This window comes from Lutimonas vermicola (genome assembly GCF_038433205.1).
Classification (GTDB): domain Bacteria; phylum Bacteroidota; class Bacteroidia; order Flavobacteriales; family Flavobacteriaceae; genus Lutimonas; species Lutimonas vermicola.
The window spans coordinates 403,701-519,043 of record NZ_JBCDNA010000001.1; the positions used below are offsets into that span (position 1 = coordinate 403,701).

At 37.7% G+C, this 115,343-nt stretch carries 101 protein-coding genes and 2 tRNA genes (2 of these 103 cut by a window edge); 50 read left to right on the plus strand and 53 right to left on the minus strand.

The window, feature by feature from the left end:
* From glyA to AABB81_RS01865, 3 genes are all read left to right on the plus strand, one after another.
* Positions 1 to 1,109: the 3' portion of a serine hydroxymethyltransferase gene (glyA, locus tag AABB81_RS01855; RefSeq protein ID WP_342158202.1), read on the plus strand. It extends 163 nt beyond the left edge of the window; the window shows 1,109 of its 1,272 coding nt (coding positions 164–1,272); the start codon falls outside the window, past its left edge; its stop codon occupies positions 1,107 to 1,109.
* Positions 1,110 to 1,185: 76 nt separating this feature from the next.
* Positions 1,186 to 3,060: a CBS domain-containing protein gene (locus AABB81_RS01860; RefSeq protein WP_342158204.1), complete on the plus strand. Its 1,875-nt coding sequence runs from the start codon at positions 1,186 to 1,188 to the stop codon at positions 3,058 to 3,060.
* A gap of 11 nt (positions 3,061 to 3,071) precedes the next feature.
* Positions 3,072 to 4,238 carry a succinylglutamate desuccinylase/aspartoacylase domain-containing protein gene (locus tag AABB81_RS01865; RefSeq protein ID WP_342158205.1) on the plus strand — a complete coding sequence of 389 codons (1,167 nt, stop codon included), beginning with the start codon at positions 3,072 to 3,074 and terminating at the stop codon, positions 4,236 to 4,238.
* Positions 4,239 to 4,305: 67 nt separating this feature from the next.
* Here AABB81_RS01865 and AABB81_RS01870 read toward each other — a convergent pair whose 3' ends face one another.
* The 3 genes from AABB81_RS01870 to AABB81_RS01880 form a co-directional block, all read right to left on the minus strand.
* Positions 4,306 to 5,049: a 5'-methylthioadenosine/adenosylhomocysteine nucleosidase gene (locus AABB81_RS01870; protein ID WP_342158207.1), complete on the minus strand. Its 744-nt coding sequence runs from the start codon at positions 5,047 to 5,049 to the stop codon at positions 4,306 to 4,308.
* Between the two features lie 25 nt (positions 5,050 to 5,074).
* Positions 5,075 to 5,728, minus strand: a complete 654-nt coding sequence (locus tag AABB81_RS01875; protein ID WP_342158208.1) for an ABC transporter ATP-binding protein — start codon at positions 5,726 to 5,728, stop codon at positions 5,075 to 5,077.
* Positions 5,729 to 5,821: 93 nt separating this feature from the next.
* Positions 5,822 to 8,245, minus strand: a complete 2,424-nt coding sequence (locus tag AABB81_RS01880; RefSeq protein ID WP_342158209.1) for a DUF5916 domain-containing protein — start codon at positions 8,243 to 8,245, stop codon at positions 5,822 to 5,824.
* 209 nt (positions 8,246 to 8,454) lie between these two features.
* Between AABB81_RS01880 and sucC the strand changes: the two genes are divergently transcribed.
* The 6 genes from sucC (at position 8,455) to AABB81_RS01910 (ending at position 12,585) form a co-directional block, all read left to right on the plus strand.
* Positions 8,455 to 9,648, plus strand: a complete 1,194-nt coding sequence (gene sucC / locus AABB81_RS01885) for an ADP-forming succinate--CoA ligase subunit beta (protein ID WP_342158211.1) — start codon at positions 8,455 to 8,457, stop codon at positions 9,646 to 9,648.
* A 661-nt stretch (positions 9,649 to 10,309) separates the two neighbouring features.
* Positions 10,310 to 10,654 carry a hypothetical protein gene (locus AABB81_RS01890; RefSeq protein WP_342158212.1) on the plus strand — a complete coding sequence of 115 codons (345 nt, stop codon included), beginning with the start codon at positions 10,310 to 10,312 and terminating at the stop codon, positions 10,652 to 10,654.
* A gap of 80 nt (positions 10,655 to 10,734) precedes the next feature.
* Positions 10,735 to 11,118: a hypothetical protein gene (locus tag AABB81_RS01895; protein ID WP_342158213.1), complete on the plus strand. Its 384-nt coding sequence runs from the start codon at positions 10,735 to 10,737 to the stop codon at positions 11,116 to 11,118.
* A 42-nt stretch (positions 11,119 to 11,160) separates the two neighbouring features.
* Positions 11,161 to 11,550 carry a hypothetical protein gene (locus AABB81_RS01900; RefSeq protein ID WP_342158214.1) on the plus strand — a complete coding sequence of 130 codons (390 nt, stop codon included), beginning with the start codon at positions 11,161 to 11,163 and terminating at the stop codon, positions 11,548 to 11,550.
* A 31-nt stretch (positions 11,551 to 11,581) separates the two neighbouring features.
* Positions 11,582 to 11,935, plus strand: coding sequence for a hypothetical protein (locus AABB81_RS01905; protein ID WP_342158215.1), 354 nt, complete (start codon positions 11,582 to 11,584; stop codon positions 11,933 to 11,935).
* An 80-nt stretch (positions 11,936 to 12,015) separates the two neighbouring features.
* Positions 12,016 to 12,585: a DUF2911 domain-containing protein gene (locus AABB81_RS01910; RefSeq protein ID WP_342158217.1), complete on the plus strand. Its 570-nt coding sequence runs from the start codon at positions 12,016 to 12,018 to the stop codon at positions 12,583 to 12,585.
* A 98-nt stretch (positions 12,586 to 12,683) separates the two neighbouring features.
* Here the strand turns inward: AABB81_RS01910 and AABB81_RS01915 are convergent, their stop codons facing one another.
* Complete coding sequence (locus AABB81_RS01915) at positions 12,684 to 13,097, minus strand: thiol-disulfide oxidoreductase DCC family protein (protein ID WP_342158218.1); 414 nt, start codon at positions 13,095 to 13,097, stop codon at positions 12,684 to 12,686.
* 79 nt (positions 13,098 to 13,176) lie between these two features.
* Here AABB81_RS01915 and AABB81_RS01920 point away from each other — a divergent pair, with 79 nt between their 5' ends.
* The 5 genes from AABB81_RS01920 to AABB81_RS01940 all read left to right on the plus strand — a co-directional run bounded on the left by AABB81_RS01920 (position 13,177) and on the right by AABB81_RS01940 (position 18,044).
* Positions 13,177 to 13,869, plus strand: a complete 693-nt coding sequence (locus AABB81_RS01920) for an ABC transporter ATP-binding protein (RefSeq protein WP_342158219.1) — start codon at positions 13,177 to 13,179, stop codon at positions 13,867 to 13,869.
* A 3-nt stretch (positions 13,870 to 13,872) separates the two neighbouring features.
* Positions 13,873 to 15,105, plus strand: a complete 1,233-nt coding sequence (locus AABB81_RS01925) for an ABC transporter permease (RefSeq protein WP_342158220.1) — start codon at positions 13,873 to 13,875, stop codon at positions 15,103 to 15,105.
* 10 nt (positions 15,106 to 15,115) lie between these two features.
* Positions 15,116 to 16,360 carry an ABC transporter permease gene (locus tag AABB81_RS01930; RefSeq protein WP_342158221.1) on the plus strand — a complete coding sequence of 415 codons (1,245 nt, stop codon included), beginning with the start codon at positions 15,116 to 15,118 and terminating at the stop codon, positions 16,358 to 16,360.
* Positions 16,361 to 16,394: 34 nt separating this feature from the next.
* Entirely contained in the window at positions 16,395 to 17,501 is a 1,107-nt protein-coding gene (locus AABB81_RS01935; protein ID WP_342158223.1) for an efflux RND transporter periplasmic adaptor subunit, read from the plus strand.
* 162 nt (positions 17,502 to 17,663) lie between these two features.
* Positions 17,664 to 18,044 carry a hypothetical protein gene (locus tag AABB81_RS01940; protein WP_342158225.1) on the plus strand — a complete coding sequence of 127 codons (381 nt, stop codon included), beginning with the start codon at positions 17,664 to 17,666 and terminating at the stop codon, positions 18,042 to 18,044.
* Between the two features lie 37 nt (positions 18,045 to 18,081).
* Here AABB81_RS01940 and AABB81_RS01945 read toward each other — a convergent pair whose 3' ends face one another.
* From AABB81_RS01945 to AABB81_RS01980, 8 genes are all read right to left on the minus strand, one after another.
* Complete coding sequence (locus AABB81_RS01945) at positions 18,082 to 18,969, minus strand: 3-hydroxyacyl-CoA dehydrogenase family protein (RefSeq protein ID WP_342158226.1); 888 nt, start codon at positions 18,967 to 18,969, stop codon at positions 18,082 to 18,084.
* Positions 18,966 to 19,607: a sterol desaturase family protein gene (locus tag AABB81_RS01950; protein ID WP_342158227.1), complete on the minus strand. Its 642-nt coding sequence runs from the start codon at positions 19,605 to 19,607 to the stop codon at positions 18,966 to 18,968. Before AABB81_RS01950 ends, AABB81_RS01945 begins: the two co-directional genes overlap by 4 nt.
* A gap of 2 nt (positions 19,608 to 19,609) precedes the next feature.
* Positions 19,610 to 20,569, minus strand: coding sequence for a Gfo/Idh/MocA family protein (locus AABB81_RS01955; protein WP_342158228.1), 960 nt, complete (start codon positions 20,567 to 20,569; stop codon positions 19,610 to 19,612).
* An 88-nt stretch (positions 20,570 to 20,657) separates the two neighbouring features.
* The gene (locus AABB81_RS01960; protein ID WP_342158229.1) at positions 20,658 to 21,539 is read right to left on the minus strand and encodes a TolB family protein; all 882 of its coding nucleotides are present in this window, start codon (positions 21,537 to 21,539) and stop codon (positions 20,658 to 20,660) included.
* Between the two features lie 112 nt (positions 21,540 to 21,651).
* Positions 21,652 to 23,445: an acyl-CoA dehydrogenase family protein gene (locus tag AABB81_RS01965; RefSeq protein WP_342158231.1), complete on the minus strand. Its 1,794-nt coding sequence runs from the start codon at positions 23,443 to 23,445 to the stop codon at positions 21,652 to 21,654.
* Between the two features lie 34 nt (positions 23,446 to 23,479).
* A complete protein-coding gene (locus AABB81_RS01970; RefSeq protein WP_342158232.1) occupies positions 23,480 to 24,664 on the minus strand; it encodes an acetyl-CoA C-acyltransferase in 1,185 nt (394 codons plus the stop codon).
* A 3-nt stretch (positions 24,665 to 24,667) separates the two neighbouring features.
* A complete protein-coding gene (locus AABB81_RS01975; protein WP_342158233.1) occupies positions 24,668 to 27,070 on the minus strand; it encodes a 3-hydroxyacyl-CoA dehydrogenase/enoyl-CoA hydratase family protein in 2,403 nt (800 codons plus the stop codon).
* A 25-nt stretch (positions 27,071 to 27,095) separates the two neighbouring features.
* Positions 27,096 to 27,536 (minus strand): MarR family winged helix-turn-helix transcriptional regulator, encoded by a 441-nt coding sequence (locus AABB81_RS01980; protein ID WP_342158235.1) that lies wholly within the window; start codon positions 27,534 to 27,536, stop codon positions 27,096 to 27,098.
* Positions 27,537 to 27,629: 93 nt separating this feature from the next.
* Here AABB81_RS01980 and AABB81_RS01985 point away from each other — a divergent pair, with 93 nt between their 5' ends.
* From AABB81_RS01985 to AABB81_RS02000, 4 genes are read left to right on the plus strand one after another with little or no spacing between them, the layout of a single operon-like run.
* The gene (locus AABB81_RS01985; RefSeq protein WP_342158236.1) at positions 27,630 to 28,352 is read left to right on the plus strand and encodes a hypothetical protein; all 723 of its coding nucleotides are present in this window, start codon (positions 27,630 to 27,632) and stop codon (positions 28,350 to 28,352) included.
* Positions 28,353 to 28,411: 59 nt separating this feature from the next.
* The gene (locus tag AABB81_RS01990; protein ID WP_342158238.1) at positions 28,412 to 29,341 is read left to right on the plus strand and encodes an ABC transporter ATP-binding protein; all 930 of its coding nucleotides are present in this window, start codon (positions 28,412 to 28,414) and stop codon (positions 29,339 to 29,341) included.
* A 21-nt stretch (positions 29,342 to 29,362) separates the two neighbouring features.
* Complete coding sequence (locus AABB81_RS01995; protein ID WP_342158239.1) at positions 29,363 to 30,676, plus strand: ABC transporter permease; 1,314 nt, start codon at positions 29,363 to 29,365, stop codon at positions 30,674 to 30,676.
* Positions 30,677 to 30,705: 29 nt separating this feature from the next.
* Positions 30,706 to 31,869 carry a sigma-54-dependent transcriptional regulator gene (locus AABB81_RS02000; protein ID WP_342158241.1) on the plus strand — a complete coding sequence of 388 codons (1,164 nt, stop codon included), beginning with the start codon at positions 30,706 to 30,708 and terminating at the stop codon, positions 31,867 to 31,869.
* A gap of 26 nt (positions 31,870 to 31,895) precedes the next feature.
* Here AABB81_RS02000 and AABB81_RS02005 read toward each other — a convergent pair whose 3' ends face one another.
* The 5 genes from AABB81_RS02005 to AABB81_RS02025 all read right to left on the minus strand — a co-directional run bounded on the left by AABB81_RS02005 (position 31,896) and on the right by AABB81_RS02025 (position 37,699).
* Positions 31,896 to 32,348, minus strand: coding sequence for a hypothetical protein (locus AABB81_RS02005; protein ID WP_342158243.1), 453 nt, complete (start codon positions 32,346 to 32,348; stop codon positions 31,896 to 31,898).
* 4 nt (positions 32,349 to 32,352) lie between these two features.
* Positions 32,353 to 32,901, minus strand: coding sequence for a hypothetical protein (locus AABB81_RS02010; protein WP_342158244.1), 549 nt, complete (start codon positions 32,899 to 32,901; stop codon positions 32,353 to 32,355).
* Between the two features lie 38 nt (positions 32,902 to 32,939).
* Complete coding sequence (locus AABB81_RS02015) at positions 32,940 to 33,485, minus strand: RNA polymerase sigma factor (RefSeq protein ID WP_342158246.1); 546 nt, start codon at positions 33,483 to 33,485, stop codon at positions 32,940 to 32,942.
* Positions 33,486 to 33,566: 81 nt separating this feature from the next.
* Positions 33,567 to 36,023, minus strand: a complete 2,457-nt coding sequence (locus tag AABB81_RS02020) for a TonB-dependent receptor (protein ID WP_342158248.1) — start codon at positions 36,021 to 36,023, stop codon at positions 33,567 to 33,569.
* 14 nt (positions 36,024 to 36,037) lie between these two features.
* On the minus strand, positions 36,038 to 37,699 hold the full coding sequence (locus AABB81_RS02025; RefSeq protein WP_342158249.1) for a M23 family metallopeptidase: 1,662 nt from the start codon (positions 37,697 to 37,699) through the stop codon (positions 36,038 to 36,040).
* Positions 37,700 to 37,896: 197 nt separating this feature from the next.
* Here AABB81_RS02025 and AABB81_RS02030 point away from each other — a divergent pair, with 197 nt between their 5' ends.
* The 3 genes from AABB81_RS02030 to rny all read left to right on the plus strand — a co-directional run bounded on the left by AABB81_RS02030 (position 37,897) and on the right by rny (position 40,266).
* A complete protein-coding gene (locus AABB81_RS02030; protein WP_342158250.1) occupies positions 37,897 to 38,187 on the plus strand; it encodes a hypothetical protein in 291 nt (96 codons plus the stop codon).
* 8 nt (positions 38,188 to 38,195) lie between these two features.
* Positions 38,196 to 38,489, plus strand: a complete 294-nt coding sequence (locus tag AABB81_RS02035; RefSeq protein WP_342158252.1) for a cell division protein ZapA — start codon at positions 38,196 to 38,198, stop codon at positions 38,487 to 38,489.
* 217 nt (positions 38,490 to 38,706) lie between these two features.
* Positions 38,707 to 40,266: a ribonuclease Y gene (gene rny / locus AABB81_RS02040; protein ID WP_342158254.1), complete on the plus strand. Its 1,560-nt coding sequence runs from the start codon at positions 38,707 to 38,709 to the stop codon at positions 40,264 to 40,266.
* Positions 40,267 to 40,350: 84 nt separating this feature from the next.
* On the opposite strand, the gene AABB81_RS02045 is transcribed toward rny, so the two are convergent.
* The 10 genes from AABB81_RS02045 to AABB81_RS02090 form a co-directional block, all read right to left on the minus strand.
* On the minus strand, positions 40,351 to 41,463 hold the full coding sequence (locus AABB81_RS02045; protein WP_342158255.1) for a DUF4421 family protein: 1,113 nt from the start codon (positions 41,461 to 41,463) through the stop codon (positions 40,351 to 40,353).
* Positions 41,464 to 41,746: 283 nt separating this feature from the next.
* Complete coding sequence (locus AABB81_RS02050) at positions 41,747 to 42,541, minus strand: porin family protein (RefSeq protein ID WP_342158256.1); 795 nt, start codon at positions 42,539 to 42,541, stop codon at positions 41,747 to 41,749.
* 179 nt (positions 42,542 to 42,720) lie between these two features.
* Positions 42,721 to 43,344: a porin family protein gene (locus AABB81_RS02055; RefSeq protein WP_342158257.1), complete on the minus strand. Its 624-nt coding sequence runs from the start codon at positions 43,342 to 43,344 to the stop codon at positions 42,721 to 42,723.
* Positions 43,345 to 43,737: 393 nt separating this feature from the next.
* Entirely contained in the window at positions 43,738 to 44,319 is a 582-nt protein-coding gene (locus tag AABB81_RS02060) for a Maf family nucleotide pyrophosphatase (RefSeq protein ID WP_342158259.1), read from the minus strand.
* 2 nt (positions 44,320 to 44,321) lie between these two features.
* Positions 44,322 to 45,227: a geranylgeranylglycerol-phosphate geranylgeranyltransferase gene (locus AABB81_RS02065; protein WP_342158260.1), complete on the minus strand. Its 906-nt coding sequence runs from the start codon at positions 45,225 to 45,227 to the stop codon at positions 44,322 to 44,324.
* The gene (smpB, locus tag AABB81_RS02070; RefSeq protein WP_342158261.1) at positions 45,224 to 45,682 is read right to left on the minus strand and encodes an SsrA-binding protein SmpB; all 459 of its coding nucleotides are present in this window, start codon (positions 45,680 to 45,682) and stop codon (positions 45,224 to 45,226) included. Before smpB ends, AABB81_RS02065 begins: the two co-directional genes overlap by 4 nt.
* Before the next feature lie 95 nt (positions 45,683 to 45,777).
* On the minus strand, positions 45,778 to 46,170 hold the full coding sequence (locus AABB81_RS02075) for a hypothetical protein (RefSeq protein ID WP_342158263.1): 393 nt from the start codon (positions 46,168 to 46,170) through the stop codon (positions 45,778 to 45,780).
* 283 nt (positions 46,171 to 46,453) lie between these two features.
* The gene (locus tag AABB81_RS02080; protein ID WP_342158264.1) at positions 46,454 to 49,039 is read right to left on the minus strand and encodes a phosphoenolpyruvate carboxylase; all 2,586 of its coding nucleotides are present in this window, start codon (positions 49,037 to 49,039) and stop codon (positions 46,454 to 46,456) included.
* Between the two features lie 193 nt (positions 49,040 to 49,232).
* Positions 49,233 to 51,836 (minus strand): ATP-dependent chaperone ClpB, encoded by a 2,604-nt coding sequence (gene clpB, locus AABB81_RS02085; protein WP_342158265.1) that lies wholly within the window; start codon positions 51,834 to 51,836, stop codon positions 49,233 to 49,235.
* Between the two features lie 254 nt (positions 51,837 to 52,090).
* Positions 52,091 to 53,104, minus strand: coding sequence for a TlpA family protein disulfide reductase (locus tag AABB81_RS02090; RefSeq protein ID WP_342158266.1), 1,014 nt, complete (start codon positions 53,102 to 53,104; stop codon positions 52,091 to 52,093).
* Positions 53,105 to 53,373: 269 nt separating this feature from the next.
* Here AABB81_RS02090 and AABB81_RS02095 point away from each other — a divergent pair, with 269 nt between their 5' ends.
* A complete protein-coding gene (locus AABB81_RS02095; protein ID WP_342158268.1) occupies positions 53,374 to 53,496 on the plus strand; it encodes a hypothetical protein in 123 nt (40 codons plus the stop codon).
* 14 nt (positions 53,497 to 53,510) lie between these two features.
* Here the strand turns inward: AABB81_RS02095 and AABB81_RS02100 are convergent, their stop codons facing one another.
* From AABB81_RS02100 to AABB81_RS02115, 4 genes are all read right to left on the minus strand, one after another.
* Positions 53,511 to 54,119: a trimeric intracellular cation channel family protein gene (locus AABB81_RS02100; protein ID WP_342158270.1), complete on the minus strand. Its 609-nt coding sequence runs from the start codon at positions 54,117 to 54,119 to the stop codon at positions 53,511 to 53,513.
* A 16-nt stretch (positions 54,120 to 54,135) separates the two neighbouring features.
* The gene (locus AABB81_RS02105; RefSeq protein ID WP_342158271.1) at positions 54,136 to 55,602 is read right to left on the minus strand and encodes an MltF family protein; all 1,467 of its coding nucleotides are present in this window, start codon (positions 55,600 to 55,602) and stop codon (positions 54,136 to 54,138) included.
* A gap of 210 nt (positions 55,603 to 55,812) precedes the next feature.
* Complete coding sequence (locus tag AABB81_RS02110) at positions 55,813 to 56,814, minus strand: glycosyltransferase family 2 protein (protein ID WP_342158273.1); 1,002 nt, start codon at positions 56,812 to 56,814, stop codon at positions 55,813 to 55,815.
* 76 nt (positions 56,815 to 56,890) lie between these two features.
* Complete coding sequence (locus tag AABB81_RS02115) at positions 56,891 to 57,334, minus strand: type I restriction enzyme HsdR N-terminal domain-containing protein (RefSeq protein WP_342158274.1); 444 nt, start codon at positions 57,332 to 57,334, stop codon at positions 56,891 to 56,893.
* A gap of 30 nt (positions 57,335 to 57,364) precedes the next feature.
* On the opposite strand from AABB81_RS02115, the gene holA reads away from it, so the two are divergent.
* The gene (gene holA, locus AABB81_RS02120) at positions 57,365 to 58,369 is read left to right on the plus strand and encodes a DNA polymerase III subunit delta (protein WP_342158275.1); all 1,005 of its coding nucleotides are present in this window, start codon (positions 57,365 to 57,367) and stop codon (positions 58,367 to 58,369) included.
* Between the two features lie 41 nt (positions 58,370 to 58,410).
* On the opposite strand, the gene AABB81_RS02125 is transcribed toward holA, so the two are convergent.
* The 5 genes from AABB81_RS02125 to porX form a co-directional block, all read right to left on the minus strand.
* Positions 58,411 to 59,073 carry a YggS family pyridoxal phosphate-dependent enzyme gene (locus AABB81_RS02125; RefSeq protein WP_342158277.1) on the minus strand — a complete coding sequence of 221 codons (663 nt, stop codon included), beginning with the start codon at positions 59,071 to 59,073 and terminating at the stop codon, positions 58,411 to 58,413.
* Between the two features lie 22 nt (positions 59,074 to 59,095).
* Complete coding sequence (locus AABB81_RS02130) at positions 59,096 to 60,331, minus strand: DUF1015 domain-containing protein (protein WP_342158279.1); 1,236 nt, start codon at positions 60,329 to 60,331, stop codon at positions 59,096 to 59,098.
* Between the two features lie 120 nt (positions 60,332 to 60,451).
* The gene (locus AABB81_RS02135) at positions 60,452 to 61,402 is read right to left on the minus strand and encodes a D-2-hydroxyacid dehydrogenase (RefSeq protein ID WP_342158280.1); all 951 of its coding nucleotides are present in this window, start codon (positions 61,400 to 61,402) and stop codon (positions 60,452 to 60,454) included.
* Between the two features lie 24 nt (positions 61,403 to 61,426).
* Positions 61,427 to 62,485 (minus strand): 3-phosphoserine/phosphohydroxythreonine transaminase, encoded by a 1,059-nt coding sequence (serC, locus tag AABB81_RS02140; RefSeq protein WP_342158281.1) that lies wholly within the window; start codon positions 62,483 to 62,485, stop codon positions 61,427 to 61,429.
* A 199-nt stretch (positions 62,486 to 62,684) separates the two neighbouring features.
* Positions 62,685 to 64,232 (minus strand): T9SS response regulator signal transducer PorX, encoded by a 1,548-nt coding sequence (gene porX, locus AABB81_RS02145; protein ID WP_342158282.1) that lies wholly within the window; start codon positions 64,230 to 64,232, stop codon positions 62,685 to 62,687.
* 112 nt (positions 64,233 to 64,344) lie between these two features.
* Here porX and AABB81_RS02150 point away from each other — a divergent pair, with 112 nt between their 5' ends.
* The 11 genes from AABB81_RS02150 (at position 64,345) to AABB81_RS02200 (ending at position 78,363) form a co-directional block, all read left to right on the plus strand.
* On the plus strand, positions 64,345 to 65,565 hold the full coding sequence (locus AABB81_RS02150; RefSeq protein WP_342158283.1) for an HD domain-containing protein: 1,221 nt from the start codon (positions 64,345 to 64,347) through the stop codon (positions 65,563 to 65,565).
* Positions 65,566 to 65,629: 64 nt separating this feature from the next.
* Entirely contained in the window at positions 65,630 to 66,667 is a 1,038-nt protein-coding gene (lpxD, locus tag AABB81_RS02155) for a UDP-3-O-(3-hydroxymyristoyl)glucosamine N-acyltransferase (protein WP_342158286.1), read from the plus strand.
* Positions 66,664 to 68,064: a bifunctional UDP-3-O-[3-hydroxymyristoyl] N-acetylglucosamine deacetylase/3-hydroxyacyl-ACP dehydratase gene (locus tag AABB81_RS02160; RefSeq protein ID WP_342159631.1), complete on the plus strand. Its 1,401-nt coding sequence runs from the start codon at positions 66,664 to 66,666 to the stop codon at positions 68,062 to 68,064. Before lpxD ends, AABB81_RS02160 begins: the two co-directional genes overlap by 4 nt.
* Positions 68,065 to 68,081: 17 nt before the next feature.
* Entirely contained in the window at positions 68,082 to 68,867 is a 786-nt protein-coding gene (gene lpxA, locus AABB81_RS02165) for an acyl-ACP--UDP-N-acetylglucosamine O-acyltransferase (RefSeq protein ID WP_342158288.1), read from the plus strand.
* Positions 68,868 to 68,878: 11 nt separating this feature from the next.
* Entirely contained in the window at positions 68,879 to 69,445 is a 567-nt protein-coding gene (efp, locus tag AABB81_RS02170) for an elongation factor P (RefSeq protein WP_342158289.1), read from the plus strand.
* 5 nt (positions 69,446 to 69,450) lie between these two features.
* Positions 69,451 to 70,383, plus strand: coding sequence for a UDP-3-O-(3-hydroxymyristoyl)glucosamine N-acyltransferase (locus AABB81_RS02175; RefSeq protein WP_342158290.1), 933 nt, complete (start codon positions 69,451 to 69,453; stop codon positions 70,381 to 70,383).
* A gap of 85 nt (positions 70,384 to 70,468) precedes the next feature.
* Entirely contained in the window at positions 70,469 to 71,341 is an 873-nt protein-coding gene (sucD, locus tag AABB81_RS02180; protein ID WP_342158291.1) for a succinate--CoA ligase subunit alpha, read from the plus strand.
* Between the two features lie 150 nt (positions 71,342 to 71,491).
* Positions 71,492 to 74,461: a M16 family metallopeptidase gene (locus AABB81_RS02185; protein WP_342158292.1), complete on the plus strand. Its 2,970-nt coding sequence runs from the start codon at positions 71,492 to 71,494 to the stop codon at positions 74,459 to 74,461.
* A 138-nt stretch (positions 74,462 to 74,599) separates the two neighbouring features.
* On the plus strand, positions 74,600 to 75,346 hold the full coding sequence (gene fabG, locus AABB81_RS02190) for a 3-oxoacyl-[acyl-carrier-protein] reductase (protein ID WP_342158293.1): 747 nt from the start codon (positions 74,600 to 74,602) through the stop codon (positions 75,344 to 75,346).
* 132 nt (positions 75,347 to 75,478) lie between these two features.
* A complete protein-coding gene (locus AABB81_RS02195) occupies positions 75,479 to 77,491 on the plus strand; it encodes a hypothetical protein (protein WP_342158295.1) in 2,013 nt (670 codons plus the stop codon).
* 41 nt (positions 77,492 to 77,532) lie between these two features.
* Positions 77,533 to 78,363 carry a prohibitin family protein gene (locus tag AABB81_RS02200; protein WP_342158296.1) on the plus strand — a complete coding sequence of 277 codons (831 nt, stop codon included), beginning with the start codon at positions 77,533 to 77,535 and terminating at the stop codon, positions 78,361 to 78,363.
* A 52-nt stretch (positions 78,364 to 78,415) separates the two neighbouring features.
* Here the strand turns inward: AABB81_RS02200 and AABB81_RS02205 are convergent, their stop codons facing one another.
* The 6 genes from AABB81_RS02205 to AABB81_RS02230 form a co-directional block, all read right to left on the minus strand.
* The gene (locus tag AABB81_RS02205; protein ID WP_342158297.1) at positions 78,416 to 79,282 is read right to left on the minus strand and encodes a carboxypeptidase-like regulatory domain-containing protein; all 867 of its coding nucleotides are present in this window, start codon (positions 79,280 to 79,282) and stop codon (positions 78,416 to 78,418) included.
* Positions 79,283 to 79,453: 171 nt separating this feature from the next.
* Positions 79,454 to 80,137 carry an SDR family NAD(P)-dependent oxidoreductase gene (locus AABB81_RS02210; RefSeq protein WP_342158298.1) on the minus strand — a complete coding sequence of 228 codons (684 nt, stop codon included), beginning with the start codon at positions 80,135 to 80,137 and terminating at the stop codon, positions 79,454 to 79,456.
* A gap of 54 nt (positions 80,138 to 80,191) precedes the next feature.
* Entirely contained in the window at positions 80,192 to 80,890 is a 699-nt protein-coding gene (folE, locus tag AABB81_RS02215; RefSeq protein ID WP_342158300.1) for a GTP cyclohydrolase I FolE, read from the minus strand.
* A 46-nt stretch (positions 80,891 to 80,936) separates the two neighbouring features.
* Positions 80,937 to 81,593: a flavin reductase family protein gene (locus tag AABB81_RS02220; protein WP_342158301.1), complete on the minus strand. Its 657-nt coding sequence runs from the start codon at positions 81,591 to 81,593 to the stop codon at positions 80,937 to 80,939.
* Positions 81,590 to 82,903, minus strand: coding sequence for an ABC1 kinase family protein (locus tag AABB81_RS02225; protein ID WP_342158303.1), 1,314 nt, complete (start codon positions 82,901 to 82,903; stop codon positions 81,590 to 81,592). The genes AABB81_RS02220 and AABB81_RS02225 overlap by 4 nt, the downstream gene beginning before the upstream one ends.
* Complete coding sequence (locus tag AABB81_RS02230) at positions 82,903 to 83,559, minus strand: TetR family transcriptional regulator C-terminal domain-containing protein (protein WP_342158305.1); 657 nt, start codon at positions 83,557 to 83,559, stop codon at positions 82,903 to 82,905. The genes AABB81_RS02225 and AABB81_RS02230 overlap by 1 nt, the downstream gene beginning before the upstream one ends.
* Before the next feature lie 691 nt (positions 83,560 to 84,250).
* Here AABB81_RS02230 and AABB81_RS02235 point away from each other — a divergent pair.
* Positions 84,251 to 85,357 (plus strand): XdhC family protein, encoded by a 1,107-nt coding sequence (locus AABB81_RS02235; RefSeq protein ID WP_342158306.1) that lies wholly within the window; start codon positions 84,251 to 84,253, stop codon positions 85,355 to 85,357.
* A 14-nt stretch (positions 85,358 to 85,371) separates the two neighbouring features.
* On the opposite strand, the gene AABB81_RS02240 is transcribed toward AABB81_RS02235, so the two are convergent.
* The 4 genes from AABB81_RS02240 to AABB81_RS02255 form a co-directional block, all read right to left on the minus strand.
* Entirely contained in the window at positions 85,372 to 86,553 is a 1,182-nt protein-coding gene (locus tag AABB81_RS02240; RefSeq protein WP_342158308.1) for a cysteine desulfurase family protein, read from the minus strand.
* A 469-nt stretch (positions 86,554 to 87,022) separates the two neighbouring features.
* Positions 87,023 to 88,783, minus strand: coding sequence for an alpha-amylase family protein (locus AABB81_RS02245; protein ID WP_342158310.1), 1,761 nt, complete (start codon positions 88,781 to 88,783; stop codon positions 87,023 to 87,025).
* 45 nt (positions 88,784 to 88,828) lie between these two features.
* Entirely contained in the window at positions 88,829 to 89,770 is a 942-nt protein-coding gene (locus AABB81_RS02250; RefSeq protein WP_342158312.1) for a carbohydrate kinase family protein, read from the minus strand.
* 11 nt (positions 89,771 to 89,781) lie between these two features.
* Positions 89,782 to 91,233, minus strand: a complete 1,452-nt coding sequence (locus AABB81_RS02255) for an MFS transporter (protein WP_425287331.1) — start codon at positions 91,231 to 91,233, stop codon at positions 89,782 to 89,784.
* A gap of 211 nt (positions 91,234 to 91,444) precedes the next feature.
* Here AABB81_RS02255 and AABB81_RS02260 point away from each other — a divergent pair, with 211 nt between their 5' ends.
* The gene (locus AABB81_RS02260) at positions 91,445 to 92,473 is read left to right on the plus strand and encodes a LacI family DNA-binding transcriptional regulator (RefSeq protein WP_342158316.1); all 1,029 of its coding nucleotides are present in this window, start codon (positions 91,445 to 91,447) and stop codon (positions 92,471 to 92,473) included.
* Between the two features lie 684 nt (positions 92,474 to 93,157).
* Here the strand turns inward: AABB81_RS02260 and AABB81_RS02265 are convergent.
* Together AABB81_RS02265 and AABB81_RS02270 are read right to left on the minus strand one after the other, a co-directional pair.
* Positions 93,158 to 93,232: transfer RNA gene (locus AABB81_RS02265), tRNA-Pro, on the minus strand.
* 22 nt (positions 93,233 to 93,254) lie between these two features.
* Positions 93,255 to 93,338, minus strand: a tRNA-Ser gene (locus tag AABB81_RS02270).
* 295 nt (positions 93,339 to 93,633) lie between these two features.
* Between AABB81_RS02270 and AABB81_RS02275 the strand changes: the two genes are divergently transcribed.
* From AABB81_RS02275 to AABB81_RS02295, 5 genes are all read left to right on the plus strand, one after another.
* Positions 93,634 to 94,287 (plus strand): hypothetical protein, encoded by a 654-nt coding sequence (locus tag AABB81_RS02275; RefSeq protein ID WP_342158317.1) that lies wholly within the window; start codon positions 93,634 to 93,636, stop codon positions 94,285 to 94,287.
* 139 nt (positions 94,288 to 94,426) lie between these two features.
* On the plus strand, positions 94,427 to 95,203 hold the full coding sequence (locus tag AABB81_RS02280) for a DUF2490 domain-containing protein (protein ID WP_342158319.1): 777 nt from the start codon (positions 94,427 to 94,429) through the stop codon (positions 95,201 to 95,203).
* Between the two features lie 62 nt (positions 95,204 to 95,265).
* Positions 95,266 to 96,507 carry a hypothetical protein gene (locus tag AABB81_RS02285; protein WP_342158321.1) on the plus strand — a complete coding sequence of 414 codons (1,242 nt, stop codon included), beginning with the start codon at positions 95,266 to 95,268 and terminating at the stop codon, positions 96,505 to 96,507.
* Positions 96,508 to 96,557: 50 nt separating this feature from the next.
* On the plus strand, positions 96,558 to 98,723 hold the full coding sequence (locus tag AABB81_RS02290; RefSeq protein WP_342158323.1) for a tetratricopeptide repeat protein: 2,166 nt from the start codon (positions 96,558 to 96,560) through the stop codon (positions 98,721 to 98,723).
* Positions 98,724 to 98,906: 183 nt separating this feature from the next.
* The gene (locus AABB81_RS02295) at positions 98,907 to 99,332 is read left to right on the plus strand and encodes a (4Fe-4S)-binding protein (RefSeq protein WP_342158325.1); all 426 of its coding nucleotides are present in this window, start codon (positions 98,907 to 98,909) and stop codon (positions 99,330 to 99,332) included.
* Positions 99,333 to 99,356: 24 nt separating this feature from the next.
* On the opposite strand, the gene AABB81_RS02300 is transcribed toward AABB81_RS02295, so the two are convergent.
* The 4 genes from AABB81_RS02300 to AABB81_RS02315 all read right to left on the minus strand — a co-directional run bounded on the left by AABB81_RS02300 (position 99,357) and on the right by AABB81_RS02315 (position 103,192).
* On the minus strand, positions 99,357 to 100,394 hold the full coding sequence (locus tag AABB81_RS02300; RefSeq protein ID WP_342158326.1) for an HAD family hydrolase: 1,038 nt from the start codon (positions 100,392 to 100,394) through the stop codon (positions 99,357 to 99,359).
* Positions 100,395 to 100,448: 54 nt separating this feature from the next.
* Positions 100,449 to 102,011 carry an arylsulfatase gene (locus tag AABB81_RS02305; RefSeq protein ID WP_342158327.1) on the minus strand — a complete coding sequence of 521 codons (1,563 nt, stop codon included), beginning with the start codon at positions 102,009 to 102,011 and terminating at the stop codon, positions 100,449 to 100,451.
* An 89-nt stretch (positions 102,012 to 102,100) separates the two neighbouring features.
* Positions 102,101 to 102,706, minus strand: coding sequence for a hypothetical protein (locus AABB81_RS02310; RefSeq protein ID WP_342158329.1), 606 nt, complete (start codon positions 102,704 to 102,706; stop codon positions 102,101 to 102,103).
* A gap of 15 nt (positions 102,707 to 102,721) precedes the next feature.
* Positions 102,722 to 103,192, minus strand: a complete 471-nt coding sequence (locus AABB81_RS02315) for a hypothetical protein (protein ID WP_342158330.1) — start codon at positions 103,190 to 103,192, stop codon at positions 102,722 to 102,724.
* A 109-nt stretch (positions 103,193 to 103,301) separates the two neighbouring features.
* Here AABB81_RS02315 and AABB81_RS02320 point away from each other — a divergent pair, with 109 nt between their 5' ends.
* From AABB81_RS02320 to AABB81_RS02330, 3 genes are all read left to right on the plus strand, one after another.
* Entirely contained in the window at positions 103,302 to 103,778 is a 477-nt protein-coding gene (locus tag AABB81_RS02320; protein WP_342158332.1) for a (2Fe-2S)-binding protein, read from the plus strand.
* A 41-nt stretch (positions 103,779 to 103,819) separates the two neighbouring features.
* Complete coding sequence (locus AABB81_RS02325) at positions 103,820 to 105,967, plus strand: xanthine dehydrogenase family protein molybdopterin-binding subunit (protein ID WP_342158333.1); 2,148 nt, start codon at positions 103,820 to 103,822, stop codon at positions 105,965 to 105,967.
* Positions 105,968 to 106,221: 254 nt separating this feature from the next.
* Complete coding sequence (locus AABB81_RS02330; protein WP_342158334.1) at positions 106,222 to 106,884, plus strand: hypothetical protein; 663 nt, start codon at positions 106,222 to 106,224, stop codon at positions 106,882 to 106,884.
* Positions 106,885 to 106,958: 74 nt separating this feature from the next.
* Here the strand turns inward: AABB81_RS02330 and AABB81_RS02335 are convergent, their stop codons facing one another.
* Entirely contained in the window at positions 106,959 to 108,260 is a 1,302-nt protein-coding gene (locus AABB81_RS02335; RefSeq protein WP_342158335.1) for a dipeptidase, read from the minus strand.
* Between the two features lie 377 nt (positions 108,261 to 108,637).
* Between AABB81_RS02335 and leuC the strand changes: the two genes are divergently transcribed.
* From leuC to AABB81_RS02365, 6 genes are all read left to right on the plus strand, one after another.
* Positions 108,638 to 110,032: a 3-isopropylmalate dehydratase large subunit gene (gene leuC / locus AABB81_RS02340; protein WP_342158336.1), complete on the plus strand. Its 1,395-nt coding sequence runs from the start codon at positions 108,638 to 108,640 to the stop codon at positions 110,030 to 110,032.
* A 32-nt stretch (positions 110,033 to 110,064) separates the two neighbouring features.
* Positions 110,065 to 110,661 carry a 3-isopropylmalate dehydratase small subunit gene (leuD, locus tag AABB81_RS02345; RefSeq protein ID WP_342158337.1) on the plus strand — a complete coding sequence of 199 codons (597 nt, stop codon included), beginning with the start codon at positions 110,065 to 110,067 and terminating at the stop codon, positions 110,659 to 110,661.
* Between the two features lie 11 nt (positions 110,662 to 110,672).
* The gene (locus AABB81_RS02350) at positions 110,673 to 112,193 is read left to right on the plus strand and encodes an alpha-isopropylmalate synthase regulatory domain-containing protein (RefSeq protein WP_342158339.1); all 1,521 of its coding nucleotides are present in this window, start codon (positions 110,673 to 110,675) and stop codon (positions 112,191 to 112,193) included.
* Positions 112,194 to 112,208: 15 nt separating this feature from the next.
* Positions 112,209 to 113,267: a 3-isopropylmalate dehydrogenase gene (gene leuB / locus AABB81_RS02355; RefSeq protein ID WP_342158340.1), complete on the plus strand. Its 1,059-nt coding sequence runs from the start codon at positions 112,209 to 112,211 to the stop codon at positions 113,265 to 113,267.
* A gap of 209 nt (positions 113,268 to 113,476) precedes the next feature.
* A complete protein-coding gene (locus AABB81_RS02360) occupies positions 113,477 to 114,994 on the plus strand; it encodes a DEAD/DEAH box helicase (RefSeq protein ID WP_342159632.1) in 1,518 nt (505 codons plus the stop codon).
* Between the two features lie 109 nt (positions 114,995 to 115,103).
* On the plus strand, positions 115,104 to 115,343 hold the 5' portion of the coding sequence (locus AABB81_RS02365) for a hypothetical protein (RefSeq protein ID WP_342158341.1). It continues 159 nt past the right edge of the window; 240 of the gene's 399 nt are visible here — the first part of the coding sequence; the start codon lies at positions 115,104 to 115,106; its stop codon lies off the right edge, out of view.

Below are 115,343 nucleotides of genomic sequence, written 5' to 3' on the forward strand. Positions count from 1 at the left end.
GGTATTATGGAGGTTGTGAAGTAGTTGATCAGATAGAGCAGATTGCGATTGACAGGGCGAAAGCATTGTTTAATGCCGAATACGTCAATGTTCAGCCTCATTCGGGTTCTCAGGCTAATACAGCAGCTTTTCAGGCTGTTTTAAAACCTGGCGATAAAATACTTGGTTTTGATCTGTCTCACGGGGGTCATTTGACACATGGTTCTCCGGTAAATTTTTCCGGAAAGTTGTATAAAACGGCATTTTATGGCGTAGAAAGGGAAACAGGTGTTTTGAATTATGACAAAATTCAGCAGAAGGCAACCGAAGTGATGCCACAATTGATTATCGCAGGGGCATCAGCCTACTCAAGAGACATTGATTTTAAAAGATTCAGAGAGATCGCCGACAGTGTTGGTGCGATTCTATTAGCCGATATTTCTCATCCGGCAGGACTTATAGCAAAAGGAATTTTAAACGATCCGATGCCGTATTGTCATATCGTCACAACAACCACACATAAAACATTAAGGGGGCCCAGAGGAGGAATCATTATGCTGGGTAAGGATTTCGAAAACCCATTCGGTGAAAAAACACCGAAAGGAACTGTTAAAATGATGAGTACTTTATTGAATTCAGCTGTTTTCCCTGGTACTCAGGGCGGACCGCTTGAGCATATCATCGCTGCAAAAGCCATTGCATTTGGAGAAGCATTAACAGATGAATTCCTGAGTTATCAGATTCAGGTTAAAAAGAACGCAGCTGCCTTGGCAGCTTCCCTGGTAGCCAAAGACTATCACATCATTTCAGGAGGTACCGATAACCACATGATGCTTATTGATTTGAGAAATAAAAACATCACAGGTAAACAAGCTGAGAATGCCCTTGTAAAAGCCGATATAACAGTGAATAAAAATATGGTTCCGTTTGACGATAAATCTCCGTTTATCACTTCAGGAATAAGAATCGGATCGGCTGCTGTTACCACCAGAGGACTGGTAGAAAGTGACATGGGCGTGATTGTTGACCTGATCGATGAGGTTATCAATAATTTTGATGATGAAACTTTATTGGAAGCTGTTGCTTCAAAAGTAAACAACATGATGAAAGACAAGCCTTTATTCGCTTAGGCATATCATTCACACATGATAATAATCATTTAATTCTCTATAGATTTAATCTATTTTAGGGGTAAATTTTGAGGGAATGGGCTCACAGGCTGTTAAGGCAATCGAAAGTTTAACAGAGCGAAAGGAATTTTTGTATCATTTGCTGAATGATGTAAAGGCCCTTGAAATGATGCTCGACCAGGATATTTTTGAAAAAGGAATTCAACGTATAGGAGCCGAACAGGAATTGTGTCTTGTTGACAATAATTTTAGGCCCTCCTGCAATGCACTTAAGATTTTAGAAAAGCTAAATGACCATCATTTCACTACTGAATTAGCGCTTTTCAATCTCGAAATCAATATGGATCCACTAGAGTTAAAAGGGAATTGTTTTTCGAAAATTGACAATGAACTTACCGAGCTGATTAAAAAGGGTGATAAGATTGCCCATAGTATTGATGAAACTAAAATCATACTTGCCGGAATTCTTCCTACGCTGAGAAAGCGTGACATGGTATTTAAGAACATTACACCTTTTAAGCGTTATAAAGTTTTAAACAAGATATTAAAGGATATCAGAGGAGATGATTTTATGCTAAAAATCAAAGGTGTAGATGAATTGATCCTCAATCATAAATCAATACTGTTTGAAGCTTGTAATACCAGTTTTCAGGTACATCTTCAAATACCAATAAGCGAAATTGTAGACAAATACAATTGGGCCCAGGCCATCGCCGGTCCGGTCTTATCAATTACCGCAAATTCACCCTTGCTTTTGGGGAGGGAATTGTGGAGCGAAACAAGGATAGCCCTGTTTCAGCAAAGTGTTGATCTTCGCAATAGATCTTACCTGCTCAGAGAGCAAAAACCCAGGGTTTCCTTTGGCAGCGACTGGATCAATAAGTCGATCATCGAATTGTATCAGGATGATATTGTGAGATATACACCTTTGTTAACAACTGAATTGAAAGAAGATGCTGTGGCTAAACTCAAACAGGGAGAAATACCAAAACTGGAGGCTATCGGTGTGCATAATGGAACCATTTACCGGTGGAATCGTTTATGTTACGGACAGAATAACGGAATTCCAAATATGCGCATTGAGAACAGGTATATTCCTGCCGGTCCCAGTGTTAAAGACGAGGTAGCGAATGCGGTATTTTGGGTCGGCCTTATGCAGGGGATGCCTCTCAAGTATAAGAATTTGAACGAATTAGCTCCCTTTAATGATGTTAAGGGTAATTTTGTGAATGCAGCCAGAACCGGGGTTGATACTTTTTTTAACTGGTTTGGCAAAGGAATATCGGCCAAACGGCTTATCCTTACCGAATTGCTTCCTATGGCTTATGCTGGTTTGAAAAGAACCGGTATTGACGAAAAAGATATTGAATTTTATCTCGACATCATAGAAAAAAGAGCTGAATCGAGACGCACTGGCGCACTATGGGCAACGATCAGCAACAGGGCTCTAAAGAAAAAAATGACAAAAGATATCGCAAATGCGACTTTGACTGCTCATATGTACAAAAACCAGAGAGAAGGAAAACCGGTGCATGAATGGGAAATTGCTAAGGACAATGATTTGTTAAACCTGGATATGGGCTTAACAAAACTTGAAAAGTTCATGACTACCGAGATATTCGTGGTCAATGAAAATGACCTGGTGGAACTTGTTGCTAAAATTATGGAATGGCGAAATATTCACCATATTCCTGTAGTCGACAATAAAAACAGACTTAGAGGACTTATCACCAAAACGAATATTCTTGAAATACAGGGTCAGGACACCAATGTTATTGTTGCAAAAGATATTATGATTAAAGAGGTGGTTACCGTTGATTCGGAAACTTCAATAGAACAGGCCACTAAACTTATGATTGAACATAAAATAGGTTGCCTGCCCATACTTGAACTTGGCGACCTGGTTGGAATTATTACCAAAAATGATCTTAACAAATTACTTTCTATTTGAGTATGAACAACATGGAGCCTAATAAAATGGAATCCTTTACGCGTGAAAATAGAATTCTGGGAAATTTCTATGGGACTAAAAATAGCCCCACGGTTATTGTATTCGCAGGAATTCACGGAAACGAAAAGGCAGGCGTATTCGCGGCCCGAAACGTAATTGCCAAGATCAGGGAAAGAAATTTGAAGCTACGTGGAAATCTACATATTATTTTGGGTAATATCAATGCCCTTAACAAAGGAATTCGATTCGAACATGTGGATTTAAACAGGATCTGGCGAAATAGAAATATTGGGCAATTAGGAGGGGATGATAAAGAATTTAATGCAGAAATCATAGAACAGAAAGATATTTTTGTCATTATTAAAAATATTTTGGCTCATGAAAAAGGTCCGTTTTATTTTCTTGATTTACATACGACCTCAGCTTCTTCGGTGCCATTTATTACGATTAGCGATTCACTTAACAACAGGAAGTTTTCGTCAAATTTTCCAATTCCGGTTGTATTGGGAATCGAGGAGTATTTAGACGGGCCGCTACTTACCTTTATTAATGAATATGGTCATATTGCCCTTGGTTTCGAAGGCGGATCCCATGAATCACCATCTTCTGTAGTGAATTGTGAAGCTTTTATCTGGAAGGCACTTGTTCATGCCAAATGCCTCAAAAAATCTCATTTATCAGATTATCAGGAATATCAAAAAACTTTTTTGGACCTGGGCTGTGAATATCAATTTTTTGCCATCAAATACCGATATGAACTTGATCAAGACGATGATTTTTCGATGAGGCCGGGTTTTGAGAATTTTGAATCCATTGATAAGGGCGAATATCTCGCCACCAACAACGGTGTAGAAATAAATGCACCCAGAGGAGGAAAGATTTTTATGCCCTTATACCAGGAATTGGGAGAAGATGGGTTTTTTATTCTTCAAAAGATTTCCAAATTCTGGTTGAATGCTTCCATTGTGGCCCGTAAATTAAAGATCAACCAATTTTTAAGATTGATTCCCGGAGTCAAAAAAGATCCTGAAAATAACTATACGCTTATCGTAAATCCAAAAGTAGCAAGATTTATGGCTACCCCGATTTTTCACTTGTTCGGATACCGGCAGCAAATCTACAAGGACAATAAATTGCATTTTATTAAAAGAGATAGAAAAATCAGTGAATTCTTGTAAGGTATTTAACAACATAACAAAGTAAAGGAGGCTCAATGCAATGATATTTGCATACAACTGTCAATGATTAGCCGAGATAATTTTTAAGAATTCCCAAAGCATATATACTCGCTATGTCTTTGGCAAATTTCGGAAAATCGATATGGGCATTGTGATTTGCATTATCCGAGATGGTCCTGATAATGGAGAAAGGAACCTTGTACTCATAACAAACCTGCGCAACGGCTGCTCCTTCCATTTCAACGCAGATCACAGATGGTAAGCCAATAAGGATGGCTTGGCTTTGCTTTGAGGAAGAAATAAACTGATCTCCGGAAGCGATATCGCCTACATGCATTTTTGGGTTTTTTATATCAAAATCAGCGAGTTGTTTTTTGGTAAGGAACTTGTATTTTTCCAAGAGGAATGTTTCTGTGGCCTTTAAGAGTGCATTCCTTTTCTCTATGCTTGTTCTGAACGCACTTTTCCCCAAAAGAGGAATTTCAAATGTTTTTACCAGCGGGCTGCCATTCATGTCGTGCTGGTAAAGCTCACTTCCTATGATGATATCTCCTATATAAATATCAGGGTGAATCGCACCTGCAACCCCGGTAAATAAAATTTCATCGATCTCGAACTCATTGAGCAACTGTGTGGCTGTGGTGGCAGAAGCAACCTTTCCCCATCGCGAGAATACCAGAATGACCTTGCGATCAAAAAGGATTCCCTGATAATAGGTTCTCATTCCCCTGATCACTTTTTTCTCGATCTGCAGTTCGTTTAGCAGGGCCTGGATTTCTTCCTTCATGGCACTGATGATCCCTATATACATAACCTAAAAATGAGTGATTATTAACTTAAATAATTTTGCCATCTTTCATTTCTAGTTTTCTGTCGGCCATTTCGGCCAGTTCCTGGTTGTGGGTTACGATAACGAAAGTCTGATCGAATTGGTCACGAAGTGTAAAAAACAGCTCGTGCAGGTGTCTGGACGAAACAGTATCTAAATTTCCGCTGGGTTCATCTGCAAAGATGACGTCCGGTTTGTTAATCAATGCACGAGCAACAGCCACCCTTTGCTGTTCTCCTCCCGAGAGTTCATTTGGCTTATGTTCCAGGCGATCCGCCAGGCCCAGGAAATCAAGAATTTCAGCGGCTTCTTTTTCTACTTCCTTTTTAGTACGATTGGCTATAAAGCCCGGAATGCAAACATTTTCTAAAGCCGTAAATTCAGGCAATAACTGATGAAACTGGAAAATAAACCCAATGTGTTTGTTTCTGAATTTTGACAGGGCTTTATCGTTCAATTTCTTTATATCAGTGTCATTAATGTTCAGGATATCTGAAGTTGTGGGTTTGTCTAGCGTTCCTAAAATTTGAAGCAAGGTTGTTTTCCCGGCTCCACTGGGCCCTACAATGGCTACAATCTCACTCTTTTTGATGTGGAGATCAACCCCTTTAAGAACTTCTAGGTCTCCATAAGATTTGTGAATATTCTCAGCTTTGATCATTTTTGATAAAATATGCGGGTGAAATTACAATTTTTTAGTGAGTTACCAACCTTGGTAAAGATTCCGACCTGCACAGTTGAATGGGTTTACATATTAAGAATGATCTTTTTTAACCAGGCGTTTGATATTATTGTAATCAAGGAAATAAATCACTTTAATAGAAACCAGGTGTCCGTAAGGTTGTTCAAGTAAATCGGATAAATTTTTGCCAAAGGATAAATCAGACCTGTTATCTTCACTTTCAATAGTATTTCTGTATAAGGCGACGAGCTCACTTCCTCTTGTGAATTGCCAGATATACCTCAGGTCCAGATTCCAGTTATTAAAGTTTAAATCATTGTTTTCGTCATAAGTATGGGTGATTAAATACCCGTCATCCCCAAGTTCATAAAATTGGTCCTGATAGGCAACAGTGGACCAATAATGTCTAAACGACAAGCTAATGGATGCTTTATCATTAAAATTGTATTTACCCGAAAAACTGTTTTCAATCTGATCGTTTTGCCTTACCCCAAAAACAATGGTTTCGTCATCAAGTGTATCAACATAGCCTGGTTGATTAAAGCTTTTGTCAAGCGTAAATCCATATCCAAATTCCAATTTGTCATTCACCCTAAATCGAGGTCCGAAGCCAAGTTCATACGAATATTCATTTGTATCGTACCTCTTTCTGTAATCGACCCCAATTTCAAAGGCGAGTCTTTTCCTGAAATCAGTCGAGAAATAACCTTCTGTTGAAAATTGCCCGTTTCTTTTCCAAAATCGACCTTCGGTCCTGGGCTCAAAAAAATCGACTCTTTCCCCTATATTCGTGCCAATTTCCAGTCCATAGGACAATTGTTTTAAATTTGTGGCGAAAATATCTATTTCAGTATAGTTACCTGTGGTCACGCTTGGATCAAATCGCCTGAAATGGCCCGCGAATAATCTGGCCCTGAAAAAATTAAAATGTTTGGTCGGTTTAAAGATTTGATAACTTACCCGACCCATAAAATCATTGTAATTATTACTTCTTTGAAAGCCAAGATCATTTTTATCATAAGTGTCATCTGCAAATCTGTGTTCGACGCCATACCTAATGTTTCCCTCCGTCTTTTCAAATTCAAGTCTGGATGAAAACCCGCTTTCAGTCATGCCATTCTCATTAATGTTGCTCATAGTTCCATCGCCGGTCAGGCGATATGAATTGGATTTGTCTGCTAAGCGCAGTACGAGTGATGTAACATTGGCATCTCTAAAATCACCTTCCCGCAGCACATTTGTATTTACAATTCCAATGGAAGAATTCCTGTTAAACTCCTGGTCGATGACCAGCACATTATAATTTGTAAGGGGTTCTGTTTTTATTTTGGTCTTTACACCTGTTAGGGTATCCTTTATGGTAGCATAGGTATTTTCGGTCACTGCATTGAGTACCCCAACCCCAAGTCCTTTTTTGGACCTTCCTGTAACCTTAACGGCATTGAGGATTTTAACTTCATCAGGATTGCTCACAATTTCTTCTTCATTATAATTATCCTCGATATCAGATCTACCGACAGGAGTACTTCCAATTCTTCTGGAAAAGAACAAATCACCTTTTTGAAGCAAATCGGCTCCTTCTATAAAAAATTGTCTTTGCTCAGAAAACACTTGTTCAAAGGGTCCCAGGTTTAAGACGACATTATCAAAACCGGCTTGTGAAAAATCAGGAACTAATGTGGCAAAAAGCGTAAAATTATCTGTGATACCATATTTAACATCCATACCGAAATTGAGGTTGGGATCGATAGCTCCATCATAACTGTTAAGAACAAAAGAGGCAAAAGGGGCAAAACTCAACCGGGTAGGAGGATCTATATTTTTAAGGTCACTTAAAATACCTGCATATTGAGTTATCCTGCCTGTTGACTTGTCTATATAATTCCAGGAATATTGTTCTCTTGTACTTTCAATGCGGCGTTGCAGGTTCATACCCCAGGTCATGTCTTTTCCATCGGCAAACCGGAGTGCTGCATAGGGGATCTTCATTTCAACATACCACCCTTTGTCATCGAAACTTACTTCACTGAACCAAACTTCGCTCCAGCTAAAATCTTCACCATTCGCCGGAGATACCTGCGCGTCTAATTGTGTAGCTCCTGCAGTTACAAAAAATTCGTATTCATTTTGTCCGTCATTGTTCGGGCTGATCGAAATACCGAAGAAGTCGGCCGTTCCTAAATTATCCCTTTCGCTAAGCTGCCTCATAATCTTTTCCGGCTCGGCATCGTACAGATACGCTCCTATATAAATGGCTTGATTGTCATAAATAATTTTGACCTCTGTTTTCTGTGTGTCAGGCTCAGGATCACCGTCACCGGGTCTAAACATGACAAAATCTCTTGCCGTATGCGATGCATTCCAGACAGGGTCGTCAAGTTTTCCATCAATCACTGGAGCTTTTTGTATCCTGGTAGCCACCAGTTCTTTTTTTGTAGTTTGGGCTGTGGCGCTTATCAATGTAAGCAGAAATATAATGGCAAAAAATCTTTGCATGAAGGCAGTATTCTTGTGTGGATTCCACACCACGAAAATAAAGGCAGGTTAACTAATATTGTCTTAAAAAACTGTTAAACTATTTAGAATCTTAAAGATTTTTATACAAATCTTTCAGGCTTTTTAATCGAAAAAAAAATAATGGGCAATCCCTTGAATCTCGATTAAATACTTACTTTTGTAGACATCAAAATATAAAGAACTTATTCATGAACTTACACGAATATCAAGGGAAAGAGATTTTAAACAGTTTCGGAGTGAAGATTCAACGGGGCATCGTTGCAGATAATCATAAAAAAGCGGTCGAAGCCGCCAAATTGTTGGCAACGGAAACCGGAACAGATTGGTGGGTCATAAAGGCTCAGATACATGCCGGAGGAAGAGGAAAAGGCGGAGGTGTTAAATTGGCCAAAAGCTTGTCTGAGGTTGAGAGTATTTCAAAAGACATTATTGGAATGATGCTTAAAACCCCTCAAACATCGGCAGAAGGGAAAAAAGTAAATCAGGTCTTAATCGCTGAGGATGTATATTACCCGGGACCTAGTGAGCCCGAAGAATATTATATGTCTGTGCTGCTTAATAGAGCAACCGGTAAGAATATGATTATGTATTCGACCGAAGGTGGAATGGATATTGAAACGGTTGCTGAGGAAACACCACATCTCATATTTACTGAAGAAGTAGATCCAGGGACAGGGCTTCTTGGTTTCCAGGCCAGAAAAATTGCTTTTAATTTAGGATTGTCCGGTAAGGCATTCAAGGAAATGGTAAGATTCGTCTTTGCCTTGTATAAGGCTTATGTGCAGTCTGATTCTTCTTTGTTCGAAATCAATCCGGTATTAAAGACTTCTGATGATATGGTACTTGCCGTTGATGCCAAAGTTACTTTGGACGACAATGCCTTGTTCAGGCATAAAGACTACCAGGACTTAAGAGATTTGAGAGAAGAGAACCCTATTGAAGTTGAAGCAAATGCTGTGGGACTCAATTATGTTGATCTAGACGGAAATGTAGGTTGTATGGTAAATGGAGCAGGACTCGCTATGAGTACCATGGACCTTATCAAGCAATCAGGCGGGGAACCGGCAAATTTTCTTGATGTTGGAGGCACTGCCGATGCAGAAAGGGTTGAAACAGGTTTTAGAATCATTTTAAAGGATCCAAAGGTGAAAGCCATTTTGGTAAATATATTTGGCGGAATTGTTAGATGTGACAGGGTTGCCCAGGGAATTGTGGATGCCTATAAAAATATGGGAGATTCCATAAAGGTTCCGATTATCGTAAGGCTTCAAGGAACAAATGCTGTAGAGGCCAAACAACTTATGGACAATAGTGGATTGGATGTTATTTCGGTAGTGGAATTTAAGGAAGCTGCTAATAAGGTTCAGGAAGTGTTGAGTTAGGAGATATTCAAAATTATCGATTGCTATAGAATAGGCCTGATTAATTTCAGGTCTTTTTTTTGTCCATGACATCCTTTTTTTCCTCGTCAACAATTCAAAATTGAAAAGTTTTTACAGAATTGAACAGAAAAATTAAAAAGGAAGTGGCTCGAAAAGGGTTAAAATTGGTCTATTTTTAGTGTTTTTGTAGTAACTGTTTTCCAGTAGACGTTCCGGTTAAAAAAAAATTTTTAACTAATATTTAAATTATTGTCATTGATGAACTTCATCATAAGTCAATATCTATTACATTTAATATACTTATAATTAATTAGTTAGATTCAATAATCTTAAAGAATAAAGTTCTAAGGGTTTTCAGGGATATTCAAAATTCCCATTTTTATCTATTGTTTGATAAAGTAAATACGACTTACATTTGAACTATGGTTTTCATGTGAAATCATATTCTTTAACAAACAATTCGATTTAATACTATAATATGAGATAACATTACTTTCTTAAATCATAACAAATTATTGATCAACTTATAAAAACAGATCATATTTAAATTGACTCTAGAAAATCCATCTCGGTTTATTAAATCTCTTTACTTACAATTTTTCCTAATTTGAAATAAGACGCAAACTTTGAATTGCTAATTATTAACATAAATATTTCAATTATGAAAAAGATAACTTTATTTTTCGCTTTAAGCCTTGTGAGCCTGGTAGGAATCGCTCAGGAGTCAAACCAAACAACAAAACTTAGTTCTGAATCTTTAGAACGACAATCAGAATACATTATTGTTCTCGATGATGTTAATGTTGGAGACAATATTGATAATCTTCTGAATGACAATTCGGTAGCAAGGGATTTTCCATTAAATTTTAACAACCATGAGTTGGTTCATGATGCTCCGGATACTTCTGACATAGAAAGTAAATTTATAGAAGGTGCTTTCACTTATAACGAATATGCTTTGAATTACTCCATTAATACAATTGAAGAAATTGGTTTAAGTTCATAGTTAAACATTATTCAAGAAAGTTATCTTCCCTATCAAAAATAATATAAAAGTCATCAATAATCATTTAATATCCAATTACCATGAAAAAGATCATATTTATTTTAGCTATTGCTTTAACAGGATTTACAACGTATGCCCAGGAAGCACAAACAAGTAAAAAAGAGACCGTTACTAAATATGTAACAACTTTTCCGAACGGGGAAGAAGCCATTACAATCACTGATAAATCAAATTCCAGTTCACTTGAGCTTTCATCAGCAGATAATTTTTACAAATATGAAATTCTTGAGACAGCCAATCACGAATTGGTTCACGGTCAAAATAATAAAGGAAAAATCTGTGCCATAGACAAGACCAAATTAGATCAGGGAACGTATACCTTAAAAGTATATACGGATGATTTTGTAATCACTTCCGACATCACTATAACAAATGATGAAGCCGCTAAGGGAATCATTCAGTAATCAATGTTCAATAAAAATCTATAAATAATAATACCGAAAGTCATGAAAAAAATATTCTTTATAATCGCTGTAATCTTACTTAGTGTTTCAACCTATGCACAAACCAATACAAACAAGCAATCTGAAAAAGTTACCAAGTATGTTACAACCTTCCCAAATGGTGAAGAGGCCATTACGATAACTGATCGTTCGGAGTCAGACAACCTTGAATTAGCATCAGCTGACAATTTCTATAAATATGAAATTCTGGAGTCGTCCAATCACGAACTTGTGCATGGATCCAACAACCAGGGGAAGGTATGTGACATAGATAAGAGTGCATTGGAAGAAGGTACGTACACCTTAAAGGTCTATACTGATGATTTTGTAATTACTTCTGATATTACAATCACCAACGGACTTCAGAATCAATCGGGTTCATCAATTAACTAGAATCGATTTGATTTCAATCTTAAAAAAAAACATGAAATACCTATTTAATTTTTTAATGATGTTCATAGCTTATAACGCATTCGCCCAAAGCGGGAAAAACGAAAAAATAAAGAATATTGTCACCTTTCCAAATGGTGATGAGGCCATAACCATCATTGAGAATTCAGAAAGAAATGTGATTCAATTAACAACAACTGATGATTACAACAGATATGAAATGCTTGATCTGTCAAATCATGAGGCAGCTCACCGCACAACAAAAAAAAAGGGACTCATTAGCGCGGATGCCAAAGATCAGTTCGGGGGGAACTATATGGTAGGCAAGAATGAGCAAGAGCCGATAGTTCAAAATAAAAATGAAGAAGAGGAGAAAAGCGGCGCATAAAGCGCGGATCACAAAAGAAGGATCAGAAAAAGGCAGGAGTCTTATGTTGATCCCAGTAAAATAAATAAAATCTAGAAAAAATGAAAAGATTCAATTCAATTACCACACTATTTGTTCTTGCCTTGAGCTTGCTTTTTAGCCCAAACAGTGCAGCGCAATTCTTTACAGATACGGATAAGAATCCACATGATATTGTTTATTACCGTCCATCAAAAGGCGCAACGCCACAAATAAAGGTCATTTATGGAAGACCAAGGGCAAAGGATGATAAAGTGTTCGGTACCCAGGTACCTTATGGAAGGATTTGGAAAACCGGTAGTAATGAATCAACGGAAGTAAGATTTTATTGTGATGTAATGTTTGGTAATAAATATGTAAAAGCAGGGACTTATTCACTCTATACAATTCCAAATAAAAATTACTGGATCGTGATTTTGAATGGAAAAACAGATACATACGGCGCTAATTTTTACAATCCTAAATACAACATTGCCAGCATTGAAGTACCTGCAGTTAAAGGTCAGAAACTTGAGAATTTCTCAATAGCATTTACATCTAAGAATTACGGTACACAGATGGTTTTGGGTTGGGCGGAAACAAGGGTTAAAATTCCGTTATATACAGAAGAGCGTCTTATTTCAAAAATATAATTATTGATTAATTTTCGTTGTCTGTGTCTTAAACACTGCCATATGTTTGGCACAGGTGACAATCAAAAAAAGGGGGATTATTTTAAAAGTAGGTTTATCTATTCGTAGATAAACCTATTTTTATATTCAGGAAGCATCATCACGCACTCGCTTTTTTTCCCAAACCATTGATATCGTCGTTTCGCAATGAAGTCATAAAGCCAGTCTCTCCATTTGAGCGGAACATAACGGGCGATTGAAAACAACCTCCATGGCCAATTCATTAGCCGGCATATCTTTATTACCGCTGAAGACTTTTGATAGACGTTGCCATTGTCAATCAAAACGATTGATTTTAACTGATAATTTTTCAAATTATACTGTAACAAAAGTTTTTTTGAGGCGTCTGATTGTAAGGAAGCGAATAAGAACTGTTCTTTAGGGTCTCTTTTGATTATGAACTGTACTGAAGCGTTACATAAATTGCAGATACCATCAAATAATATAATGGATTTTTGATCACTTGTTTGCATTTTGTAAAATTAGGCAATTCGCTGCTTTTATTTTGACATAATAATTTGTCTTGACATAATTTAAAAATACCATTAGCTGATGATTAAAATTGAAAACCTTCATAAGTCATACCCAATGGGGGATGATTCACTTCATGTACTTAAAGGCTTGAACCTCCATATCAAGGAAGGTGAATTCGTTTCTATTATGGGATCGTCCGGTTCCGGAAAATCTACCCTCTTAAATATTGTAGGTTTATTGGATATTCATGATGAAGGGAAATACTATCTAAACGGACAATTGATAGAAAAACTAGATGAGAAACGAGCGGCAGTTCTTAGAAATAAATTTTTGGGTTTTGTATTTCAGGCCTTTAATTTGATCACCTATAAAAGTGCTTTGGAAAACGTGGCTTTACCCCTTTATTATAAGGGTGTCGGAAGAAAGGAAAGACAGAAGATTGCTATGGAATATTTAGATAAAGTAGGTTTGCGTGATTGGGCAAATCACCTTCCAAGTGAATTATCGGGGGGGCAAAAACAAAGAGTTGCGATTGCCCGGGCCCTGGTAACCAATCCCAAAGTTGTACTTGCTGATGAACCTACAGGTGCTTTGGACTCTACTACTTCACATTCTGTAATGGAACTGCTTAAAGAGATCAACAAGGAAGGAATGACTGTTTTTGTGATTACGCACGAAGAGGAAATTGCAGCAGAAACAGATAGGATCGTCAGACTACGTGACGGTGTGATTATCAGTGACGAGAAAACAGAAAAAAAAATAAATGCATAAATCATGTTTGATTTAGATCGTTGGAGAGAAATTTTTCAAACCTTAAGCAAGAATAAATTAAGAACGGCTTTATCAGGTTTTACCATTGCCTTTGCCATTCTTTTGTTTACGCTTCTTTTTGGTATGGGTAACGGTCTGAAACATTTTTTCGAAAGAGAATTTTCAGGTGATGCCATGAATTCGGTTTATATTAATTCCGGAATTACGACAAAGCCTTATAAAGGGTTTCAAAGTGGTCGAAGAATTCAATTCAGAAATGATGATACAAAGTTTATCAATGAAAAATTTGAAGAGGATATAGCTTTCTTTAGCCCCAATATACAACGAAATAACGTGCTTGCCATTTATAAGGGAAATCAAAATCGTTATACCGTTAGAGGAGTATATCCCGATTACCAGCCATTGGAATCTGCCGTTATAGAAAAAGGCAGGTTTATAAGTTTTTTAGATCTTAAGAAAAGAGCAAAAGTTCTTGCCATAGGGCGTTTGGTGGAAGAAGATCTGTTCGGGAATAAAAGTGCTTTGGGCAAAAACATTAATCTAGACGGGATTTCCTATCAGGTAGTTGGTGTATTTAGTGACCCTGGAGGAGATAATGATGAGCGATTTATCTATACCCCTTTTACGACTGCCCAGGGTATGTACAGGGAAAATGATGAGCTTGATTATTTTGGCCTTACCTATAACCCAAAGTTAAGTGTTGATCAGGCGCTCTCATTTACATCGATGCTTACAAAAATGCTAAAGGAAAAACATGGGGTGGACCCAAGAGATCAAGGCGCTTTACGCGTTAGAAATTATGCCGAAGGAGCTAAAAACGTGCAACAGTTTATTATGGTTTTGAACGTGATCATTCTTTTTATCGGTATAGGAACACTCATAGCCGGTGTGATTGGGATCAGTAATATCATGGTCTATATCGTAAAAGAACGGACCAAAGAATTAGGGATCAGAAAAGCCTTAGGCGCAACTCCAAAGTCAATAATTTCAATGATTATGCAGGAATCTATTTTTGTTACTGCGATTGCAGGGTATCTAGGATTGATGATGGGTGTGTTTGTATTAAAAGGGATAGGTGACAATCTGGAAAAATACTTTATTGTAAACCCGAGTGTTGAGACCTATGTAGTGGTAGGTGCGACCATTGTTCTAATCGTAGCAGGAACTATAGCCGGTTATATCCCGGCGACACGAGCTGCACGAATCAAGCCGATAGTGGCTTTAAACGATGAATAAATAAAAGGCGATGAAATTTATATTTGATCCAGATACATGGCAAGAGATTTACGAAAGTATTCGTAAGAATAAAATGCGGGCAGCCATTACAATAATAGGGGTAATGTGGGGTATCTTTTTATTGATCGTTTTATTGGGAGCTGCCAGGGGAATGAAAAATAACTTCAATAAGCTATTTGGCAATTTTGCGACAAACAGTGTTTTCGTTTGGGCCCAATCAACAAGCATGCCTTTTAAAGGATTTCAGGAGGGAAAAAACATTAGACTTAAATTGAGCGATGCCGATTATATTATGAGTGAAATAGAGGGTTTGGAATTTGTGGTCCCAAGACATCAAAGGCAATCACAAGCCACAAATAATTTCAAAACCGGAACCTTTGGTATTTTTGGTGATTATCCCGAACTGGATTTGGTAGAGAAAAAAGAACTCCTGAGCGGAAGATGGATAAATGATAATGACATCAATGAAAAGAAGAAAATATGTGTCATTGAAGAAGAGATCTATAAACAATTGTTTGATAAAGATGAAGATCCCATAGGCCAGTACATCAAGATCAATGATGTTAACTATAATGTGGTGGGCATGTATAAACAGGGGCAACTTCGAATGGGAGGGCCTCAGGGAGCCATTCATATTCCTTTTACGACTTTTCAACAGGTTTACAATACGGGCAATACGATGGGTTGGATGATGATTACCGGAAAACCGGGCTTTGATATCAAACAAATAGAAGCGGATGTAAAATTATTGCTAAAAAACCTGCACAAAGTACACCCGAAAGACAACCGCGCTTTTGGCAGCTTTAATCTTGGAAACGAAATCAAAAAATTCACGGGTTTTTTAAGCGGAATGCAGTTTCTGACTTGGTTCGTCGGTATTGCGACCTTGATTGCCGGTGTCTTTGCAATTGGAAATATATTGTTGATAACGGTAAAGGAGCGGACCAAGGAAATTGGAATCAGAAGAGCCCTTGGGGCTAAACCCTGGGAGATCAAAAGGCATATCATGCTGGAGTCAGTTTTCTTAACCAGCCTGGCAGGGGCACTGGGTATTATTTTCGGAGGGCTGGTTTTAATGTTGATTGATGCAACCATCGGGAAAGGGGATAACGCGGCTTTGACCAATCCTACAGTTGATATACCTGTAATACTCATTGCTGTTTCGACCCTCATCATCCTGGGTACACTGATTGGGTTAATTCCGGCACAGGTTGCTGTAAATATTAAGCCAATAGAAGCTTTAAGAGATGAATAATTAATAATCAAATTGAATAGTAAATATAGTAAACATGAAAAAAAAGATAATTTTCGGAACCATTATTATCGCTTTAATAGCAGTTTTGGTATGGCTGGGGAAAAAGAATAGCAAGTCTCCGATAGAATACGAAACTGAAAAGCCTTTTAAAACGAATATCGTTAGAAAAACGGTTGCAACCGGAAAGGTAATTCCCCTTGAAGAGGTAGAGATTAAGCCTCAGATTACGGGAATTATAGAAAAAATATTTGTTGAAGAAGGACAAAAATTAAAAAAAGGAGATTTGATTGCGAAAGTTAGGGTGATACCAAATGAGCAGGCGCTGGCGAGTGCAAGAGGTCGCGTGAGCAAAGCTGAATTGGCAGTCAACAATGCGAGTATCGTGTATAAACGAAATAAGAAATTATATGATAATGGTGTAATTTCACAAAAGGACTTCGACGAATTCAAATTAAATTATGATCAATCCAGGCAAGACCTGATCAATGCACAAAATGATTATCAGATCATTCAAAAAGGATATACCGGGAAGGGAGGTTCTGCCAATACCAATATTCGTGCAACGGCCACTGGCATGATCCTTGAAATTCCGGTAAAAGAAGGATATCAGGTAATTCAAAGTAATAATTTCAACGCGGGCACCACAATTGCCTCCATTGCTGATATGAGTAAAATGATCTTTGAAGGAAAGGTAGATGAGGCAGAGGTTGGGAAATTGGAAGAAGGCATTGACATTGAAGTTGGTTTAGGAGCGATAGAAAAAAAGAAATTTCCGGCAAAATTGAATTTTATAGCTCCTAAGGGAACTGAAGAGAATGGAGCAGTACAGTTTAAAATCAAAGCAGATGTGGTTCTTGATGAGGAATATTTCGTAAGAGCAGGTTATAGCGCAAATGCAGATATTGTGCTGGAGAAGAAAGACAGCGTGATGTCTATAAAGGAATCCCTTATTCAGTTCGATAAGAAAACAGAAGTTCCTTATGTGGAAATCAAAACAGGAGACCAGGAATTTGAAAGAAAAGATGTAGAGTTGGGAATTTCAGATGGTATCAATGTGGAAGTTATTTCAGGGGTTTCAGAAGATGATGAGATCAAGATCTGGAACAAAACTAAAAAAGACGGTGAAGAGGGTAACGAATAGAACTTCTTAGGATAATATGAACCCTGCATAAGCAGGGTTTTTTTTAGCTTCAGAACTTCCCGGATAAAATACGGTAAGATCAAAAAAAATGACTTTTATCAATGGTATAGTCATTTTTTTTTAAGAAATTTATGCTATTATTAATTTTAAGATATTACAGCCATGGAGACAAAATTAGTTTATTTGAGCGATTTGAAGTTTAATTTAAAAGTTTGGAAGGAAGAATTAAGGTTTCACAGAAAGGAGATGGAGAAATTTGAAAAGAAACTGGAAAGTATTGCCAAACGGAATTTGGGAATTGAAGCAATGGCTCCTTTAGAAGGCTTTCAAAATAAAATAATACGTGAAAAAGAAGTAATTGGCAGAATGCTGCAGAGAATAAGAATGAAGAAAAAAATTATCGCGACTACTGATCTCAGCGAGGAATTGGATGGCAGGTTAAGAAATCAGCAAACCTCAATGAGAGATGATATGAAAACCTATATAAAATTGCACTATGAGTTAAAAGAAGATCTAATGGATTATTTCTTAAGATGGTTGTAAGCAAAAAACAGCTCCCTTTTAAGGGAGCTTTTTTTATCTATACAAATTGACTTGAAATTTTCTCAGCTTTTTTAGACTCAGCATAGTCATAAAAACCTTCTCCTGATTTTATGCCTAATTTACCCGCTGCCACCATATTGACAAGTAAAGGACAGGGCGCATATTTTGGATTTCCGAATCCGTCAAAAAGAACCTTTAAAATCGATAGACAAATATCAAGCCCAATAAAATCAGCTAATTGCAACGGACCCATGGGATGTGCCATGCCCAGTTTCATTACTGTATCTATTTCATACACCCCTGCAACGCCTTCATATAGCGAATAGATAGCCTCATTGATCATTGGCATCAATATCCTGTTGGCAACAAAACCCGGGTAATCATTTACTTCGACCGGCACTTTTCCCAGTGTTTTTGACAAGGTCATGATTTTATTGGTTACTTCATCAGAAGTGGAATACCCCCTAATTACTTCTATAAGCTTCATAATCGGAACAGGGTTCATAAAATGCATACCTATCACCATGTCAGGCCTGTGCGTTACCGAAGCAATTTCGGTGATTGAAATGGATGAAGTATTCGTTGCCAAAATTGCATTTGCAGGAGCCAATTCATCAATTTGAGAGAATATCTTCTTCTTAAGGTCAAGGTTTTCACTAGCAGCTTCGACAACGAGATCAGCTTCGGCCACACCCTTTGCTATCTCAGTAAATGTGCTGATATTTTGCAACGTGGATTTCATTGTTTCAGGTCTTATCTTTTCTTTGGCCAGCAAACGCTCCAAGTTCCTTTCAATGCTCGATAAGGCTTTTTGCAAAGCGTTTTCAGAAATATCTACAAGGCTTACCCGAAAGCCATTCTGAGCAAATACATGGGCGATTCCGTTACCCATGGTTCCGGCACCAATTACTGTGATGTTCTTCATTTGTATGACTTTTTTGGGGGCATGGTGCGAAAGACCCTGTCCCAGATCGTATTAGAAACTCCAAAAGCTTTATCCGGATATTTGTAATGATGAAGACTGTGATGCCTCCATAAATATTTGAATCTTTTGGGTGGTTTTGAAACGTGAGTGGCCCGATGCAAAAATGAATACAACAAATATCCAAGAAAAAAACCGGGAAAAAAAGCCCAGGTATAGGCTGGTATTCCTACGATGCTAAACACAAGATAGAAACCCAGGAAAAGGATACAGGCCATAATCAATCCAGGCACTGGTGGCATAAGCAATCGTTCTTCATCTCTTGGAAATAAATGATGGGATCCATGCATAACAAAATGAAATCTTTTTACCAGTTTATTCTCAGAAATCCAATGAAAAAGATATCTGTGTAACATGTATTCGGCAAAGGTCCAGAAGAAGAGGGCAAAAATAAAAAAAGCCAGAAAGTGAATTACGGGTATTTTCTGGATAAAAACAGCGACATAGGTCAAAATTAACAGGACCAGACCATATACAATGATATTCTGTTTCAATGAGGTTCTGGTGAGGCTTTCAAGAAATGGGTTTTTGAAAATGGTTGCGCTACCTCGATGATGTTCTGTAGTAACTTTTGGTTCCATGATTAAAAATTATTAATAATTTGCTGTGCCACCTGTAAAGCTCGAGTGCCCTGCCGCAGTGATACGATAGGCGTTGAACCATTATTGATAGCGTCAGCGAATGATTCTAATTCATCCAGAATGGCATTATTTTGCTCAATCCTCGGATTCTCAAAATAAATTTGCTTTTTATTGCCTTCGGCATTTTGAAGTATCATAGCAAAATCATCAGGATTTTCAGGAGCATCCTTCATTTTGACAACTTCACTTTTTTTCTCAAGAAAATCAACAGAAATATAGGCGTCTTTTTGAAAAAATCTTGACTTTCTCATATTCTTTAATGAAATCCTGCTTGCAGTAAGGTTGGCTACGCAACCATTTTCAAATTCAATTCTGGCATTGGCAATATCCGGTGTATCACTTATGACGGATACTCCGCTGGCATGGATATCCTTTACTTCAGAATTGACGACACTTAAAATAATATCTATGTCATGGATCATCAAGTCAAGCACCACGGGCACATCTGTACCCCTTGGATTGAATTCAGCCAGGCGGTGAGATTCAATAAACATAGGGTTCGAAATCATATCCTTCACTGCCGTAAATGCCGGGTTAAATCGCTCAACGTGCCCAACCTGTCCTCGAATTTTCTTTTTCTGAACGAGATCCCTGAGTAATTCAGCCTCCTCAACAGTCTTGGTGATTGGTTTTTCTATAAAAATATGTTTACCTTTTTCAATGGCACTTACAGCACAATCAAAATGGTTTAATGTTGGTGTTACAATATCAATAACATCTACTGCATCGATTAATTCATCTATACTCGTAAAATGCACATATCCAAATTCATTGGATACTTGTCTAGCGTAATCTTCAATAGGGTCATAAAATCCGACCAATTCATATTTTGAAGATTGTTGGAGTAGCTTTAAATGAATTTTACCAAGATGACCAGCACCTAAAACGCCTGCTTTTAGCATAAAAAAATATTTCGTTAAAAATACAAAATCACCAGCTAATTAAACAAGCGCTTGAGTAAGAAAAAGCAAAAAAATAGCTTTAGGGGTTTTATTCTACAACAACCACGGCCAACCTTGATCCATCAGGGCTAATTGCTAACCTGCTTATTCCTTCAAAAGGAAATTCAGATTCAATAATGACGGGCTGCCAGTCTTTATCCTTTCCAGGATGAAATTTATAGATCTTTTCTCCTTTGCCCATTAATAAGGTTCCTTTTACCGTCCAGGCAATGTCTTGAGAACCTGGCAAGGCATCCGTAATATATTTAGTATTGCTGTTTAGTGGATCGATAGAGTAGATTTCAGGAACTTCGTGATCGAGGCTTATATAACTAACCAAACCCTTTCCCAATCCGGCAGATTCCGGAATTTTATTTAATGATCTGCCAATATTGCTTTGAATAGGGTATCTGATATTATATTTAAAGTTTGTCACCTGCAAGGTCTCAACATCATCAATAACGAAACTTATGATTGTTTTTTCATTGAACCACATATAGTAACCAACTTTTAAATCAGGGATCAGTAATTTGGGTGGCTTTTTTTTAAAATTATACTTATAGATATATTGTGTTCCATCCTGATTTAGTCTGACGCACGAAAAATATTTCTTCTTACCGGGGAAAGGCATTGGTGAAAATTCACTTTCTTCTGTGTTAGTTAACCACACCCTGTAATTTTCGTCAATAAAGTATTTTGAAATATCGGATTGCCCGTCTCTAAACGAAGTGAATAAAATGCTCAATCCATCCTCAGTAAAGCTGGGTTGGTTGTCATAACCGTCATTGTTGGAAATGTTGACAGGATTATTAATGGTTATTGTGTTTTCCTGTTCTTTAAGATCAAATAAATATATTTCTGTAGGCTCCTGTGCAATCATAAGATTACATAGAAGTAACATCAAAATCGAGGGGATTATTCTGATATACATGTAAATTAAATTAAGCTATTTCAATATCAAATATAGCATTAATATAAATGCAACTGTTCAAAATATAGATTTGATTTTAAACAGACTATAACACCAAAGCTCTTTTTTAAGGTTAAAAGCAATACTTGTTCTCTTTAATAAGTATGACCGCAATCTCTTTTCTTAAAGCAATAACGTCAGGGATATTTGTATATTTAGTAAATCGTTTCAGTCCCATCAACATCATTCGTTGCTCGTCTCCTTCAGATAGATAGGCTATAGCTTCCTGACCTTTTTTATTGACAATGCCCACCGCATTACTCAAATTTAATTTAGCCATGGCAATCTGACCTTTTGAAGCTTCCTCTGAGCTTAATGCAACAACTTTTTCTGATTTTAAAAGAGCACTTTCCGCCATATATATCTCAATAAGGACCTCAGCCGCGGCTAAAATTAATTGTTGATGCTGCTCCAATTCCATACCAAAAGTCTCAACAGCCTTTCCCGCAATCATCAGAAATGCTTTTTTGAGCTTCCTTATCATTTCCTTTTCTTCCGAAAACAACTCGCTGTAATCAGGGATGTCAAAAGAAGGTATTTCCATGAGGCTTTTACCAACTGCCATAGCCGGTGTCAAAAGGTCAAGGTCTCCTTTAAATGCTTTTTTCAACAGCATCCCTATGGTTAACAGCCTATTGATTTCGTTGGTTCCTTCATAAATTCTGGTAATTCTCGCATCTCTCCATGCAGCCTCCATTGGCGTGTCTTTTGAAAAACCCATACCTCCAAATATCTGAATGCCTTCATCGGTAACAAATTGCGAAGTTTCGGAGCCATAGACCTTTAAAATTGCTGCTTCAATGGCATATTCACTAAAAGCTTCCAATTCAGCTTCCTGATGTGTTTTACCGGATTCCAACAAGTTGTCGATGTAATTTTGAATATCTTTGGCGGCTCTGTAAGAACCTGCGTCAATAGTGTAGGTTCTTGCGCTCATTTCAGCCAGTTTAGCCTGTATGGCGCCAAAGCTCGAAATTGGTTTTTTAAATTGAACCCTTTCGTTGGCATATTTAATGGATTCTGTAAGTATCCTTCTGCTTGCGTCAAGACAGGCAGCAGCCAATTTAATACGACCTACATTCAGAGAATTAAGTGCTATTTTAAATCCTTGCCCTCTTTCACTTAACATGTTCTCTACAGGAATCTTTGTGTCATTGAAGAATACCTGTCGCGTTGAGGAGGATGTTATACCCAGTTTCTTTTCTTCTTCACCAAAAGTAACCCCGTTCGGTGCTTCCTTGTCGTATTCCAATAAAAATCCGGTTATATTTTTATCGTCTTCAATACGGGCAAAAACAATGAAAATTTCTGCAAAACCAGCATTTGAAATCCACATTTTCTGACCATTGATCAGATAATATTTTCCATCTTCAGATAAAGTGGCCGTGGTTTTCCCTGAATTGGCATCACTTCCCGCACCGGGTTCGGTTAAGCAATAAGCTCCGAATTTCTCTCCGGCAGTAAGTACTGGCAAGTATTTTTGTTTTTGTTCTTCTGTGCCATAGAGAAAGATAGGCATTGTACCAATCCCGGTATGCGCCCCATACGCAGTGCCCAAAGAGCCCGATGCAGCAGAAATGTAATCGGTTACAAGCATCGTTGATACGAAGCCCATTCCAATCCCACCGTATTTTTCAGGGATAGAAATACCAAGAAATCCCATTTCGCCTGCTTTTCTCATCAATTCTTCGGTAAGGGCATAATCTTTTTGCTCAAAGCGTTCTTTAATTGGCCAAACTTCCCGATCAATAAATTCAATAACGCTTTCCTTCATCATTTTTTGTTCTTCGGTAAACTGTTCAGTGATAAATACATCCTCTTTATTCACTTCTCTGATGAGAAATTCTCCTCCTTTTATAGTTTTCATAATGACTTTTTTTTTATCGATTGGATTCAATCTTTTATTTTAATAACTCGTATACGCCAGCAGCTCCCTGACCGGTTCCAACACACATGGTTACGAGGCCGTATTTTTGATTTCTTCTTCGCATTTCATTAAAGAGCTGTACTGAAAGTTTTGCTCCCGTACACCCCAGCGGATGACCTAAAGCAATAGCACCGCCATTCACATTAACAATATCCTTATTCAGGCCTAATTCACGAATAACTGCCAAGGACTGAGAAGCAAAGGCTTCATTCAATTCAAATAACTCTATGTCTTTTAGCTTCAGGCCTGCCTGTGACAAAGCTTTAGGCACTGCAGCTACCGGTCCGATACCCATTATTCTGGGTTCAACCCCAACAGCGGCGTAGCTTATCATTCTTGCTATGGGCTCCAGATTTAGTTCTTTTACCATCTTCTCACTCATCACCAGAACAAAAGCCGCTCCATCGCTCATTTGTGAGGAATTTCCAGCGGTAACACTTCCATTATTTGCGAATACCGGTCTTAATTTTGACAGGGCCTCCACAGAAGTGCCTCTTCTTGGTCCTTCATCTGTTTTCGCCGTATAATTTCTAACTGTTCTTTTACCGTTCTTGTCTAAAAAGATCTGCTCTACATGTATGGGTGCAATATCCTCCTCAAAAATATTATTATCAACGGCATGCAGTGCTTTCATGTGAGATTGGTAGGAAAAAGCATCCTGATCTTCCCGACTGATCTTATATTGATCGGCAACTGCTTCGGCTGTAAGCCCCATGCCCCAGTAATAGTCTTCATGACCTTCTTTAGCAGATTTATAATTTGGTACAGGTCTGTAACCGCCCATGGGGATATAGCTCATACTTTCAACGCCACCTGCAATAATACAATCGGCCATTCCAGCCTGTATTTTAGCCGTTGCCATACTAATGGTTTCCAGTCCTGAAGCGCAATAGCGATTTACCGTTACACCGGCCACATCGTTTGAATTCGTACCCATCAAAGATATCAACCTTCCTACATTAAGCCCTTGCTCGGCCTCAGGCATGGCATTTCCAACAATAACATCATCTATTCTTTTTACATCCAGTTCCGGTACTTGTTTCAATAGATATTCAATGGTTTCAGAAGCCAGCTCATCAGGTCTTTTAAACCTGAAGGTACCTCTTGGAGCTTTTCCAACTGCTGTTCGGAATCCTTTTATTATATATGCTGTTTTCATGGTTTAATTTCTTAATGGTTTACCTGTTTTTAACGTGTGTTCTATTCTTTCCAAAGTCTTGCGTTCGGTTAACAGAGAAAGAATGGCTTCTCTTTCAAGGTCAAGTAAGTACTGCTCTGATACCAAAGTGGGTTCAGACAGATCTCCACCTGCCATAACGTATGCTAATTTATTGGCGATCTTTTTATCGTGTTCAGAGGCGTATCGGCCTTTTTCCAGACTGTCAGTACCAACAAGAAACATTCCCAGTGCCTGTTGGCCCAATACGTTGACTTTTTGAGTAACAGGTCTGGTATAACCATCTTCAAGAATTTCTATGGCATACCTTTTTGCTGTGGCAATCTGCCTGTCGGCATTGACTACGACCAAATCTTTGCCTTTCTGAAAATAACCAAGATCAAAAGCTTCTTCAGCAGAGGTCGCAACTTTAGCCATGGCAATATTGATAAAAGCATCTCTCAGCCTGTTGAGTTTGACATCATCTTTTTCCCATAAATCCGACACGCGTTTGGTCATTTCCTTTGTGCCGGCTCCTGCGGGTATAATACCAACCCCAAATTCAACCAGGCCCGTGTAGGTTTCAGCGGCAGCCACAACCTTATCGGCATGAAGACTCATTTCGCAAGCTCCTCCAAAGGTCATCCCTCTCGGCGTTATTAAGGTAGGCACCGAACTGTATCTCAGTCTCATTACTGTGTCCTGGAACATTTTTGTCGCCATTGCCAATTCATCATATTCTTGTTCTATCGCCAACATAAAAGCCATGGCAAGATTTGCACCCACAGAAAAATTCGCTGCCTGATTCCCTAGGATTACGGCTTCATATTCATCTTCTGCAAGATCGATCCCCTTGTTGATAGCTTGTAAAACACCACTGCCTATTGTATTCATTTTAGATTGAAATTCAACGTTTAAGATGCCATCACCTAAATGTTGAATTGAAGCTTCTTTATTCTGCCATATCGTTTTGGCTTCTCTGATATTGTCTAAAATAATAAAGGCATCCTGTCCGGGAATCTTGACATGTGTATTTGCTTCCAAATCAAAGTAACATGCAGAACCCTGATCAATGCTGTAAAAGGAATCGCTTCCCTTTGAAAGCATTTCCCTCACCCAGCTATTGGGCTCATATCCTTCATTTTCCATCATTTCGATACCTCTTGAAACACCTATTGCATCCCAGATCTGAAATGGGCCATGTTCCCATCCGAAACCGGCTTTCATGGCATCATCTATCCTGTACAGTTCATCAGATATTTCAGGAATTCTGTTTGAAGCATAAGCAAAAATCGCAGAAAGTGTCTTTCTGTAAAACTCCCCGGCCTTATCGTTACCGTTCACCAATATTGTAAACCTGTCTATGACCTTTTCCACTGTTTTGGTTTTTGCCAGAGTAGGAAAAGAAACTTTGTTGGCCTTTCTATACTCCATCTTGTCAAGATCCAGCACAAGGATTTCCTTTTTGCCGTCAGCCATGGTTTTTTTATAGAAGCCCTGCTGAGTCTTGCTTCCTAACCATTTTTTTTCCATCATGGTATTGATAAAGTCAGGAATTGCAAAACTGTCGTGCATTTCGTCATTTGGCGCGTTTTGAGCTACACCATTTGCTGTATGCACCAAAGTATCAAGGCCAACCACATCAATCGTTCTGAAGGTAGCCGATTTAGGACGTCCAATAAGCGGACCTGTGAGCTTGTCAACTTCCTCCACACTAAGTCCCATTTCCTTAACAATGTGAAACAGACTCATAATTCCAAAGATTCCGATTCGATTACCAATAAAAGCAGGGGTGTCTTTGGCAAGAACAGAAGTCTTACCCAAGTACTTTTCACCATACATCATTAAAAAGTCTGTTACTTCAGACAAGCAAGAAGGGCCGGGAACTACCTCAAAAAGCTTTAAATACCTTGGAGGGTTAAAGAAATGCGTAACTGCAAAGTGTTTTTGAAAATCTTCGCTTCGACCTTCATTCATGAATTTTATAGGGATTCCAGAGGTATTCGAGGTAATAAGACTACCTTTTTTTCTAAATTTTTCAATCTTTTCAAATACCTGTTTTTTGATATCCAATCTTTCAACTACGACCTCAATAACCCAGTCGGCATCCTCAATTTCACTGAGGTTATCTTCCAGGTTGCCAGTGGTAATTCTAGAGGCAAATGACTGATGGTAAATAGGAGATGGTTTTGATTTAAGGGCGGCACTAAGGCTGTCGTTCACCAGCCTGTCTCTAACCTGTTTATCTTTCAAGGTAAGTTTTTTCGCTTCTTCTGCTTTACTTAGTTCTCGTGGAACAATGTCCAGAAGCAATACTTCAACACCGATATTCGCAAAATGACAAGCGATTCCGGAACCCATGATTCCTGAGCCTATCACAGCAACCTTATTAATATGTCTATTTTTCATTGGATAATTTTTTGTGCTATAATTGTTAGTCCTTAAAGATTAATTTTTCACATATAAGCTTGTTAATCATATCAGTAACCTCAAAAAAGTGACTGATTTTTATTGGATCGACATGTTCTCTCACCGCTTGATTAAACTGGTATACTGAAGCTTTCGATATTTCTCTCTTTTCAATACCCAGCTTGGTTAATTTTATAAAAACACCACGACCGTCCTCCGGATTTTTTTCTCTAAAAATATATCCTTTTTCTTCCATGCTGTTCAAAGTCCTCGATAAACTGGTAGCCTCCATTCCCATTGATGGGCCCAAGGCAGTCGATGGCGTTCCGTTTTCAACGTCAATATATAAAAGAGCCATTGCCATGGCCATAGTACTTTTGTGTTTGGCAGCCTGTTCATTGTAGGTTTTGGCTACGGCTTGCCAGGTTGCCCTTAAAGCATGATCTATTGATTTTTCTTTTTGCATAAGTCAAATATAACAAAAAATACTATGCACGCATAGTATCTTGAAAAAAATTTATTATTTCAAATAAATATTTGTAAATTGAAATCTCAATCAATGCATAACCAAACAAATGAAGTTTTTATGGAAATACGTGAATTAATAGGAAAAATAACACTTCAGGAAAATATAAGTCCCATTGAAAGAAACAAAGTAAATGGCACATTCGTAATTCATATTCCTAATCCTTTAGCATCGTACTACAGTCGTTTTACTGAAGTGAATAAGCCGAACTCGATTGTTTTCGTAACCAAAAACCCTGTGTCATTCGAACAAATTCTCAGAGCAACAAAAATCATCAATGCGGAGCATAACCTTAAATTAAATGGCGCCAAATCTGAGTTAAACATTGGAAGACATAAATTCAGCGGTATCAGGGTCACCGGGATTGAGAGATATACCAATATTGGTATGGTTCAATCGGCCTATCAGGAACGCGGTTTTGAGTTTCATAAGAACGTAAAACTCGGCAAAGGAACAGATGCCTTGATTAGGGTAAATAAATTCTTTAATATGATCAGTATTGAAGAAAAGATTTATCAATCACCAAATAACAAAGACAGGTTTTATTTTGAGATCCCCAGATATGTCGATTGGGAAGATTTCAGGGAAATCACTTTTGACATTAAAAACAATATTTCAGTGAGCAATTACGACATTGCCAAAGGTATTATTTACGAAAATGACGGTATAACAGACATTATCAGAGTTATCAAACCCAATATTACAGTCGATATGGTTCGCCTGATTCGTGAAAAATATGCACATAAACTCAGCTGAATAATTTAATCTCTTTTTCGACGTTCATTTTACTATATTTGAATTTTTAAAATTCTTCTATGGATCAAATTTTGGTGGCCGAAAATATCGTAAAGAATTTTGGTTCCTTCAAGGCTTTGAATAATGTCTCATTAGAGGTACCTAAAGGCAGTATTTTTGGATTGCTGGGCCCCAACGGAGCCGGGAAAACTACCTTGATCAGAATTATCAATCAAATAACCATGCCTGATGAGGGCCGGATTGAATTTGACGGCAAGCCACTTACACCTGATGATGTACACTATATTGGTTATCTGCCAGAAGAAAGAGGCTTATACAAACGGATGAGAATTGGGGAGCAGGCGCTTTATCTGGCGCAGCTAAAGGGTATGTCGAAACCTGATGCAAAAAGAAAATTGAATTACTGGTTTGAAAAATTTGAAATTAGTCCATGGTGGAATAAAAGAGTAGAGGAACTATCAAAGGGGATGGCCCAAAAGTTACAATTTATCATTACGGTCCTTCATGAACCCAAATTATTGATTTTTGATGAACCATTTAGTGGTTTTGATCCAATCAATGCGAATTTGATAAAGAATGAAATACTGCATCTTAATAAACAAGGTGCTTCCATCATATTTTCGACACACAGAATGGAATCGGTTGAAGAGTTATGTGAATATATAGCCCTTATTCATAAGTCGAATAAAGTGCTTGACGGAAAATTGCAGGATATTAAAAAACAATTTAAAACGAATACTTTCGAAGTGGGTTTATCTTCGGATCATAAATCTTTGCTTCAAACGGAGTTAAAGGCAAAATTTGAAGTGAGTCCGGCAAGCTTTAAATCGCTTGAAGATGATTTAAAATTAAATATCAAACTTTCTGACAATCAAACTTCTTCTGATCTGATTCGATATTTGAACAGTATGGCTTCGATCACGCATTATAAAGAAGTGATACCGAGCGCCAGCGATATTTTTATTCAAACCGTTAACCGGAATTCTTAAAAATTTGATCATAGCAATTATATGAATAAGTTAAAATTAATCATTCAGAGGGAGTTTCTGGCCAAAGTTAGGAACAGAACCTTTATCGTAATGACATTTTTGAGTCCTGTTTTAATGATCGGTATGATTGCTCTTGTTGCATTACTCACAAAAAGCAGCATTGAAAAAAAAAGTTCTGTGGCATTTGTAGATGATTCAGGCTTGTTTAGTAAAGATGATTTTATCAAAGAGAAGTCTATTTCGTTCGAAAATTTAACAGAAATAGGCCTGGAAAGGGCAAAGGTACTGGTTCGGGAATCCTCTCAGGAAGGGCTGCTTTACATACCTGCAGAACAAGGTATTGATGAAATCGCCAAGGGTGTTCAATTTTTTTCCGACGAGTCTCCAAGCATGATTACTATTTCTACCTTGGAATCTATTCTTGATAAGAAACTCGAAAATGAAAAGATGAAGGAACTCGGGCTGGATCTTATCAAACTCGAAGAGTCTAAAGTTGATATAGATATCAAACTGTCGAATTTTAGCGGTGTTAAATCTTCCAAACTGATCAATGGCATTAAAATAGGTATCGGAATGGGAGCGGGGTATTTGATCATGATGTTTATTATTATTTATGGCGCTATGGTGATGAGAAGTGTGATCGAAGAGAAAACAAGCCGAATAATTGAGGTGATTATTTCGTCTGTAAAACCCTTTCAGCTCATGATGGGGAAAATTCTTGGTACGGCAGCAGCCGGTTTGACACAATTCATTATTTGGGGAATTTTATTGATAGTTATTTTTGTTGGAAGTTCCTACTTTTTTGGCGTCGAATTACATAACAATGGCGTCGGTGTGCAACAAATGGGAATGGAACATATGGATCAAATTGCTCAGAATGACACACAACTTCTTTTCGATGAATTGATGGGTTTACCGCTGATCAGTACTTTTATCTATTTTATTTTGTATTTTTTAATGGGCTATTTGCTTTATAGTTCGCTTTATGCAGCAATAGGTGCTGCGGTTGATAATGAGACCGATACACAACAATTCATGTTGCCCATTATGCTTCCTTTAATGCTGGGGGTTTATATTGGCTTTGCAACGGTTATTAATGATCCACATGGTACTGTGGCTACTGTATTTTCAATGATACCATTTACTTCGCCCATCGTTATGCTGATGAGGATTCCTTTTGGTGTTCCCTGGTGGCAGATTTTGATGTCGCTAAGCTTGCTCTTTCTGAGTTTTCTGGGCATAGTTTGGATTGCGGCCAAAATATATAGGGTAGGGATCCTGATGTATGGAAAAAAAATAAATTATAAAGAATTAATGAAATGGATAAGGTATTAATTTCCATTGCTCTTTAATCAAGAAACAACATGCAGAAAATATTAATTATCGAAGATGAGGACGCAATCAGAAGGGTGCTGGTTAAAATCATTAAAAATGAAAATAACGGTTATGAAGTAGAAGAAGCTGAAAATGGTTTGCAAGGGCTTGAGCTTATACAAACCCATGATTATGACCTTGTGCTATGTGACATTAAAATGCCTAAAATGGATGGGGTGGAAGTTCTGGGGAAGGCCCAGGCCATCAAACCCGAAATACCCTTTATCATGATTTCAGGGCACGGGGAACTGGAAACAGCTGTTCAGACCATGCGGTTGGGAGCATTTGATTATATTTCAAAACCGCCTGATTTGAATCGTTTGCTAAATGCAATAAGGAATGCGCTCGATAGAAAGAAGTTGCTGGTTGAGAATAAAATCTTAAAGAAAAAGGTCGACAAAAACTATGAGATGATCGGTGAGAGCAAGGAGATCCTCAGAATAAAGGAAATTATTGAAAAAGTAGCTCCTACAGAGGCTCGTGTTTTGATTACGGGAGCAAATGGAACTGGAAAAGAACTGGTTGCACACTGGCTTCATCAGAAAAGCAGCCGTTCAAAAAACCCAATGATAGAAGTGAATTGCGCAGCGATTCCTTCTGAACTGATTGAGAGCGAGCTATTCGGCCATGTCAAAGGGTCGTTTACAGGGGCAAACAGAGACAGAGCCGGAAAATTTGAAGCTGCCAACGGTGGAACAATTTTTCTGGATGAGGTAGGGGATATGAGCCTCTCTGCCCAGGCAAAGGTTTTAAGGGCCTTACAGGAAAATAAAATCAGCAGGGTGGGAAGTGATAAGGACATCAAAGTTGATGTCCGGGTCATTGCGGCTACCAATAAAAATTTGGAGGAGGAAATTTCAAAAGGAAGGTTTAGAGAAGATTTGTACCACCGTCTGGCTGTGATTTTGATTGATGTTCCTTCACTTAATGAACGAAAAGAAGATATTCCGTTACTTATTGAATATTTTTCAGATTTGATTGCCGGTCAGCAGGGCAATACGAAAAGGAAGTTTAGTGAAGGTGCGCTTGAATTGCTTAAAGACTACAACTGGACAGGTAACATCAGGGAACTTCGAAATGTTGTGGAAAGACTGATGATTCTTGGAGGAGAAGTAATCACTGAGGATGATGTGCGCTTATTTGCCAATAAGTAAGTCGGGCCAGTCTTTTCCAAGGACCATTATTTGTTTTCAGGCCTTCTCTTTCGGTACTCGGACAAGAGTCTCTTGTTGAAATTCATTTCTGCGACGTATAATTTCATCAGTTTGACCGGAGGAAGTATTTTAGAAAGCTCTTTATACATTTCTTCTTTGGTCTCGGCAGCTTCCTGCTCCAGTGCCAGCATATCAAAAAGGGTCTTTCTTGCATCTGAGTCACTCAGGTTTTCAGGACCTCCTAATTCTTTAATTCGATGTTTTTCTCTCCTGACTTTTTCCACTTTTAACTGAAACATTCTTTTGTCGTATTTATTGTAGACGGGCCAAAATTTCTCAGCCTCGGAAGAACTCAGATCAAGTTCCTGGGTAATATAGGCTGTTTTATATGCTCTCATACGTTCTTTACCTCCTTCCTGGGCGCTGACCTCCTTTGAAAAAACGAGGATCAAAAATACCATGATCAATATCTTTTTCATACTGTTAATTTTCTATAATTATGTTTTCAATATCTATATCATTCAAATAGTCGAATACCTCTTCATCTGTATAAAGAGGATTTTCCAATTCAATGTCGCTAAAGGCTTCAGCAATCTCATTTGAATTGAAATAAATCAAATCAGCCTCTATCCAATTTGCTATTTCCTGATCCTGTAAAAGCAGCTGATTGTCGGTGTTTTTATCAGTATTCATGTATTGAATGCCAAAAAACAACAAAATGGAAGCTGCAATTGATAAATAAAACACCCGGTAATTTCGATTATTGAGAGGGATAATTCTAGGATACTTAGTTTTCGTTAGTTTAGACTCAAGTTGATCAAAATATCCTTTAGGAACGATGAGCCCATGCTTTCTGCCAATCTTATCCAAAGCAGTTGTATCAGGGATCTTTTGAATTTTCATTTCTTTGTCCAAGTCTTTTAAATTCGAATTTTCCAAATCCTGAAAAGTTATACCCAAGCGATCTTCCAGTGTTTCAAGATAGCCTTTGGGTACAGTAAAACCAGTACCTGATGTTTTTATTTTACTCAATATGCTCTTTTTTTCTCGGTCCATTTTAAATAGCTCTTCTAGTCTGTGATCACTAATAGTGACTCAATTTTTTTCCTCGCATGGTGATATGAAGCTTTTAAAGCACCTACGGAAGTATCTAAAATATCAGAAATTTCTTGATACTTCATTTCGTCGAAATACCTCATATTAAATACTAATTGCTGCTTTTGAGGCAAGCTTATGATTGCTTTTTGCAATTTTAATTGAATCTCGTCACCATCAAAATGAATGTCAGCCTTAAGGTTCTGAACCCTTTGTTCTTGCAGCTCAGTAAGGCCAGTATTCATCTGTTTGGCTTTTTTGTTTAAAAAAGTGATTGACTCATTCGTTGCAATTCTGTACATCCATGAATAGAGTTTGCTGTCGCCCTTAAAACTGTCGATATGCTTAAATACTTTTATAAAGGTGTTTTGCAATATGTCATCAGTGTCTTCATGGTTCAATACAATTTTCCTTATGTGCCAGTACAGCCGCTCTTTATGCGTCGATACGAGGATGCGATAAGATGCTTCCCTGGTCTGGGGATTCTTCAATTGACCAATAAGAACTTCCTCGTCAAACACTAATTTTTATTTATTTAGACTCCTTAAGCACTGAAAAGTTTAAAGTTCCTCAAAAAAAATGAAAATAGTTTTAAATATACGTTAAAATCTCATGGATAATTTCAGGTTGAGAACCCTGCTGCTTAGGTAATTTGGAATGGCAACATAGCGATTGGAAGATACGTCTTTGACCCAGGTATTGGTAATTGAATTTTGGTTGTCGAACATATTAAACAATTCCAATCCTGCCGAGAGCTGCTTGAATTTTTTCTGCCATGCAGCTTTTGCCGGATTATTAAAATCAACAAAAACATAGGAAATGCCAATATCTGATCTAAAATAAGCCTTCAAACGGTTTTGGTATAAATAAGGATCGGCATAGGAGGGAGACCCCCCGGGTACCCCGGTGTTATAAACCAGGTTTAAATACATTTTAAGGCTGGGAACCGACGGTACATAATCCTGGAAAAGAAGGGCCAACTTTAATCGCTGATCAGTTGGTCTGGAAATGTATCCCCTGTCATCTATATTCTCCTCGGTCTGAAGGTATCCGATGCTGAACCAAGATTCTGTTCCGGGCACGAATTCTCCATTGAGCCTCAGATCAATCCCTGCTGCATAGGCTATGGCGTTATTTTTTGCCCGATACCTGATTCTGACATTATCAATTGTAAAAGGGTTTACTTCGGTGAGATGCTTGTAATATATTTCACTGATAAGTTTAAAGGGCCTCCCCCACATGGCAAAACTATAGTCATGTCCGAAAACTATATGTACCGATTTTTGAGCTTTTACTTCAGGATGAACAACCCCTAAGGAGTCACGTAATTCACGGTAAAAGGGAGGTTGATAGTACAGACCTCCTGAAACCCTGAACAGCATGTCTTTGTCCCAGTTTGGTTTAATTGCGAATTGACCCCTGGGACTAATAACTGTATGAGAGTCAGATTCAAGATCATCACCGCTAATTTGCCAATGTTGGGCCCTAAGCCCTAAATTATACCATACTTTATGGTCGTTTATATTAGATTTTTTACTCCACTGCCCAAAACCTGAGACACGCTGTATTGTAACATCGTTAGTTGCGTTGACACTGACAAATGGAACGATAGGGCCGTTAAAGGGAGTATAGGGTTGGTCATTTCCTGGCGTCAGAAATGGAGGCCTTAAAGAGAATCCGGATGAATCCACAACCTGGAATTCATTAATCCTGTCTTTTATGTTTTCGTGTTGGTATTTTGCTCCAAATTCAAAAAGGTTAGAGGCTTTTCTCCAATTTGCCGTGACTTTTATGCTGTTGATCTGTGCTTTGAGATTATTTCTTGCATGATCTAATTGAGATCCTATAGTCTGAACGAAACTGGTATTGCCAAAATCATCCGAGCCAAAATTGGCATCAACTTCTCCTAAGCCATAAAAGGATAGTATATCATAGTATTCCTGTTCCTGAGTATTGTAGGAAGATGCCGTTAAAGAGACTGAAAAATCTTCTGAAAATTTATAATTTCCCTTTAAGGCACCAAAAATAGTCTCGTATTGATCTTCCTCTTTTCCTTCATAATTCACTACATATGACAATGGGTTTGTTAAGGTCCCAAAATTTGTTTGTCTTGATCTTGGTGTAAAATCAAAATTATTGAGGGAATAACTACCCAGAAAATCCAATGAGAATTTTTCACTGAAATCATATGAGAGATACATCTGAACATCAGTAAAATTAGGATTGAAATTTGCATCCACATCATTACTGTTGAGAAATAAACTATTGTTTCTGTATCTGGCGCCAACAAGGGCTTTAAACTTTTCATTTTTCGACAAACCCTCAACAGATGCCGAGGCACCCAGAAAACTCGCCTCAAAACTTGCTCCAAAACGAGAAGGCTTGCGATAAGTGATGTCGAGAACCGAAGATAATTTGTCACCGTATTTTGCTTGAAAACCTCCTGCCGAGAAATCGACATTTTGGGTCAATTCGGGGTTTACAAAACTCAATCCTTCCTGCCGACCTGACCTTATAAGAAAAGGGCGGTAAATTTCTATGCCATTGACATAAACAAGGTTTTCTTCAAAACTCCCGCCTCTGACATTGTATTGAGTGCTTAATTCGTTATTGAAATTTACACCGGGAAGTAATTTTAAAACACTCTCTATTCCCTGATTGGCGCTTGGTAATTGTTTAACGGTTCTGCTTTCAATACCTATTAACCCTTGACTATTGGCTCTTTCATCAATAATGATAATCTCATCAATTGATTCTGTTTTATTGTATAAACGAGGAGAGAAATAGAGTGTTTTGCCTTTTTGAACCCTAAAGGTTTTTGAGAAACTGTTATAAGAAACATGCCCATACCTTATGGTTACACTTCTTCCTGCCGGAATCAGGATCTCATAGGAGCCATCCTGATCAGTTACCGTCCCAAGGCCTCCAATGCTTATAGTGGCATTTTCTATAGGATTATTGATACTGTCTAATACCTTGCCCTTGATAGTAGCGGTTTGTCCTGATAGTATTTGAACAGAAAAACTAAAAAGAAAAATGGTTAGAAACTTTGCTTTCAAGGGGTTTTCAAGGTTTAATTCTTCTTGTTAAACGTTGTGGTAAATGTAGTGGAATTATTTACATTATCTGTTACAACCACTTTTAAATTATGCAGGGTGCCTTCCAGAGCTTTATCGCTAAAATCATAGGTAAGAATACCATTTTTTGGATTAAAGGCCATGCGGATCCATTCTCCATCTATTTCAGCACGATATGATTTGATCCCTGATCCTTTATCGTGAATTTTCACTTTCAACGTGCTGAATTTTGTGAGCCATTGCTCGTCTTTAAAATTGTAATTTTTAATGCTAGGTCTATCATTATCATTTATTAATGTAAACTCACCTAATCCTTTACTTAAAGTATATAGCGTGTTGTCTTTTCTCTTGGTGCTAACGTAAAACAATTTGCCGTAACGATTTTTTTTGGCAATATATAGAGTTTTTAATTCTTCTTGACTGTATTTTGAGACGTCGAATGAAAGCCGAAAACTTTTATGAACAGGAACACTGCTATTGTGTAATTTGACAATTCCATTTTCGCGAGAATAATCAAAATAGAAATCTTCGTAGAAAATGTTTTTGGGGAAATAAGCGGTAATCACAGAATCCTTAATGGTATTGGCCTGATCGGCTTTAAAAAAATGGGCTGTTTTTTCTACTTTTTTGGGGATAATGATAGAGTCCTTTTTTCCATTGATAGGAATAATCAGCTTCGTCTCGTTGCCTTCAAAGTCTTTGGCAATAATTGAAACCGTGTATTCCAGGCTGTCTTTTATATTGATAAAGCCATTTTTTGTGAGTTTTTTATAAAGACTGAGGTTATTTATTTCATGATCGACAAAACACTTCTGAACTCTTTGTTTTAATTTAATGAGCCGCTCATAATCAATATACGAGTTGATCAATCTGGATTCATCAAAAGAGAATTTGTCGGCCGTAAATTGAAAAACCTTTTCTCCATTGACAAACATATCCAATGAATAAAGCCCATTTCTGTTAATGGCTCCATCCAGCCTGTCGTAGGCATTTATTCCAAAGCCAATTTCCCCATGTGCAGTAATGGGGTTTGCAAGTAAATCACCATCATATTGCCGGTTAAAGACCAATTGAACATTTTCAGAAGATTGATTTACCTGTGAACTGCCATTTTTAGAATAAGCAAATGCATTTTGAATGGTCGGGTTTTTATGATCCGGAACATTTAATCCAAAAAGCATGGGATTAAGGATGTTTGATTTTACATCTCTTATTTCATAATGGAGGTGAGGACCGCCAGAACTCCCTGAATTTCCGCTTAGCGCAATCACCTCACCTTTCTTTACTTTTAATTCAGACGACTTCGGATAGAGCCTTATTGTAAAGCTTTCCTTTTCGTATTGTTTTTTTCGCACATAGGCATCGATCTTGGGTGAAAATTCCTGCAGATGTGCGTAGACCGTGGTATATCCATTTGGATGCGTAATGTAAAGGGCATTTCCGTAGCCCCAAAGGGAAACATTTATTCTTGAGACATACCCATCAGCAGATGCCAAAACTTTATGTCCTGATACTTTTTGAGTTTTTATGTCAAGGCCTGCATGGAAATGATTTGTTCGTAACTCACCGAAGGTACCCGACAAAACCAGAGGAATTTCCAGAGGATTATCGAAGTAATCCTTAGCGATTTCGTCTTGAGGGAAAGCAATATTTGTCATTCCCAGAAAAAAAAATATAATAATTTTTCGGTGCATATGGGCGCTAAAATAACAATAAGCTTTGATACAAAAAAATGAATATTTTAAGTGATTATGATTCAATATATTGTCTAAGATTTTATGGATTTTCGTGAAAATAGTTGTTTTATATGAATAGGTATCTTAAATTTGTTGCAATTGTTTGATTCTTTGAGTTGATGAATAAATTATTTGAAATAGTGGGGAACCTGGAAGCCAAGCTTTCAAAAATATTGGGTAAATACGCTATTTTGCAGCAGGAAAATTTGAAATTGATCCAGCAAAAAAATAATCTTCAACATCAGTTGGATAAGCAGCAGGAAGTGATCGAAGAACTGGAAAGAAAATATGAGTCACTGCGGGTTGCAAATACAATTGTAGGCAGCAAAGAAGATAAGCATGCAACAAAGCTTAAAATAAATACTTTGATTCGGGAAATCGATAAGTGTATTGTTCAATTAAGTGACTAGAAAATAAAATGATTAACAATCTGAAGATCAAAGTTACCATAGGAGACAGGGTATATCCGCTTACTATAAAAGACGAGAGTGAGGAAGAGGGAATTAGAAAAGCGGTGAAGAAGATTAATGAAATGGTAAAGCAATTTGAGCAGAATTACGAAGTGAGAGATAAACAGGATGTTTTGGCTATGTGTGCGTTGCAATTTGCATCCCAGAAAGAAGTTAAAAATGTCCATGAGAATCAGGATTCAAAACAATTGGAAAGTAAGTTATTGGAATTGAATGAATTATTAAATTCCCATCTTGCATAAGTTCTTTAAAGAAAACAATTACTGCCTACATTAGTTATTTGTTTAATAAACTCAACACTATCAATTTAAAAAGGATGAGTTTTTAAAGCGAAAGCGTGCCTAACCAAGCAATTTTAATTGCTTTAAAATTGGATACTTGACCTTTAAGTTAGTCCTAAACTTGTTAATTGGAGTTTACAAAACCGTAACCGATGTAGGCTTTTTTTATATATGAATTATGATAGCAACAACCATTAGCATAGCAATCGTAGCCCTTATCCTGGGTTATTTTATTGCCAAAGTTTTAGAAAAAAAGAAGGCATCATCCACGCTTAAAAATGTAAGCAAGCAGGCGGCTTCGATTCTAAAGGAGGCAAAAATTGAAGCGGATGTAATTAAAAAAGATAAAATTTTACAGGCGAAGGAAAAGTTCATAGAGCTTAAATCAGAGCATGAAAAGGTTATTTTATCGAGAGATAAAAAAATCAATGAAGCTGAAAAGCGAATCAGGGATAAAGAATCCAAGGTGTCTCAGGAATTGGACAAGAACAAGAAGATCAACCATAATTTAGAAGAGAAGAATAAACAACTTCAGAACAGGCTTGAAATCATAGAGAAGAAAAAGACAGAAATTGACAAGCTTCATAAGCGTCAGGTTGAACAACTTGAAACACTTTCGGGTATGTCTGCTGCAGAAGCTAAAAAGGAGTTAGTGGAAACCCTCAAAGAAGAAGCGAGGAGTGATGCAATGTCTTTTATGCAAAGTACGCTGGAGGAGGCCAAAATGGGTGCCCAACAGGAAGCAAAAAAAGTTATTTTAAATACGATTCAACGCATTGGAGTTGAACAAACTATTGATAACTGTGTGTCTGTGTTTAATCTTGAGAATGACGATGTAAAAGGAAGGATAATCGGAAGAGAGGGAAGAAATATAAGGGCTATAGAGTCTACAACCGGTGTTGAAATAATTGTTGATGATACTCCCGAAGCCATTATATTATCTTGTTTTGATCCTGTCAGGAGAGAAGTAGCCAGATTGTCTTTGCATAAATTGGTTACAGATGGAAGAATTCACCCGGCCAGGATAGAAGAAGTCGTGGCTAAGACGACAAAAGAGATCAATGAAGAGATTATAGAGGTTGGTAAACGCGCTGTAATCGACTTGGGTATTCACGGATTGCATCCTGAATTAATTAAAACGGTGGGACGGATGAAATATCGATCGTCCTATGGTCAGAACCTGCTTCAACATTCAAGGGAAGTTGCGAATTTATGCGCTGTTATGGCATCTGAATTGGGTTTGAACCCAAAAATTGCAAAAAGAGCCGGCTTACTGCATGATATTGGCAAGGTACCGGATACAGATACTGAATTGCCACATGCAATTTTAGGCATGCAGTGGGCAGAAAAATACAATGAGAAACCTGATGTTTGCAATGCAATCGGAGCGCATCATGATGAAATTGAAATGAAATCATTATACGCGCCCATAGTCCAGGTTTGTGATGCCATTTCGGGTGCCAGGCCCGGAGCGAGAAGACAGGTTGTCGATTCATACATTCAAAGGTTAAAAGAACTTGAAGACCTAGCCTTCGCTTTTAACGGAGTACAAAAGGCTTATGCCATCCAGGCAGGCAGAGAACTGCGTGTGATTGTTGAAAGTGAAAAAGTGGACGATACAAAGGCAGCAGAATTATCTTTTAATATTACTCAGAAGATCCAAAATGACATGACCTATCCGGGACAGGTAAAAGTTACGGTGATTAGAGAAACAAGAGTGGTTAATATAGCCAAATAAGGTTATTGAAGTGCCGTCCCGAAATAAGAGCCATACTTGATTAGGTGTTCATTGGTTAACAAAGAATTGTTATAATAATGCAGTTCAATCTCTTTTGGGTTCACCCTTTAATATGGGAACTTTGTCCTCAATCATATCAACTGGTTTACTTATAGGTTTTGGAGCTTTGAATCGGTAGCCAAAATATACGCTGAAATGATTTTGCATTGGAGTAATTCCAACCTTACGAGAAGTTAATTTTTCATTCGTAAGTCTATTTTTAATTTCTGCTCCAAAAAATATTTTATCTCCGTTATAACCACCCCCGAAGCCGTAGTTTAGAGCAACGATTGCCTTATTAAAAGTTTCTTTTGTCTTTCCTTCAGGGCTGTGTATTTGGGTCGTATAAAAATCAATCCCGGCGCTGGGTACCCCATAAGCATTTAAAAACCAAAACTTTTTAAGCACAAAAGTATAATAGTAACCTGCAGAAAGGGCCAGATTTACACCATTGTATTCATTATAATAATCCCTCAAGATACGATCACCATTCTCATCCTTGATGACATTTGTTCCTGTTATGTCATAAATAGTATAATTTATTCCAGGCATAAAAGAACCGGCACTTTTGACCTGTACTTCGGTTTGAGACTGAAATGCTCTCATAGAATAGTTTTTGTTAAACTTATAGGATGAAGAACCATAAAGAATATTAGAAGACATTTCGGGAAATTGAATTCTAATATTATTGTTAGAATCTAGAAAATCACTGGTATTAGATAGATAATAGCCTTTATCTATATTGTATTCCAGTTTATGATTCCAATTGTCAAAAAGCAATTGAAGACGAAACCTAAAAGTATCCGAGCCTCCTTTTTTCTCCTGTTGCTCGTCCGATATTTTGGGCCGAATACTCATACGAATGGAAAGAAATTTATAACTGAATACGACACCATATCTAAGATTTAAATTTGGCTTTAAATCAAATTCATCACCATCGTTTAAAATAACATAAGTTGTGACGTCATTGCTAACTTCAAGTTTGACATTAAACCTTTTTTTATAATCAATAATATAATTGTTTAAAACACTGTCTTTTGACTCTTCCTTTCCGATGGTCTGCTCTTGAGCCGATAAAGGATTTATAGTCAAGAATGCCAGACCCGAACACAGGATTAGAGCATATTGAAAAAAACGATTTTCAAGTTTTCTAAACACTTGGTTTATTTAAATTTGGTATTTATTATCAATCCGCTAAACATCAATATGATAGATAGAATATATTTTATCATTGATCAATTTTATATTTGCAATTTTCTACTTAAAAGGGCCACAATTCAAAAATACATTTTTCTGATAATGAAAAGTCTTGTTCAAGGCAGTATATCAGGCCATAAACTTTAGATCTTGAGCTTTGGTTTTGAACATTCTGTATGGCACCATAGTAATGAACGCCGACACGTAAAAAAAATCAAAACCCCATAAAAGTTAAGTATCCTGGTTAACCATTTTGTTTTTCTTGCGCTTTTTTGGCCTTTTTAGCTTCTTTTTTCTTAGCCTTTTTTTCTTTATTGGAATTTTTCATCGCTTTAATTTCCTCTTTCTTGTCAAGGCTCAGACCAAATGGTACATTTAGTTTTAAGAACAAGGAACTGTTCCTGCTTCCCGAAACACCTTTGTATACGTCAAGAAAGCCGTAATAATATCTGGCACCAATGGTCCATCCTAAACCTTTAAGTAAACGATACCCCACACCTCCGGCAATTCCCATATCAAAGCGGTTGATCATATCGGTATTGGTTTCTCTGATTCTGGCCTCATTTCCGTCAATTTTAGAATCAAACTGGACAAATGCTTTGGTAGCCAAACCAAATTGAGGACCTATTTCAGCATGCATATTATTCTTAAATTTATATTTAGCCAAGGCAGGAACTATAAAATAATTGATGCGCTGTTTATACGCACCTTCTTCCTCATATATTCTAACACCTAAAAAATCAAGATCCTTTTCAGTAAGGTTGTCTAATCCAAGGGTAGATTTTACCAAAACACCTGTATTGAGATACCATTGCTCCTTCATTTTTATATCAAAATAGAACCCAAGGTTGAGCTCCCGACTATAGCTGTTAGAGTCCATGTTTCCAATATTGGAGAAATTCAAGCCTCCATCCAGACCAAATTCGATTTTCCCTGAATTCAGTTTATCCCCTAAAAGTAATGCAATTAAAACCTGAGACTGAACGGAGTATGTTATCAAAAGCATTAGAATTAATACAAATGTTTTTTCTTTTTTCATGGGTTTGATTTATTTCACTGTATAGCCTTTACCTTCAATACATGCGGAAAAAGCCTTATTAACATTGATCAAATTTATAAATAAATAAAAAATCAATTCACGATACTTCTTCTAATTTATTCAATTCAGGAATATAAATGTCAAAACAAGATTAAAAGCATGAATTTTAAAAAAGCACTTTATTTAAACTTGTAGTAGAAACTTAAAATAAACTGTGAATTAGAGGTATCAACCAAAGCGAAATCAATGTCTGTGTTTTCTCGAATAAAACTAGCTTCAGAATCTGAAAAACCAGTTTCCCATCGAATATCAGCACCCAACTTTCCAAAGTTAAGCCCCAGTCCAACTTGTCCTGAAACCAGGAAATCATCCGAAGTCAGGTTCGAGACGCGTTCTATACTTTCGGGTACTGACAGTTTTGTGTTCATGACATAAGAAAAATTCGGGCCAAAAAAGAATCTACCAATTTTAAACACCCTAAAGCCAAGTAAAACAGGCAATTCTAATTTGTTCATTTTTAACTTGCTTTTATCCCCTTCCAACTTATAACTGCTCTCGGTATGTGTGTAAATCAGTTCAGGTCTTATATATAAAAACAGAGGTAATTTAATTTCAGAGAGAATACCGATATGATATCCAACTTCTTCGCTTGAGGAAAAGGAAAGAGGGCCTCCATCAGCAATTGTTCTGAGGTCTCCATTTTCGTTGTAATTGATGCCTCCTTTAATACCCCAATTTAAAAACTGGGCATGGGCACTCAATGCAAAACAAAAAAGAACGAGAAATAGGCATAGATTTTTCATCGGGGAAATATTTATATCAAAAATAGGAATTAATTTCTTTTAAGCACTCTGTTTACATGAGCAATAATGGCTTTATCATTCAATTTGTATTTCCCCTCAGATTGTTAAACCAACAGCTATAAGAATGATATTGGCTTCCGTTATTCCAATTTAAAAAACCGTTCCGGGTTTTCTTTGATAATTTAATCTTTTGAGATTTCACCAACTCTGCGCATAATGCCGCAACATGCATAGTGGTTTTGCCTAATTCTGCGAATCCTTCACCAAAGCCGGCGCGGGTATATGTTTTTTTTAAAAGGTGTGCTTTTTTACTTCTTAATTGAGGAAAACAGTGTTTTTTGGATATAGTAATAACAGTATTTAATGTTTGTTTAAAAATGAATAATTGACTATTTAAATCTTGTGCATGGCATCATAAAATAGTTGGATAGGGAAGCCCATCACATTGAAGTAATTTCCTTCAATACGTTCAATACCGATATAACCCAGCCATTCCTGTATTCCGTAGGCACCGGCTTTGTCAAAGGGCTTATATTGATCGATATAATAATTGATCTCTTTATCGGAGAGTTCTTTGAAAATCACTTTTGTGGTATCTGAAAAGACTAATTGTTTATACATTGTGGTCAAGGCGACTGAACTGATCACTTCGTGACTTTTATTTGACAGTGACCTGAGCATTTTCCTGGCATCATTTTTAGATTTTGGCTTACCCAGGGCTGTATCCTCGAGCCAGACAATCGTGTCGGCAGTAATCAGGATATCTTTATCAGTTAATTCGGGCAAAAAAGGTGCAGCTTTTAATTTTGAAAGGTATTCACTAATTTCTTTCCCTTTTAAATGAGACGGGTAAGATTCTTCTGTTTCCTTGATTCTAATTTCAAAATCAAGGCCAAGCTCCTTTAAAAAAAGACTTCGCCTGGGTGACCCGGAGGCAAGGATAAGGTGTCTGTTTTGAACTAGTTCACTTAACATATTTAAATAACTATGACTGATAAAATACCCAGAAGCATGATTATTTTTAGTATTCCGCTTAGTTTGTGGAAATCGGTTTTATGTTGTGCCCTTGATAATCTGAATATAAAATAGAGCAGAGGTAAAGTAACCAATGTTGTGAGGTATATACTAACCTGTTTATGCTCGCCGTATACATAATAAGATACCAGGCTTATGGCCGCCATAAGCAACAAGGTTAAGGTTATCAGGATTCTTTTCGCAGATCGCTGCCCAAGAATGATGGGGATCGACCTGGCTTCAATGGCTTTATCCCCTTCAATATCTTCCATGTCTTTTACAACTTCTCTTAAAAAAGTGAGAACAAATCCAAAGACACCGAATAAGAGGACAATATTCAGAATAGAACGCTGAGATTCCAGGTTATATTGATTTGTTGCGGGCGCCACATCAAAAACAGCGACCATTAATATACAGAAAAAGACAATTGAAGAGACGATTAAATTACCTAATAATAACTTCTTTTTTAACTGCTTGGCATATTTATATAGAAGTAATGATGTAAGTACATAAATGATGAAAAACGAAGTGTTTCCTACATGATAAGACAGATACATGCCCAAAAGTAAACCGACCGAATTAAAAGCAATAAAAAGATTTTGAGCTGTTAGTCGCGTAAGTTTTTTATCGACAAATAATTTTTCGGGCTTGTTGATGATATCTGCTTTTACATCGTGAATGTCATTAATGATATATCCCGCGATGGCTACAAAGACAGTGGAAAGTGCTAAAAGGATAAAGTCTATATGATCAAGGGATACCTGTATATCAAATTTTTCGAAGAGTACATATTTAAAGAGGAGTTGAATCAATAAGATCATCAAAACGTTCTTCCATCTGAAAAAAATTAAATAATCTTTAGGGCTCATGAATAGTTCTTCTTTAATCTGTCAAGAGACTTCTTATGGTCCCGATCTTTAAGAACCTGTCTTTTATCGTATAATTTTTTACCTTTACACAACGCAATTTGCAATTTGGCCCAGCCCTTGTCTGTTACAAATAATTTAAGCGGGATAATGGTTAATCCAACGTTTTGAACCTCTTTCTGTAGCTTTTTTAGTTCCTTCTTGTTCAGCAATAATTTCCGCTCACTTTTTGATTTGTGGTTATAGTAGCTCCCAAAACTATATTCCTCTATAAACATATTGATAACAAAGAGCTCGCCCTTTTCATTAAATTCACAAAAACTTTCTGTAATACGGGCTTTACTTTCCCGAATTGATTTTATTTCTGTACCCGTAAGTTGGATTCCAGCGATGTAAGTATCCAGAACTTCGTATTGAAAGCGGGCTTTTTTGTTCTGAATATTGATCTTCTTTTGCATGGAGCAAATCTAAATAAAAAAATCACGAAATGTAAATAATTCAATTCTAAATGAAGAAATCAATTGATTGATGAATACTTTGTATGAATTTCGGATTAATTCAGTCCGGTCCATTCAATTTTTATAAAGCCAGAATTCATAAGATGATTTAATTGCTGGTCTGGCAACTCACCGGCTTCGGCTTCGTACATGACGACCAAATTATTCAACAATTCAGATTTGAGTTTTCCTGAATCATCAACTTCAATTTTAGCGATATAATCTGAGGTTCTGAACAAAGGTACGTTTTCGTAAATCAAAGGGTTTTCAATTTCAGGTCCTGCCATAATAATGGTTGCATCTATATTATCGGCATTGATGTTAAAAACATGTGAACCTAAATCTTTTATAATAATTGTTCCTGAAATTTCTTTAACGTCGTTTGTAGTACATGAAGTGAAAGACATAATGCATAAGCATAATGCATAACTTAAAAAATTCTTTTTCATAACCCCTTATTTTATTTAGCTATTGTTATTCTAGATCTCTATAACGCTAAGGCATAAGGTTTTATTTTATTTAAGTTGATGTTTTTATTTTAGACCTTGAGTTGACCATTCATTTGAGGCCGGTTTTCTTGTCACAGAACAACCAGAGCCTCTTGATTTGAAATTTCCAGGGTTTACTTTTTTGATAAGCAGGTTTTTAGCCGGTGATTTTATAAGGCTTACATAATTAAAAACAAAGCTATTAATTAACACTCAAAAACAAGTGTTTTCAACAACTCATGAATTAAGCAGAATTTCGACTGGCATTGATATTTCCAAACAAAGACCTTGTAATGATTTTTTCATAAACTTCAAGTTCAGTTTTATCAGGTGTATTTTGACTGTTTAGTTCCTGGACTTTTTTCAAGGCATATTGCTGAATCGTAAGCAAAGGTAAAACTATTGATTCGCGGACTTCAATAGAAGCCTTGCTGACTGGATAGTTTTGCATCAGTTCAGCTTGATTTGCGAGCTTAAGGACAAGTCGTTTACTGGTTTGAAATTCGTCATAGATCAATTTCCAAAAGTCACCGTATTCAGGGTCACGTTCCATATAACGCGTTAATTCAAAAAATGACTTTTTCATTGACATCATACTGTTGTCGATAAGGCTTTTGAAAAATTTTGAATTGTTATATAAACTGACCACTTGGTCAAATGTTCCATTTTCTTCAAACTTCTTTAAGGCCGTACCCACGCCGAAAAAACCAGGGACATTTTGTTTTAATTGGCTCCAGGAACCAACAAATGGGATCGCTCGAAGATCACTGAAATTAAATGTATCTGAGTTTTTCCTTTTTGAGGGACGACTTCCAATATTTGTTTTTGCATAATATTTTAAGGTACTCATATTCTCCAGATAGGGGAGGAATTTTTCATGATTTTTAAATGCGCTATAGGCTTTATAGCTTTGTTCGGCTAGTTCGGTCATGATATTCCTTTGCTCTTCTGTGAACGTGTTTTTTACACTGTCGAAGAATTGATTGCTAACGCCTGAACTTATGAGCTGTTCAAGGTTGTACTGAGCAGAATCAGCAGTGCCAAAATTGGAACTGATGGTCTGGCCCTGAATTGTCAACTGAACTTCATCGTTTTCAATAGTCGGTCCCAAAGAAGCATAGAATTGGTGTGTTTTTCCTCCACCTCTTGCCGGCGGACCACCCCGTCCATCGAAAAAGATGACTTTAATATTGTGCTTTCTCGAAATTTTAGTCAATTCTTCTTTGGCTTTGAAAATTGACCAGTTGGCCATCAAATAACCTCCGTCTTTTGTACCATCCGAAAACCCTAACATAATGGTTTGTTTGTTGCCCCGGTTTTTTACATGATTCCTATACGCTTTATTGCTGTATAGCTGTTCCATGATGCCGGCTGCATGTATCAGGTCGTCAACTGTTTCAAACAGTGGGACGATGTCGACAGTCAAACGCTCTTTAAAAGCTGTAAGCTTTAACATGGCATACACCTGCATCACGTTCAGGGCACTTTGATTATTGCTTATAATGTATCTGTTAGCGCCTTTTTCACCATTGTTTTGTTGAATCTCCTTAATGGCCTCCATCGAGCCCAGGGTTTTAAATACAAGTTCATCCTCAAACTGATCAGCACTGATTTCCCCAGTTATTTCTGACAGGATATATATTTGAGATTTCTCATCCAGTTCATTGTAATCTGTTGGCAGTGAACCCGAACCTGATGCAATAAGTGAAGCGGCGACATGATCAAAGACCTGTTGATGTATACGACTATCTTGTCTGATGTCAAGGGTGGCGAAGTGAAATTGAAATATTTTGGCTTTATGGATAAGATCTTTTAAATCAGAAAGATATAGCGACTGGTAATCATTGATCAATAAATCCTTGATCTCCATCAGTCCGTTTAAAAATTCCTGGTATGTAAAGATTACTTTCGATGGATTAATAAAACTGTGGTACAATTTGTTTTCAACATCTATAACAAGGCTTGCTACTTTCTTAAAAGTCAATTTTCGCCTAAGTTTACGAATGTCACGATAGTAATTCCTCAATACAGATTGTCGCAGTTTTTGAGCAACCCTCAGGGTAATTTCTGTAGTGACAAAAGGATTTCCATCCCTGTCGCCTCCCGGCCAAAAACCCAAACCTACAAATTCATTGTTGATCTCCTTTCCCTCATAAATATTACTTTCAATATAATTGTAAATGCTACCTGCTGCTTCATAGAAAATATTTTCGAGGTACCAGATCAAATTGACAGCTTCATCCAAAGGGCTAGGCTTTTCCTCTTTCAGAAAGGGAGTAACACCTAACTGTGCCAGTAACTTTTTGATCTCGACAAGATCGTTCTTTTCAATGGCTCTCGTAAGGTCTGTTATGATTCCCAAAACAGATCCTGGATAGAATTGAGTTGGGTGGGCCGTGAGTACAATCCTTACTTTGAATGCTTCAAGGTATTGTTGCAAGGCTTCCTTTTTATTCTGAGAAAATGCCTCTTCTTTGGCGTTTCTCAAGGTACCTTTCCCATCCATGTTGTTAATAATAGGAAATGCCGCATCTTCCACGGCATCAAATAGCACAACCTGTCTTTCAATGTATTGAATAAATTTAAACAACAGGTCTATTCTCTCTCTTTCACTTGCATGGTCCTGAAATTTACTAAAGAATTTATCTATGATTTCAACCGGGGTCAAGCCTTGTTCAAATCCTTTTTCACATTCACTTTTTAACAAAGGCATTAAAACACCTGTATTAGTGATATTATCAAAAGGAAGTGTTATAAATATGCTATTATAGATTTGGTACTTGGTCAGGACATTCTGATTGAACCTTTGAGATTTGGGTTGTATATTCATAGAGTTTGTTAAAAATTTATGTAAATTTAATAAGAATGGGAGTATAATACTATTTTAAAGTAAGAATTACCGACTTATGAATTTCGAAATTCATAATTTAAAGATACCTTAATTTTTGTTTAGATTATTATTTATTTGACAGTATGAACAGGCATAAAAAAAAAGAACCGTCTAAACAGACGGTTCTTCAATATTAGTTCAAGGGTAATTTATTATTTCTAAAGACAAACTGGTCATCAAAGACATCTAAAAGAATATTGCTTTGGGCAGATATATTGCCCGCTAAAATTTCTTTGGATAAATTGTTGAGCACTTCTTTTTGTATGACCCTTTTAATGGGCCTTGCCCCAAATTGAGGTTCAAATCCTTTTTTAGCTAAACTTTCGATAGCCTCTTCAGTAGCCGACAAGGAAATATTCTTCTCTTTCAGCATCGCAGACAGGGCATTGATCTGAAGCCTTACAATCTGGGTAACTTCAGATTGATTCAAAGGAGTGAACATGATGATCTCATCAATGCGATTTATAAATTCTGGCCTGATGGTTTTTTTCAGTAAAGCAAGAACTTCTATCTTGGTTGATTCAATGACGAGGTCCCTGTCCTCCATATTCATGTTCTCAAAATTTTCCTGGATAATATGGGAACCCATATTTGAGGTCATGATGATAATCGTATTCTTAAAGTCGGCAACCCTTCCTTTATTATCGGTCAATCTGCCTTCGTCAAGCACTTGTAACAAGATGTTGAACGTGTCAGGGTGGGCCTTTTCAATTTCATCCAGAAGGATTACTGAATAGGGTTTTCTTCTGACAGCTTCGGTAAGCTGTCCTCCTTCGTCATAACCCACATAACCAGGAGGTGCCCCAATTAACCTGCTAACAGCGTGTCTTTCCTGATATTCGCTCATATCAATTCTGGTCATTGCCGATTCGTCATCAAAAAGATAATTGGCAAGGGCTTTGGCCAGTTCTGTTTTTCCAACTCCGGTAGTACCAAGGAAAAGGAATGATCCAATTGGTTTTTTACTGTCCTGCAGGCCGGCTCTAGATCTTCGTACAGCATCTGAAACCGCTTCTATGGCTTCATTTTGGCCAATAACTCTTTTGTGTAGCTCTTCTTCAAGGTGCAATAGTTTCTCCCTGTCGCTCTGCAGCATTTTTTGAACTGGAATTCCCGTCCATTTAGCTACAACTTCGGCAATGTCTTCACTGGTTACTTCTTCCTTGATTAAAGAGTTTTCCTGACTCGATTCCAGTTCATTTTGATATTCAGCCAGTTTTTCCTCTTCAACCTTTATCTTTCCGTATCTGATCTCGGCAACAAGGCCGTAATCTCCATCTCTCTCGGCCCGCTCTGCTTCCAACTTGAATTTTTCTATATTCTCTTTTGTGGTTTGCACCTTGTCGACAATTTCCTTTTCACTGGTCCATTTTGCATTAACCTCATTACGCTTCTCCTTATAATTGGCAAGCTCTTCTTTGAGGAATTTCAACTTTTTGGTATCTTTTTCCCTTTTAATAGCTTCAATCTCAATTTCCAGCTGCATTACTTTTCTGTCCAGTACGTCCAGTTCTTCAGGTTTTGAATTGATTTCCATTCTTAATTTGGAGGCAGCTTCATCCATAAGGTCAATAGCCTTGTCGGGAAGAAACCGGTCGCTTATATATCTTTGTGATAATTCAACTGCAGCAATGATAGCACTGTCTTTGATCTCGACTTTATGATAGGTTTCATATTTATCCTTGATACCCCGAAGTATTGAAATTGCGCTTTCAGTATCAGGCTCATTAACGGTCACTTTTTGAAACCTCCGTTCCAAAGCCTTGTCTTTTTCAAAATGTTTTTGGTATTCATCTAATGTCGTTGCCCCGATGGCCCTTAATTCACCTCGAGCCAAGGCAGGTTTAAGAATATTGGCAGCATCCATTGCTCCCTGACCGCCACCGGCACCAACAAGCGTGTGGATTTCATCAATAAAAAGCACGATTTCACCATCCGAGGAGATTACTTCCTTGATGACAGATTTAAGTCTTTCTTCAAATTCTCCTTTGTATTTGGCCCCTGCGATCAAGGCTCCCATATCCAGTGAATAGATTACTTTATTTTGAAGATTTTCAGGTACGTCACCTTTTACGATACGGTGGGCAAGGCCTTCGGCAATAGCTGTTTTGCCGGTTCCCGGTTCTCCTATTAATATTGGATTGTTTTTGGTTCTTCGGGAAAGAATTTGCAAAATTCTTCTGATTTCTTCATCCCTGCCAATTACCGGGTCCAGTTTTCCATCGTTGGCAAGCTGATTTAAATTTTTGGCGTATTTATTAAGTGAATTATAAGTTTCCTCGGCACTTTGTGAAGTGACTCTGTTACCCTTTCTCAACTCTTCAATGGCACTCATAAGGTCTTTTTCATTGATACCATTATCTTTGAGTAATTGAGTGGTATCTCCTTTGGAATTTAAAATGGCCAGGAGTAAATGTTCCAGGGACACATATTCATCCTTCATTTTTTTTGCAATGTTTCCTGCATCGATAAGCATTTTGTTGGTTGCTTTGGAAAGCATTAACTCTCCGCCTTCGACTTTTGGGAAACTCTGGATGATCGTGTCAAGGGTCCTGTTGAAAAGTTCAACATTGACCCCAAGTTTTTTAAGGATAAATGGAGTCACGTTTTCGTCGACTTCCAAAATACCTTTGAGTATATGAGCATTTTCTATTTGTTGTTGCTCAAAGCCCTGTGCAATTTGTTGTGCTCTTTGCACGGCTTCCTGTGATTTTATAGTGAAATTATTGAAATTCATTTGATTTAGATTTAGGTTCACTAGGTGAGGTTCAAAAGATGTTCCAATCATAGTTTTAATAAATCACAATGTCAGAATGGCTGAAATTTAAGAGGTTAGATGACGAATTGGCTTGTTTTATGCCAAGATGGATTGAAGGCCATAGATCAGTAAGCTGGTTGGAGCCCGTCAAAATTGTTTAAAGACCCTATGGACCATATAAAACAAAAAGCCCCTGATATATTCAGGGGCCCTTTTTTGATGATCGCCGAAGACTAAAGTGACAGTGTACTTAAAACTTCTTTCAGATAAGGATCAGACGGACTAGGTGCATCTGAATTTATGATATTTCCTTTCGGATCAATCAGAATAAATCGCGGGATTCCAGTGATATTATAGGCTCTTAAAAAATCTGAGTCCCAACCTTTATCTGCCATGATTTGTATCCCTCTAAGGTCTTTGTCCTCAATCATTTTCAGCCACTTATCCTTATGTTCCATCTTATCAATAGACAGGCTTACAAAGGCTATGTTTTTTCCTTTATACGCTTCATCTATTTCTTTTAAATATGGGATTTGTTTAATACAGGGGCTACACCAGGTGGCCCAAACATCTATATAAACATATTTGCCTTTCAGATCGGTCAAAGAAACATTCTTGCCAAATTGATCCTGGTAGTTGAAGATAGGAGAGGGGTCTCCTTTGTTGAGACCCACATAATTCTGGTGTTCTGTTTCGTAATTGGATTCAAAGAAAATGATCAATTTTTCGTTCATTTCAACTTCAGTTTTGTACACTTTTTGATCCAGGCCTTTTGCATTCATTAAAAGGCTATCCAAATTCTTTTTCACACCAGCAATTCTGGCCTCAAAGGCATCTTTTTCAAGTCGAAAAAATTGAGCGTAATCTGTCAGCTCTTCTTTTTTAATGAATTCAAGTTTGCTGGCCATATAGTTATTGGTCACTGCGCCTTCACCTTCAAATACGACTGCTTCGGGAAATGCATTCATATCTATTTGAATTTCCATGTCATAACCATTCTTTAGATAAAGGTATGCCTGCTGTCTTCCGTCACTCAACCCATGAAAACCATCAGTCACCTTTAAGGTATCCTTGAATGATCCATCCTCATTTAATTTAATTACTTTCCTGAAATTTTTTCCTAAAATACTGATGCTATCCAATTCAGAATTTTTGATATTACCCTTCAAAGTAACATATGGGTTATCAGACTTCTTGCTACAAGCGAATAAGGTTGCAACTACAAGTATCAATACTATTCTTCTCATATATGGTTCTTTTTAAAAATCGTACAAATTTATGTTTTTCCAATTAACTTTCGAGTTAAGTATTGTTAAACATAGTTTAAAATTTAACCGTAATTATAAGCCAAATTTGAAACAGATTGACGGCGACACCGATAGCGTAATGCCATTAGGGGGACCTTAGGGATATTTGGCTGAAAAGTACTTGAGATCCATAAAGCAGGTGATCTAGAAACTGTGATTCACGGATTAAGATTAGAAAAGTTGACATAGGTATAGGCATACCAGCAGGTATGCTTTTGCACACTAAAACGGATAATGGAGTTGATTTTATGATGGGCGTACACGCTTGGCATGGAAAAGAACCCAATGCAGAACAACTCAAAAGTGCGCTTGAACAGAAACCCGAATTATGAAGAGAAGATTAAAATCAATTACTGTAAAAAGTAGGCAGCTGTAACTTAAATTTTACGGCAATAAGCCGAACGGCAATGACCATAAGCGTTGTCAGGATGTGAATCAGAGACTGGTCTATTTGAAATTTATCTAAAATAAGGTAGGTTCCGGCGCCAATGATACATGCTGTAGCATAGATCTCTTTGTGAAAAATAAGAGGCATTTCGTTGCTCAGGGTATCCCTGATAACACCTCCAAATGTTGCGGTGATCATTCCAAGGATAATACAGATAAGCGCATGAAATCCGTTTTGCAATCCTATTTCTGTTCCTATAATTGTAAAGATCCCCAAACCTATGGTGTCAAATAAAAAGAGCGATTTGCTTAGATAGCCTATCTTATTTCTTAAAACAATGGCGAGTATCACAGCTGCAATGATCACATAGAGGTAGTTAAGGTCATTCATCCAGGTGATCCGGTCGGCACCAACAAGCATGTCCCTTAATGTTCCTCCTCCAACGGCGGTAACAAACCCAATGATGAGTACTCCAAAAGTGTCCATTCTTTTTTTGATTGCGAACAAGGCGCCTGAGATCGCGAATGCCGCTGTTCCCAAAAGATCGAGAAAATCAAAAATACTCATAGTGGCATGGTTTGGTTTACTGAGCGGCCAAGGTCTTGTAATTTTTATATCTTTCAAAGATATCTTTTACATATTCGTAAGGTTCATTACCACGGGCGTAACCAAACTCGACTACAGGGTCATTATAGTATTTGGGCTTTGACAGGTTCATAACAAAAAAATCGACACCATCATCCCAGCGCAAGGAGTCTTTTCCGTATTTGATAGCTAGTTTTTGGGCATCTTTGATATGGCCATAACCACAATTATATGACGCCATTGCAAATTTGATCCTCTGGATGGAATCCGGAATCTGCTCCCAATAAGAGTCCATTCTCTTTAAATAGTTACTTCCGGCTTTTATGTTTTGTTCAGGATCATTGATTTTCGAAATTCCCATTTCTTCAGCCGTAGCAGGCATAAGTTGCATAAGACCCTTTGCGCCGGCCCATGACTTGTTGCTGGCATTAAACATCGATTCCTGATAAATCAATGATTTAACCAGAATCCAATCCCAGCCTAAATTTGTTGCGTACTTCTTAACGAGCTCATCATATTCACTGAATTTACCAGTAGTTCCGGTGTAGTATTCGCTGTCGAGCCTTTTGTGGAATTGTCTTTTGTTTTCAAAGTATTTTTTATAGATCATATTGTAATCCGGTTTCCTTTTAATGACTTTTAAGCCCTGATTGATTACTGCTAATAGTTCTGGGGATGATTTTCTCACGGCCCAGGCAATACGCTGCGATAAACTCACGGGTGTGTCCACGTCAATATTTGGAAAATAGCTCTTGTGAATAGCAGCCTTATGATTGTCAATAATAGAATATTTGATCTCTCCTTGTGAAACCATTTTAATGATTTCCTCATCAGACAATTCCCCGGGCAGTACTTCAATATATATGCTGTCACCGAGCTCATTTGTCAATTCCCTTAACCGCTGATAGTAAGAAGAATTAATTCTAACCGACACTGTATCATTAATGAGGTCAATGATATCGGTAGCCAATGATTCTTTGATTTTGTCTCTGGTCATTTTTCTCCAATTGTCAGGCTTCCGTTGGATTAATGACTGGTGTGTGACAAGATAGGGTTCTGTGAAACTAACATCTTCTTTTCGATCTGTGGTAATGGTATAGCCAAGTGCAATAATATCTCCCTCACCACGGTTGAGCATGGGAATCACAGAATCGACATTTTTGGCAATTACCATTTCCAAACTGATTCCCAAACGATCTGCCAGGCGTTTAAAAATCTCGTATTCAAAGCCCATGGTTTCGCCTCTATACAAGAAGTAGCCGGTAGGTGAATAGGTAGTGATTACTTTAAGAACACCTGATTCAACGATCTCATCCAGGTCATAATCAATGTGTTTTCCCTCTATATGGATTTTTAATTTTTCTTTTTTACTATTGGAGGAACAAGCGGAAAAGACAGTTACAGTTAAAAGTAAAACGCCAAAAAGAAACCATTTACCCAATCTGAATTTTGTTTTTTCATTCATTTTCCAACAATTTGTAAACTTGGTCATTTTTCTCGAAGAAGGCATAAAATAAGGCAGTTTAGCCTTATTGTAATCCTTTTTCCCGGCAAAGCATAAAATTGCCTGTCAATATGAAGACCAATTCATTATTTTGAGATAAAGTCAAATATAGGAAATTAATTGACAAGGACTTCATCCGGTTAATTGGACGAATTCTTGGTGCAAAATCAGTTATTTAATCTGTGAAAATCTTTTTTTCCTCAGGATAAAATGCTCCCAAACAATGCTAAAACAATAAAAGTAATTCGTTTGTTTATAAGATAGCGCGCGCCTTTTGGACATCATTTTTTTCAAGTGCCTGTAAAAACTCAAATGTGCTTTAATAATGGCCCAGGTATGTATTGGCCTTAATTCTATGATGAATTTAATGCCGGCAACGGCATCCAGTACCAACCTAAGGAAGATCACGATAAAAACGAAGCGTTTAGGAACATTTTTGGCAATGGTAAAAAGACTGTTTCTAAAATTGAGATAAGTTTTCTGAGGATTTGATTCCCGGAGGGTGGCCCCTCCCACATGGTATACTTCTGAATGACCAACATATTGAATCGCATAACCCTCGTTTTGGACCCTCCAGCACAGATCAATCTCTTCCTGATGCGCAAAATACTGTTCATCAAAGCCTTCCAGCTGATGATAGATGTCTGATTTGATAAAGAAACACGCACCTGAAGCCCAGAATATATTTGCTATATCATTATACTGTCCATGATCATGTTCTAATTCCATAAATACGCGCCCTCTGCAAAAAGGATATCCCATGAAATCTACAAAACCTCCGGCCGCACCTGCATATTCAAATTTAGACTTGTCTTTGTAATCAAGTATTTTGGGTTGAACAATTGCCGTTTGACTGTTCTGTTCAAAAACTGCTTTAATAGGTTTGAGCCAATTTTCAGTAACTTCAATGTCAGAATTCACCAAGGCATAAATATCAGCATTAACGTATTTTAAAGCATCATTATATCCTTTGGCAAAACCTCCGTTAATACTGTTTTGTATAATTTTTACCTGAGGGTATTGTTCCTTGAGAAAAGAGATGGATTCATCGGAAGAATTGTTGTCAGCCACGTATATTTCTGCATCCTCTTTACTGTGAGCAACAACCGATGGGAGAAACTTTTCCAGTAAATCTCGGCCATTCCAGTTTAAAATTACAATAGCTATTTTCAAGGTAAGTGGATATAATCATTTTAAGAATTGCAAACATAGTTTTTTTCATGAATGAAAACTATTAAACAGGCCATTTTTAAGAATAATTTGGTAATTCTTTTAAAAAATCATATTGCTTTAAATCGTGGTTCATTTGACAGTAATAATGCTCCAGTCCATTGGTAACCACAAGGTATTTAGCTTTTAAGGTCATATTGTACCTCGCAATCTGGTCAAAGACATCCTGACTGATCTTTACGTGCATAGCCTTGCATTCAACAATGATATGAGGTGCTCCTGTCTTGTCAAACACCAAAATATCAGTGCGCTTGGTCAGTTCGTTCACAAGGCATTGTTTTTCGATGGCGATAAGAGATAGGGGATACTTTTTATCCTCGTGCAGGAAAGAGACAAAATTTTGACGAACCCATTCTTCATCGGTAAGAATCAGGTCTTTTTTTCTGATTCTATCAAAGATGTAAAGCTTATTTTCTTTATTTTTGATGCGAAAGGAATACTTTGGCAGATTGAGATTTGTCATGGTGTAAAAGTAAGGAACTTCGCATAATATATGAACAGAATCAATCAGATCGTTGAAGAGATTAAATCCAGAAATGCCAAGCCCATCTATTTTTTAATGGGGGAGGAAGCCTATTATATTGACAAAATCTCAGATTTCATTGAAAACAATGTACTGTCGGAAGAGGAAAAGGGATTTAACCAAATGGTCTTTTATGGAAGGGACGTGTCTGTAGATGAGATCGTTGCCAATGCCAAACGCTTTCCAATGATGGCTGAGAAACAGGTGGTTATTGTCAAAGAAGCCCAGGACCTCTCAAGAACTATTGAGAATCTGGCTGCTTATGCTGAAAACCCGCAACCTTCAACGGTTTTGGTAATTTGTTATAAGTATAAAACAATTGACAAAAGAAAAAAACTGGCCAAAACGATATCCCAGACAGGATGTTTGTTTGAAAGCAAAAAACTCTATGAGAACCAGGTCGGAGACTGGATCGGCAGCATCTTAAAAGAAAGAGGTTATCAAATAGAGCCCAAGGCCATACATATGCTGGTTGAATTTTTGGGAGCTGACCTTTCAAAGATTGATAATGAATTAGAGAAACTGGCTGTGATACTTGAAAAGGGGTCTGTCATCACTGCTGCTCATATTGAAAATAATATAGGTATCAGCAAAGACTTTAATAATTTTGAATTGCGAAAAGCAATAGGGGACAAAGAATTGTTAAAAGCCAATCAGATAGCTCAATATTTTAGTCAGAATCCGAAGAGCAACCCTTTGGTCATGACCATTTCACTGTTAAATTCTTTTTTTACTCAGTTGCTCCTATATCATGGGTTAAAAGACAAGGGAAAAATAAACGTAAGTAAAAGGCTGCGGATTAACCCTTATTTTGTACCGGAATATCAGAGAGCAGCAAAAAATTATCCCATGAGAAAAGTGGCACAGGTTATATCGGGCCTGAGGGAAGCCGACCTTAAGAGTAAGGGAGTCGGTGCTTCAAATTTGGCTCAGGGAGATATCCTTAAAGAGCTGCTGTTTAAAATCATGCACTGATTTAATGTCAAATTACTAAGTATAGGTTCATCCAGTGTTTTTTAAGCAATATAATTGCGTGAACCAAAAATAGCGCTGCCTATCCTGATCATGTTGCTGCCATGGTCAATGGCCAATTGATAGTCTCCACTCATACCCATTGAAAGTACGCTTAATTCATATCCAGCATTATTTAGCTTGTCAAAAAATGTTTTAAGGCTTTTAAACTCATCCGATACTTCCTTATCGTTCGAACTAAAACTAGCCATTCCCATCAATCCGGTTATCTTGACATTCTTAAGTTCAGTCAATGCCTCTGACTGAAGTATTTCTTCAATCTCCTTAAAACTCATACCGAACTTGGTTTCCTCTTTTGCGATCTTGGCCTGTAACAAACAGTTGATAACCCGATTGTGTTTTTGAGCCTGTTTGTTGATTTCTTTAAGGGTTTTGAACTTGTCTACCCCGTGTATCAGATTAACAAAATGCGCCATATACTTTACCTTGTTGCTTTGAAGGTGACCAATCATATGCCACTGAATATCTTTAGGAAGTTCATCGTATTTATTGACCATTTCCTGAATTTTATTTTCCCCAAAAACTCGTTGCCCGGCCTCGTAGGCTTCCATGATGTCGCTTATAGGTTTGGTTTTTGATACAGCAACCAGTGTTACTTCCTTAGGTAGATTTTTTTTAAACTCTATTAAATTCTGTTTTACAAGCATTTATATACTTTTAATTAAATTATTACGATAACTCATAGATTGTTAATCCACTTCTTAGCTTTGGTTCAATATAGCTGCTTTTAGGAGGCATTGCCAGGTTATTATCAGCCACTGTTTTTAGCTGCTCGACCGAGACGGGAAAGCATCCGAACCCTACTGCAAAATCGCCGGAATCAACAAGGTATTGCAATTGCATTTCATTACCTGTTTCAGGCAGGTAATGAATGTTTTTATCATTTGAAGGGTCGTGTATGCCCAGAATAGGTTCAAGGATATATTTGAACAAAATTTGGGAATCCAGATGGTCAAGCTCATTTTGAGGTTTGAAAGCAGACTTTCTCATGTATAATTTATAAAAATATCCGTCAAGATACATTGAGAAATGATGCTTTTTAGAAGGTTTATAATATTGTTTTCCAACGTTTTCAATTCTGAAATATTCGTCAAGGGCTATTAAGAATTCCTCTTTGTGAAGACCGTTTAAATGGTTTACGAAACGGAAAAAAGAAGTGATTCTTAAATTGGATTCCGGAATAAAATAGGCCATAAAATATTTACTGAGCTCTTTTGCCTTTTCGTCATTGCCGGCAGCCATTTTATTGTATAAAAAATTCGACGAGGCGGTTCGGTGGTGACCGTCTGCTATGTACAACGAAGGCATTGAACCAAAGGCTTCGCTAATCTTTAAAACTTCGTCCTCCTCATCGAGGAGCCACATTAAATGTGTTCTGTTCTTGTTGGTGGTGAATTCGTACTCGGCTCGTGTTTTCCTGTATTTTTCTATCAGGGATGACAAAAACTCGTGATCAGGATAGGTAATAAGAACAGGCTCAGCATTAAATCCGGTGACTTCAAGATAATTGCCAAATAAAGCTTCCCGTTCACTCAGTGTTTTTTCATGCTTTTTGATCACACAGTTTTGATAATCTTCTATGGAGGCGAGCCCGATAATTCCCCAAAATACATTCCCTTTATATGATTTTTGATGGAGGTAGTAACTTGGTGAGGCATCACTTTCGAAAATGCCATTTTCCTTAAATTCCCTGTATCGGTTGTGCACCATTTTGAATCGTTTTGTTCCATGAACGGTTTTGTGGAATTTAAACCCTGGTAACAGGATATGTAAAAAAGAGAATGGATTTAACCTAAGAATATCCTTCAGTTCTTTTTTTTGATAAATATCGTATGACCTTGTTGTTACCAAGGCGACCTTATCTCTGGTCGGTCTGACAGCTTTAAAAGGTTTTACTAGGGCCATAGTGGTTCAGGTTATAACAGAAGTCATTTTGGATGGAATTGTAAATACTCCTTAAAACAAAAATAGAGATTTATTATGGATATAATAAACCTCTATTGCCGTTCATGCAATCGGCTGTTTTTAAGCCAGGATCTTTATGATCTGGGTAGCCAGTTCCTCTCCGATTCTATCTTGTGCTTCCAAAGTAGCGGCACCAATATGCGGTGTTAATGAAATGTTTTTGTTCATTAAAAGTTTGATCTCCGGATTTGGTTCATTTTCAAACACATCCAAGGCGGCATTTGAAATCTTTCCTTCTTCAATGGCCGCCACAAGGGCAACTTCATCAATTACACCCCCACGGGCTGCGTTTACAATCCCTGCTCCTTTTTTCATAATACTAAATTCCTTGGCACCAATAACATAATCTTCCTGGGCCGGAACGTGAAGAGAAATAAAATCAGCTTGTGCCAATACCGCTTCTTTTGAAATGGTATCGATCGTGAAATTAACTTGTTGTCCGTCATAAAATTCCAATCCAATGTGTACACTATCAATAAAAGGGTCGTAGGCAACAACTTTCATTCCAATACCAAGTCCGATTTTTGCCGTAGCCTGTCCGATTCTTCCGAATCCCAAAATACCCAAAGTTTTGCCTTTTAATTCTACACCTTTGGCGTAGGCTTTTTTAAGTTCTTTAAACTTAGAATCTCCTTCCAAGGGCATATTTTGATTTGAATCGTGCAAAAAACGCACCATTCCAAAAAGGTGGGCAAAAACCAATTCGGCAACAGAGTGAGAAGAAGCCGCAGGTGTATTGATTACCTTAATCCCTTTATTTCGTGCATATTCAACGTCAATATTGTCCATTCCTACACCTCCACGACCTATGATTTTTAAAGAAGGGCAGGCATCGATTAGGGCTTCCCTTACTTCTGTTGCACTGCGAACCAAAAGAACATCAACCTTGTTCTCATTGATGAAATCAGCGAGTTGTTCCTGAGCTACAGTTTTTAAAATCACTTCAAAACCCGCATTTTCCAAAGCTACAACTCCAGAAGTTGCAATTCCGTCATTTGCTAAAACCTTCATACTATATATTTTTAAATTTTATTATTAAAGCGCTTTCATGATATTTACCAATACCTGCACACTTTCTAAGGGCATGGCGTTATAGATACTTGCCCTGTAACCACCCACAGAGCGGTGTCCGTTTATACCACTGATTCCTGCAGCTTTCCAGGTGCTATCGAATTTTTCTTTTTTACTTTCATCCGTCAGGATAAAGGTGACATTCATATTGGATCGATCTTCTTTTTTTGCCACTCCTTGAAACAAAGGGTTTGTGTCAATCTCCTGGTACAAAATATTTGCTTTTTCTTCATTAATCTTTTCAATGGCTTCTATTCCTCCCAGAGATTTCAGCCATTCTAAAGTAAGCATGGATACATATACAGGAAACACAGCAGGCGTATTAAACATACTGTCTTTAGCTATGTGTACCTGATAATCAAGCATAGATGGAATCTTTCGTCCCGTTTTTCCAAGAATCTCGTCTTTGACTACGACCAGTGTCGTTCCGGCAGGACCCATATTCTTTTGAGCTCCGGCATAAATTAAGTCAAACTGACTAAAATCAAGTTTTCTTGAGAAAATATCCGAACTCATATCGCAAACCAATAAGGTATCAGTTTTTGGGAAGTTTTTTATTTGCGTTCCGAAAATAGTATTATTACTTGTGCAGTGTACATAGGCAAGATCTGAAGGAATAGCATAATTTTTTGGAATATAATTATAGTTAGCGTCTTTGGAGGATGCAATAACTTCAATGTCACCGAGTAACTTCGCTTCTTTAATGGCTTTTGAACTCCAGGTTCCGGTATCGAGATACCCGGCTTTTCCGCCTTCAGGCAATAAATTGTAAGGAACCATCAGGAACTCAAGGCTGGCGCCTCCCTGAAGGAACAAAGCAGAGTATCCCTTATCTTTTAGATCAAGTAATTCAAGAACAAGATCTTTGGCATGTTCCATTACAGCTACAAAATCGGCACTTCTATGAGATATTTCTATAAGAGAAAGATCAAGGTTATTGAAGTTGATCACTGCTTCAGATGCCTTTTTTAAGACTTCCTGCGGCAATATACAGGGGCCAGCACTAAAATTATGTTTTTTCATCAATTAATGATTTAAATGATTCGCTTAAAAATGCTGTTGCAAAATTGATAAAATTCTTTCAAATATGGGCTATGAAATTCTTAAAAATTTCACGACTTTATTATGTACAATTGAATATTTTGACGGTAAATAGTAAGCTTTTAAAAAATGTAGAGCCCTTCTTTATAAAAAATGACAAGTTGCTTGTTCAAGCCTTATTTTACTTTGGTTCGAATGTCATACAGGGGATGATCATTTCTTCCAAAGAAATACCTCCATGCTGATATGTATTCTTGTAATACTTTACATAATGGTTATAATTGTTTGGATATGCAAAGAAGTAATCTTCCTTGGCAAAGATAAATGAACTGCTTATGTTAAGGGAAGGCAGCATTATTTCTTTCGGGTCCTTTACTTCATATACCTCTTTTTCGTTGTAGCTTAAACTTTTACCGGTTTTATACCGAAGGTTGGAACTGATGTTTTTATCTCCGACAACTTTTGAAGGTTTAGAAGTGTTAATGGTTCCATGATCGGTTGTAATGATCAGTTTTAAACCCATTTTCTGGGCATTCTGAATAATTTCAAGCAAAGGAGAATTTTTGAACCAGCTCAAGGTAAGCGAACGGTAAGCTTTATCGTCGCTGGCAAGTTCCTTAATCATATCCATCTCAGTTCTGGAATGGGATAGCATATCGACAAAGTTATAGACGATAACCGTGAGATCATTGTTCTTTATCTTTGCCAAATTTGAGGCCAGTTCCTTTCCTTGATTTACTGCAGTAATCTTGAAATACTCGTGTTTAAGGTTTAATCCTAATCTTTTGATCTGTTCAGTAAGAAACTCATTTTCGAACATGTTTTTTCCTCCTTCATCTGTATCGTTCTTCCAATACTGAGGATATTTTTTTTCCATTTCCAATGGTGTCAGCCCTGAGAAAATAGCATTACGTGCATATTGAGTTGCTGAAGGAAGAATACTGTAAAATGACTTCTCTTCTACAGACTTGTAGTATTGATTAATAATGGGCTCCAGAACCCTTAACTGGTCGTATCTCAAATTATCAATTAAAACAAGAAGCGTGCCCGCATCTTTATCGATCTGCGGCACAATGACCTCTTTAAATAAGGTATGAGACAGTATGGGTCTGTCGTCACTATGAAACCAATCCCTGTAATTGTTTTTGATGAATTTAAAAAACTGAGAGTTGGCTTCTTCTTTTTGGCTTTCAAGTATCTCGGTCATGCCGATATCTGCAATTGATTCAAGCTCAATTTCCCAATGTACAAGCTTTTTATAGAGTTCAACCCAGTCCTGATAGGTATTGACCATAGCAAGATCAAGAGAGATTTTTCTGAATTCCTGCTGATAATTTGACGTCGTTTTTTCAGAAACCAACCTTGAATTATCAAGATTCTTTTTTAACGACAAAAGTATTTGATTTGGATTTACGGGTTTTATAAGATAATCTGCTATCTTTGAACCAATAGCTTCTTCCATAATATACTCTTCCTCACTTTTTGTGATCATGATGACGGGTAAATTTGGAAGTTTTTCTTTTATCCGGGCAAGGGTTTCCAAACCAGAAAGCCCGGGCATATTCTCATCCAGAAAGACAATATCAAATTGTTCCTCACTAACACTTTCTACGGCATCTGCACCATTGGTACAAGGGGTAACTTCATAATTCTTTTTTTCTAAAAATAACATATGGGGTTTAAGAAGTTGGATCTCATCATCAACCCAAAGAATTTTTCCTGAACTCATTCTAAATCTATTATCTGTGATTAATTAAATTAAACCTTTATTTTTGCGTTTAATATTGTATCGCAAGGAACGACAATTAATTCTGAAAAATACAAAAATCAACGTTAATATTTTGAAAAAACTGAAAATTTTTAATGATCCTATTTACGGTTTTATCACGGTGAGAAACCCATTAATTTATAAGATTATTGAACATCCTTATTTTCAGAGATTAAGAAGAATTTCCCAAATGGGATTGTCTTATCTGGTATATCCGGGTGCGCACCATACAAGGTTTCATCATGTTTTGGGGTGCACGTATTTGATGCAAATGGCCGTGGAAACACTGCGTCTTAAAAATGTTGAGATTAGTGACAAGGAAGAAGAGGCACTGAACCTGGCAATTTTGATGCATGACATTGGCCATGGACCCTTTTCACATGCGCTTGAACACAGTTTAATTACAGGTGTGGGGCACGAAAAAGTTTCATTGAGGTTTATGGAACTGCTCAACGAAGAATATAATGGAGCACTTGAACTGGCTATAAAAGTGTTTAAAGGTGAATACCATAGAAAGTTCATGAACCAATTGATTTCAGGTCAACTCGATATGGATCGCCTGGATTATCTTAAAAGAGACAGTTTTTACAGTGGGGTGGCAGAAGGAAATATTAATGTTGAAAGGCTGATCACCATGCTGCATGTGAGGAATGATGAATTGGTAGTGGAGTTCAAAGGAATATACTCTGTTGAAAAGTTTATTATGGCCAGGCGATTTATGTACTGGCAGGTTTATTTACACAAAACAGGAATCGTTGCTGAAAGAGTTTTGGTAAAGATTCTTAAAAGGGCAAGAGAGCTTTTAACTGAGGGGGACAAACTGGAATGCAGTGGTACTTTGAATGTATTTTTGGAACAAAAAATAAATGAAACTGCGTTTAACAAAGAAAAACTGATTACTTTCAGCCAACTGGATGATTATGATGTTATGTCAGCGCTCAAAGGTTGGGTCAGCCATCCTGACAAAATACTTTCCTATTTGAGTAATTCCATTGTGAACAGAAGGTTGCCCAAGATCGAAATGCGAAATGATCCTTTTGAACCCGGGTATGTTGAAAAAATACGCAGCAAAGTAAAAGATGCCCTGAACCTTGATCCGAAAGAATTAGATTATGTGGTCTATCACGGAACGGTTGAGAATAAGGCTTATGATCAGGAAAAAGAGCAGATCAAGATCATGTATAAGAATGGAGAACAAAAAGATATTATCAAGGCTTCCGACAGTTCGAGTATTGAGGCTTTGTCTATGACAGTAAGAAAGTATTACTTGTGCTATCCAAAGAAATTATTATAATACCGGAAGATTGCTAAATTTTAGTATTTTTGCAAGCATCAATTTGATTTTAAAAAATTAACGATTGAAATTTACAGCTAAACAGATCTCTGATATCCTAAATGGAGAAGTTCTTGGGAACCCTCAAGAAGTAGTTTCCAAGCTCTCGAAAATTGAAGAAGGAGTGAAGGGCTCACTGACTTTTTTATCGAATCCCAAATATAATTCCTGGCTTTATATTACAGACGCCTCTGTTGTTATTGTTGACCAAAATTTTATCCCTGAAAAAGAAGTTTCAAGTACCATGATCAAAGTTGAGGATCCTTATATGGCCTTTTCTACATTACTGGAATACTACAACAATATTCAACTGGATCGCTCAGGTATTGAAGATCCTGTTTTTATTCATGAAAAAGTTTCCCTTGGAACACAAATTTATATAGGAGCTTTTAGTTACCTCAGTGAAAATGCGAGTATTGGGAACCGTGTCAAGATCTATCCGAATGTGTTTATTGGCGATAATGTGATTATTGGTGATGATACGACAATATTTTCGGGAGCAAAGATCTATTCAGAAACCGAGATTGGAAATAATTGCACCATTCATTCAGGGAGTATCATAGGCAGTGACGGTTTTGGTTTTGCCCCTGATAAAAATGGAGGGTACAATAAAATTCCGCAGATTGGAAATGTGATCATTGAAGACAATGTGGATATCGGTTCTGGAACAACCATTGACAGGGCAACCCTTGGGTCGACGATTATCAGGTCCGGAGTAAAGCTCGACAATCAGATACATGTAGCCCATAACGTGGAAATCGGCAAGAACACCGTGATAGCTGCACAGACAGGAATAGCGGGGTCTACAAAAATAGGCAATGAGTGTATGATTGGCGGACAGGTAGGTATTGTGGGTCATATCAGTATTGGCAATAATGTTAGAATTCAGGCTCAATCAGGTATTGGAAAGTCAATTGGTGATAATGAGATCGTACAGGGAAGTCCGGCAATGATGTATACGGATTTCAACAAGTCCTATGTGCACTTTAGAAATTTACCCAAATTGTGCTCGAGATTAGATGAACTTGAAAAACAAATACGCAAAAAAAAAATTGAAGAATAAGTATGAACCAGAAGACAATTGAAAAAGAGGTTTCTTTGCAGGGAATCGGTTTACATACGGGGAATGATGTGTCTTTAACCTTTAAGCCGTCCGGTGTAAATACCGGATTTACCTTTGTAAGAACTGACCTTGAAGGACAACCCGCTATAGAAGCACTCGCATGCTATGTGACGGATACCCAAAGAGGTACCAATATTGAAAAAAATGGGGTTGTGATCAATACTTCAGAACATGTTCTGGCTGCAGTTGTTGGATTGGATATTGATAATATTATTATTGAAATAAATGCTCCGGAACCGCCAATTATGGATGGATCTTCAAAATATTTTGTCGAGGTTTTAGAAAAGGCAGGTATTGTTGAGCAGGATGCAGAGAGATATGTCTATGAAGTAAAAGACATTATTTCTTATAAAGATGAGGAATCGGGAAGTGAGATTATGATCATGCCGTCTGATAAGTATGAGGTCACAACCATGGTTGATTTTGGAACCAAGATTCTTGGTACGCAAAATGCAACGCTGGAAAAACTAAGTGACTTCAAAAAGGAGATCGCCGATGCAAGAACCTTTAGCTTTCTTCATGAAATAGAGATGCTCTTGGATAACAACCTGATCAAAGGAGGCGATCTGAACAATGCCATTGTTTATGTGGATAAGCCTTTGTCTGAAAAGACAATGAAAAAATTAAGCAAGGCATTTAAAAAAGATTCGGTTAAGGTCAAACCCAATGGAATTCTTGACAACCTGAACCTTCACTGGGCAAATGAGGCAGCAAGGCATAAGCTTTTAGATGTTATTGGTGATTTGGCTTTGATAGGGACTAAAATCCAGGGAAAAGTTATTGCCACCAAACCGGGCCACAAGATCAATACGCATTTTGCAAGAAAAATGATGAAATTGATCAAAATTGAAAAAAGAAATAAAGTTCCGCAATACGATCTGAGTAAACCGCCTTTGATGGATATCCATAAGATCATGAAGCTCTTGCCTCACAGGCCCCCGTTTTTGCTTATTGACCGTATTATTGAGTTGTCTGATCAGCATGTGGTAGGAATGAAAAATGTCACCATGAATGAATCGTTCTTTATAGGACATTTCCCGGATGCCCCCGTCATGCCCGGGGTGCTTCAGGTAGAGGCCATGGCTCAATGTGGGGGTATTCTAGTTTTAAGTACCGTGCCTGATCCTGAAAATTACCTTACCTATTTCATGAAAATGAACAATGTAAAATTCAAGCAAAAAGTGCTGCCCGGTGATACGCTTATCTTTAAAGCTGAACTCATGGCGCCCATAAGAAGGGGTATTTGTCATATGCAGGCCTATGGATACGCAAATAACAAGTTGGTTGTCGAAGCTGAATTAATGGCTCAGATAGCAAGGAATCCCGAAAAACAATAATAGCTTAATCAAAAATCATGAATCAACCATTAGCATATATTCATCCCGGGGCAAAAATTGCAACAAATGTGGTAATAGAACCTTTCTCTACCATTCATAATAACGTAACAATTGGATCAGGAACCTGGATTGGCTCTAATGTGACAATCATGGAAGGGGCGAGAATTGGCAAGAACTGCAGAATTTTCCCGGGAGCCGTAATTTCGGCGATTCCCCAGGATCTAAAGTACGAAGGTGAAGATTCACTTACCACGATAGGAGATAATGTAACCATTAGGGAATGTGCTACCATCAATCGCGGTACCAAGGCTTACGGAAAAACAGAAATTGGCGATAATTGTTTGATTATGGCCACTGCGCACGTAGCACATGACTGTATTATTCATGAAAATGTAATCATCGTAAACGGAGTGACACTTGCAGGACATGTTGAGATTGGAGAATATGCCATCATTGGTGGATTGGCGGGTATACATCAATTCATTCATATTGGCAAACACGCTATGATCTCAGGAGGATCATTGGTACGAAAGGACGTTCCTCCTTTTGTAAAGGCTGCCAAGGAGCCTTTATCTTATGTAGGCATCAATTCAATTGGATTGAGAAGACGTGGATTTAGTTCAGAAAAAATCAATGAGATTCAAAATATTTACCGTATACTTTTCCAGCAAAATAATAATACAACACAGGCCGCACGTATTCTTGAAGCGGAGTTAAACGCCAGTCCCGAGCGAGATGAAGTACTTACCTTTATCAATAATTCTCAACGGGGTATCATGAAAGGGTATTCAAGCAACTATTAAGAAATTTAAACATGGCAAGCACATCAGATATCAAAAAAGGCCTTTGTATCGTCTTTAATAATGATACATATAAAGTAATTGAATTTTTACATGTAAAGCCAGGGAAAGGACCCGCTTTTGTAAGAACAAAACTCAGGAGTTTAACCACTGGAAAAATATTGGACAACACTTTTTCGGCAGGGCATAAGCTCGAGGAGGTAAGGGTTGAGACACGTAAATATCAATACCTTTATCCTGAAGGTGATACCTATCACTTTATGAATACCGATGATTACAATCAAATTACGCTCCAAAGAGAGGCTTTGGACACACCTGAATTGCTTAAGGAAGGCGAGATTGTAACCATTATTATCAGAACCTCCGATGAATTCCCTCTGGCTGTTGAAATGCCTTCGCATGTATACCTGGAAGTTACACATACAGAGCCGGGCGTCAAGGGAAATACAGCAACGAATGCGACTAAACCAGCAACAATAGAAACCGGTGCCAAGGTCAATGTTCCTTTGTTTATCAATGAAGGGGATAAGATCAAGATCGATACAGAGAAAGGAACCTATGTAGAAAGAGTGAAAGAGTAATTTTTATGAAATTTTCACGCACCCACAGTTTAGAGGAAATTGCAGAAATTATAGGGGTACCTTTTGTTGGGGACGCTGATTTTCCGGTCGAAGGGCTGAATGAAATTCATGTTGTTAAACCCGGAGATATCGTTTTTGTCGACCACCCTAAATATTACGGTAAAGCCCTCGAATCAGCTGCAACGATCATCCTTATCAACAAAGAAGTTGAGTGCCCTGACGGAAAAGCACTGCTTATTTCCAAGGATCCGTTTTCTGATTTTAACAAACTCTCGCGACATTTCAGACCATTTGAAAGAGCGTCATCAGGTATTTCAGCGTCAGCCACTATAGGAAAAACCACTGTAGTACAACCAAATGTTTTTATCGGCAATCATGTTACCATAGGAGAACATTGTGTGATTCATCCGAATGTGACAATTTATGATCATTGTGTCATTGGAAATCACGTCATCATTCATGCCGGAACTGTTTTAGGATCGGATGCTTTTTATTTTCAAAAAAGGCCCAGGGGTTTTGATAAATTGGAATCAGTAGGGCGGGTTGTCATTGAAGACCACGTGGAAATCGGAGCCGCCTGTACAATAGATAAAGGGGTAACTGCTGATACTACCATCGGATGGGGAACAAAGATTGATAACCAGGTTCAAATAGCCCATGATACACTAATTGGCAAGAAATGCCTTATCGCCTCCCAAGTGGGGATTGCCGGTTGTAATATTATTGAAGACGAAGTAACTATCTGGGGACAGGTTGGTATAAAAAGCGGTTTGACCATTGGTAAAGGCGTTGAAATATATGCTCAATCAGGTGTTGGGATGGACCTTGCACCCGGAAAAGCTTATTTTGGCACGCCAGCTGTTGAAGCAAGAGATAAATTCAGGGAAATGTCTCTGATACGATCCTTGCCGAAATTACTGGAAAAAATAAAAAAATAGAACGGTTTATCGTTCCATTACTATACTTTTGTATCTCACAGTTTGATACAGGCTTAACATATTAAAATTCATAAAAAATAGACCAATGAGTGTTTTAGTTAATAAAGATTCGAAAATTATTGTTCAGGGTTTTACCGGTAGTGAAGGTACTTTTCATGCAGGACAAATGATTGAATATGGCAGTAATGTTGTAGGAGGTGTAACTCCAGGAAAAGGAGGCCAGTTGCATTTGGACAAACCGGTATTCAATACAGTTGCTGATGCGGTTAAAGAAGTAGGTGCAGATACTTCAATTATATTTGTACCACCGGCCTTTGCTGCAGATGCCATTATGGAAGCAGCTGAAGGAGGAATTAAAGTTATTATCTGTATCACTGAAGGAATTCCAACAGCAGATATGGTCAAAGTAAAAGCCTATATAGAGCATAAAGACTGCAGACTGATCGGGCCAAACTGCCCCGGGGTAATTACTCCCGGAGAAGCGAAAGTGGGTATCATGCCAGGTTTTGTGTTTAAGAAAGGAAAAGTAGGAATTGTTTCCAAATCAGGTACCTTGACCTATGAAGCTGCCGATCAGGTGGTAAGAAGAGGCTTGGGCATTACAACTGCCATTGGCATCGGTGGAGATCCAATCATTGGTACCACTACAAAGGAAGCCGTTCAATTGCTCATGAACGATCCTGAAACTGAGGCTATTGTGATGATAGGAGAAATCGGAGGCCAACTTGAGGCCGATGCAGCCCGATGGATCAAGGCTGACGGAAACAGGAAACCTGTGGTAGGTTTTATTGCCGGACAAACCGCCCCTGCCGGGAGGACCATGGGCCATGCCGGAGCGATAGTAGGAGGAAAGGATGATACGGCGCAGGCTAAAATGAAAATACTTGCGGAGAATGGGATTCACGTTGTTGAATCTCCCGCAGAAATCGGCCAGACGGTGCTAGACGTGCTTTCCTAAACGATTTCAACAAATCAATAACCTGTCTTTAAAGACAGGTTTTTTTTTAGATTTTATTACAATGTTAAATAATTCTTAATTCATGTAACCAGCTCTGTATTTACTCAAACAATTAATATTTTTGATAGTTACTTACCTTAAAATCACACCATGAAAACAGTTAAAAACCGCATCTTTTTATCCGCTTTAAGCGTTTTATTTCTTGTCGGTTGCCAAAAGGAATCCAAGCAGGAATCGTATGTTGCTGAAAGTCATCAGGACAAAAATGGTTATACTTACGAATCTGTAACCAATGACCCGACAGGATTGAGATTGTATACACTTGACAATGGTTTAAAAGTGTATTTAAGTCAAAACAACGATGCACCCACCATTCAAACCTATGTTGCCGTTAGGGCAGGCTCAAGTTATGATCCAAAGGAGAGTACGGGTTTGGCACATTATTTAGAACATATGCTCTTTAAGGGGACAGATAAATATGCCACAAATAACTGGGAAGCTGAAGAAGGATATATCTCCCAGATCTCAGATCTTTATGAGCAACACAGGGCCGAAGAAGATCCGGATCTTAAAGAGGGGATTTACCGTAAAATAGACAGTGTCTCCTATATAGCATCGGGGTATGCCATTGCCAATGAATATGAGAAAATGGTATCGTCGCTTGGTGCAACAGGAACAAATGCACATACCTCAAATGAGGAAACTGTGTATCATAATAAGATTCCTGCCAATGAACTGGACAAGTTTCTAGAGCTTGAAAGTGAAAAATTCAGGAAATTGGTATTACGCTTATTTCATACCGAATTAGAAGCAGTATATGAAGAATTCAACAGAGGTTTGGATAATGACCCTGCAAAAACATTTTATGCTTTAATGGATGGTTTGTATCCGACTCACCCTTATGGTCAGCAAACAACAATTGGGACTTCGAATCACTTGAAGAATCCTTCCATGCTGCATATCCAGAACTATTTTAATAAGTATTATGTACCGAGTAATATGGCTTTGGTCTTGGTAGGTGATCTGGACTATGAAGAAACTATAAAAAAAGTTGATGGAACTTTCGGGAAACTTGAAGGAAAAGAGGTGGAGCACCCTGTATTACCAAAAGAAGAGCCGGCAACCGAAATTGTAGTAAGAGAGGTTTATGGTCCGACAAGTGAAAATATTTCATTTGGATGGAGAACAAAGGGTTTGCTCAGTGAGGACGCAAAATATATCGCATTAATTGAAAGGATCTTAAGTAACAACAGTGCTGGCCTTATAGACTTGAATTTGAATCAAAAAAAATTAATCCAATCTTGTTTGACATGGACCTATATGCTGAATGACTACGGATTAATAGCATTTGATGCCTGGCCAAAGGAAGGACAAACCCTGGATGAATTAAAGGACCTTATCATAGAACAGGTCAACATCATCAAAAAAGGTGAATTTGAAGATTGGATGTTAGAAGCTGTGATCAATGATCTAAAATTAAGTAAAATCAAGGAATATGAAAATCCAACGGCTTTGGCTGCTTCTTATTACAGTGCTTTTATTCACAGAAAGAACTGGGATGATCAGGTTAGGTTTCTCGATGACTTGTCGGCGATATCAAAGGACGAATTGGTCGCTTATGCCAATGAACTATTTAAAGACAATTATACCATCGTCTATAAAAGAGAGGGAGTTGATGAGAATATTGCAAAAGTCAAAAACCCCAATATTACTCCGATTCAAATAAATAGAGAAGAGCAATCTGAATTTTTACAAAATTTTATTGCCAAGGAATCCGAGGAATTAAAGCCGGTCTTTGTTGATTTTAAAGAGGCAATAAAAAGAGAAAATCTTGATAGTGGTATTGAAATTACTCATATTAAAAATAAAAATAACGACCTTTTTAATTTGAATATAATTTTTGACATGGGTAAAGACAATGACAAAAAATTAACCCTGGCTGTCGGATATTTGGAATCTCTCGGTACTGATAAGTACACTGCTGAAGCCTTGGCCAAGGAATTTTTCAAATTAGGTATAAGGTATAGTGTAAATACAGGCAGTGACCGATCTTATGTTTCTTTATCAGGACTGGAAGAGAATTTGGATAAAGGCCTTTTGCTACTAGAACATCTCATGTCAAATGCAGTTGTGGATCAGGAGGCATATGATAAATATGTTTCGAGTATCCTGAAGGCACGCTCTGATGGAAAGACAGAGAAAGACAATATTCTATGGAACGGTTTAGGCAGTTATGCACAATACGGTGAAAATTCCAGGCTGAGAAATATATTTACTGTTGACCAACTGACAACTATGGATCCTTCTGAATTGGTAGGTATCATCAAGGATCTGAACAATTATAAGCACAGGGTGTTTTACTACGGTAAACACCTGGATAAAGCAAAATCTGCACTCAACGAGCATCATAAGGTTCCAAATGAGTTGAAAGAATACCCGCCCGCTATAGAATATGAGCAGTTGGCTACCGGAAAGAATGTATATTTCGTAGACTTTGACATGGTGCAGTCCGAAATGCTGTTTATAGCCAGGGGGGATGAATTTGATCCTAAGAAAATGGCCATGTCAAATGTCTTTAACAGCTATTTTGGAACAGGAATGTCCTCTATCATTTGGCAGGAAATCAGGGAGTCCAAATCGCTGGCGTATGCCGCTCAGGCCAGTTATCAAACGGCCAGTGAAAAGGGAAAACACGATCTGATCTGGACCTATATCGGAACCCAGGCCAATAAAATTCCGGAAGCAGTCGATGCCATGCTGGAATTAATGAACGATATGCCTGAAGCAGAAGCTCAGTTTGAGGCAGCCAAAGAGGCCGCTTTAAAGAAAATTTCGGCGCAACGTATCACCAAATCCAATATTTTCTGGACCTATGAGAGCCTGCTAAAGCGCGGTATAGACTATGATATTAGGGAGGATATGTATCAACAAATTCAGCAAATGGGGATGAAAGACGTAAGTTCTTTTTTTGACAGCAATGTCAAGGGCATTGATTATTCAGTATCAGTCATTGGAAATAAAAAAGACCTTGATCTGGAAGCATTGAAAAAACTTGGAAAAGTTCATGAAATGGATGTGGATTATTTATTCAATTATAAAGAAACAGCAGTTAAGCAGTAAATTTATCTGTACCTGTTTAGAACTCCCGGGGTTTTAAATCCTGGGAGGTTTTTTTATTTTTAAGCAGAAAGCCATAAATCACATTTCCCAATTCGAATTTATTATCTTTGAATTCATAAAAACAAAAATTTTAACAAAATGAAGTTACTCGAAAATAGAACAGCTTTGATTACAGGTGCATCACGTGGTATCGGTAATGGTATTGCCATTGAATTTGCAAAGCAGGGTGCTAATGTAGCATTTACATTCAATGCCTCTGTTGAAGCTGCAAAAGCTCTTGAAAGGGAGTTGGAGACCTATGGCGTAAAAGCAAAAGGATACCAGTCAAATGCTGCTGATTTTGATGCTGCTCAGGAATTGGTCAAGGAAGTGCTCAACGATTTCGGAAGTTTGGAAATATTGATCAATAATGCAGGAATTACAAAGGATAATTTGCTGATGAGAATCTCTGAGGAGGACTTCGACAAGGTCATAGAAGTCAATTTAAAATCGGTGTTTAACCTTACAAAGGCAGTGATTCGCCCCATGATGAAACAAAGGCAAGGATCAATTATCAACATGAGCTCCGTAGTTGGTGTCAAAGGGAATGCCGGTCAGTCAAATTATGCAGCCTCGAAGGCAGGTATTCTTGGTTTTACCAAATCTGTAGCCTTGGAACTTGGTTCCAGAAATATCCGCTGTAACGCTATTGCGCCGGGCTTTATAGAAACCGAGATGACCGCAAAACTTGATCCGAATACTGTAGATGAATGGCGAAAGGCCATTCCTTTGAAGCGTGGTGGTTCCCCTGAAGACGTGGCGAATGCCTGTGTCTTTCTGGCTTCTGATATGTCGGCATATATTACCGGACAAACCATTAATGTGGATGGAGGAATGCTAACCTAGGCAATTTTTACATGATATAAAGAAGAAAGCAAGCCTCCCAAAGGGTTTGCTTTTTTTATCCCCCAGTCCCTAAATTATAAAGTATATTTACATATATTTTTTTGTGAAATAAATCGAGAACCTTTCTTATAAATGAATACATCTGGTTTGTTATTAAGTCTTATGGCCGTGGTATTTTCGGTAATCTTGGTATATTATCAATATTATTACCGACAAAAACCTACAAAAGATTCAAAGGCCTTTTCATTTTTAAGGCTGATCAGTGTTCTTGGTATTTTAATGCTGTTGATTAATCCAAAGTTTGAATCAAAACGTATTGAGCTTCAAAAGCCGCAATTGTTTTTGACTGTGGATAATTCAGCTTCCATCAGTCATTCGGGCTTTAGCAAAATTTCAAGAAGTGTAAGACAGCTTTTTTTAGAAGATAAGGAACTCAATAAACGATTTGACCTTAGTAATTTTAGTTTTGGGGCAACTATTTCAACCGATACCCTGTTACAATTTGATCGTGATCATTCGAATCTGTTTAAAGCGATTCAAGATATCAATTCGCTGAGTGATGACCGATTATCGGCAATAGTACTGCTTTCGGATGGCAATCAGACCTATGGAAGCAATTATGCGTATATGTCATCTAAAAATCCGATTTTCCCGGTAGTGATTGGAGACACTACTGCACGGGCTGATATAGGGATCAGCAGGATTAATGTTAATGCATATGCGACTTTGGAGAATAATTTTCCCGTTGAATTGTTTTTGAATTCCAATGTTAACCAAGACGTAAAATCATCATTGATTATAGAAAGAAATGGTGTTGAACTGTATAGGAGCAACGTAAATTTTACTGAGAAAAAAAAATCAATTAAGTTATCACTGTACTTGGCAGCTGATACTGTTGGAATGCAGTTGTTCAAAGCTCGTTTGATTCCTTTTGACGGAGAAAGGGAGTTAACAAACAACAGCAGGAGCTTTGGTGTTGAAATTCTCGATGAACAGGCAGAAATCGCTATTGTTTACAAGGTCTTGCATCCTGACCTGGGAATGATAAAGCGAAGCATAGAGACTAATAAACAACGCCGCGCTGTACTGCTGCAACCTCGCGAATTGGATTCAGTCTCGAAGGATTACTCACTTTATGTTTTATACCAGCCCGATAAAAGTTTTAAAGGTTTGATTGAACAGCTTGAGCTGAAACAAAGCAATTTGTTTATTATCACTGGAAGCCAAACAGATTGGGACTTTTTAAACGATGCCCATATCGGGTTTTATAAAGAAATGACTGCAGTGACCGAGAATCTTTTTCCGGCTTTCGAAAATGATTTCAATGCTTTTTATATTGAAGATATCGGATTTGAATTTTTTCCTCCTTTAAAAGGGCAGCTGGGCAGGATAAGTTTTAATCAGAACCCCGGGTTCCTCCTTACCCAGAAAATTGATAACATCGCAACTAACAGCCCCTTGTTAGCTGCGTATAGGCATAATGAAGCGAAAGGTGTTGTGTTGTTCGGTGAAAATATTTGGAAATGGCGAATCCATTGTTTTTCAGCAGACGGATCTTTTGAGAAGTTTGACCAGTTTTTTAACAGCCTTATTCAGTTTTTGCAGTTATCAAACAGGGAGCAAGACCTGGATCTTTTTTATAAACCGGTTTATCACGAAAAGGAACCCATCAGGATTCAGGCAAAGAAGTATGACAGCAATCTTAAAATAGCGTTGAATTCAACATTAGTATTTGAACTTAATGACAGTTTGAAAGGTGTTCCGTTTTACGTAGAAAACGACGCTTATGAAGTTCAATTGAAAAACTTAAAAGACGGCGTTTATACCTTTAAAGTCAAAGATCTCGATTCGGATATTGAAAAGGGTGGCTCTTTTGAGGTTGTTCCTTTTTCAATAGAACAAGAATCTGAGGAGCCAAATGTCGAGGATTTGAGTTTGCTTGCATTAAATTCAGGGGGAAAATTGTATTACCAGGACCAGTTTGATGCCCTTAAATCGGAATTGCTTGAAAACCCGAGATTCAGGACAATAGAAAAGGTGCGTACAAATTTGATTTCTTTGATTGATTGGAGGTGGCTTTTAGGGCTAATTGTCCTATCTTTGAGCTTGGAATGGTTGCTCCGTAAATACAGGGGTATGATCTGAGAACACATTCCTTATAATTAGTTTAATATAAATTTTTAAAAATGGCACAACAACCGCAATTTCAATTCCCAAAAGGGATATTGCCCATAGTTTTTATCGGAATCATTTTATTGATTTTTATTTCAAAGTCTACTGTAACACTAGATGCCGGTGAGGCCGGTGTTTTATGGAAGAGATTTGGAGGAGGAGTAGTTACTGATCAACCGCCTTTAGGGGAAGGTTTTCACTTGGTGGCTCCTTGGAACACTGTAATCGTATATGAAACAAGACAACAGGAATTAACTGAAAAAATGAAAGTTCTTTCATCTAATGGATTAGACATTCAATTAGAAGCAACAGCCTGGTACCAGCCTATTACTGCAGAATTGGGTTTTCTTCATCAAACGAAAGGAACAAATTATTTAGACAGAGTTTTAAAACCTGCAATGCGTTCAGCGACAAGAAGCGTGGTAGGCAGGTATACGCCTGAACAGATTTATTCTTCAAAAAGAGATGCGATTCAGGAAGAGATCTTTATTGAAACACAGAAGATTGTTGAAGATCAGTATATTCAGCTTAATGATGTTTTGGTAAGAGACGTGACCCTTCCTGGTGCGATTAAAGACGCTATTGAAAGAAAGCTTGGTCAGGAGCAGGAATCTTTGGAATATGAATTCAGATTGCAAAAAGCAAGAAAAGAAGCTGAAAAGCAACGTATTGAGGCTCAAGGAAAGGCTGATGCGAACAGAATTCTAAGTGCCTCCCTTAACGACTGGATCCTGAAAGACAAAGGAATCGAAGCAACACTTCAACTTTCCGAATCACCCAATACGAAAGTAATTGTTGTAGGTGGAGGGGGAGACGGACTTCCGTTGATCCTGGGAAATAATTAAGATAGTTGAGATAGAATACTATTGAAAAGGCCGGTTTTTTTGCCGGTCTTTTTTAATTGGTATCGTTAATGCGAATAATATCTTTTTTGACCTGACCTTTTTGCAGGGCTCTGTAATTTTCATAACATTCGATAACAGCCTCAATAATTTGAAGGTCACTGGCCTTATCGATAAATCTACTTGAATAATTGCATTCAGACAGCAGGTCGTTTAATTCTTTCCGGCTCATATCGAGATAGTCCATCATAATTTCGCGACTGTATTTCTGTTCCATCATATCACGCATCTGATCTCCTTCCTTTAATTTTCTAAGCCGGGCCATTTCCTTTGGTTTCTTACCAAATTTGTTATACCAGAAATCAACTGGATTAAAAATCGCTCCCAATCCTGAATTGTAATTTCTATTATAAGAATTTCCTCTTTCATAGGCCTGAGGTAAACCATTAATGTGGATACGACTATAGGAATCCTGAGGTACATTTTTGGCATCAACGACCAAAACACCTATAAGTTTATGAGATTTAACGGTGACCTCTTCAATATTCACAACCTTTTCATGAATGGCAATTTCAAGTTCGTTGCCCTTTAAAAGGTCATTTGTGATCTTTAATTTTATCGATTGAAAGCCTATATAGGAGATAAAAATTGTATCATTTGCAGTTGCCGGAATTTCAAACTGACCATTTGAATTGGTGATCGTACCTTCAACCGAATTCAGGTTAACGACATGAGCACTTTGTAAAGGTTCCTTATCGGTAATACTTATGATGCGGCCTTTAAGAGAATGTACATTTTCATCGATGTCTGAAATGATCGGCGTATCCCTGCTCACAGTATCTCTCTGCTTCACAGTAATTTCCTGAGAATTTACGGCATAGCCCAAAAAGATTAGAAAAAACGTACATACAATTTTTTGCATGGGCAATGATACTAAATATTGAGTTATTTTATTATAAAATAATGTGAAAAATAGGATGTTTCGAAATGTATGGCTGGCTTAGCCAATCTATGAGCTTTGATTGAACCCGTCCGGATAAAAGATCATAAAATAAACAGGTTTACGAAATTTGATGAAATCAACAGGATGGGATCATAACTTAAAACTAACGATACCGCAATCCAATTCGATAACCTGCCCTGATATCCGTTTACTTTTTTCCGAAATTAGGAATTCAGCCATTTCTGCCACATCATCGGGCTGCAAATAGGATTTCATAGGATGTCTTTCGCGCATTTTCTCTTTCATGGTATCATTTCTCAACAATTTATCGGCAAGACCTGTGTCCGTAATGGTAGGAGCAATAGCATTAAAGCGAATCACGGGTGCCAATTCAGCTCCCAGGGATCGGATTAAAGCTTCAACGCCCGCTTTTGAAACGGCAATACTGGAGTGAAAGGGCATCCCCATTTTAACAGCAACAGAACTAAACATCAATACCGAAGGATCAACTCCGGATTTTAAGGTTTTTAAATAATGTTGAATCACACGGACTGCCCCAAGGACATTGATGTCAAAATCATTTTTAAAATCAGATTCTGATAACCTCCCGATAGGTTTCAGATTGATACTGCCCGGGCAGTAAATTAAGGCATCCAACGCTTCAAGATCAGGAAGTTCATCTACGAGAACATCACAAGAATAGTGTTCAACACTATCCGGGAGATCAGTCGGTTTAGTCCTACTGATATTTATGATCCTATGGGATGAATGCATCTTGCTCATGACGGCTCTCCCAATTCCTTTACTACCTCCAACAATAAGAACTTTTTTCATAATCTTCCTAATAAGTTAATAGACCTCATTATATGAGTACTAATTTATATTTAATCAATTGTTAATGAAATTTTGTAATTCCACAATCTTTTCATGTGTATTAAATACACCTCCATAATATGCCGTTACGGTAGTGGAAGTATCATCTTTAATTCCTCTTGAAGAAACACATAGGTGTTTTGCGTCGATGATCACGGCAACATCTTCGGTTTTCAGTACTTTTTGCAGTTCCCTGGCAATTTGGTTGGTCAACCTTTCCTGTACCTGGGGCCGTTTTGCAAAGTATTGCACAACCCTGTTCAATTTTGAAAGCCCTATTACTTTACCCGAAGAGATATAGGCAATATGCGCCTTTCCTATAATGGGCACAAAATGATGCTCACAATTTGAATAGAATGAAATATTCTTTTCAACCAGCATTTGTTCATATTGATATTTATTTTCAAAAAGCGCAATCTCTGGTTTGTTTTTTGGGTCAAGGCCAGAGAAGATTTCTTCAATATACATTTTAGCAACCCTTTCAGGGGTTCCTTTTAAAGAATCGTCATTTAAATCTAAGCCCAGTGTATCCATGATTTCAGTGAAGTGAAAGGCAATTCTCTCTCTTTTTTCTTCGTCACTGATTAGAAAAGCAGTGGATTTCATAGGTGTATCCATACCCGTAAGCATATGGTTATCTCCTATATCATCATGGTTTAATATCACGTTATTTGTTTTGATGCCATTGATAAGTACATTTTCATTTGTTTTCATAAGGATCTTTTTTTAATGCTGTCTTTGAGCAAAGCATTGCGGTATATTAAGTTTTTGATAAATTGAATTCTTTGTTTATTGAATTTTCTTTTCTGGGTCGTTGATAAGGTAATCTTGCTTTTAATTTCGGCGTTGTATAGCCGTCCAAACCGTTAATCGCACAAATATTTCCTTGCGAAAGATCAATAAATCCATCTTCTCCCAGAAGTTCATTTTTTACATACATCCCAATGATTTCACCAATAATCATAATGGTATCGTTGATCTTAAAATGATGCTCTTCTCTGAACTCCATATGCAACTGGACAGGAGCTCCTTTGACAAAAGGGGCAGGACAGGCATGATCATATACCTCTTCGAGGTTTGTCATGGAGAATTCTGAAACTGAGCTATCGTATTTAGCGGAGCAATGATGTGCATCTTCAATGATTGGTTCATGTACATGATTGATTGTGTAACTCCCTGTGGCTTTTATGTTTTCATAAGTATTACGCGGAACGGTAGTCGGCCTCATTACAAAACCCAAAAGAGGGGGATTAGAACCTAAATGGATGACAGAACTAAAAACAGCTACATTGCTAACACCATTTTTGCCTTTGGTCGCAATGAGATTAGCCGATTTAAAACCTGAGCTCGAATTTACAAGATTGATACGGTACAAGTTTTCAAGACTTGCTATATATCCTTTGTCAAAATATTTCATTTGAGTGACTTAAAATTATTGATATTCACCTGTTTGGCTTTGAGATCAAACATAAGATTATAGAGTCCAAAGAAGGTGCGATTCATATAGATAAAGTGCTTGGATCCCCTGTTGCCATTCATTTTTCGCAGCTCGGTGTTTTTGCTGTATTTCTCGCTTAAACTGCTGATTTTTTTAAAGAAATTACCATTGGAAAAGTCAAACACCTCTTGTTGAAACGGCTCAGTAAATACGCTTAAAAGTTCATGAAACATTTCGGTAAAAAAAAGGACCTCCTCCTTAGAATCTTGAGGGAGAAGAATTTCTAATTCGTATAACTTTTCTTTAAATAAAACAGGATTCGATAGATTCTCGGTTGTGGCCAGTTCAAAATACGGTTTGTAAAAACTGTCAGGAATAATTTTGATACAACCAAAGTCGAGCGCTATTAATTGGCTTTTGTCAGAAACAAGAAAATTACCGGGATGCGGGTCTGCATGTACTTTTTTCAAGATATGAATTTGATACATGTAAAAATCCCAAAGTGCCTGGCCCAATTTGTTAAGATCTTCCTGTTGATTCTCGTGTACTACATATTCTGACAAATGTTCTCCCTTCATCCAGTCCATGGTAAGTATCTTTTCAGAAGAGAACTCCGGGTAATAGTTGGGAAACAACAAATTTGGAATATGCCTGCAGGCGGCTACCATCTCTAAAGATTGCTGGATTTCCAAATGGTAGTTGGTTTCCTCCATCAACTTATTCTCTACCTCCTTAAAGTATTTATCGGAGTCTTTTCCCCTGATGTTAAACATTTTTATAGCTATCGGTTTCACCAGAGCAAGATCTGATCCTATACTGTTTGCTACACCCGGATACTGAATTTTTACAGCCAGTTCTTTATCATTTTTAAAAGCCTTGTGAACCTGGCCTATGCTGGCCGCATTGACCGATTGAGCATCAAAGTGGTCAAAAACTTCCTGGGGTGACTTCCCAAAATATTTCTTAAAGGTTCTAAGCACAAGAGCAGGGGATAAGGGGGGTACCGAAAATTGGGAAAGAGAAAATTTTTCGACATAAGCCTGGGGCATAATGCTCTTTTCCATACTCAGCATTTGGGCAACTTTAAGGGCACTTCCCTTGAGTTTTTTCAGTCCGTCATATATATCTTCAGCATTGTCCTCATTTAACTTAGCTCTGGCTTTCACTTCGTTTGTCGTAAGTTTACTGCCGTAATATTTGAGATAATTTACACCGACTTTGGCTCCTGTTTGAACTAAATTTGATGCTCTTTCGACCTTTGATACTGGAATTCTGTCTATACTATTCATTAGTTCATATTTATTTTTTCATGAAATAGGAATTTTCCGAGATCAAGAATACTTTTAAGGGGTTTCACATTGAGAAGGTCAAATCCTGTATTAATTGATTTTTCAATAAAAATATCGGTCTTTTCCAAGGAAGCCGAATCGTCATCCATCCAAAACTTAAGGCATAAAATGAATTGTGCCCAGAGACTTTCTTCCAAAGATTTGTCGATAAATTTTTCAATCCGTGCTTCTTTCAAGTCTAGCTTTTCAATTTCCAGACTCTTTATGAATTTGTTATAGCCCGGTTTAACAGATGAAATTGTTTTGAGAAATCGAGAACTGTTTTTGTCTCTTTCCAAGATACTTAATACAAAACTCCTGTTTGCGGTAAGAATTTCAAAAAATGTATAATAAAAACTCAGTAATTTGTTTCTTCCGTCAAAGTTTAAATAATCTTCGCTTTTCTCTAATAATTCAATGGTCTGGTCAAAAAAGGATTCGAATATCGATTTTTCAACTGCTTTGAGACTTCCAAAAAACTCGTAGAAATGTGTTTCATCAAAATTGTAGAGTTTTGAAAGTTTGTAGACCGATTTTGGAGCCTCACCATTTTCAAGATAATAATCCATATAAAATGAGTAAATATCTTTTTTGCTAATTTTTTTCTTGCGTGCCATGGTTTAAATTTTTTGTAAATATACATATTGTTTAACTATTTAATACAAAAGTTAAACAAAAATATTTGTTAAAATATTTGTTGGGTCAAAATTTAAGCCCGAGAAAGTGATATTATTTTTTGCTTCATAGCCAAATGCGCAACAGAATTGGCTCTTTTTATCAGTTCCTAAAAGGCTGGCGTTCTCAAATCTTTGTACGCTATTTGTATAGGGTTAAATAGCTTTTTACTTTTGCCTTAGCAAGGTTAGCCTGAGGAAATATATCAATTTAATAATGCATGAAACAAAAAGACGACGTTTAAAACATTTTCTCCAGTAGTATTTATCACAAAGTAAGATTGAGGTTCACTGTAAATGAACGAAGTTGGTTTTATTCGCACATGCACCTGAATAGGCCGCTATGCAAAATGGTCATTTTGGCAGGATAATAATTAAAGCTGTTGACAAGAAAGAAATAAAACCATTTCTTCTGGAAGGTGTTCTTTCCAAAATAATGATTGGTTTAGTCTTGTAACAAGGTGTTTTTTGGGGTTCCATCTATCCTTTAATTCATTGAAAAAAAAAATAAAACCTAAATTGATTTTCATTTGCATAAAAACACAATAATCATGTTATTTTTTTCACTCTAATTTTGCGGATATGTGAATATTTGAGCAGAAAATTATCTAATTTTGAATAAAAATAGAAGAAAATGAAAGAAATTAAATCCATTTTAAAATATTTTAAGGATGGGCAATCGACTGGTGAACAATGTGCTTTGGCACAGGTGGTTAGGGTAGAAGGATCTTCTTACAGAAGGGAAGGAGCGAGAATGATTGTATTTGAATCCGGAGTTTTCGAAGGAGGCATCAGTGGTGGCTGCCTGGAAGGAGATACCCTGAAGAGATCTCAATTAGCAATCTTAAAACAAGAACCGACGATAATAACCTATGATACTTCGAAAGAAATGGAAATTGGTATAGGACTGGGATGCAATGGAATCATTGATGTCTTGCTGACACCTGTCACAGTTGATTCTGAGAATATCAGGATTCTGGAAAAATGTACCTCACAGAGAAGAACCCATATTATTGTTACAATAACTGCCTCAAGCTTGAAAGAAGAATACTTTCAACTTGGTCGGTCTTTTTATTATGATACAGATACAAAGATGCTGGAGGGAATAGAATCAAATGAAATAAAAAAGTTCATCTTAAGTAAAATAGACCAGGTTATGGATGAAGGCAAATCAAGGAGTTTCACTTACACTGCAAGTGACGACCTGTTAAACTTCCATGTTGAATTAATTCCGGCTCAATACCACCTTGCTATTTATGGTGATAATTATGATGTATATCCCTTGATACAGTTAGCAGGTTTACTGGATTGGCAAATTAGTTTGACGGGCAATATTCAAAAGCTGAAAAAGGAGCATTTAAAACAGGTCAAAAACATTTACCCGAAACATTTGACGGAAAGACCAAAAATAGACGACAGAACAGCAGTAATTTTAATGGCACATGATTTTAACACCGATGCCGAAAATCTAAAAAGCACAATTAAGAGTGCAGCTCCCTACATTGCAAGTTTAGGACCAAAAAAACGATTTGAAAATATTAAAAACAAGTTTGAAGAAGGGGGAGATCCGTTAAGTGAACAAGACCTTGAAAGAATTCATGCGCCCTGTGGTTTGGAAATCGGAGCTGATTCACCCGAAGAGATTGCATTAAGCATCTGCTCTGAAATCATGAGTTCTTTTACAGGTAAAGAAGGCGGAATGCTCAGAAACAAAACAAATCCTATTCACGACAGAAGTTGATTTGTGAAAAGGTTTTAAAATAATCTTCGTTCCCAAAGTATATTACTGTCTCTCTGCTTTGCTACTTCCTGCTCAACAATTGGTATGACACGATCAATATCGTAGTCTGTTGTAAACCTTCCCAGACTAAAGCGGATAGAAGAAAACGCAAGGCTATGATCAAGGCCCATTGCCAGCAAAACATGAGAAGGATTCTCATTGGCCGAGTTACATGCAGAACCGTTAGAAACTGCCATGTATTTACTAAGGGCACTTAAAAGTTTAAATCCGTCCACATAGGCAAAAGAAATATTTAAGGTGTTCGGCAGCCTCTCAACGCTCCTTCCATTCAAAAATGAATCTTCAATTTCAAGTAACCCGGACTCAAGCTTGTTCCTTAAATGAATTAACCTGTTTTGTTCTTTTTTACCCAGAGCAATAGACAATTCTATAGCTTTGGCAAAACCGGCTATTCCGGGCGTATTCAATGTTCCTCCTCTAAGCCTTTTCTGCTGACCTCCTCCCTGAATCAATGATTGAAGCACTTTGTTTTCAAATTTGTTTTTCACATACACCAGTCCAACACCTTTTGCCCCGTAGACTTTATGTGCAGAAAAACAGGTAAAATCCACCGAATCAAATACGTCGTCTAAATCAACTTTTCCCAATGACTGTGTAGCATCACTAAAAATATATATATTTTTTCCCTTAACCATTTGCCGGATCTTTCTCAGGGGTTGAATAACTCCTGTCTCATTATTTGAATGCATGATAGAAATCAAAATGGTCTCAGGCCTGACAGCTTCTTTTAATTGGTCCAGATCAACGAGGCCATGTGCATCAACATCCAGGTAGGTGACAGTTACACCTTCATATTTTTCCATAAAACCCAAGGTATCCAGCACTGCTTTGTGTTCAGTTTTACAAGTAATGATATGACTTCCTTTAAGGTTAAATTTACTACTAAAACTTTTTAATACCATATTGATACTTTCAGTCGCACCAGAAGTATAGATCAAATCTTCTGCTGAAACGCCCAAAGAATTGGCTATTAATTTATTTGAATCCTCAATAGCTTCTTTCGTCAGCCAGCCATAAGAATGATGGGCGCTGGAAGGATTCCCATATAACTCACTGAAAAATGGCCTCATATGATCTACCACTTTCTGATCACAGGGTGTTGTTGCATTATAATCTAAATAAATTCTGTTATTCATAGACATTGTAAAAATTCATGGATATAAATTTAGGTGAAATTATGTGAATTGTCTTAAAAAATGTACTAATCAGCTGCCCTGAAATGAAAAAAATAAGCCCATTTTTTTTAATGTTGCAGCGATTAGCAGCCTTGTTGGGGATGGCCACCATCTGCTTTAGAAGCATTTTTTGAATCTTGTGACTGTGAAGTTGAATGGCTCAATACTTTTAAAACCAGTGACCAAATTCAGATCAAATAGGTTAGTATTAAATTTACAAGAATACCGTCCATAGTAAAAAACTACTTCATTCTCAATATGAGAATGAAGTGGTTTTTTTATGTTTTTAATAAAAATCGATAAATCTTACGCACCTCAAAAACTGAATTAACTTGAACAGTACCTGCTCAGTCAGCCGCAGGGACAATGAGGATTAAATATTTGACAAAGGAATAATTCCTCATATTGTATGATGACAACGGGCCGGTCTTTAAGGGTTTAAAAAATTCATTGATTTCATTGAACCGTTTTGTGTATAGCTGATACTGATTTCAAAGGTTTTAAGATTTGCATATAACAGAGCCTTATCGTTTTGGTTCACCCATTCGATATTGATGTCACTACCGGAAGTTTCATTAATATTCACGGTGCCCAAAAATGCTTTGGATGTATTTCTTAACCTCATCATATCCAATTGTTTAAGCACAATATCCTTTTGAAGGCCACTTCTAACTTCTTGCATGTTTAGCGTTGACCGGTTAATCTCTTTATGGCCTGAATCTCCTCCTTTATCGGCAGCTTGATCATCGTTTTTACCGGCAAAAAGGTCCAAATACCAGACCTGGGGAATTCCGGGCATAAACATTTGAATGGCTCTGGCCAGTAATAATTTGCGTTCATCTTCACCCAGGGCACTAAAAAAAGTCGCGTTTACCTGATAATATGAAATTTTTTGTCCTGATGAATCATATAAATTTTTAACCCTTCCTCCACGCTCAATGATTGTTTTCATAAGGCCTTCTATGTCTGCATCATTTAGCAAGCCCTTGTTGAATATGCCATTGACTTCCTTCCCCTTCAGGTCCAAAACTGGTATGCCGTCATGACATCCCAACATGTTCACAGTTTTATATCCCTTGGAAATAATTTCTCTGGCCCAGGTTAAAAGCGCCTTACTGGTTCCGTTTTCAATGGCATAAATCATCAATCCGGGTAGAAAAAAGTCATAAATTCGATAACCTTTTCTAGCTACATCATCATGCAGTCCCATACCATATTCTGCGTGAATTTCGGGTAACAGGATTAGTTTATTCTTTACAGCTATTTGGTTTATTCTTTCCAAATAATGCCAGGTACCCGGTTTATTAAAAAAATTTGATGCCCCCACCTTTTTATGCAAGTAGGCAAAGGCATCCAATCTTACTATTTGCCCTCCGTAGTTTTTTAATTTTGAAAGTGTTTCCTCATAAAAATCCCAAACCAACTGAGATTTTGCATTTACATCCATTTGACCCAGATAACTACGATTTCGATATACGATTTTTAAAACATTATCTTTCAGGTGATTAAAGTCTTCAAAGTCAATAGTGTTAAAATCTTGTTTTTGCTCAATGGCCGTATTGACTTTGCTAATAATGAATTCAATTTGTTCCTGACTTAAATCGCCTAAATTATTTAAATCACTTTGTGTAAGTTTGGTGTAACTGATATCCTGGTAAAAAGTGTTCCAATAAGGCTTCTCTGTTCCATCCGGAAAAAGTACTTTTAAGACGGGTAAACCTGATTTTCTCATAAATAATTTATTGAGAAATTTTTCATGGGGAATGATAACTCCGTCTTTACCCATTTCACCATTTCCCTCCCAAAACGCATTCCAATCGATAAAAAAGTTCAGATATTCAGATTGTTTTCCGCTATCTAGAATACTTTTAAATTGAGGAGACCCTACCGATAAGTGGTTTAAAACTATATCAAACTTCAAACCAATGTTCAGATCTTCCAAAGCTTTTAAATCTTCCTGGCGAACCAAATCCGAATTCAGGTTATAGTCTACAATAGAAAATCCACGATCCAGATCACTATTAAAAAAGGTAGGTAATATGTATAAAAAGGAAAAAACATTTTTAAACTCCGGCATTTTTAGCATGCAGGTCAAATCATGCAGATTTTGCCCTATACTGTCAGGATAAGCATTTAGCATGACGCCGTTAAAGTCATCAGAAGTGTTCAAATGGTCGCTCTCTTTTATCATGTCTTTTTAAAAACTAAAATTCACTCTGCATTGTCTTATGAGGAATTATTCAAGAAGTTGGGATAATATTTTTATGTTATCCGGTAATCTACCAACATTTTGCAATTTTAAAGCAGCTAACTGTAGTCCGATTTTTAAACAAGTATCTTGAGGTTTATCCTTTATATAGGCAAATAAATAGCCAGACCAAAAGGCATCACCCGCACCCGTCACATCCATAACCTTGTCAACCTGAATCGCTGGTAATTCTATTATTTTTTTCCCTGTTTGAGATAGTTTAACACCATTGCGGCCTAAAGTCAAGCAAACAATTTCCACTCCTTTGGAATGAAAAAAATCAAAAATATCTTCATGTGGCAATTTTTTTTCGAATAGCCTTAACATGTCATCTTCACTAATCTTCACCAGGGGATTAAACCTGCAATATGATTTTATTATGCCAAGCGCCTGGTTCTTGCTTTTCCAAAGCTTCTCGGCATAGTTTATATCAATACTTAATTTGCACCCCAGATGAAAGGCTTCCTCTGCTTTTTTTAAAATAACGGATTGAGCCGGATTTTTGCTTAATGCAAAACATGTCGTGTGATAAATAGTTGTTTTTAAAAGTGTTTCTTTGGTGATTTGATCCTCTGTGATCTGATAATCAGCTTTTCGAAAGGGCACGAAATCAGGGGTTTCGTTCGTTCTGGTAATAAAAATAATGGAAGATGGTTCATCATTTATTTTCTTAATAAAATCGATTTTAACACCTTCTCTTTTAAGTTCATCAATAATATATGATCCAAAACCATCATTGCCAACGCTGGATACAACAGCAGATTTTAATCCTAATCTTGCTGAATTCATCGCGACATTTGTAGGAGATCCCCCTAAATACCGATGGTAGTCACTAGTGTCATTGATTTGGGCTCCTGACTGCTGTCCGATAAAGTCAATAAGTGCTTCTCCAACGCAGAGAATATCTATAGTTTCTATATCTTTCTTCAAAATAATAGTTTTTATAAATCTGCTTCTTTTTTATCAATGGTTTTTGCCGATTGTAATTGCGTTGCTAAAACCGCTGCAATAGCGAAAAAAACACCTCCGAATAAAATGGCATTGACAGCATTATTGTTTAATATGTTTTTAATAATTGGACCGAAAGAAATGGTTTGTATGAGCATGGGAATTACGATCATCATATTGACAATCCCCATGTAAACACCTCTTTTTTCTTCAGGAATTACTCTGGAAACCATGGCATAAGGAATACCCATCATTGCCGCCCAACCAATACCCAGTAAAACCATAGGGGCGAGCAGTAACCATTTGTCATGTATAAACGGCATGCTTAACATCGCAATTGCAGCAAAGAACAAACTGACAACATATATTTTTTTATTACCATACTTGGCAGCTATTGGAACCATCAATAAGGCTACAATCATCGTTACAAAATTATAAGTCCCATTCATTAAGGCAGCCTGACTTAAGGCTTGTTCAGAAAGTGATTGAATATTTTGTGCGAAAGACATATCGAGTTGGCTAACAGTTTCTCCTGCCTTGCAACTGTCCATAATACTTTCGGATTTGAGAATATCTTCATTGCTAATGCCAAGTAAACTGGTCTTTAACATTGGGGCAATAAATTGCCAGTAGATAAATAAGGCATACCACTGAAAAAAGTAGACCAAAGACAATTGTTTCATGAGTTTGGGCATGCCGCCAATAGCACGAATAATTTCTTTTATTGGGTCCAGCAATCTTGACGTAAAAGGTTGCTCTTTACTTTTATTGATTTCCAATAATTCTTTATTTGACGGCGGTATTTCCGGGGTTTTAAATACAGACCATAAAATGGTTGTTACTGAAGTGATAGCTCCTAAAAAGAAGGAATAATAAACCCAGGCAGGTATGGTCGTTACTGCGGCTTCTGCGCATAAACCACCCTCTACAACCGGTTCGCTAAACCAATCTTGAAATAAGAACAATGAAGCATTGGCCAATACTATACCGGCTCCCACGAATAAACTCTGCATTTGGTACCCAAAGGTTAATTGACTGTCGATGAGTTTATCACCAACAAAGGCCCTGTAAGGCTCCATCGCTGTGTTATTCGCTGCATCTAAAATCCATAATAAGCCAACTGCAAACCATAAACCGGGACTAAATGGAAAAGCAAACAAGCACAGACTTCCTAAAATAGCGCCAAATAAGAAGAACGGTTTTCGCCTTCCCCACCGTGGAGACCATGTTTTATCAGAAATGGCGCCTATAATAGGTTGTACCAAAAGACCTGTGACAGGTCCTGCTAAATTAAGTAGTGGTAAGTCTTCATGGTGAGCCCCTAAAAAAGAAAAAATAGGATTTACTGCAGTCTGTTGCAAACCAAAACTAAATTGAATACCTAAAAAACCAACATTCATGTTTAGTATTTGCCAAAAACTTAATCTAATCTTACCAGCCATTATCTGTTTTACCTGATTAAAAATCTAATTAAAAATGACCACATTTGGTAGAAAATGAATCTCAATATCTATTCTTAATGCGGCCTTTATGGGAATTACAAAGCAATTTACACTTTTATATAGTCTGAGTTTCAATATTTTTAACGAAAACGATTTCGAATTTAACGAAATCGTTTTCGAATTTTTTCATAACTTGTCTTGAATAACAAATACTATGAAACCCGTCACTTTAAAACAAATTGCAGGCCAATTAAATATATCTGTTTCTACGGTGTCAAAAGCTTTAAAGAATTACCCCGATGTTAGTAAGGAAACCAAGCTAAAAGTTAAGGAGTTGGCCAAAGTATTAAATTACCAACCTAATGCTTTTGCGGTTAATTTGAGAAGGAAGGAGTCTAGAACAATTGGTTTGATAATTCCTGAAATTGTCCATCATTTTTTTTCCACGATCATAAAAGGTATTGTTAATCAGGCAGAAAAAGAAGGATATTTAGTGATTATTCTTCAGTCAAATGAGTCATATGAGTTGGAAAAGAAACAGATTAACTTACTTTTAAATCAACACGTAGATGGTATCATTATTTCTTTGGCGAATAATTCTACCAATTTTGATCATTTAAATCAAGTTGTGCTTTCAAAGAAACCTCTGGTAATGTTTGATAAAATTGCCAAATTAGTAAATTGCTCGAAAGTGATCATCAATGATCGAAAAGCAGCTTATACGGCAACGCAGCATTTAATCGATGCAGGCTGTAAACGCATAGCTCATTTTAGAGGATCCTTGTTACCTTTAAATTCAATTGACAGGTTTTTAGGTTACAGAAAAGCATTGCTGGATAATGGTTTACCTTACGATCCTGCATTGGTTTACATCAGTGAATGTGATGATACAAGTTTTGAAGAGGGTAAAATGAATACCAGGAAATTACTTGAGGATCATGATGATGTAGATGGTATTTTTATCAGCACAGATTTAGTGGCCATTGGTGCTTTGACAGAATGTAACAAATTGGGCGTTAAAGTTCCCGATGATATCAAAATTATTGGTTTTAGCAATTGGTTTATGTCTAAGGTAGTATCACCAGCGCTTTCAACGATTGACCAACCGGGTTATTTGATGGGGGAAATGGCTTTTAAACAGCTTTATAAGGAAATTACGATGCAAAAAAACAAGGAATCATACTATCCTGAAATTATTGAATTGGAGACAAAGTTAATTGTAAGAGAATCGACGGCTTCGTAATAATTTACTTAATACATTTTGTCAACATAACACCTACCTGCGTCAGGCGGTTTTCTCACCTCTCACTTCAACCCCGGATTAGCTCCTGACAGCAGTTGATCCTTTATAAGACACGACATTCGCTGTTCGATCAGAACTCATCGCCTCGGAACTCATCACCTCGGAACTCATCGCCTCGGAACTCATCACCTCAGAACTCATCGCCTCGGAACTCATCGCCTCAGAACTCATCACCTCAGAACTCATCGCCTCGGAACTCATCGCCTCGGAAGTGATCGCCTCGGAACTGAGGTGCTCACGCGCGAGGTGATGAGTTATCCTTCTCACTTCTCACTTTAATCAAGTATTACCTTCTTGCATTAGAAGACTGCGCCTTCGATATTCAATATTCATTATTCTAAATTCCATTAGGATTACCTCCCTCCGGTCGGTGATCCTGGTTTGGGGAACGATGCCAAAGTAAAATCATTCGAAATTCGACATTCCTTGTTCGATATTCAATATTCATGATTCGATATCCCCCAAGGATTACCTCCCTCCGGTCGGTGATCCTGGTTCGGGGAACGATGCCAATAAAAGCTTTGACTCCCTTTGGTAGTGCATTTCTTTTTTTTACAGTTTTTTATGAGCAAGCTCACACAACTGCATAAAAAAAGCCCTGCAAAATTTGCAAAGCTTTTATTGTCGGGGTGGCAGGATTCGAACCTGCGACCTCCTGCTCCCAAAGCAGGCGCGATAACCGGGCTACGCTACACCCCGAATCGGTTATCTTATCATTCTGCGGAGAGACAGGGATTCGAACCCTGGCAACGGTTACCCGTTGACAGATTAGCAATCTGCTCCATTACCACTCTGGCACCTCTCCAATAACTTTTAAAAGAACTAAATTTTAGGTTTGCAAATGTATTATATGGAATAGAATCCTGCAAACATTTTTCATTTTATTTTACCAAAATAAAGGGACCGGGTTTTAATTAATTATTTCAATCTCTTTCGTGCTAAATTAAATTCTTTTTTTACAGTGAGCTCGTATATCATATGCCCTTGTTAATTTTTAATTTTACAAATACAATGAATCTAAAATGTGTTATATTTGTTTTGATATTATATAATTACATTTAACAATAAAAACAAGTATGAAAAGATTTAAACAATTTATAATGCTATTGACCCTAGCATTGATTTTTGGAAGTTGTTCTGGCATTAAAGTAGTGGATTCATGGAAGGGTGATGAGATAGGAGACTTGAAAGATGAAAAAATATTGGTAATTGCCAGATCGGATGATATGGTGGGCCGTCAAAGATTTGAACAGGAAATTGCTGATAGATTAAGAGCAGCAGGTATTGATGCGACAGAAAGTTATAAGAAATTCCCGTCGATGAAGCAAAATCAGGAACTAACTGAAGAACAAGTTGCTCAAAGAATTCAGATTATAAAAAATGAAGGTTTCAGTGGAGTTGTACTTACTGTTTTGAAAGATATGAGTAAGGAGGTTGTAACATCTGAGACAGGCGGATATGTATCCGGTGGTTATTATCCTTCATACTATGGTGGTTACTATGGTGGATTCGGTGGATATTACGGACGTGTATATTCTCCTTATGGATACGGTTATGGTGGAAGTTATGTGCCTTCTGAAACACGAACCTATACCTCAGAAACTTATAGTTTGGAAACTGTTATGTACGATTTAAATAAGGAGCCTGGCAAACAATTACAAGGGGTTATTTCGATTGATATTACAGATCCCAAATCGGCATCTAAAGTGGCACCACAATATGCAGATGCAGTTGCAAAACAGTTGAGCAAATAATATATTTTTTTAAATATTTTAAGGCTTAGGTAAAATCACCTAAGCCTTTTTTTTGACCTATATATAGCGAAATCGTTTTCTTAGATTCATTCGTTAATTGATCTCGTTTCTATACCTATTTTGTATTTTTGTCCACCTTATGAAGAGACTAATTATCATTTTTGTTTTCCTAACTTTATGTTTGTCAGCTTCGGCTCAAACTGAAAAGGAAATCAATAATCAGCTACAATTCTGGACCAGTATCAATTCCACTTGGCGATTTAGTGATCACTGGGGTGCCATGGGTGATTTCCATGTTCGTAGAAACGATTTTTTAAAAGACCCTAATTTTTATTTTTTAAGGGCAGGTGGAGTTTATTGGTTTAACGATAAGATCTCTGCTGCCAGTGGGCTGGGCGCACTATGGTTGGCACAAAAGGCACAGGATGGAGGATTTAATTATGTTCTTGAAAAAAGGATTTACCAACAGATTCTTTGGCGCAGTATAAACGGACGCGCCAGGTTTCTGCAGCGAATAAGAAACGAGCAGCGATGGCACGAGGTTCTAAACCCTGATGGAAGTGTGAATCGCATCAGGTTTTCGAATAGGGTTAGGTTCTTGTTTTCGGCATCCATACGTGTTTTTGAGGATGAAAAAAAACCAAGATTGGTTATTGCAGACGAAGTCCTTTTTCATTTTGGAAATGAGATCATCTATAATACCTTTGACCAAAACAGGTTCTTTATAGGAATCAGCCACAGGCTCAATAAAGACTGGATCTTTGATTTTGGTTATATGCCCGTATTGCAGCAAAAATATAGCGGCTATCAGTATGATTTGAACCATACGGTCAGATTGTTCTTCTATTTGTCTCCTGACTTGCGTAAAAAGAAAGATGAAGACCTACCACATTATCCTGTTGGAGGTATAGAATAAGTCTGAATACTTTACAAAAGTGGTTCTTTTTTATTATTTTAGACACCTTCATCTAACTCATTATGATGGTAAGAAACCACTTTCTGTTTTGTAGTTTATTATGTTTACCTGCCTTGCTATTAAGTCAGGACCGCTATTTAAGCCTAAGCTCCAAAGATTCGATTGACGGGCTCCCCAAACTTAGAGGGAGCGTAGGTGCCAATCTAAAATTAAATGGTTTTTACGATGTTTTCGGTGGCTTACAGGAAAGTGAAACTTTTAATGTAGGGATGATAGATGTTTTTGGCACAGATGATTCCAGTAGTTTTCATATGGACCTCTATCAGACCCAAATCAAATTGGAAGCGACTTATGTTGAAAAAGAAGAACAGAAGGTTTATTCTTTAGTTGAGTTTGATTTTTGGGGAGGGAACGGTCGTATGCGCTTAAGAAAGGCTTTTGTAGAATCCAGGCATTGGCAAATTGGCCAAAACTGGAATAATTTTGGTGACGAAGATATATGGCCGAATATTATGGAGTGGGAAGGACCTCCCTCTGGAATCTGGCTTAGAACGCCCCATATTAAATACAGTAATAATTTCAAAAAAGACAGCTGGATTTATGAAATAAGTTTAGAGGCACCTATAACTAATTATATTTCGCTGCAGGAAATAGACCTTGATGTAGAAGAGGCTTATCAGGTAACCCCTGACCTTACGTTTGCCATAAAAAACAAGTATGACTGGGGGCATATTCGATTGTCTTCTATTTTGAGAAATATCAGGTATAAATTCAATGATCAAACTGATAATTTTTTGGGATATGGCCTGGCCTTTTCGGGTATTTACGCAACGGATAGAAAGAATAATTTACAATTTCAATTCGTAGGAGGTACAGGTATTACCGCTTATATGACAAGTATCTCAGGACTGGGATATGACGGATACCCTAATATTGATGACCAGTTTGTATCGACTCCAGCCTTTGGAGGCTGGATCTCATATGAGTATTTTTTTACTCCCAGATTCCACAGTAATGTAGTTTTCGGGAGTACAAAATATGATTTCTATGATGTTAAGGACATTGTTCTAAAGGGCGATGAGGATCAGGAAGAAACCGTTTATCAAGGAGATTTTAACAATTTTCATTTTTATGGAATTATCAATCTGATGTATGAACCTTTCCCAAGAATGACAATTGGTCTGGAACTCGACTATGGGGCCAAGGAAATCAACTTTGAAGGAATAGCCAATGGTGATTTTATTGAAGATGGTAAAGTAAGAGATGCCATGAGGATCAGTTTTGGTTTTATGTTCTATTTATAGTTGGTCTTTTTTGATGAATCACCTAGTTTAGCATTCTATTTCTCACATATATGAAAGTATTTAGTCTCACAACTTTACTGTTTTGTTTATTTCTTATCAGCTGTGAAAATTCGAATGATAAAAACGAATACAAAGAAATTGAGTCACTGACCTCGTTACAGACAGAAGGATATGTGGGAGACGAAAGTTGCACTACATGTCATCAGGAGGCTTTTAAGGATTGGAAAGGGTCTCATCATGACAAGGCCATGCAATTAGTTGACGACACGACTGTTCTGGGCGATTTTAATGATGTGAAGGTAAGTTTGGATGGGGTCAGCTATTTTTTTTATAAGAAAGAATCTGGTTTTTTTGTTAAAACCATTGAACTTGACGGGTCGGAGAATGAGTATAAGATAACGTATGTCTTTGGACTTACTCCTTTGCAACAATATATTGTGGATTTTAAGGATGGTAAGAAACAGGTCCTAAGAGTCACATGGGATACGCTTGAGAAAAAGTGGTTTCATCAATATGCAGGGGATGAAATCATCATCACTGACTGGTTGCATTGGAGCAGGGGAGCGCAGAATTGGAATACGATGTGTGCAGAATGTCATTCAACAAATTTGAAAAAGAATTATTTTGTAGAAAAGGATTCTTTTCACACCACATATTCTTCTATCAACGTGAGTTGTGAAAGTTGCCATGGTCCCGGTGAGAAGCATATCAACTGGGCCAATTCTGGTCAAACAGATAAGAATATGCAGGTTATATTGGGTAATGATCAACAAGCTCAAATGAATATGTGTGCACCTTGCCATGCACGAAGGGTAAAGTTGACAAAAGATTTGATTCCGGGATTGAATTTTGAAGACCAGTACATGGTTCAAAATATTTCTTCTCAGTTCTATCATCTCGACGGACAGATATTAGAAGAAGACTATGTCTATGGGTCTTTTTTACAAAGCAAGATGCATGCCCAGGGTATAAAATGTGGCGATTGCCATAATGTACATTCCAACAAACTTAAAATGACCGGTAATCAGCTTTGTTTACAATGTCATGTGCCGGATACTTATGATGCACCTCAACATCATTTCCATGAGGCCAATACAGAAGCTTCACGGTGTATCAATTGTCATATGACAGGAAGATACTATATGGGCAATGATTTTAGACGCGACCATAGTTTTAGAATACCCAGGCCAGATCAAAGTGTTGAATACGGAACACCAAATGCTTGTAGTGAATGCCATAACGATAAATCAGAAGAATGGGCCGCAGAATGGGTGGTTAACTGGTATGGAAAAGAAAGAAGACCCCATTTTTCGGATTATCTGTTGATAAGCAATCAACCGGAGCTCAATCCTAGGGAGAGGCAGAAACTGGACACTTTTATCAATGATCTTAACTACCCTGCCATCGCCAGATCGACTGTGATCAATAACCTGAGTTATACAAATGAGGAGCAATTAAAGTCGTTACTGACGGCATTAAATGATTCATCAGCAGTTGTTCGATATAATGCCTTGATGCAATTTAGAACTATGAGCCCTCAGGATAGAATTGCTGTCGCTCAGAAACATATGGTTGATTCAATAAGGCTGGTACGAATAGGAAGCGCCCAACTAGTGATTGGCTTTGAGGGTGATGACTGGACAGAGTCTGAAAAACTCAGCTTGTTTAAAGCCAGGGAAGAGTTAGAGGAAATGCTTTATAGCAATGCAGATTTTTCGACCGGGCGTTTACAGTTGGGAGATTATTTTATGCAAGCCAATGATTATAGATCAGCTATAAAGCACTATGAAATGGCATTAAAAATGGATAGTCTTTTATATCCGGTATATACCAATCTGGCTACCGCCTACAGTATAAATCAACAAATGGATAAGGCTCTTGAAACATTGAATACCTGGATGGATAAACAGCCTGATGCAGGGCGGCCCTATTATCTGCGGGCCTTGCTTCATTTTGAGTTGGGAAACAATGAGATTGGCGAGCAAGACCTGAAAATGGCTATTGATCTGGATCCGCAGGACAGCAGGTCCATGTATAATCTTGCAACTTATTATTATCAGATCAAGGAATATCAACGGGCTGAAATTCAAGTAAAAAAAGCGCTTGGTATAGAGCCTGGCAATCAGGAAATAAAATATTTATACGCATTGATATTGAAAGAATTGGGAAAAATACAGGAGGCTAACCAGCTTATGAAAGAAATTCAAGCTTCTTAACGAAATTTTCTAAGGATCTCTGGAAAGATGAAATAGTGAATTTGTTCTATTTTTAAGGCCTTTTATTTTCTCTTCATCTTATCGCTAAATAGTAATTCTGTTTGTTATTAACTATCTTTGAGTATAATTGACTATAGTTTGTAAAAAAATTTTGATCTAAAAAATTAATACAACCATCCGTTTATGGAATCCAAAGACATCATTAAGAAATATAAAAAAAACGAACTGACTATTTTGTGGGAGCCTAAAAAATGCATTCATTCAGGGATTTGCGTAAAGGAATTACCGCATGTATATAATCCAAAGGCCAAACCATGGATTAAACCGGAAAACGCATCTGTCGATCAATTGAAAGCACAAATCGATAAATGTCCGTCAGGGGCGCTGAGTTATTTAAAAAATGAAATATCTAAAAAAAATAAAAATATGAAAACAGAAGTAGAATTAATGAAAAATGGACCCTTGTTAGTGAAAGGGACTATAGAAGTCAAGTCTCATGATGGTACAGTTGAGACCAAAGAAAAAATGGCAGCCTTTTGCCGATGCGGGGCCTCACAAAATAAACCTTACTGCGATGGTAATCACAAGGGAGCTGGATTTGTAGGTTAATGGCTTGTATATGTTCTCAAGTTGTTACTTTTCAAACGGATAGATCACTTTCCAGTCATTTTTCATGTCGATGACCGTCCAGCCGTCTCTTATGGCCTGATCGAGGCCTTGATCCAGTTTTCCGATATGTGATTCCCTGTCATAGGCCCATTCTCTTTCTTCGTCAGTATGATGCAGGTATAGCATAAAACTTTCCTGCTCATTCGATGCGGTCCATTCCATCATTTGCAGGTCTCCATCAGAATTACCGGAGGCAAAGACAGGTTTCTTACCTATAATCTTTTGAATATTTAAGGGTTTACCTTCTTTGTCATCGATAAATTCAATCTCCGGTAAACGCTTAATAACAGGACTTCCATTGTTATATTCAAAGCTTGTTTTTATCCTGCTTCCAATGATCTGCTCTTCAGGAATACCATAGATTTCCATGACAAAAGCCCTCATAAAATCAACACCGCCACCTGAGACAACATAAGTTTTAAAATCATGCGCCCTTAAATATTGCAGCAATTCGAGCATGGGTTGATACACCAATTTATCATAAGTAACTTTTTTTGTTGGATGTATGGCTGTTTTTATCCATTCCTGAACGTCTGCTTTAAATTCTTCTGTTGTATTTCCGGCATGGGTTGCCATGACCAATTGCAATAAGCCATGCTCTCCCTGTTTAGCCAGTTCGGTCATATCATTTTCTAATACCGCTTTAAAGGGTTGCTCAGTTGCCCATTCAGGATGATCTGCAGCCATGGTTTTGACCCTGTCAATGGCAAAGAATAATTGAAAGTAGGCAGGTTGCTCGCTCCAAAGATTTCCGTCATTGTCAAAAGTGGCGATACGATCTTTAATAGGAATAAAATCAGGGCTATCGGATGTAGTAACCATTTCTACATAAGTTGTGATTGCGCTCTTGGTTTGTCCTTGGTTCCATGATGGCAAAGGGTCCTCAACCGATGTTGATGCTGAATTTTCACTATTTACATTTGGCTTTTCTGTATCGCAAGAATACATGAATGAAGTCAATAGAAGAAAGCTGGCCAGGTATAGTCTTCTAAAATGTTGCATATCATATATAATGTAAAAAGGCAGGTTTTTGAACCTGCCTTTTTTAAATGTAGATTAATTACTTTTTGTTATCATTGCTTCAATTTGTTTTTCAACTTTTGATAAACTCCAGTCTCCAGCTGTTTGACTAGGAGGGTATTCTTTGAATGTTGAAAGAAAATTAAAGGCATAGCCTTGTATTGATATTAGAATATAAGCCCTGTCAATATACCAGTCATAATAAGTGTTAGAACCTTGATACGCTTTTTCAAAAGGATCACGACGTAGATTAGCTAATAAGGGTGCTCGCAATTCAACAAAAGGTTCTAACCAAATTTGAAGTTGTCTGGCTCTATTTTCTAAAAAAGTAGCTTTCCAATCTCCATAACGCAATGCTGCAATGGATCCGCCGTCATTCACATAGATAAACCCTTCTCTTGGTGATTCTTCTACTTTGCCAGTAAGATAATCTAATTGGTTATAGCCATCTATATGATTTTTATAAGTTCTACCGTTGATTGTTGTTCCTTTAAGTAATCTTTCTTTCACATTAGTATCACCAGCTATGGCAGCAAATGTCGGCAACCAATCTTCATGGGATACTATACCATTTAAGGTAATATCTGCCGGGAATTTCCCAGGCCAGCGAACAAAAGCAGGAACTCGGTAAGCACCTTCCCAGTTACTATTTTTTTCACCATGAAATGGTGTTGTGCCTGCATCCGGCCAAGTATTATAGTGCGGGCCATTATCTGTAGAATACATCACGACTGTATTATCAGCTATACCTAATTCATCCAAATAATCTAAAAGTTGCCCAACATGCATATCGTGTTCAATCATACCATCAGTATATTCATCATTACCTTCATGACGTCTATCCTCTTTTACATGAGTTCTAAAATGCATACGTGTACCGTTCCACCAGGTAAAAAATGGTTCTCCGGCTTCAACCTGCTTTTTAATAAATGCCTTTGCAGCTGCAACACTTTCGTCATCAATGGATTCCATACGTTTTTTTGTCAATGGGCCCGTATCTTCAATACGCTGACCACCTTTTCCATCTGACCAGGAATGAATAACACCACGAGGACCAAATTTATCTCTAAAGGTCTGACCATCCTTTAGGATCATATCTCCAGGATAATCAAAATTTTCTGGCTCTTCCTCAGCATTTAAATGGTACAAGTTTCCAAAAAATTCATCAAAACCATGCATGGTTGGTAAATGTTCATCACGATCACCTTGATGATTTTTACCAAATTGTCCTGTGGCATAACCTTGTCCTTTAAGAACGGTTGCCATAGTCACATCGGTTTTTTGCCAGCCTTCCGGAGCTCCTGGCATACCAACTTTTGTCATTCCCGAACGAACCGGAACGCTTCCGCCAATAAAAGCAGCACGTCCAGCTGTACAACTTTGTTGTGCATAATAGTCTGTAAAGCCTATACCTTCTTTAGCTATACGATCAATATTTGGCGTTTTATAGCCCATCATTCCACGGTTATTATGGCTGATGTTCCAAGTGCCAATGTCATCACCCCATATCACTAAGATATTGGGTTTTTTTTGTGCCGAAATTGATGCTGCCGTCAATAAGCACAGGGTTAATAATGTTATTAGTTTTTGTTTTTTCATAAAAAGGGGGGGGGTTAAAATTATTTATTAACGATAAAGAAAATAGCTCTATATATTTTTAAGAGAGCCATGACAAAAATTGTTTTAATTTAATCTCCCAGCCCGACAATCAGGCCTCCGCTAAAATTCAATTGAAGGATAGAGCCACCAGCAGTAACTCCACCACCTCCGCCACCGATGTAAACACCACCCCAACTCACGGGCATGAGTAACTGAGACTGAATTCTGATTCCAATACGATTGCTAAAAAAATATTTTAGTCCTCCACTTATACCAAGGGTAAAAGTCGTGGTGCCGTCATATAAGTCGATATCAGGATTAAAGCTTGACCATCCGGCAGAAAGACCAATAAATGGTCTCGCTTCATTATAACCAAACATATGAATTGCACCTAGTTGATAATGATTTACAACCACATCGGTCAACTCTGTTTCGTTTGGGTAGAATTGAAAATCTTTAATTCTCACATTGGAATTCTGCTGTGCCCACATAAATTCTAATGTGATGTCATCAGTTGCATTAATACCAAAAGTGAGCCCATATTGTTCAGAGCTTTTCAGCTTTAAATACCCACCGTAATAATTGTATTTGGCACCTACCTGATATCCGTAATGTGGCGTAATTTCAACCTTTTGGGCACTAACACTATGAGCGAAGGCTAATGAAACAGCCATAACGATAAAAATATTCTTCATAAGAATTGTTTGATTTTATTTCTTGTCTTGAATAAAATCAATATTGTTCAGAATGGCAAACCGAATACCGTCAGAAATATAATTTTCGATCTGGTAGAACTGGACAGAAACCAAAGCATTGGTGGCTTTCTCAATTCGCTTTGTGTAATTCAAAATCAATTTATCTCCGGCGCTCCTAAGGGGTACAGCTTCAGCCATAAGGTCTTTCGCCTGCTGATTTGTTAAAGCGCCTTTCTTGGTTGTATATTTTTGTAATAATTCTATTCTGGCCATGCCGAGCTCTTGACGCTGTTTTTCATACTCATCGTATAGTTTCCAAAAAGCATCACTATTGACACCTGAAAGATCTATATTTTGCTCCATGATGGAAGCTTTTTCAACGCCGAATATTTCCTGCATCATGGCAATTTCTTCGGCCATATCATCTTGTGCGAATGACAAATTAAAAGTTAAAAATGCTGTAATTAAAAGGGTTATTTTTTTCATGTTCATTAGGTTTAGGGGTTATTTACTTAAAAACTGCGGTTCTTAGTGAATCAACTAAATTAATTAAAAATGCTAACTTTACAAAGTATCGAAAACCAAAACAAGATTTATGATCAATATTAAAGTAAATGATAAAGATTATTCGGTTGATGTTTCACCTGATATGCCCATTTTATGGGTTTTAAGAGATGTTCTTGGACTTACCGGGACGAAATTTGGTTGCGGGCTTGGTGTCTGCGGATCTTGTACGGTACTTCTTGATGGTAAAGCCATCAGATCTTGTATTACACCGGTTTCGCTTGTAAAGGATCAAAATGTGATTAGTATAGAAGGTGTTGCCGGTGAGCATTCAACAATACAGAAAGCCTGGGAAGAATTGAATGTCCCTCAGTGCGGCTTTTGTCAACCGGGTCAAGTAGTAAGTGCACTGGCATTGCTTAAAGAAAACCCTGATCCTTCAGACAAGGATATTGATACTGCTATGAGCGGAAACATTTGTCGCTGCGGTACTTATGTCAGAATCAGAAAGGCAATACACTTGGCGGCTTCGATGAAGAATGAGTTGCACAACACTAAAGGCGTATGAGAACTGAATCTTTTATATCGCGCCGTTTTTTTATAAAAAACATGAGCCTTTTTAGTGGTGGTTTACTTCTGGCTTGTGATGCAGGGGGGGAGGGCAGTGCCATAAACACAAAAAGCAGCAACGGCAATTTTACACCCAATTTATTCGTTGAGCTCAAACCCAATGGGGATTTGATTTTGATCGCATCAAGAAGTGAAATGGGACAAGGTGTGCGGACTTCATTGACCTCGGTAATCGCTGATGAAATGGATGCTGACTGGTTGCGTGTACAGGTAAGACAAGCACCTGGTGATGATGCTTATGGCAACCAGAATACAGATGGTTCCAGAAGTATTAGAACTATTTACGAACCCATGAGAAAAATGGGTGCAATGGCCAGGGCCATGCTCATAGGAGCTGCAGCGAAGCGCTGGAATATAGCAGAAGACCTTTGCAAGACAGCATTACATTATGTGGTTCGAAGTGATTCGGGAGAAAAGATATTTTATGGGGATTTGGTGTCCGAAGCAGGCTTGATGGCGATTCCTGATGAGCCAAAACTGAAATCACCTGATGAATTTATTTATATTGGTAAAGAACTGAAAAGTGTTGATGCCGGTGATTTCGTAAAAGGCATTCCGAAATACGGTATGGATATCAAACTTGATAATATGCTCTATGCCTGTATCCAGAGGTGTCCGGTAACCTTTGGAAGTATCAGGTCTTTTGACGACAGGGATAGTCTGAAAATTTCTGGCGTAAAGGCGGTACATAGGGTGGATAGAATTGAAAAACCATTTGGAGCACTCGGTGGAGTTGCCGTGGTGGCTTCTAATACATGGTCTGCAATACAGGGAAAAAAAGCGCTGAAAGTTGAATGGGATTACGGGGAAAATGAAACCTATTCAAGCAGTGAGTTTATGGAAGTGATCACTGCAAATGTTCATGAAAAAGGTAAATCGATAAGAGAAGAAGGAAACGTGTCAAAAGCATTTGATGAGGCCGATACAGTGGTTGAAGCTACGTATAATTTACCTCATCTTGTGCATGCCCCTATGGAAACTCCAAACGCAACGGCCCATGTCAAAGAGGGGAGTTGTGAAGTATGGGCCCCGGTTCAGGCGCCCCAAACCACAAGAAAGGAAATAAGTGATTTTTTAGATATAGATCTCGATAAGGTAACGGTTCATGTTACTTTTTTAGGAGGTGGTTTTGGAAGAAAATCAAAGCCTGATTATGTACTTGAGGCGGTGGCATTATCTCAAATTTCGAAACAACCTGTTCAGGTGATATGGACCAGGGAAGATGACATTCAACATAGTTATTATCATGCCATTAGCGCTCAGTATTTAAAAGCCTCCATTAAATACAATTCAGTAACCGGATGGTTGCACAGGACGGCTTATCCTTCTATTACATCAACATTTATACCTGGGGTAACCCATGGTGCTGGATTCGAATTTCAACAGGGAATGACCAATATGCCTTATGAGATTTCGAATACGACCTTTGAGAATGGTAGGGCTCCTGCGCACTTAAGGATTGGATGGTTAAGGTCTGTCTATAATATTATCCATGGTTTCTCAGTAAATGTTTTTGCAGATGAGCTTGCCCATGCTTCCGGTAAGGATCCATTGGAATTTAGATTAAACATGATCGGGTCAAACAGGATCTATCCTTCAGAAAATGCCTATAAATTGGATACAGCCAAGCTTAAAAATGTGTTAAGAAAAGCAGCCGAAAATGCAGGTTGGGGACGTAAACTCCCTGAAGGCCATGGATTGGGGCTTGCCGTTCATTACAGTTTTTACAGCTATGTGGCGACGGTAGTTGAAGTTTCTGTTATTGATGGTCAACTAAAAGTACATGAAGTTTTTACCGTTGTTGATTGTGGCACCGTAGTCAATCGCGATACTGTGAAAGCTCAACTTGAAGGAGCTGCTATTTTTGGGATGTCGTTGACTTATTATGGGGACATTACTTTGGAAAAGGGGATAGTGCAACAAAGCAATTACCACGATTATCAAATGTTAAGAATACATCAGACGCCAAAGGTCAACATTGAAATTATTGAAAGCAGTGAGATTCCGACCGGCATTGGTGAACCCGGCGTTCCTGTAATAGCACCTGCAATTATAAATGCGATATTCAATGCCACCGGAAAAAGATATAGAAGCTTACCATTAAAGGACTTCGGTATTGTAACATAAAAAAAAGTCATAGTGAGTTTCAATAGTTGAACATTTAGATCTTAAATGTTTTTAGTTTGATCATAAGCCCCCCTCAAGGCTATTTAACTCTCTATGACTTTTTTGATTATCCTTATATGATTAATAACGTCATGTGATTTAAATTATTGTGACAAGGAAAAGTTAAAATCCCTAAATATCAAACAACTTTTCACTCATTTTGTCGAAATAGTCAAAAAGCTTATCTTAGCCTGAGTTACCTTAAAAAAATCAACATGAAAATCACAACCTATTTAATTATTTTTAGCCTAATAGCATTCTCTTGTACAAAACCTTCTTATAAAAAGAATGAAATCATTAATACAGAAAAGGAGGATAGCGTGGAAACCTCAATTTTTAAGGCTCCTGCCAATCAAAAACTTAGCCCTGATCAACAAATTGCCTCGGCAGTATTAGCCGCTCCCATTGAGGGAAGGAATGAGGCCATGGTATATGGCTACAGTGATACAGGTGATTTTATGATACTTAGAGAAGGTTTCAATGATTTTATTTGTATCGCCGATGATCCTCAAAAAGAAGGCTTTCAAGTGGTGTGTTATCATAAAAGTCTGGAGCCTATGATGGCGCGGGGACGTGAACTGGCAGCAGAAGCAAAGACCCGTGAAGAAAAAGAGGCGATACGTGCAGAAGAAGCCGCTTCTGGTAAAATGCCACTTCCGGAATCACCGGCCACTTTACATATTTACTACGGTGATAATGCTTATTTTAATGAAGAGACCGGCACTATTGAAAATGCCAAATACAGATATGTGGTTTATATACCATATGCTACACAGGAAACCACCGGGCTTCCGCTGGCTCCCAATAAATCGAGCCATCCATGGTTAATGTTTCCCGGAAGGTATAATGCACATATCATGATCACCCCGGAATATTAACATTATTTTGAAACTGTTTAATATTGTTCTGACCAAGCTCTAAATCATATTTAACAGAAAAATATTTAGCGGTATTATTTAGACGTCTGTATTTTTTTTGCGACGGCTTCTACTTGTGCCATTACTCTTAAAAGGTTTAAACCCCATAGTTTGGCGATGTCTTCTTGCGAATAGCCTCGCCTTACCAATTCGTAAGTAACATTAAACGTTTCCGAGGCATCGTTCCAGCCTTCAATGCCTCCGCCACCGTCAAAATCTGAGCTGATCCCAACGTGATCTATACCCATTTTATTGACCATATAATCAATGTGATTCACAAAATCCCTTACATTGACCATCGGGTATTTGGCATTGATCTCTTCTTTTCGTGTTGAAGCAATTTTTAAAATTTTGGAAGCGTTGTCATAAGCCTCTTCCAAGGCGACTCCAGATAAATTTTTCACCTCATCCCAGGTCAGATATGCTACACCCAGTTCATTTGCAATTTCCTGGTACAAAACCTGACTCGCGTCGTTGTTCGCATTGAATTTATCAAGATCAATATAGCTGTCAAGAGCTACGGTTTGAACCACTCCACCATTGTTTTTGATCATTTGTAATAATTCATCATCGAGGTTCCTGCTTACGTCACACAATGCTCTTGCCGATGAATGAGAAGCGATTACAGGTGCTTTGGACATTTGAATCATCTGTATGTTGGCATCTTTAGAAGGATGGGAAATATCGATCATGATGCCCAAACGATTCATTTCTTCCACGGCCTGTTCACCGAGTTCACTTAATCCGTTATGCAGCCATACACCATCATCTTCTCCGGTGTTGGAGTCGCTAAACTGACTGTGGCCATTGTGAGCAAGAGACATGTATCTGGCACCCTTATTATAAAACTTCTCTATATTGCTTAAATCTGTCCCTGCTGAGTAGGCATTTTCAACTCCTATCATGGCAACTTTCTTTCCTGAAGCGTGTATCCTTTTCACATCAGTGGCACTGAGTGCCAGTTCTATCTGTTCAGGGGCGTATTTTTTAACGAGCCTGTGTATGGCGTCAAATTTATCCATGGCATTTTTGTACGCTTTTTTATAGCCTTCCTTATCAAGATTTCCCTGACCTGTATAAACGATCAGCCAAGACACGTCGAGTCCGCCCTTTTCCATTTTAGGCAAATTAACCTGGGTGTCCAAATTTTGCGTGTAGTTGATTTCGTCAGTAAAATTATTTATGTCGATATCATTATGAGTATCGATGGTGATAACCGATTCATGAATTTTCACAGCCCTTTGTCTCATCCTGTTTTCACTCTCCGGTGGCCTTGTTTGAGCGATCATAAAAGTTGAAAAGAGGATACAGGAGAGTGTAAAATAGTTTAGTTTCATTTGAGCTGAGTTTGATTTTATATTTGATAAAGGATGGCCTAAAAGTACAATAATTATCGACTTAAAAATCGTATTTGTAACAAAGTGGAAAAAGAAAAATAGGCTAATGAACAGCTGGCGTTGGAGTTTTTAAATAAACAATATTCAGTACCAGCTGTTTCTTTTGATAATTCTGCAATTTTTCATCCTATAATTTTAAATATTCACAATATCATTTAAAAAAAGCAGATGGCTCATATTTTTATCACAATCATTAGACCGGAGAAATGTATTTGAACATTGTAAAAAGATTAAAAAAACTATCGGTAGAAATGATCTAAAGCAATAAATTTGCACTGCCTTTGGTAATACTGAAAAAATTTAGATTTAAAAGAATTATGAGTAAAACGTTATTTGACAAAGTTTGGGATACCCACGTGGTACGTAAAATTGAAGATGGTCCGGATGTGTTCTTTATCGACCGTCATTTTATTCATGAAGTAACGAGCCCGGTGGCTTTCCTGGGTCTTGAAAGCAGGGGAGTAGGGGTTATGTCTCCTGAGCGTACCTTCGCTACTGCAGATCACAATACACCTACTATGGATCAGCATCTTCCTGTAAAAGATCCCCTGTCGGCGAATCAATTGGAAACTCTGGAACGGAATGCCAAAAAGTACGGTATCCTCCATTGGGGCCTTGGTGATCACAATAACGGTATCGTCCACGTTGTAGGACCAGAGCATGGAATTACCCTGCCTGGCTCGACCATAGTTTGTGGTGATTCACATACTTCAACCCATGGTGCTTTTGGTGCGATAGCTTTTGGGATAGGAACTTCTGAAGTGGAAATGGTACTGTCTACACAATGTATAATGCAGCCAAAACCAAAAAAGATGCGTATCAACATCAACGGGACACTCGGAAAGGCAGTAAGTCCTAAGGATGTAGCGCTTTTTATAATTTCAAAATTATCAACTTCAGGCGCTACCGGATATTTTGTAGAATACTCGGGAGATGTATTTGAGCAGATGACCATGGAAGGAAGAATGACCGTTTGCAACCTGAGTATTGAAATGGGTGCAAGAGGAGGAATGATCGCACCTGATGAAACAACATATGATTATATCAAAGGCAGGCAATTTAGTCCTAAGGATGAAGCTTGGGATAAAGCCATGACCTATTGGAAAACGCTCAAAACTGATAAGGATGCTGTTTTTGACAAAGAGTTTTCTTTTGATGCTGCAGAAATTGAGCCGATGATTACATACGGGACAAACCCCGGAATGGGTATTGGAATATCACAGGATATTCCTTTGGCAAATCAAGTTGAAGGAGGAAAGGCTACCTATGATAAATCATTAAATTACATGGGCTTTAACGAAGGTGAAGCCATGAAGAGCAAGCAGATTGATTACGTATTTCTGGGAAGTTGCACAAACGGAAGGATAGAAGACTTCAGGGCCTTTGCATCGATCGTAAAGGGCAGGAAAAAAGCGGAGCACGTCACAGCCTGGTTAGTGCCCGGTTCTCACATTGTAGAAGATCAGATCAAAAAAGAAGGGATTTTAGACATTCTGGAAGAAGCAGGTTTTGAACTGCGTCAACCCGGTTGTTCAGCTTGTTTAGCGATGAATGACGACAAGGTACCTGCGGGAAAATATGCGGTGAGTACTTCGAATAGAAATTTTGAAGGAAGGCAAGGCCCCGGATCAAGGACTTTGCTCGCCAGTCCGCTGATGGCAGCTGCTGCAGCCGTAACAGGTAAAGTCACTGATCCAAGAGAATTATTATAAAAAGATTTATTTCATCAAAAAGGAATATAAAAATGGCATACGATAAATTTACGGTACTACAGAGTACTGCATATCCCTTACCCATAGAAAATGTTGATACTGACCAGATCATTCCGGCAAGATTTCTTAAGGCAACAGAGAGAAAAGGATTCGGAGATAATTTGTTCAGAGACTGGAGGTACAATGCGGATGGTTCACCAAAAGCTGATTTTGTGCTGAATCAATCAAAATACGGTGGTAAGATCTTAGTGGGTGGAAGGAATTTTGGATCAGGTTCATCCAGGGAGCATGCGGCCTGGGCCGTTTATGACTTTGGATTCAGGTGCGTGATTTCAAGTTTCTTTGCTGATATTTTTAAAAATAACTGTTTGAATGTAGGAGTGTTGCCTGTTCAGGTTAGTGAAACGTTTTTGTCTGAGATATTTGCAGCAATAGAAAAAGATCCCAAGACAGAAATTATGGTTGATCTTAAAAAGCAGGAAGTTAGTTTGGTAAGCACTGGTTCAAAAGAATCGTTTGATATCAATACATATAAAAAAGAAAATATGCTCAACGGCTTTGATGATATCGATTATCTCCAGAATATGAAGGATGAAATCGTTGAATTTGCCGACAAGAGACCATTTTAATTTCAAAGGTCATGTCAAAGAGACGGAATATTGAAATAATGGATACTACACTTAGGGATGGTGAACAGACAAGTGGCGTATCTTTTTCAGCTACCGAAAAGCTGACTATTGCCAAGTTGCTGTTGGAAGAACTGCATGTTGACAGAATTGAAATTGCTTCGACCAGAGTTTCTGAAGGGGAGTATAATGCTGTAAAAAGCATTACTTCATGGGCCAAGGAAGCGGGATTTATCGATAAGATAGAGGTGTTGTCGTTTGTGGATAAAGGCTTGTCGATAGAATGGATGATAAAAACAGGAGCCAAAGTCCAGAATTTACTTACAAAAGGTTCCCTGAATCATTTGACGCACCAGTTGAAAAAAACGCCCGAACAACATTTTAAAGCAATTTCCGAGAATATCAGTCTTGCCCTTGAAAACGGGATCGAAACCAATGTTTATCTTGAAGACTGGAGCAATGGAATGAGGAATTCACCTGACTATGTGTTTGAGTTTATTGATTTTTTAGCCGGACAGCCTATAAAAAGATTGCTTTTGCCAGATACCCTTGGTGTGCTTACGCCAACAGAATCATATGACTTTGTGTATAGCATAAAACAGCGTTATCCCAAAATACATGTAGATTTTCACGCACATAATGATTACGACCTTGGGGTAGCCAATGTGCTGGAAGCCGTCAGGGCAGGAGCCGATGGTTTACACCTGACTGTAAATGGTATGGGTGAACGAGCCGGTAATGCACCATTGGCAAGTGTGGTGGCCGTTATTAATGATTTTGTGCCTGAGGTAAAAATTGGGGTCAAGGAGAAATCCTTGTACAAAGTGAGTAAGCTGGTCGAAACATTTTCAGGATTCAGAATCCCGGAAAACAAACCTGTTCTTGGCGATAATGTATTTACGCAAACTGCTGGAATACATGCAGATGGAGATAATAAAAAGAACCTTTACTTTAATGATTTACTCCCCGAAAGATTCGGTCGAAAAAGACAATATGCCTTGGGTAAAACATCCGGAAAGGCGAATATCCAAAAGAATTTACAGCAGCTTGGTCTATACCTGAGTGACGAGGATATTGCCAAGGTAACCAAGCGTATTATTGAACTTGGAGATAAGAAAGAGGTAGTGACCAAGGAGGACCTGCCTTATATTATTTCGGATGTTTTAGACAGTAATACGGTGGAGCAAAAGGTTATCGTTGAATCATATGTACTTACGCATTCCAAAGGCCTCAGGCCTTCAACCACTGTATCACTTCGGATTGATGGAGAATTAATAGAAGAAAACGCACAGGGCGATGGTCAGTTTGACGCCTTTATGAGTACACTTAAAAAAATATACACAGAAAAAGGCATGGAACTTCCTAAACTTACCGATTATGCGGTTAGGATTCCACCCGGTTCGAACTCAGATGCCCTTTGTGAAACGGTTATCACCTGGAAGCTGGGTGATAAAAGTTTTAAAACCAGAGGGTTGGACTCCGATCAAACGGTATCAGCTATTGTAGCTACTCAAAAAATGTTGAATATAATTTAGATTAAAATACTTCTTATGGAATTAAAAATTGCGCTTTTAGCCGGTGACGGAATTGGTCCTGAGGTGATCGAACAAGCTGTCAAGGTATCGGATGCCGTAGCTAAGAAATTCAACCATAAAATAACATGGGTTCCTGCACTTACAGGTGCTGCTGCCATTGATGCAGTAGGAGACCCTTACCCGGATGAAACGCATGATATATGCGCATCTTCTGATGCCGTTCTGTTTGGAGCAATTGGACATCCCAGATTTGACAATGATCCTTCTGCCAAGGTCAGGCCTGAACAAGGTTTATTGAAAATGAGAAAGAAATTGGGCCTGTTTGCCAATGTACGTCCAACTTTTACCTTTCCTTCACTTATTGATAAATCCCCACTGAAGCGAGAGCGAATTGAAGGAACGGATTTAGTGTTTTTAAGGGAATTGACAGGGGGTATCTATTTTGGCAAGAAAGGAAGAGAGCAAAATGGCGATGTTGCCTATGACCATTGTGTGTACTCAAAGGATGAGGTCAGGCGCTTGGCAAAAAAAGGTTTTGAAATGGCCATGACCCGCGGAAAAAAATTGTGCTGTGTCGACAAGGCCAACGTTCTCGAAACATCAAGACTATGGAGAGAAACAGTTCAGGCTATGGAAAAGGATTATCCCGAGGTTGAAGTTTCCTATGAATTTGTTGATGCAGTGGCGATGAGACTGGTTCAATGGCCAAATTCATACGATGTATTGATTACTGAAAACCTATTTGGTGATATTTTAACTGATGAAGCTTCGGTGATTTCAGGTTCTATGGGCCTTATGCCTTCAGCTTCAGTTGGCTCAAAAGTATCTCTTTTTGAACCCATACACGGTTCTTATCCCCAAGCTGCCGGAAAAAACATAGCCAATCCGTTGGCCACCGTATTATCTGCCGCTATGATGTTTGAGACCGGTTTTGGCCTCAATGACGAAGGTGCCGCTATTAGAGAAGTGGTCAACAAGTCTTTGTCTGAAGGAATCGTGACTGAAGATCTCGCAGACGGTGAAAAATCCTATGGAACTTCTGAGGTAGGTGATTGGTTAGCCCAAAATATTTAGAAAAAAAAACTGATCCGAGTGATCAAAACCCGTTTCATTTTACACCACCTTATGAAAAAAGGTGGTTTTTTTATGCCTGCGGTCCAAGTTCTAAAAATTTAGTTATCAACCTTATACCTGTTTTAGATGACAACTTATTAAAATTAATCAAAAGAATTGCTTTAGAACCTAGTTAATTGAGTATTTTTGCAAGGTTTATTTTTAATGATATGGTGCTGACAAAAATTGATAAGGAAGAAAAGATAATTGGTAAAAAACTTTACGATTACCAACACGGCGCCATTGACAAAATTTTCGAACGGATCAATGACAATCCGAATGAATATAATTTGTTGTATCAATTGCCTACAGGTGGTGGTAAAACAGTCATCTTTTCCGAAATAGCACGTCGTTATATCAAGAAAAACCATCACAAGGTTCTTATACTTACGCACCGTATTGAACTAAGTAAGCAGACTTCTAATATGCTCACTGAATTTGGTGTCCAAAACAAGGTTATTGACAGTAGTGTGAAAGAAGTGACCAACGAAGCAAAATATTCTTGTTTTGTGGCAATGGTAGAAACCCTCAATAACAGGATTAAAGAAGAAAAGGCTGATCTGGAAGATATTGGTCTTGTTATTGTGGATGAAGCTCATTACAACTCTTTCAGAAAATTGTTCAAGCATTTTGAAAAGTGTTTTATCCTCGGAGTAACGGCAACACCCCTGAGTTCTAACGTAAACCTTCCCATGAACGAGATCTACAAAGATCTTATTGTTGGTGAAAAAATCACGTCGCTTATTGAAAAGGGATTTTTGGCACAAGCGACTACTTACAGTTATAATGTCAATCTGAGTACGCTGAAAATTGGTGCCAATGGAGATTATACCGTAAAATCATCAGAAGAATTGTATACCAAAAATGAAATGCAATCAAAACTGATCAGTGCCTACGAACAAACAAGCAAAGGAAAGAAGACCCTTATATTTAACAACGGAATCCATACTTCAAGACATGTTTATGAAATCTTTAAGAGAGCCGGGTACAAAGTCAATTATATAGACAATACGAATACCAAAGAAGAAAGAAAGAGTGTCCTGAAATGGTTCAAGAATACCCCTGATGCCATTTTGACCTCTGTTGGGATTCTTACCACAGGTTTTGATGAACCTACAATAGAGTCAATTATTATTAATAGAGCTACTAAATCACTTGCTTTATATTTTCAGATGATAGGCAGGGGATCCAGAGTTATACCTGGCAAAAAGGAATTTTCGGTTTTGGATCTGGGAAACAATATGTCAAGGTTTGGGTTGTGGACAGACGATGTGGACTGGCAACTTATTTTTAAGAACCCATCGTACTTTTTGGAGAATTTGATCACTGATGATGAAATTGAACGCAATTTCAAATATGAAATGCCTGAAAATGTGAAAGCTATGTTTTCCAAATCAACTGACTTTCATTTTGATGTTCAATCCGAATATGAGTTAGCTATGGGGTCAGGATCAAAATCAAAGCTGGTTCTTGAAAAATCAATAGAGCAGCACGCAAAGATCTGCGTTGAAAACAGTGAAGATGCCTTTGATGCCCATATCCTTTCAAGAGAGCTGAATGACGAGATAGAATACCGAATCAAACAATATTCCTTTTGTATCCTTAAAAGCTCAAAAAATTATTTAAAATGGCTCGAAGAAGACTATAAAAGACAACTTCGGGTCAAGATAAGTTTGTTCTTCAGGTAATTTAACAAAGTAGAACAACACTTAAGTGACTTTAGTCAATTCTTAGAAAATTATAATTCCTTAGATTTATATTTTTAAAAGATGGGTTATATTCGTAATTTCGAAGGTAATGCTAAGAAAGTCGACTTCATTTATATTGTCAGTTTTTGTGCTCACCCAGAGTTTCAGTATTCATGCTTCGGATATGTTCAAACTCGGAAGTCTTTTGGACCATATAGAGTTTCACCAAGCTACCGATGGGGATGATATTTTTTTGTTTTTGTCAAAGCATTATGGCAATAAGATGCAACAGAACAAAGGTGAAACAGGTAATGACACCGAACATCAGAAATTACCATTCAATCAAAGG

Coding starts and splice junctions, on each gene's coding strand:
- AABB81_RS01965 (WP_342158231.1), bottom strand. CDS start 23,445: ATGAAAACTATAAAAGGAGGAGAATTTCTCATCAGAGAAGTGAATAAA.
- folE (WP_342158300.1), bottom strand. CDS start 80,890: ATGAAAACAAATGAAAATGTACTTATCAATGGCATCAAAACAAATAAC.
- AABB81_RS02095 (WP_342158268.1), top strand. CDS start 53,374: ATGCTTTTGCACACTAAAACGGATAATGGAGTTGATTTTATGATGGGC.
- AABB81_RS02225 (WP_342158303.1), bottom strand. CDS start 82,903: ATGAATAGTATAGACAGAATTCCAGTATCAAAGGTCGAAAGAGCATCA.
- AABB81_RS02035 (WP_342158252.1), top strand. CDS start 38,196: ATGATTAACAATCTGAAGATCAAAGTTACCATAGGAGACAGGGTATAT.
- AABB81_RS02275 (WP_342158317.1), top strand. CDS start 93,634: ATGCTATTGACCCTAGCATTGATTTTTGGAAGTTGTTCTGGCATTAAA.
- AABB81_RS02245 (WP_342158310.1), bottom strand. CDS start 88,783: ATGATAAAAGAGAGCGACCATTTGAACACTTCTGATGACTTTAACGGC.
- AABB81_RS02350 (WP_342158339.1), top strand. CDS start 110,673: ATGTCAAAGAGACGGAATATTGAAATAATGGATACTACACTTAGGGAT.
- AABB81_RS01985 (WP_342158236.1), top strand. CDS start 27,630: ATGCATAACCAAACAAATGAAGTTTTTATGGAAATACGTGAATTAATA.
- AABB81_RS01935 (WP_342158223.1), top strand. CDS start 16,395: ATGAAAAAAAAGATAATTTTCGGAACCATTATTATCGCTTTAATAGCA.
- AABB81_RS02080 (WP_342158264.1), bottom strand. CDS start 49,039: ATGAATATACAACCCAAATCTCAAAGGTTCAATCAGAATGTCCTGACC.
- AABB81_RS02135 (WP_342158280.1), bottom strand. CDS start 61,402: ATGAAGGTTTTAGCAAATGACGGAATTGCAACTTCTGGAGTTGTAGCT.
- AABB81_RS02205 (WP_342158297.1), bottom strand. CDS start 79,282: ATGCAAAAAATTGTATGTACGTTTTTTCTAATCTTTTTGGGCTATGCC.
- AABB81_RS02280 (WP_342158319.1), top strand. CDS start 94,427: ATGAAGAGACTAATTATCATTTTTGTTTTCCTAACTTTATGTTTGTCA.
- AABB81_RS02330 (WP_342158334.1), top strand. CDS start 106,222: ATGAAAATCACAACCTATTTAATTATTTTTAGCCTAATAGCATTCTCT.
- AABB81_RS01950 (WP_342158227.1), bottom strand. CDS start 19,607: ATGGAACCAAAAGTTACTACAGAACATCATCGAGGTAGCGCAACCATT.
- AABB81_RS01900 (WP_342158214.1), top strand. CDS start 11,161: ATGAAAAAAATATTCTTTATAATCGCTGTAATCTTACTTAGTGTTTCA.
- AABB81_RS02030 (WP_342158250.1), top strand. CDS start 37,897: ATGAATAAATTATTTGAAATAGTGGGGAACCTGGAAGCCAAGCTTTCA.
- efp (WP_342158289.1), top strand. CDS start 68,879: ATGGCAAGCACATCAGATATCAAAAAAGGCCTTTGTATCGTCTTTAAT.
- AABB81_RS02240 (WP_342158308.1), bottom strand. CDS start 86,553: ATGAATAACAGAATTTATTTAGATTATAATGCAACAACACCCTGTGAT.
- AABB81_RS02305 (WP_342158327.1), bottom strand. CDS start 102,011: ATGAAAAAACAAAAACTAATAACATTATTAACCCTGTGCTTATTGACG.
- AABB81_RS01910 (WP_342158217.1), top strand. CDS start 12,016: ATGAAAAGATTCAATTCAATTACCACACTATTTGTTCTTGCCTTGAGC.
- AABB81_RS02000 (WP_342158241.1), top strand. CDS start 30,706: ATGCAGAAAATATTAATTATCGAAGATGAGGACGCAATCAGAAGGGTG.
- AABB81_RS02025 (WP_342158249.1), bottom strand. CDS start 37,699: ATGACAAATATTGCTTTCCCTCAAGACGAAATCGCTAAGGATTACTTC.
- leuC (WP_342158336.1), top strand. CDS start 108,638: ATGAGTAAAACGTTATTTGACAAAGTTTGGGATACCCACGTGGTACGT.
- AABB81_RS01880 (WP_342158209.1), bottom strand. CDS start 8,245: ATGCAAAGATTTTTTGCCATTATATTTCTGCTTACATTGATAAGCGCC.
- AABB81_RS02315 (WP_342158330.1), bottom strand. CDS start 103,192: ATGAAAAAAATAACCCTTTTAATTACAGCATTTTTAACTTTTAATTTG.
- AABB81_RS02220 (WP_342158301.1), bottom strand. CDS start 81,593: ATGAAATATTTTGACAAAGGATATATAGCAAGTCTTGAAAACTTGTAC.
- AABB81_RS02175 (WP_342158290.1), top strand. CDS start 69,451: ATGAAATTTTCACGCACCCACAGTTTAGAGGAAATTGCAGAAATTATA.
- AABB81_RS02055 (WP_342158257.1), bottom strand. CDS start 43,344: ATGAAAAATCTATGCCTATTTCTCGTTCTTTTTTGTTTTGCATTGAGT.
- AABB81_RS02065 (WP_342158260.1), bottom strand. CDS start 45,227: ATGAGCCCTAAAGATTATTTAATTTTTTTCAGATGGAAGAACGTTTTG.
- AABB81_RS02050 (WP_342158256.1), bottom strand. CDS start 42,541: ATGAAAAAAGAAAAAACATTTGTATTAATTCTAATGCTTTTGATAACA.
- AABB81_RS02075 (WP_342158263.1), bottom strand. CDS start 46,170: ATGAAAAAGAATTTTTTAAGTTATGCATTATGCTTATGCATTATGTCT.
- AABB81_RS02105 (WP_342158271.1), bottom strand. CDS start 55,602: ATGAATGAAAAAACAAAATTCAGATTGGGTAAATGGTTTCTTTTTGGC.
- AABB81_RS01860 (WP_342158204.1), top strand. CDS start 1,186: ATGGGCTCACAGGCTGTTAAGGCAATCGAAAGTTTAACAGAGCGAAAG.
- AABB81_RS01975 (WP_342158233.1), bottom strand. CDS start 27,070: ATGAAAAATAGACATATTAATAAGGTTGCTGTGATAGGCTCAGGAATC.
- AABB81_RS02115 (WP_342158274.1), bottom strand. CDS start 57,334: ATGACAAATCTCAATCTGCCAAAGTATTCCTTTCGCATCAAAAATAAA.
- AABB81_RS02300 (WP_342158326.1), bottom strand. CDS start 100,394: ATGCAACATTTTAGAAGACTATACCTGGCCAGCTTTCTTCTATTGACT.
- AABB81_RS01920 (WP_342158219.1), top strand. CDS start 13,177: ATGATTAAAATTGAAAACCTTCATAAGTCATACCCAATGGGGGATGAT.
- AABB81_RS01990 (WP_342158238.1), top strand. CDS start 28,412: ATGGATCAAATTTTGGTGGCCGAAAATATCGTAAAGAATTTTGGTTCC.
- AABB81_RS02295 (WP_342158325.1), top strand. CDS start 98,907: ATGGAATCCAAAGACATCATTAAGAAATATAAAAAAAACGAACTGACT.
- leuB (WP_342158340.1), top strand. CDS start 112,209: ATGGAATTAAAAATTGCGCTTTTAGCCGGTGACGGAATTGGTCCTGAG.
- AABB81_RS01895 (WP_342158213.1), top strand. CDS start 10,735: ATGAAAAAGATCATATTTATTTTAGCTATTGCTTTAACAGGATTTACA.
- AABB81_RS01915 (WP_342158218.1), bottom strand. CDS start 13,097: ATGCAAACAAGTGATCAAAAATCCATTATATTATTTGATGGTATCTGC.
- AABB81_RS02185 (WP_342158292.1), top strand. CDS start 71,492: ATGAAAACAGTTAAAAACCGCATCTTTTTATCCGCTTTAAGCGTTTTA.
- lpxA (WP_342158288.1), top strand. CDS start 68,082: ATGAATCAACCATTAGCATATATTCATCCCGGGGCAAAAATTGCAACA.
- AABB81_RS01940 (WP_342158225.1), top strand. CDS start 17,664: ATGGAGACAAAATTAGTTTATTTGAGCGATTTGAAGTTTAATTTAAAA.
- AABB81_RS02195 (WP_342158295.1), top strand. CDS start 75,479: ATGAATACATCTGGTTTGTTATTAAGTCTTATGGCCGTGGTATTTTCG.
- AABB81_RS02130 (WP_342158279.1), bottom strand. CDS start 60,331: ATGGCCCTAGTAAAACCTTTTAAAGCTGTCAGACCGACCAGAGATAAG.
- AABB81_RS02260 (WP_342158316.1), top strand. CDS start 91,445: ATGAAACCCGTCACTTTAAAACAAATTGCAGGCCAATTAAATATATCT.
- AABB81_RS01930 (WP_342158221.1), top strand. CDS start 15,116: ATGAAATTTATATTTGATCCAGATACATGGCAAGAGATTTACGAAAGT.
- AABB81_RS01995 (WP_342158239.1), top strand. CDS start 29,363: ATGAATAAGTTAAAATTAATCATTCAGAGGGAGTTTCTGGCCAAAGTT.
- AABB81_RS01970 (WP_342158232.1), bottom strand. CDS start 24,664: ATGAAAACAGCATATATAATAAAAGGATTCCGAACAGCAGTTGGAAAA.
- AABB81_RS02100 (WP_342158270.1), bottom strand. CDS start 54,119: ATGAGTATTTTTGATTTTCTCGATCTTTTGGGAACAGCGGCATTCGCG.
- AABB81_RS01890 (WP_342158212.1), top strand. CDS start 10,310: ATGAAAAAGATAACTTTATTTTTCGCTTTAAGCCTTGTGAGCCTGGTA.
- AABB81_RS01865 (WP_342158205.1), top strand. CDS start 3,072: ATGGAGCCTAATAAAATGGAATCCTTTACGCGTGAAAATAGAATTCTG.
- AABB81_RS02210 (WP_342158298.1), bottom strand. CDS start 80,137: ATGAAAAAAGTTCTTATTGTTGGAGGTAGTAAAGGAATTGGGAGAGCC.
- AABB81_RS01925 (WP_342158220.1), top strand. CDS start 13,873: ATGTTTGATTTAGATCGTTGGAGAGAAATTTTTCAAACCTTAAGCAAG.
- porX (WP_342158282.1), bottom strand. CDS start 64,232: ATGAGTTCAGGAAAAATTCTTTGGGTTGATGATGAGATCCAACTTCTT.
- AABB81_RS02290 (WP_342158323.1), top strand. CDS start 96,558: ATGAAAGTATTTAGTCTCACAACTTTACTGTTTTGTTTATTTCTTATC.
- AABB81_RS02335 (WP_342158335.1), bottom strand. CDS start 108,260: ATGAAACTAAACTATTTTACACTCTCCTGTATCCTCTTTTCAACTTTT.
- AABB81_RS01905 (WP_342158215.1), top strand. CDS start 11,582: ATGAAATACCTATTTAATTTTTTAATGATGTTCATAGCTTATAACGCA.
- clpB (WP_342158265.1), bottom strand. CDS start 51,836: ATGAATTTCAATAATTTCACTATAAAATCACAGGAAGCCGTGCAAAGA.
- AABB81_RS02200 (WP_342158296.1), top strand. CDS start 77,533: ATGGCACAACAACCGCAATTTCAATTCCCAAAAGGGATATTGCCCATA.
- fabG (WP_342158293.1), top strand. CDS start 74,600: ATGAAGTTACTCGAAAATAGAACAGCTTTGATTACAGGTGCATCACGT.
- AABB81_RS01945 (WP_342158226.1), bottom strand. CDS start 18,969: ATGAAGAACATCACAGTAATTGGTGCCGGAACCATGGGTAACGGAATC.
- AABB81_RS02230 (WP_342158305.1), bottom strand. CDS start 83,559: ATGGCACGCAAGAAAAAAATTAGCAAAAAAGATATTTACTCATTTTAT.
- AABB81_RS01980 (WP_342158235.1), bottom strand. CDS start 27,536: ATGCAAAAAGAAAAATCAATAGATCATGCTTTAAGGGCAACCTGGCAA.
- AABB81_RS02310 (WP_342158329.1), bottom strand. CDS start 102,706: ATGAAGAATATTTTTATCGTTATGGCTGTTTCATTAGCCTTCGCTCAT.
- AABB81_RS01955 (WP_342158228.1), bottom strand. CDS start 20,569: ATGCTAAAAGCAGGCGTTTTAGGTGCTGGTCATCTTGGTAAAATTCAT.
- AABB81_RS02060 (WP_342158259.1), bottom strand. CDS start 44,319: ATGTTAAGTGAACTAGTTCAAAACAGACACCTTATCCTTGCCTCCGGG.
- AABB81_RS02285 (WP_342158321.1), top strand. CDS start 95,266: ATGATGGTAAGAAACCACTTTCTGTTTTGTAGTTTATTATGTTTACCT.
- AABB81_RS02125 (WP_342158277.1), bottom strand. CDS start 59,073: ATGCTTGTAAAACAGAATTTAATAGAGTTTAAAAAAAATCTACCTAAG.
- AABB81_RS02235 (WP_342158306.1), top strand. CDS start 84,251: ATGAAAGAAATTAAATCCATTTTAAAATATTTTAAGGATGGGCAATCG.
- AABB81_RS01875 (WP_342158208.1), bottom strand. CDS start 5,728: ATGATCAAAGCTGAGAATATTCACAAATCTTATGGAGACCTAGAAGTT.
- AABB81_RS01870 (WP_342158207.1), bottom strand. CDS start 5,049: ATGTATATAGGGATCATCAGTGCCATGAAGGAAGAAATCCAGGCCCTG.
- smpB (WP_342158261.1), bottom strand. CDS start 45,682: ATGCAAAAGAAGATCAATATTCAGAACAAAAAAGCCCGCTTTCAATAC.
- AABB81_RS01960 (WP_342158229.1), bottom strand. CDS start 21,539: ATGTATATCAGAATAATCCCCTCGATTTTGATGTTACTTCTATGTAAT.
- rny (WP_342158254.1), top strand. CDS start 38,707: ATGATAGCAACAACCATTAGCATAGCAATCGTAGCCCTTATCCTGGGT.
- leuD (WP_342158337.1), top strand. CDS start 110,065: ATGGCATACGATAAATTTACGGTACTACAGAGTACTGCATATCCCTTA.
- AABB81_RS02360 (WP_342159632.1), top strand. CDS start 113,477: ATGGTGCTGACAAAAATTGATAAGGAAGAAAAGATAATTGGTAAAAAA.
- sucC (WP_342158211.1), top strand. CDS start 8,455: ATGAACTTACACGAATATCAAGGGAAAGAGATTTTAAACAGTTTCGGA.
- AABB81_RS02320 (WP_342158332.1), top strand. CDS start 103,302: ATGATCAATATTAAAGTAAATGATAAAGATTATTCGGTTGATGTTTCA.
- AABB81_RS02325 (WP_342158333.1), top strand. CDS start 103,820: ATGAGCCTTTTTAGTGGTGGTTTACTTCTGGCTTGTGATGCAGGGGGG.
- AABB81_RS02090 (WP_342158266.1), bottom strand. CDS start 53,104: ATGAGAAGAATAGTATTGATACTTGTAGTTGCAACCTTATTCGCTTGT.
- serC (WP_342158281.1), bottom strand. CDS start 62,485: ATGAAAAAACATAATTTTAGTGCTGGCCCCTGTATATTGCCGCAGGAA.
- AABB81_RS02005 (WP_342158243.1), bottom strand. CDS start 32,348: ATGAAAAAGATATTGATCATGGTATTTTTGATCCTCGTTTTTTCAAAG.
- holA (WP_342158275.1), top strand. CDS start 57,365: ATGAACAGAATCAATCAGATCGTTGAAGAGATTAAATCCAGAAATGCC.
- sucD (WP_342158291.1), top strand. CDS start 70,469: ATGAGTGTTTTAGTTAATAAAGATTCGAAAATTATTGTTCAGGGTTTT.